102 protein-coding genes, 1 tRNA gene, 1 rRNA gene and 1 pseudogene (1 of these 105 running past the window's edge) are annotated in these 115,343 nt (G+C 58.2%); 46 read left to right on the top strand and 59 right to left on the bottom strand.

The features are described 5' to 3' along the window. From pyrH to rpsB, 3 genes are all read right to left on the bottom strand, one after another. Nucleotides 1-570 carry the 5' portion of a UMP kinase gene (pyrH, locus tag LOC68_RS00520; protein WP_230214314.1) on the bottom strand. Its footprint begins 186 nt before the window's first position, so only the first 570 of its 756 coding nucleotides appear in the window; its start codon is at nucleotides 568-570; its stop codon lies beyond the left edge, outside the window. 185 nt (nucleotides 571-755) lie between these two features. After that, entirely contained in the window at nucleotides 756-1,604 is an 849-nt protein-coding gene (gene tsf, locus LOC68_RS00515; protein ID WP_230214312.1) for a translation elongation factor Ts, read from the bottom strand. Nucleotides 1,605-1,717: 113 nt separating this feature from the next. Beyond that, nucleotides 1,718-2,452 carry a 30S ribosomal protein S2 gene (gene rpsB, locus LOC68_RS00510; protein ID WP_230214307.1) on the bottom strand — a complete coding sequence of 245 codons (735 nt, stop codon included), beginning with the start codon at nucleotides 2,450-2,452 and terminating at the stop codon, nucleotides 1,718-1,720. Between the two features lie 446 nt (nucleotides 2,453-2,898). On the opposite strand from rpsB, the gene LOC68_RS00505 reads away from it, so the two are divergent. From LOC68_RS00505 to LOC68_RS00490, 4 genes are all read left to right on the top strand, one after another. After that, entirely contained in the window at nucleotides 2,899-3,948 is a 1,050-nt protein-coding gene (locus tag LOC68_RS00505) for an NAD(P)/FAD-dependent oxidoreductase (RefSeq protein WP_230214306.1), read from the top strand. A 124-nt stretch (nucleotides 3,949-4,072) separates the two neighbouring features. Next, the gene (locus LOC68_RS00500) at nucleotides 4,073-5,905 is read left to right on the top strand and encodes a divalent metal cation transporter (protein ID WP_390623315.1); all 1,833 of its coding nucleotides are present in this window, start codon (nucleotides 4,073-4,075) and stop codon (nucleotides 5,903-5,905) included. 123 nt (nucleotides 5,906-6,028) lie between these two features. Then, nucleotides 6,029-7,420 carry an asparagine--tRNA ligase gene (gene asnS / locus LOC68_RS00495; RefSeq protein WP_230214304.1) on the top strand — a complete coding sequence of 464 codons (1,392 nt, stop codon included), beginning with the start codon at nucleotides 6,029-6,031 and terminating at the stop codon, nucleotides 7,418-7,420. Between the two features lie 36 nt (nucleotides 7,421-7,456). Further along, complete coding sequence (locus LOC68_RS00490; protein WP_230214303.1) at nucleotides 7,457-7,909, top strand: rhodanese-like domain-containing protein; 453 nt, start codon at nucleotides 7,457-7,459, stop codon at nucleotides 7,907-7,909. A gap of 135 nt (nucleotides 7,910-8,044) precedes the next feature. Here the strand turns inward: LOC68_RS00490 and LOC68_RS00485 are convergent, their stop codons facing one another. After that, nucleotides 8,045-8,416, bottom strand: coding sequence for a hypothetical protein (locus LOC68_RS00485; protein WP_230214298.1), 372 nt, complete (start codon nucleotides 8,414-8,416; stop codon nucleotides 8,045-8,047). Nucleotides 8,417-8,560: 144 nt separating this feature from the next. Next, nucleotides 8,561-8,965 carry a hypothetical protein gene (locus LOC68_RS00480; RefSeq protein ID WP_230214296.1) on the bottom strand — a complete coding sequence of 135 codons (405 nt, stop codon included), beginning with the start codon at nucleotides 8,963-8,965 and terminating at the stop codon, nucleotides 8,561-8,563. A gap of 352 nt (nucleotides 8,966-9,317) precedes the next feature. Between LOC68_RS00480 and LOC68_RS00475 the strand changes: the two genes are divergently transcribed. Genes LOC68_RS00475 through LOC68_RS00460 form a run of 4 tightly spaced genes read left to right on the top strand, consistent with a single transcriptional unit; the run spans nucleotide 9,318 to nucleotide 13,817 of the window. Beyond that, nucleotides 9,318-10,226 carry a hypothetical protein gene (locus tag LOC68_RS00475; RefSeq protein ID WP_230214294.1) on the top strand — a complete coding sequence of 303 codons (909 nt, stop codon included), beginning with the start codon at nucleotides 9,318-9,320 and terminating at the stop codon, nucleotides 10,224-10,226. 51 nt (nucleotides 10,227-10,277) lie between these two features. Next, a complete protein-coding gene (locus LOC68_RS00470) occupies nucleotides 10,278-11,477 on the top strand; it encodes a formylglycine-generating enzyme family protein (RefSeq protein WP_230214292.1) in 1,200 nt (399 codons plus the stop codon). Between the two features lie 4 nt (nucleotides 11,478-11,481). Continuing rightward, nucleotides 11,482-12,384 carry a TRAFAC clade GTPase domain-containing protein gene (locus LOC68_RS00465; protein WP_230214289.1) on the top strand — a complete coding sequence of 301 codons (903 nt, stop codon included), beginning with the start codon at nucleotides 11,482-11,484 and terminating at the stop codon, nucleotides 12,382-12,384. A 53-nt stretch (nucleotides 12,385-12,437) separates the two neighbouring features. Then, nucleotides 12,438-13,817: a GAP1-N2 domain-containing protein gene (locus LOC68_RS00460; protein ID WP_230214287.1), complete on the top strand. Its 1,380-nt coding sequence runs from the start codon at nucleotides 12,438-12,440 to the stop codon at nucleotides 13,815-13,817. Nucleotides 13,818-13,970: 153 nt separating this feature from the next. Here LOC68_RS00460 and fliM read toward each other — a convergent pair whose 3' ends face one another. The 19 genes from fliM to LOC68_RS00365 all read right to left on the bottom strand — a co-directional run bounded on the left by fliM (nucleotide 13,971) and on the right by LOC68_RS00365 (nucleotide 31,977). Continuing rightward, nucleotides 13,971-15,107: a flagellar motor switch protein FliM gene (fliM, locus tag LOC68_RS00455; RefSeq protein WP_230214285.1), complete on the bottom strand. Its 1,137-nt coding sequence runs from the start codon at nucleotides 15,105-15,107 to the stop codon at nucleotides 13,971-13,973. A gap of 42 nt (nucleotides 15,108-15,149) precedes the next feature. Beyond that, nucleotides 15,150-16,424, bottom strand: coding sequence for a glutamate-5-semialdehyde dehydrogenase (locus LOC68_RS00450; RefSeq protein ID WP_230214272.1), 1,275 nt, complete (start codon nucleotides 16,422-16,424; stop codon nucleotides 15,150-15,152). Nucleotides 16,425-16,581: 157 nt separating this feature from the next. Beyond that, the gene (locus tag LOC68_RS00445) at nucleotides 16,582-17,148 is read right to left on the bottom strand and encodes a hypothetical protein (protein ID WP_230214270.1); all 567 of its coding nucleotides are present in this window, start codon (nucleotides 17,146-17,148) and stop codon (nucleotides 16,582-16,584) included. Beyond that, nucleotides 17,141-17,692, bottom strand: a complete 552-nt coding sequence (locus tag LOC68_RS00440) for a hypothetical protein (RefSeq protein ID WP_230214269.1) — start codon at nucleotides 17,690-17,692, stop codon at nucleotides 17,141-17,143. The genes LOC68_RS00445 and LOC68_RS00440 overlap by 8 nt, the downstream gene beginning before the upstream one ends. Continuing rightward, nucleotides 17,685-18,233: a hypothetical protein gene (locus LOC68_RS00435; RefSeq protein ID WP_230214267.1), complete on the bottom strand. Its 549-nt coding sequence runs from the start codon at nucleotides 18,231-18,233 to the stop codon at nucleotides 17,685-17,687. The genes LOC68_RS00440 and LOC68_RS00435 overlap by 8 nt, the downstream gene beginning before the upstream one ends. After that, nucleotides 18,230-18,814, bottom strand: coding sequence for a hypothetical protein (locus LOC68_RS00430; protein WP_230214265.1), 585 nt, complete (start codon nucleotides 18,812-18,814; stop codon nucleotides 18,230-18,232). Before LOC68_RS00430 ends, LOC68_RS00435 begins: the two co-directional genes overlap by 4 nt. Beyond that, nucleotides 18,811-19,395, bottom strand: coding sequence for a hypothetical protein (locus LOC68_RS00425; protein ID WP_230214264.1), 585 nt, complete (start codon nucleotides 19,393-19,395; stop codon nucleotides 18,811-18,813). The genes LOC68_RS00430 and LOC68_RS00425 overlap by 4 nt, the downstream gene beginning before the upstream one ends. Continuing rightward, a complete protein-coding gene (locus tag LOC68_RS00420) occupies nucleotides 19,392-19,943 on the bottom strand; it encodes a hypothetical protein (protein ID WP_230214263.1) in 552 nt (183 codons plus the stop codon). The genes LOC68_RS00425 and LOC68_RS00420 overlap by 4 nt, the downstream gene beginning before the upstream one ends. Nucleotides 19,944-19,975: 32 nt before the next feature. Further along, entirely contained in the window at nucleotides 19,976-20,878 is a 903-nt protein-coding gene (gene folP, locus LOC68_RS00415) for a dihydropteroate synthase (RefSeq protein WP_230214262.1), read from the bottom strand. 32 nt (nucleotides 20,879-20,910) lie between these two features. After that, nucleotides 20,911-21,444, bottom strand: a complete 534-nt coding sequence (lptE, locus tag LOC68_RS00410) for an LPS assembly lipoprotein LptE (protein WP_230214261.1) — start codon at nucleotides 21,442-21,444, stop codon at nucleotides 20,911-20,913. Beyond that, on the bottom strand, nucleotides 21,441-22,745 hold the full coding sequence (locus LOC68_RS00405; protein WP_230214260.1) for a tetratricopeptide repeat protein: 1,305 nt from the start codon (nucleotides 22,743-22,745) through the stop codon (nucleotides 21,441-21,443). Before LOC68_RS00405 ends, lptE begins: the two co-directional genes overlap by 4 nt. Then, entirely contained in the window at nucleotides 22,742-23,494 is a 753-nt protein-coding gene (gene recO / locus LOC68_RS00400; RefSeq protein ID WP_230214258.1) for a DNA repair protein RecO, read from the bottom strand. Before recO ends, LOC68_RS00405 begins: the two co-directional genes overlap by 4 nt. Nucleotides 23,495-23,628: 134 nt before the next feature. Next, a complete protein-coding gene (locus LOC68_RS00395) occupies nucleotides 23,629-24,921 on the bottom strand; it encodes a hemolysin family protein (protein ID WP_230214256.1) in 1,293 nt (430 codons plus the stop codon). Further along, on the bottom strand, nucleotides 24,918-25,415 hold the full coding sequence (ybeY, locus tag LOC68_RS00390) for an rRNA maturation RNase YbeY (RefSeq protein ID WP_230214254.1): 498 nt from the start codon (nucleotides 25,413-25,415) through the stop codon (nucleotides 24,918-24,920). The genes LOC68_RS00395 and ybeY overlap by 4 nt, the downstream gene beginning before the upstream one ends. 8 nt (nucleotides 25,416-25,423) lie before the next feature. Next, nucleotides 25,424-27,712 (bottom strand): HD family phosphohydrolase, encoded by a 2,289-nt coding sequence (locus LOC68_RS00385; RefSeq protein ID WP_230214252.1) that lies wholly within the window; start codon nucleotides 27,710-27,712, stop codon nucleotides 25,424-25,426. A 13-nt stretch (nucleotides 27,713-27,725) separates the two neighbouring features. Further along, entirely contained in the window at nucleotides 27,726-28,670 is a 945-nt protein-coding gene (locus LOC68_RS00380) for a PhoH family protein (RefSeq protein WP_230214251.1), read from the bottom strand. 170 nt (nucleotides 28,671-28,840) lie between these two features. Next, nucleotides 28,841-29,752 (bottom strand): phosphatidate cytidylyltransferase, encoded by a 912-nt coding sequence (locus LOC68_RS00375; protein ID WP_230214249.1) that lies wholly within the window; start codon nucleotides 29,750-29,752, stop codon nucleotides 28,841-28,843. 3 nt (nucleotides 29,753-29,755) lie between these two features. After that, nucleotides 29,756-30,535 carry an isoprenyl transferase gene (locus LOC68_RS00370; protein ID WP_255670668.1) on the bottom strand — a complete coding sequence of 260 codons (780 nt, stop codon included), beginning with the start codon at nucleotides 30,533-30,535 and terminating at the stop codon, nucleotides 29,756-29,758. Between the two features lie 125 nt (nucleotides 30,536-30,660). After that, entirely contained in the window at nucleotides 30,661-31,977 is a 1,317-nt protein-coding gene (locus tag LOC68_RS00365; protein ID WP_230214248.1) for an adenylosuccinate synthase, read from the bottom strand. Nucleotides 31,978-32,212: 235 nt separating this feature from the next. Between LOC68_RS00365 and LOC68_RS00360 the strand changes: the two genes are divergently transcribed. Continuing rightward, entirely contained in the window at nucleotides 32,213-32,887 is a 675-nt protein-coding gene (locus tag LOC68_RS00360; protein WP_230214246.1) for a CPBP family intramembrane glutamic endopeptidase, read from the top strand. Between the two features lie 88 nt (nucleotides 32,888-32,975). Next, complete coding sequence (locus tag LOC68_RS00355) at nucleotides 32,976-34,535, top strand: bifunctional GNAT family N-acetyltransferase/carbon-nitrogen hydrolase family protein (protein ID WP_230214244.1); 1,560 nt, start codon at nucleotides 32,976-32,978, stop codon at nucleotides 34,533-34,535. On the opposite strand, the gene lhgO is transcribed toward LOC68_RS00355, so the two are convergent. Next, nucleotides 34,532-35,713, bottom strand: coding sequence for an L-2-hydroxyglutarate oxidase (gene lhgO, locus LOC68_RS00350; protein WP_230214242.1), 1,182 nt, complete (start codon nucleotides 35,711-35,713; stop codon nucleotides 34,532-34,534). The genes LOC68_RS00355 and lhgO overlap by 4 nt on opposite strands. Continuing rightward, complete coding sequence (locus LOC68_RS00345; RefSeq protein ID WP_255670667.1) at nucleotides 35,713-36,051, bottom strand: MTH1187 family thiamine-binding protein; 339 nt, start codon at nucleotides 36,049-36,051, stop codon at nucleotides 35,713-35,715. The genes lhgO and LOC68_RS00345 overlap by 1 nt, the downstream gene beginning before the upstream one ends. Before the next feature lie 192 nt (nucleotides 36,052-36,243). Between LOC68_RS00345 and LOC68_RS00340 the strand changes: the two genes are divergently transcribed. After that, complete coding sequence (locus tag LOC68_RS00340) at nucleotides 36,244-37,323, top strand: DUF1207 domain-containing protein (RefSeq protein WP_230214239.1); 1,080 nt, start codon at nucleotides 36,244-36,246, stop codon at nucleotides 37,321-37,323. 27 nt (nucleotides 37,324-37,350) lie between these two features. Here the strand turns inward: LOC68_RS00340 and LOC68_RS00335 are convergent, their stop codons facing one another. Continuing rightward, nucleotides 37,351-37,770 (bottom strand): hypothetical protein, encoded by a 420-nt coding sequence (locus LOC68_RS00335; RefSeq protein WP_230214238.1) that lies wholly within the window; start codon nucleotides 37,768-37,770, stop codon nucleotides 37,351-37,353. A 303-nt stretch (nucleotides 37,771-38,073) separates the two neighbouring features. Between LOC68_RS00335 and LOC68_RS00330 the strand changes: the two genes are divergently transcribed. The 3 genes from LOC68_RS00330 to LOC68_RS00320 all read left to right on the top strand — a co-directional run bounded on the left by LOC68_RS00330 (nucleotide 38,074) and on the right by LOC68_RS00320 (nucleotide 41,310). Continuing rightward, on the top strand, nucleotides 38,074-38,955 hold the full coding sequence (locus LOC68_RS00330; protein ID WP_230214237.1) for a DUF1559 domain-containing protein: 882 nt from the start codon (nucleotides 38,074-38,076) through the stop codon (nucleotides 38,953-38,955). A 329-nt stretch (nucleotides 38,956-39,284) separates the two neighbouring features. Further along, complete coding sequence (locus LOC68_RS00325) at nucleotides 39,285-40,163, top strand: DUF1559 domain-containing protein (protein WP_230214236.1); 879 nt, start codon at nucleotides 39,285-39,287, stop codon at nucleotides 40,161-40,163. A gap of 247 nt (nucleotides 40,164-40,410) precedes the next feature. After that, nucleotides 40,411-41,310, top strand: coding sequence for a DUF1559 domain-containing protein (locus LOC68_RS00320; RefSeq protein ID WP_230214234.1), 900 nt, complete (start codon nucleotides 40,411-40,413; stop codon nucleotides 41,308-41,310). Between the two features lie 77 nt (nucleotides 41,311-41,387). Here LOC68_RS00320 and LOC68_RS00315 read toward each other — a convergent pair whose 3' ends face one another. Beyond that, on the bottom strand, nucleotides 41,388-41,894 hold the full coding sequence (locus LOC68_RS00315; RefSeq protein ID WP_230214233.1) for an NUDIX hydrolase: 507 nt from the start codon (nucleotides 41,892-41,894) through the stop codon (nucleotides 41,388-41,390). Between the two features lie 97 nt (nucleotides 41,895-41,991). On the opposite strand from LOC68_RS00315, the gene LOC68_RS00310 reads away from it, so the two are divergent. Then, nucleotides 41,992-42,435, top strand: a complete 444-nt coding sequence (locus tag LOC68_RS00310; RefSeq protein ID WP_230214232.1) for a VOC family protein — start codon at nucleotides 41,992-41,994, stop codon at nucleotides 42,433-42,435. Between the two features lie 64 nt (nucleotides 42,436-42,499). Here LOC68_RS00310 and LOC68_RS00305 read toward each other — a convergent pair whose 3' ends face one another. From LOC68_RS00305 to LOC68_RS00295, 3 genes are all read right to left on the bottom strand, one after another. Further along, a complete protein-coding gene (locus tag LOC68_RS00305; protein ID WP_230214231.1) occupies nucleotides 42,500-43,198 on the bottom strand; it encodes a hypothetical protein in 699 nt (232 codons plus the stop codon). A 32-nt stretch (nucleotides 43,199-43,230) separates the two neighbouring features. Next, a complete protein-coding gene (locus tag LOC68_RS00300) occupies nucleotides 43,231-43,929 on the bottom strand; it encodes a protocatechuate 3,4-dioxygenase (protein ID WP_230214230.1) in 699 nt (232 codons plus the stop codon). Nucleotides 43,930-44,065: 136 nt separating this feature from the next. Beyond that, the gene (locus LOC68_RS00295; RefSeq protein ID WP_230214229.1) at nucleotides 44,066-45,199 is read right to left on the bottom strand and encodes an alpha/beta hydrolase; all 1,134 of its coding nucleotides are present in this window, start codon (nucleotides 45,197-45,199) and stop codon (nucleotides 44,066-44,068) included. Nucleotides 45,200-45,462: 263 nt separating this feature from the next. Here LOC68_RS00295 and LOC68_RS00290 point away from each other — a divergent pair, with 263 nt between their 5' ends. Continuing rightward, on the top strand, nucleotides 45,463-46,071 hold the full coding sequence (locus LOC68_RS00290; protein WP_230214228.1) for a DUF2239 family protein: 609 nt from the start codon (nucleotides 45,463-45,465) through the stop codon (nucleotides 46,069-46,071). A 67-nt stretch (nucleotides 46,072-46,138) separates the two neighbouring features. On the opposite strand, the gene LOC68_RS00285 is transcribed toward LOC68_RS00290, so the two are convergent. Next, nucleotides 46,139-47,065, bottom strand: a complete 927-nt coding sequence (locus LOC68_RS00285) for a glycerophosphodiester phosphodiesterase (RefSeq protein ID WP_230214226.1) — start codon at nucleotides 47,063-47,065, stop codon at nucleotides 46,139-46,141. A 189-nt stretch (nucleotides 47,066-47,254) separates the two neighbouring features. After that, nucleotides 47,255-48,679, bottom strand: coding sequence for a DEAD/DEAH box helicase (locus LOC68_RS00280; protein ID WP_230214225.1), 1,425 nt, complete (start codon nucleotides 48,677-48,679; stop codon nucleotides 47,255-47,257). A gap of 644 nt (nucleotides 48,680-49,323) precedes the next feature. Between LOC68_RS00280 and LOC68_RS00275 the strand changes: the two genes are divergently transcribed. Further along, nucleotides 49,324-49,491, top strand: coding sequence for a hypothetical protein (locus LOC68_RS00275; RefSeq protein ID WP_230214224.1), 168 nt, complete (start codon nucleotides 49,324-49,326; stop codon nucleotides 49,489-49,491). A 9-nt stretch (nucleotides 49,492-49,500) separates the two neighbouring features. Beyond that, complete coding sequence (locus LOC68_RS00270; protein WP_230214223.1) at nucleotides 49,501-50,292, top strand: sulfite exporter TauE/SafE family protein; 792 nt, start codon at nucleotides 49,501-49,503, stop codon at nucleotides 50,290-50,292. Between the two features lie 6 nt (nucleotides 50,293-50,298). On the opposite strand, the gene ilvA is transcribed toward LOC68_RS00270, so the two are convergent. Further along, entirely contained in the window at nucleotides 50,299-51,879 is a 1,581-nt protein-coding gene (gene ilvA, locus LOC68_RS00265; RefSeq protein ID WP_230214222.1) for a threonine ammonia-lyase, biosynthetic, read from the bottom strand. A gap of 248 nt (nucleotides 51,880-52,127) precedes the next feature. Here ilvA and LOC68_RS00260 point away from each other — a divergent pair, with 248 nt between their 5' ends. The 3 genes from LOC68_RS00260 (at nucleotide 52,128) to LOC68_RS00250 (ending at nucleotide 54,842) form a co-directional block, all read left to right on the top strand. Further along, a complete protein-coding gene (locus LOC68_RS00260) occupies nucleotides 52,128-53,159 on the top strand; it encodes an aldo/keto reductase (RefSeq protein ID WP_230214221.1) in 1,032 nt (343 codons plus the stop codon). 185 nt (nucleotides 53,160-53,344) lie between these two features. Then, nucleotides 53,345-53,947, top strand: coding sequence for an HXXEE domain-containing protein (locus tag LOC68_RS00255; protein ID WP_230214220.1), 603 nt, complete (start codon nucleotides 53,345-53,347; stop codon nucleotides 53,945-53,947). Nucleotides 53,948-54,041: 94 nt separating this feature from the next. Further along, nucleotides 54,042-54,842, top strand: coding sequence for a transporter substrate-binding domain-containing protein (locus tag LOC68_RS00250; RefSeq protein ID WP_230214219.1), 801 nt, complete (start codon nucleotides 54,042-54,044; stop codon nucleotides 54,840-54,842). Here LOC68_RS00250 and LOC68_RS00245 read toward each other — a convergent pair. Further along, nucleotides 54,839-55,561 (bottom strand): MBL fold metallo-hydrolase, encoded by a 723-nt coding sequence (locus LOC68_RS00245; RefSeq protein WP_230214218.1) that lies wholly within the window; start codon nucleotides 55,559-55,561, stop codon nucleotides 54,839-54,841. The two genes, LOC68_RS00250 and LOC68_RS00245, sit on opposite strands and share 4 nt — an antisense overlap. Before the next feature lie 278 nt (nucleotides 55,562-55,839). Here LOC68_RS00245 and LOC68_RS28460 point away from each other — a divergent pair, with 278 nt between their 5' ends. Further along, entirely contained in the window at nucleotides 55,840-58,383 is a 2,544-nt protein-coding gene (locus LOC68_RS28460) for a sulfatase-like hydrolase/transferase (protein WP_230214217.1), read from the top strand. A gap of 114 nt (nucleotides 58,384-58,497) precedes the next feature. After that, nucleotides 58,498-59,637, top strand: coding sequence for an SGNH/GDSL hydrolase family protein (locus LOC68_RS00235; RefSeq protein WP_230214216.1), 1,140 nt, complete (start codon nucleotides 58,498-58,500; stop codon nucleotides 59,635-59,637). 150 nt (nucleotides 59,638-59,787) lie between these two features. On the opposite strand, the gene LOC68_RS00230 is transcribed toward LOC68_RS00235, so the two are convergent. Both LOC68_RS00230 and LOC68_RS00225 read right to left on the bottom strand, forming a co-directional pair. Then, nucleotides 59,788-60,270 carry an SRPBCC family protein gene (locus tag LOC68_RS00230; protein WP_230214215.1) on the bottom strand — a complete coding sequence of 161 codons (483 nt, stop codon included), beginning with the start codon at nucleotides 60,268-60,270 and terminating at the stop codon, nucleotides 59,788-59,790. Further along, nucleotides 60,267-60,605: an ArsR/SmtB family transcription factor gene (locus tag LOC68_RS00225; protein WP_230214214.1), complete on the bottom strand. Its 339-nt coding sequence runs from the start codon at nucleotides 60,603-60,605 to the stop codon at nucleotides 60,267-60,269. Before LOC68_RS00225 ends, LOC68_RS00230 begins: the two co-directional genes overlap by 4 nt. Before the next feature lie 180 nt (nucleotides 60,606-60,785). Here LOC68_RS00225 and LOC68_RS00220 point away from each other — a divergent pair, with 180 nt between their 5' ends. Beyond that, the gene (locus LOC68_RS00220; protein WP_230214213.1) at nucleotides 60,786-61,850 is read left to right on the top strand and encodes an alpha/beta hydrolase; all 1,065 of its coding nucleotides are present in this window, start codon (nucleotides 60,786-60,788) and stop codon (nucleotides 61,848-61,850) included. Here LOC68_RS00220 and LOC68_RS00215 read toward each other — a convergent pair. Together LOC68_RS00215 and LOC68_RS00210 are read right to left on the bottom strand one after the other, a co-directional pair. After that, nucleotides 61,847-62,788 (bottom strand): SGNH/GDSL hydrolase family protein, encoded by a 942-nt coding sequence (locus tag LOC68_RS00215; protein ID WP_230214211.1) that lies wholly within the window; start codon nucleotides 62,786-62,788, stop codon nucleotides 61,847-61,849. The genes LOC68_RS00220 and LOC68_RS00215 overlap by 4 nt on opposite strands. 40 nt (nucleotides 62,789-62,828) lie before the next feature. Continuing rightward, nucleotides 62,829-63,887, bottom strand: a complete 1,059-nt coding sequence (locus LOC68_RS00210) for a glycoside hydrolase family 76 protein (protein ID WP_230214209.1) — start codon at nucleotides 63,885-63,887, stop codon at nucleotides 62,829-62,831. Nucleotides 63,888-64,086: 199 nt separating this feature from the next. Between LOC68_RS00210 and LOC68_RS00205 the strand changes: the two genes are divergently transcribed. Next, a complete protein-coding gene (locus LOC68_RS00205; RefSeq protein WP_230214207.1) occupies nucleotides 64,087-65,088 on the top strand; it encodes an alpha/beta hydrolase in 1,002 nt (333 codons plus the stop codon). Here the strand turns inward: LOC68_RS00205 and LOC68_RS00200 are convergent. After that, entirely contained in the window at nucleotides 65,085-66,023 is a 939-nt protein-coding gene (locus LOC68_RS00200; protein ID WP_230214204.1) for an acyl-CoA desaturase, read from the bottom strand. The genes LOC68_RS00205 and LOC68_RS00200 overlap by 4 nt on opposite strands. Nucleotides 66,024-66,410: 387 nt before the next feature. Continuing rightward, a pseudogene (locus LOC68_RS28700) lies at nucleotides 66,411-66,743 on the bottom strand (GNAT family N-acetyltransferase); the annotation flags it as partial. A gap of 447 nt (nucleotides 66,744-67,190) precedes the next feature. Here LOC68_RS28700 and LOC68_RS00195 point away from each other — a divergent pair. Both LOC68_RS00195 and LOC68_RS00190 read left to right on the top strand, forming a co-directional pair. Beyond that, complete coding sequence (locus tag LOC68_RS00195; protein WP_230214203.1) at nucleotides 67,191-68,609, top strand: SUMF1/EgtB/PvdO family nonheme iron enzyme; 1,419 nt, start codon at nucleotides 67,191-67,193, stop codon at nucleotides 68,607-68,609. Nucleotides 68,610-68,657: 48 nt separating this feature from the next. Continuing rightward, nucleotides 68,658-70,037, top strand: a complete 1,380-nt coding sequence (locus tag LOC68_RS00190) for a Gfo/Idh/MocA family protein (protein ID WP_230214201.1) — start codon at nucleotides 68,658-68,660, stop codon at nucleotides 70,035-70,037. Between the two features lie 86 nt (nucleotides 70,038-70,123). On the opposite strand, the gene LOC68_RS00185 is transcribed toward LOC68_RS00190, so the two are convergent. The 4 genes from LOC68_RS00185 to LOC68_RS00170 form a co-directional block, all read right to left on the bottom strand. Beyond that, complete coding sequence (locus LOC68_RS00185; protein WP_230214199.1) at nucleotides 70,124-70,846, bottom strand: MBL fold metallo-hydrolase; 723 nt, start codon at nucleotides 70,844-70,846, stop codon at nucleotides 70,124-70,126. A gap of 32 nt (nucleotides 70,847-70,878) precedes the next feature. Then, a complete protein-coding gene (locus LOC68_RS00180; protein WP_230214198.1) occupies nucleotides 70,879-72,123 on the bottom strand; it encodes a DUF4272 domain-containing protein in 1,245 nt (414 codons plus the stop codon). A 118-nt stretch (nucleotides 72,124-72,241) separates the two neighbouring features. Then, complete coding sequence (locus LOC68_RS00175; protein WP_230214196.1) at nucleotides 72,242-72,745, bottom strand: DUF3592 domain-containing protein; 504 nt, start codon at nucleotides 72,743-72,745, stop codon at nucleotides 72,242-72,244. Between the two features lie 96 nt (nucleotides 72,746-72,841). After that, a complete protein-coding gene (locus tag LOC68_RS00170) occupies nucleotides 72,842-73,447 on the bottom strand; it encodes an HdeD family acid-resistance protein (RefSeq protein WP_230214194.1) in 606 nt (201 codons plus the stop codon). Nucleotides 73,448-74,001: 554 nt separating this feature from the next. On the opposite strand from LOC68_RS00170, the gene katG reads away from it, so the two are divergent. The 3 genes from katG (at nucleotide 74,002) to LOC68_RS00155 (ending at nucleotide 78,151) form a co-directional block, all read left to right on the top strand. After that, nucleotides 74,002-76,278, top strand: a complete 2,277-nt coding sequence (katG, locus tag LOC68_RS00165; protein ID WP_230214453.1) for a catalase/peroxidase HPI — start codon at nucleotides 74,002-74,004, stop codon at nucleotides 76,276-76,278. Between the two features lie 168 nt (nucleotides 76,279-76,446). After that, nucleotides 76,447-76,893, top strand: coding sequence for a hypothetical protein (locus LOC68_RS00160; RefSeq protein ID WP_230214192.1), 447 nt, complete (start codon nucleotides 76,447-76,449; stop codon nucleotides 76,891-76,893). Between the two features lie 199 nt (nucleotides 76,894-77,092). Next, a complete protein-coding gene (locus LOC68_RS00155) occupies nucleotides 77,093-78,151 on the top strand; it encodes a sphingomyelin phosphodiesterase (protein ID WP_230214191.1) in 1,059 nt (352 codons plus the stop codon). Between the two features lie 73 nt (nucleotides 78,152-78,224). Here the strand turns inward: LOC68_RS00155 and LOC68_RS28455 are convergent, their stop codons facing one another. Then, nucleotides 78,225-78,542 (bottom strand): YjcZ family sporulation protein, encoded by a 318-nt coding sequence (locus LOC68_RS28455; protein ID WP_315858762.1) that lies wholly within the window; start codon nucleotides 78,540-78,542, stop codon nucleotides 78,225-78,227. A 262-nt stretch (nucleotides 78,543-78,804) separates the two neighbouring features. Between LOC68_RS28455 and LOC68_RS00145 the strand changes: the two genes are divergently transcribed. Both LOC68_RS00145 and LOC68_RS00140 read left to right on the top strand, forming a co-directional pair. Further along, nucleotides 78,805-79,905, top strand: coding sequence for a serine hydrolase domain-containing protein (locus LOC68_RS00145; protein ID WP_230214190.1), 1,101 nt, complete (start codon nucleotides 78,805-78,807; stop codon nucleotides 79,903-79,905). Between the two features lie 201 nt (nucleotides 79,906-80,106). Further along, the gene (locus LOC68_RS00140) at nucleotides 80,107-81,039 is read left to right on the top strand and encodes a hypothetical protein (RefSeq protein WP_230214189.1); all 933 of its coding nucleotides are present in this window, start codon (nucleotides 80,107-80,109) and stop codon (nucleotides 81,037-81,039) included. Nucleotides 81,040-81,051: 12 nt separating this feature from the next. Here the strand turns inward: LOC68_RS00140 and LOC68_RS00135 are convergent, their stop codons facing one another. Then, nucleotides 81,052-83,973, bottom strand: a complete 2,922-nt coding sequence (locus tag LOC68_RS00135; RefSeq protein ID WP_230214188.1) for a serine/threonine-protein kinase — start codon at nucleotides 83,971-83,973, stop codon at nucleotides 81,052-81,054. 485 nt (nucleotides 83,974-84,458) lie between these two features. Between LOC68_RS00135 and LOC68_RS00130 the strand changes: the two genes are divergently transcribed. Beyond that, entirely contained in the window at nucleotides 84,459-85,592 is a 1,134-nt protein-coding gene (locus LOC68_RS00130; RefSeq protein ID WP_230214187.1) for an aminotransferase class V-fold PLP-dependent enzyme, read from the top strand. Nucleotides 85,593-85,742: 150 nt separating this feature from the next. Beyond that, a complete protein-coding gene (locus tag LOC68_RS00125) occupies nucleotides 85,743-86,738 on the top strand; it encodes a prenyltransferase/squalene oxidase repeat-containing protein (protein ID WP_230214186.1) in 996 nt (331 codons plus the stop codon). 209 nt (nucleotides 86,739-86,947) lie between these two features. On the opposite strand, the gene LOC68_RS00120 is transcribed toward LOC68_RS00125, so the two are convergent. Further along, nucleotides 86,948-87,391 carry a hypothetical protein gene (locus tag LOC68_RS00120; protein WP_230214183.1) on the bottom strand — a complete coding sequence of 148 codons (444 nt, stop codon included), beginning with the start codon at nucleotides 87,389-87,391 and terminating at the stop codon, nucleotides 86,948-86,950. A 474-nt stretch (nucleotides 87,392-87,865) separates the two neighbouring features. Then, the gene (locus tag LOC68_RS00115) at nucleotides 87,866-88,768 is read right to left on the bottom strand and encodes an AraC family transcriptional regulator (protein WP_230214179.1); all 903 of its coding nucleotides are present in this window, start codon (nucleotides 88,766-88,768) and stop codon (nucleotides 87,866-87,868) included. A 250-nt stretch (nucleotides 88,769-89,018) separates the two neighbouring features. On the opposite strand from LOC68_RS00115, the gene LOC68_RS00110 reads away from it, so the two are divergent. The 4 genes from LOC68_RS00110 (at nucleotide 89,019) to LOC68_RS28450 (ending at nucleotide 93,572) form a co-directional block, all read left to right on the top strand. Further along, nucleotides 89,019-90,092, top strand: coding sequence for an alpha/beta hydrolase (locus LOC68_RS00110; RefSeq protein ID WP_230214178.1), 1,074 nt, complete (start codon nucleotides 89,019-89,021; stop codon nucleotides 90,090-90,092). 4 nt (nucleotides 90,093-90,096) lie between these two features. Further along, nucleotides 90,097-91,272, top strand: a complete 1,176-nt coding sequence (locus LOC68_RS00105) for an NAD(P)-dependent alcohol dehydrogenase (protein WP_230214177.1) — start codon at nucleotides 90,097-90,099, stop codon at nucleotides 91,270-91,272. 104 nt (nucleotides 91,273-91,376) lie between these two features. Further along, entirely contained in the window at nucleotides 91,377-92,888 is a 1,512-nt protein-coding gene (locus LOC68_RS00100) for an MFS transporter (protein WP_230214176.1), read from the top strand. 99 nt (nucleotides 92,889-92,987) lie between these two features. Then, nucleotides 92,988-93,572, top strand: a complete 585-nt coding sequence (locus tag LOC68_RS28450) for a DapH/DapD/GlmU-related protein (RefSeq protein ID WP_315858761.1) — start codon at nucleotides 92,988-92,990, stop codon at nucleotides 93,570-93,572. Nucleotides 93,573-93,919: 347 nt separating this feature from the next. Here LOC68_RS28450 and LOC68_RS00090 read toward each other — a convergent pair. The 6 genes from LOC68_RS00090 to LOC68_RS00065 form a co-directional block, all read right to left on the bottom strand. Next, a tRNA-Pro gene (locus LOC68_RS00090) sits at nucleotides 93,920-93,994 on the bottom strand. Between the two features lie 84 nt (nucleotides 93,995-94,078). Beyond that, nucleotides 94,079-95,077 carry a ParB/RepB/Spo0J family partition protein gene (locus tag LOC68_RS00085; RefSeq protein WP_230214174.1) on the bottom strand — a complete coding sequence of 333 codons (999 nt, stop codon included), beginning with the start codon at nucleotides 95,075-95,077 and terminating at the stop codon, nucleotides 94,079-94,081. Continuing rightward, a complete protein-coding gene (locus tag LOC68_RS00080; protein ID WP_230214172.1) occupies nucleotides 95,070-95,816 on the bottom strand; it encodes a ParA family protein in 747 nt (248 codons plus the stop codon). Before LOC68_RS00080 ends, LOC68_RS00085 begins: the two co-directional genes overlap by 8 nt. Before the next feature lie 255 nt (nucleotides 95,817-96,071). Next, complete coding sequence (locus LOC68_RS00075; RefSeq protein WP_230214171.1) at nucleotides 96,072-97,394, bottom strand: DUF1015 domain-containing protein; 1,323 nt, start codon at nucleotides 97,392-97,394, stop codon at nucleotides 96,072-96,074. Nucleotides 97,395-97,515: 121 nt separating this feature from the next. Beyond that, the gene (gene ahcY / locus LOC68_RS00070) at nucleotides 97,516-98,844 is read right to left on the bottom strand and encodes an adenosylhomocysteinase (RefSeq protein WP_230214166.1); all 1,329 of its coding nucleotides are present in this window, start codon (nucleotides 98,842-98,844) and stop codon (nucleotides 97,516-97,518) included. Between the two features lie 180 nt (nucleotides 98,845-99,024). Further along, complete coding sequence (locus tag LOC68_RS00065) at nucleotides 99,025-99,699, bottom strand: phosphoribosylanthranilate isomerase (protein ID WP_230214165.1); 675 nt, start codon at nucleotides 99,697-99,699, stop codon at nucleotides 99,025-99,027. Between the two features lie 175 nt (nucleotides 99,700-99,874). On the opposite strand from LOC68_RS00065, the gene LOC68_RS00060 reads away from it, so the two are divergent. The 4 genes from LOC68_RS00060 to LOC68_RS00045 all read left to right on the top strand — a co-directional run bounded on the left by LOC68_RS00060 (nucleotide 99,875) and on the right by LOC68_RS00045 (nucleotide 105,389). Beyond that, on the top strand, nucleotides 99,875-101,233 hold the full coding sequence (locus LOC68_RS00060) for a hypothetical protein (protein WP_230214163.1): 1,359 nt from the start codon (nucleotides 99,875-99,877) through the stop codon (nucleotides 101,231-101,233). A gap of 150 nt (nucleotides 101,234-101,383) precedes the next feature. Continuing rightward, entirely contained in the window at nucleotides 101,384-102,832 is a 1,449-nt protein-coding gene (locus LOC68_RS00055; protein ID WP_230214161.1) for an ExeA family protein, read from the top strand. A 19-nt stretch (nucleotides 102,833-102,851) separates the two neighbouring features. After that, entirely contained in the window at nucleotides 102,852-104,396 is a 1,545-nt protein-coding gene (locus LOC68_RS00050; RefSeq protein ID WP_230214159.1) for a hypothetical protein, read from the top strand. 42 nt (nucleotides 104,397-104,438) lie between these two features. Then, nucleotides 104,439-105,389: an SDR family oxidoreductase gene (locus tag LOC68_RS00045; protein WP_230214157.1), complete on the top strand. Its 951-nt coding sequence runs from the start codon at nucleotides 104,439-104,441 to the stop codon at nucleotides 105,387-105,389. Here LOC68_RS00045 and LOC68_RS00040 read toward each other — a convergent pair. Beyond that, nucleotides 105,356-106,672 (bottom strand): MFS transporter, encoded by a 1,317-nt coding sequence (locus LOC68_RS00040; protein WP_230214155.1) that lies wholly within the window; start codon nucleotides 106,670-106,672, stop codon nucleotides 105,356-105,358. The genes LOC68_RS00045 and LOC68_RS00040 overlap by 34 nt on opposite strands. A gap of 103 nt (nucleotides 106,673-106,775) precedes the next feature. Between LOC68_RS00040 and LOC68_RS00035 the strand changes: the two genes are divergently transcribed. The 4 genes from LOC68_RS00035 (at nucleotide 106,776) to acs (ending at nucleotide 111,994) form a co-directional block, all read left to right on the top strand. Beyond that, a complete protein-coding gene (locus LOC68_RS00035) occupies nucleotides 106,776-107,531 on the top strand; it encodes a polyprenol monophosphomannose synthase (RefSeq protein WP_230214154.1) in 756 nt (251 codons plus the stop codon). Nucleotides 107,532-107,981: 450 nt separating this feature from the next. Continuing rightward, nucleotides 107,982-109,220 carry a DUF6807 family protein gene (locus LOC68_RS00030; RefSeq protein WP_230214150.1) on the top strand — a complete coding sequence of 413 codons (1,239 nt, stop codon included), beginning with the start codon at nucleotides 107,982-107,984 and terminating at the stop codon, nucleotides 109,218-109,220. Between the two features lie 19 nt (nucleotides 109,221-109,239). Beyond that, a complete protein-coding gene (locus LOC68_RS00025; RefSeq protein WP_230214148.1) occupies nucleotides 109,240-109,944 on the top strand; it encodes a 3-keto-disaccharide hydrolase in 705 nt (234 codons plus the stop codon). A 94-nt stretch (nucleotides 109,945-110,038) separates the two neighbouring features. Beyond that, nucleotides 110,039-111,994 (top strand): acetate--CoA ligase, encoded by a 1,956-nt coding sequence (gene acs / locus LOC68_RS00020; RefSeq protein WP_230214146.1) that lies wholly within the window; start codon nucleotides 110,039-110,041, stop codon nucleotides 111,992-111,994. Here the strand turns inward: acs and LOC68_RS00015 are convergent. The 3 genes from LOC68_RS00015 to rrf all read right to left on the bottom strand — a co-directional run bounded on the left by LOC68_RS00015 (nucleotide 111,991) and on the right by rrf (nucleotide 115,151). Beyond that, a complete protein-coding gene (locus tag LOC68_RS00015) occupies nucleotides 111,991-114,195 on the bottom strand; it encodes a type ISP restriction/modification enzyme (protein ID WP_230214144.1) in 2,205 nt (734 codons plus the stop codon). The genes acs and LOC68_RS00015 overlap by 4 nt on opposite strands. A 14-nt stretch (nucleotides 114,196-114,209) precedes the next feature. Beyond that, nucleotides 114,210-114,902, bottom strand: coding sequence for a hypothetical protein (locus tag LOC68_RS00010; protein ID WP_230214142.1), 693 nt, complete (start codon nucleotides 114,900-114,902; stop codon nucleotides 114,210-114,212). A gap of 141 nt (nucleotides 114,903-115,043) precedes the next feature. Then, a 5S ribosomal RNA gene (gene rrf, locus LOC68_RS00005) occupies nucleotides 115,044-115,151 on the bottom strand. Between the last annotated feature and the right edge of the window lie 192 nt (nucleotides 115,152-115,343).

The raw sequence follows: 115,343 nt of genomic DNA, 5'->3' as shown, positions 1-115,343 counted from the left end.
GTTGCGATAGAAGATTGCGTGCGGGTTCTTTTCGGGGTCGTCGCTATAAACCCCGTCGACTCGCGTCGCTTTCATCAGAATATCGGCTTCCAATTCGAGCGCTCGCTGAGCGGCCGCGGTATCAGTCGTGACGAACGGGCTACCGGTTCCGGCAGCCAGAATCACGATGCGGCCCTTTTCGAGGTGACGCTTCGCGCGGCGGCGAATGTAGGGTTCCGCGACGCCGTCCATCCGAATCGCGGTCGTCAGACGCGTTTCGCAACCGAGCGATTCCAGCGCGTCCTGCAGTGCCAGACCGTTGATGACAGTGGCCAACATCCCCATATAGTGGGCGGTCGCCTCCTGGATCATGGCGCTTTCGTTCTTGAATTGTCCGCCGCGGAGAATGTTTCCGCCGCCGATCACCACCGCGATTTGGCAGCCGAGCTGCGACGCCTGGTGGATTTGCCGCGAGATATGGACCACTTCATCCATGGCAATCCCGCGTTCGCCGTGGTGGGAAAAGCTTTCTCCGGATAGTTTGAGAACGATACGGGAAAACTGCGGCGAAAGAGCATCCGGTTGGGTCATGCGGCGAACCTTGGCAAAATAAAGGGGAGAAGCCGAATTCGTCGGTGGAATTCTACCGGAAACGTAGTGCGCCGCACAGTCGATGCGCCCGGATTGATGGATGGAAGTCGGACAAGAACGAAAAAAGCCCTGCTACGTCGAGCAGGGCTTTTCAATTTTCTTTATCGCGGACTACGCCGAAAGGACTAGCCTTCGGCCGAAGCGTCTTCGCCCAGGCTCCAGTGGATGAAGCGTTTGATGGTCATTCCCTTGCTCTTGGCATAGCCGCCGACCGATTGCTTATCATCCTTCACAAACGGCTGTTCGAGCAGAACCGATTCGGCGTAGAAGTTACGGAGACGACCTTCGACCATCTTTTCGATGATCTTTTCGGGCTTGCCTTCGTTACGAGCCGCTTCGGTCAGAATCGAACGTTCGTTTTCGACCACTTTCGGATCGAGTTCTTCAACCGTCAGAGCCGAGGGACGCATCGCAGCGATGTGCATCGAAATGTCTTTGGCGGTTTCGTTGTCCCCACCTTCGACTTCGATCAGCACGCCAGCGACAGTGGTGCTGTTGTGGCTGTAACCGCCGGCAGCGCCGTCGATGCGGATCATGCGACCGACATTGAAGACTTCGCGAACGCGGTTGAACAGGTCGTCACGAACTTCGCCCAGGGTCTGGCCCGGCTTGATCGTCGACGGTTGAGCCAACAGATCTTCGGCGGTCGCAGCGCCCGGCCCTTCGGCCAGCACTTTCGCCATGTCGTCAGCCAGGGCGATGAAGTCGTCGAGCTGGACCACCGAGGCGCTTTCGCACTTCAGTTCGACCATCGCACCGACGCCCTTGGCGACGTCCGCATAAACGCCAAAGCGGCCGAATTCGGTCACGCGATCTTGGCGTTTGCTGGCGATCGCGGCGCCGTTTTCACGCAGCCAGCGGATCGCGCCGTCTTCGTCGCCGCCTGCTTCGGTCAGCGCCTTTTTGCATTCCATCATGGGAAGTCCGGTCTTTTCGCGGAGTGATTTCACCGCAGCCGCCGAAATTCCTGCCATATCAGATTCTCCGAGATTTAGTCGTCGTCAGAATTGAATTTCACGTAATAGGGAAGGAGTAAGCTTACTCGCTTCCCTTGAATCTTTGATCAGCGCGAGGATCGACTCCGCAATTACGAAGCGGGAACCGCGTCTTTGCCCTTCATCGCGACGTTGTGCTTGCCGTCGATCACCGCGTCCGCCAGGTGTTTGGCGAACAGTTCGATCGAGCGGATACCGTCGTCGTTGCCCGGCACCGGCAGATCGATTTCGTCCGGATCGCAGTCGGTATCGGTCAGGGCCACAGTCGTGATGCCCAGCGATTGGGCTTCGCGGATCGCGTTGCGTTCTTTCTTCGGATCGACGATCACCAGCGTTTCCGGCAGGCGATTCATCGTGCGCAAACCGTTGAGGTTGCGGTACATTTTGCGGTGTTCGCGGGCGAGCGACGACTGCATCTTCTTCGAGTACTTGTGCAGTTCGTCCCCTTCCAGGATCGATTCGAGCTCTTCCAAGCGGGTCAGACGGCTACGAATGGTGCGGAAGTTGGTCAGCGTACCGCCGAGCCAACGTTCGTTGATGAACGGCATGCCGCAGCGTTCGGCTTCACGTTCGATCGCGGCGCCGGCTTGACGCTTGGTGCCGACGAACAGGACCAGCGAGCCGCCTTCAGAGACCTGGGTCAGGTACTTCTTGGCACGCAGCAGGCCGCGGATCGTTTCGCGGACGTCGATGATGTGGATCTGGTTCTTTTTGGCGTAGATGTACGGCGCCATCTTCGGGTTCCACCGGCTGGTGCGGTGACCATAGTGGATGCCCGATTCGACCAGTTCTTTAATTACGGAGTTCGCACTTCCGTCAGAAGACATAGAGGCTTTCCTTAAAAATGGGACCGCCAGGAAACGATGCGAATCAACTGAGCGATGCCGGCGCCTACTAATGCCGGAGAAGCGATGACCCGCGAAGGTTCAGCCTCTGCGAAGCGATACTCTTATCTCTCAGGCCGCAGATCTGTCCGATAAGTCGACAGTTCCTGACCGATCCGCCTCACTTCGCCAGCAGCGGATCGACAGCTTGAAAGACGTTTCCCACATGTTCCGGCTTCGGGCCGTCGGCCCTCTTCCCGGTGATTATGCTCCCCTGCGGCTTGCAGGGGACGAAAACAAGCGGCTGATCCTACCAAAGAGGGCGAAAATCGTCAACCGGCGCCCCTGACATGCAGTGGACGAGCAGGACCAGAGCCCTATAATGACGCGATGGCTATGTTATGGCCGAGGGGGCCAACTATTACTTTTAATTATAGAAAGTCGATTTCGTGGCCGAGAAAGTCGTCATCATTGGAAGTGGGCCTGCCGGGTGGACAGCGGCGATTTACGCCGCCCGAGCGGAAATTCAACCTCTCGTCTTTGAAGGGGCGCCGCTCCAGGAACATTTTGACGTTGGTCGCGGGCCGCTCGGTCAGCTGGCGATGACGACCGAAGTCGAGAATTTCCCGGGCTTTCCGTCCGGCGACCTGAGCGCATACCTCGATAACGCCATCGAACCGGAACTCCGCCAGTACATGGCCCCCCACATGAAACATGGCGTCAGCGGTCCGGAGCTGATGGAGCTGATGCGCCAGCAGGCGAAGAACTTTGGCACCCGGATCATCGGCGACGACATCGTCGAAGTCGACTTTGACGTTCGCCCGTTCCGCCTGACGACGCGCGAAGGGGACACGATCGAGGCACACTCGGTGATCGTCGCGACCGGCGCCCGGGCGAATTACCTCGGCCTGCCGTCGGAAGCGAAGTTCAAAAACCGCGGCGTCAGCGCTTGTGCGGTCTGCGATGGCGCGTTGCCGCGATTCCGCGGTCAGCCCTGCATCGTCGTTGGCGGCGGCGACTCGGCGGTGGAAGAAGCTGATTACATGGCCAAATTCGCGTCGAAGGTCTATCTGGTCCACCGCCGCGATGAGCTGCGAGCCTCGAAGATCATGGCCGAACGAGCGGAGAAAAACCCGAAAATCGAGATCGTCTGGAACTCGGTCGTCGAGGAAGTCCTGGGCGATGACGAGAACGGCGTGACCGGCGCTCGCCTGAAGAACGTGGTCGAAGATTCGTCGAAGGTCTACGACGCGACCGGCTTCTTCCTCGGTATCGGCCACACGCCGAACACCGACTTCCTGGAAGGGAAGCTGGAAATGAACGACAAGAATTACCTCAAATGGACGGTTCCGTTCCGGACCAACACCAGCGTCGAAGGGGTCTTCGCTGCAGGGGACGTCGCCGACGACAACTATCGCCAAGCGGTCACCGCCGCGGGTAGCGGTTGTATGGCGGCTCTCGACGCCGAGCGCTATCTGGCCGCGCAAGGTCACCACTAAACCGTAAACTCTCGCAGAAAAATGTAGCGCCTTCGCTGGAAGGCGCTACAAGCGGGATTCAATGCGGTTTACACTAGACCCTCCTCACGATCTTCTCCGTCACCACGAGTTCCGCCCCAAACCCATGTCCGAATCGAACGCTCCCGCTCCGTCGTCGCCCCAGGGTAAACACGCTCAGACAGACCGAGAAATCTTGCAGGAAGCTCACGAAAAGGGGACGATGGCGACGCTGTTCGCGTTCGTTCGCCTTTCGGGTCCAGGCTGGCTGCAAAGCGCGATCACGCTCGGCGGCGGATCGCTCGCTGGCGCTCTCTATCTCGGCTCGCTCGGCGGCGTCAACATGCTCTGGTTGCAGTTGATGGCGATCATCATGGGGGTCGTGATGCTCTCGGCGATCAGCTACGTCACCCTCTCGACCGGCAAAAAGCCGTTCGGCGAAATCAATGATCACATCAACCCAGCGCTCGGTTGGGGCTGGGTAATCGCGACCTGCCTGGCGAACATGATTTTCATCATGCCGCAGTTCTCGCTCTGCTATGACGCGCTCGATAAGAACCTGCTCCCGGATCTAATTGACGGCAGCGTTACCTCGAAATGGGTCGTGTCGATCATATTGTTGCTGGCCGGCGGCTTCGTCGTGCTGCTCAATACGCGCGGCGGAACCGGCGCGAAGATCTTTGACGTCCTGCTGAAGCTGTTGGTTGGGATGGTTGTGATCTGCTTCTTCGGGGTCGTTGCGTTGATGGCGTACCAAGGGGTGCTCAACTGGGGCGAGATCTTCGCGGGGTTCATTCCGGACCTCAGCCAACTTAGCTCACCGACTGGCAACCTAGCGTTGCTTGTTGACCAGGCGAGCGACGCCCATCGCGAGTTCTTCCGCAACCGCATCGTGAAAGACCAAAGCGCGGTGATGATCGGCGCCGCGGCGACGGCGGTCGGCATCAACATGACCTTCTTGCTTCCCTACTCGATGTTGGCTCGCGGTTGGGATCGCCCGTTCCGCGGATTGGCCCGCTTCGACTTGTCGACCGGCATGGCGATTCCCTACATCATCGTGACCAGCTGCGTGGTGATCGCGTCGGGCGCTCGCTTCAACGGCAGCAACTACAACGATCCGAAGGTCGATCCTTACTGGCTGAGCAGCGATCCGGCGGAAGTCGCCAAGTCGCCGATCATCAGCGGCGCCACGGCAGTGATCACTCCTTTGCTGAAGGAAACCTACGCCGACAAATATGCCGAAATCGCCGCGAACGACGCCGATCAGACTCCGCTCGAGATAGCGGACGAACAAAAGAAGCTGACCGCTTCGCTGGCGCCGGAGTATCTGACGACCCTGAATGAGTCGGAGCGACTGATCGTCGCGTCGCTGGTGCAGCGTAACGCCGATCAGCTGTCCGAGGCGCTCGCGCCGCTGCTGGGCAAGCAGACCGCTCGCCTGATCTTCGGCCTCGGCGTCTTCGGCATGGGTTTCTCGACGATCATCATTCTGATGCTGATCAACGGCTATGCGTTTACCGAAATGCTGGGCGCCAAAGCAGGCGGGGCTCCGCACGTCATCGGCTGCGTCGTCGCCGGTTTGGCTGGGGCTTCGTGGGTGATCGCGTGGACCGGCGAAGCGAAGATCTGGCTGGCGATCGTCGCGTCGAGCTTCGCGATCCTGCTGCTGCCGATCGCCTACACGACCTTCTTCCTGATGATGAACAGCAAGCGGATTCTGGGGAACCAGAAGCCGACCGGGATCTCCATGGTCATTTGGAACGTACTGATGTTCGTGTCGGTCGTCGGCGCTTTCTGCGCTGCCGGACAATCGCTGTGGGGCAAATGGACCGACAAGAATCCGGCCAGCGCTCTGGCCACCAATGTGGTGATGGGCTTGGCGGTCGCCTACATCCTGGCGGTCGCCATTGGATTTTTCCTCCGCAAACCGGAGGAAGCTACCTCCGACGCTGCGGAATAGAAAAATCACCAGAAGGAACTAACTCCAGGGCGGCGCTCGCTTTCGGCGAGCGGCCGCCCTTTTTGCTTTCGAACCTGCTCGGCTAGAATACGGTCTTCGCACCGCAGACACGGAAGGTTCGTCATGCAAAAAATCTCGGTTCGCACCGCTCTCTCGGCCGATCAGGTCGGCAATCAGGTCACGCTCGAAGGTTGGGTTCGCACGCGTCGCGACAGCAAGGCCGGCTTCAGTTTCATCGAACTGAACGATGGCAGTTGCATGGGGAACATCCAGGTCGTCGCCGACGGCAAGCTCGACAACTATGAGTCGGAAGTGAAGAAGCTCTCCCCTGGTTGCAGCCTGCGTGTCGTCGGCGAGATCGTCGCGTCGCAAGGGAAAGGGCAAACGACCGAAGTCCAAGCGAGCGAAATCCACGTCTACGGTTGGGCCGACGTCGAGACCTATCCGCTGCAAAAGAAGCGGCACACGATGGAGAAGCTGCGCGAATGGGCTCACCTGCGTCCGCGCACCAACACGTTTGGCGCCGTCTTCCGCGTGCGGAATTGCGTCTCGCGTTCGATCCACAACTTTTTCCAGGAACGGGGCTTCCTCTACGTTCACACGCCGATCATCACCGCGTCGGACTGCGAAGGCGCCGGCGAGATGTTCAAAGTGACGACGCTCGACCTGGAAGCGCCGCCGAAGACCGGCGGCAAAGTCGACTACACGCAAGACTTCTTCGAGCGGCCGTCGTTCCTGACTGTAAGCGGTCAGCTGGAAGGTGAAATCTTTGCGACCGCGCTGGGGAACATCTACACCTTCGGCCCGACCTTCCGTGCGGAGAACTCCAACACGTCGCGGCACCTGGCCGAGTTCTGGATGGTCGAGCCGGAAATGGCGTTCGTCGACCTGGAAGGAAACATGCAGGTCGCCGAAGACTTCATTAAGCGAATCATCTCCGACGTGTTGCGCGACTGCGGCGACGACCTGCAGTTCTTCAACGATCGGATCGACGACACGGTACTGTCAACGCTTACTTCGATGGCCGACAGCGAGTTCCTGCGGGTCAGCTATACCGACGCGATCGACATCCTGCTAAAGAGCGGGCAGAAGTTCGACTACAAGGTCGAGTGGGGAACCGACCTGCAATCGGAGCACGAACGCTTCTTGACCGAAGTCCACTTCAAACAGCCGGTCATCCTGCACGATTATCCCCGCACAATTAAACCGTTCTACATGCGTTGCAATGAAGACGGCAAAACGGTGCGAGCGATGGACGTATTGGCCCCCAAAGTGGGCGAAATCATCGGCGGCAGCCAGCGCGAGGAACGATTAGACGTGCTGGAAGGACGAATGCAGGAGCAAGGACTCAATCCAGCCGATTATTGGTGGTATCTGGAACTGCGGAAATACGGCACGATCCCCCACTCCGGCTTTGGACTAGGGCTCGAGCGCATCCTACAGTTCATTACCGGCATGGGTAACATCCGCGATGTGATCCCCTTCCCGCGTACGCCGGGAAGCGCCGAGTTTTAGAAGCGCCACCCAATATCGGTTCGGAGGATTCGCTTGATGACGATTCGCACGAATATCACGCTCGTAGCGATTGCGCTGCTCTGCGTCATGGCCAGCCAGGCCCAAGCGGAAGATCTGAAGAAGTTGCTCGAGCGTTTCAAGAAGGACGAGATCGTCCTGCTCGACGTGCGCGAAGAAGTGGAATGGAAGAAGGGACATCTGGAAGGGGCCGTTCTGGCGCCCTTCTCGAAGATCGCCTTCGATCCCGAATGCAAAAAGATCATCGCCGCCCTGCCGGAAGGGAAAGACGTCTACACCTACAGCAACGCTGGCAAGCGAGCCTACTTCGCGGCGAATTATCTCTCAGAACGAAACGGCCAACCGGCGACCGCGCTAAAAGTGACGATGCAAGCGATGATCTCCGCCGGCTTCGAAGAAGCCGACCTGCGTCCGAAAGGTTTTCTGGAGCAGGTCAAAGAGCAAGAAGCGAAAGATCTGGGCAAGAAATAGCGTCAGCTCTTTTGTCTCTACTAGCCCGCAGCGCAAGCAAGGGAAAGTGCCTGCAACCTAGATACACGCTCAAGCCAGCCGCCCATCGCCCGCCGCATTCCCTTGCTTGCGCTGCGGGCTAGTGTCGAAGTTTTCTCACCGGCCGAGCTGCACGAAGAACGCCAGCCATGGCAAGAGGCCGATGATCAGCATCCCGCGGACAATCGCTTTGGGCGGGGCCGTCCGACTTTGCTGCAATACGATCGGTATCAGCAGTATGCTGATCGTACCGGTCACCATGGCGACCATCAGCAGCAGCATCGCGATCGATTCGAGCCGCATCGACGGCTCTCCGCTGGCCCAGACGTAGCTGAGTACCGCAAGATTCGCGACCTCGGCCAGCAGCGTGGTGACGCCGCATAGCATCCAGAAGATGGTCATCGAATCGGCGGCCGGAAGCTCTTGGCTCTCGCCGGGGCGTTGGGTGTGGGTCTTAGCCTTGCGCGCAGTCTTCGACTTTTTGCTCATAGAGAACGCCTTCAGAGATGAGGTGTGGTGTCGACGCTTCTACGTTCTATCGTACCCATCGCCAACGGCCGAGGGCAAAAGAAAAACCCCGCCAATCGCTGACGGGGCTCTTCATGATTCGTTCTGCTACTAACGCGGTATCGATTAGTAGTACGAGTGGACGATCAGGTCGCCGCAGTGGGTGAAGACCATCCGGATATGGAAGCCGCAACACCATTCGTATTCGACAACCTTACGGCCGAAGATCCCATCGTGGGCGCAAACTTTTGGAGCGTCGGTGCAGCAGGCCGGGACGCAAACCGGAACTTCAAACGCACAATCGGTGCACGGCTTTTCCACCACCAGGACCATCTTCACCGGCGGCTCGCAGCTGCAGCAGCAGACCTTGGAAAAAAGACGATGGTGATCGCGATAGGTGATGCAGGGGGGCTCGCAGCACGAGACCGGCTCCGGAGCACAGCACGACGGTTCGGTCGAAGCGGCTTTGGCCGTACCAAAGGTTGCGACCAGCGAGAGCAAAACGGCGGGAATCAACAAAGTGCGGATCATGGGAAGGCTCCTTCGATGCGGCGAAACGATCAATTGCTGTCTGACCTAAACCTAACATCCGTTCGCCGGTTTGAAAAAAGGTCTTTATCGATTTTAACGATCGCGGGGAATGTTTTGAATATGCCGATTGGGTCCCGTCGCCTGGAAAAAGTAAACATTCAAGATCTTGATTCTTTGCCTGCCGGGAGATTTCGACCTACTTTTCAGTTGGCGAAGGTCGCACCCGGCCGCTCGCCCCCTTTTCCTTATCAGATATGGATGCGCTTCGCCGCTTCCACTGCTTTTCATACGCAGGCTCGCATCGAATGCGAGCAAACGAAACGAACACGCCTGGGTGGGAAGAAGAATCGCCGTGACTGCCAATCCAGAACAGTTGCTCCAGGTAGGTTACCCGGCCCTGGAAGAGGCGCTCGAGATGCTCAAGGCTCACAATCAGGGCCTCGAGCAATTCGTAGAAGAACTCGTTGCGGAACTGGGTCGTCTCTCGACCGAGTTCGAACGTCGCTCGCAAGAAGCCTCGCAAACCGCCGCACTACAAGCGGTTGACGCGGAATCCGCCGCACAATCTTCGGCGGAACTCGCCCAACTGCAGCAAACCATTCAAGAACGCGAACAGCGTTTGGCCGCCGCCGAAACCGAACTCGCCGTAGCACGCGCCGAAGTCGAACAGTGGAAGTCGCAAAGCGGCGTCGCCGAGTCAAGCCAGACGCTTCTCGCCGAGATGCAGCGACGAAACGCCGAACTTGAACAACAGCTGCGTCAGTCGCTTCAAGCGCAACGCGACCTGGAAGAGAGCCGCGGCGAGATCTCGCATCTGAAACAACAACTGGCCGCCGTCAAAATTGAACTGCTCGACGCGCAGCAACACTTTGACCGGGGCGAAAGCTACGGCGAAGCGCATGGCGACGATGAGTTCGTCGAACTTGAAGACGAACTTGCTCGCGTCCGTAGCCGCGCCGCCGAGCTAACCGCGACCGTCGATCGGCAGCAACGCGAAATCGCCGCGGAGCGCGCGGAGTGGTCGACCGAATTGAAATCGATGCGCACGATGCTCGAACGCCAGTCAGGCGCTATCGCGACGCGTCCGGTCGCAGTGGACGAATCGCTTTCGTCCACGTCGGTCGGCACCAACACCGTGGTCCGCGAATCGACTCAGTCGCGTCCAATGGGCGCCGATAACGTCGTCGACTCGGTGATGGCGCAATTCGCCAAACTTCAACGAGACATCAATCGACGTCGAACGGGCGGGCAAAATCGGTAAGCGAACTATTCGCTCAGGGGCGCAATCAATTTAGTTGCAGGAACGAATCCCATGCTCTTCTTCAAACAACACTGGATGACGTTGACGATCGGCGTCGCCCTCGGCGCGCTCGGTATCGCCTGGCTGGCGGGATTCTGGCAAGTCGTTCTTGGAGTCGTCGCCGTCGCCGCGGTAGCCGCGATCTTGCGCCGCGTCCTTCGCAGTCGCCGCCAGGCGGAAGCTGCGTCGGTAAGCGTAGCGCGCCCCCAAAGACCGAAAACTCGTACCGAGCCAGAGCCTACCGATACGGACGCTCTGGCTCGCTTGATGTTGGAACAAGGGCGATACGCGTTGCTGCTCCGTCCGCAAATCGCCGCGAATCTTCCCGCCAAATTGCTCGATCAGGCCCGTCAGGCGTTCGACGACCTAATGACGATCGTCCCGGAAGGGGACGTGCTGGTCGGTCGGGCCAAAGGGGACGAAGAACAGACGCAGAGTTACAGCGGCAACCTGGTCCGAGTCGAAGCGGTTTATCTTGATCGCTATCAAGTGACCAACGAGGAATTCCAGGAGTTCGTCAACGCCGGCGGCTACGAACAAATGCCGCTGTGGGATCCGGAAATCTGGCCGGCCGTGCTCGACTTCGTCGATCAGTCGGGGCTGCCAGGTCCGCGTTACTGGCGAAACGGAAAGTTTATCGAAGGGGAAGATCGCCATCCGGTGGTCGGCGTCTGCTGGTACGAAGCGGCCGCTTACGCTCGCTGGGTCGGCAAGCGACTCCCGTCGGATCCGGAATGGATCAAGGCCGGAGCCTGGCCGGTACCGTTGCCTGGCGCCGAACCAATTCAACGTCGATTTCCTTGGGGCGAATCGATGGATCAAGGTCGGGCAAACCTGTGGGGCAGCGGTCCGGAGCATGTCGTTCCCGTCGAACAGTACGGACCAGGGGCAAGCGTCGGCGGTTGTCATCAACTGATCGGCAACGTCTGGGAGTGGACCTCCAGTCGCTTCGGCGCCTGGCGAGCGCCCAGCAATCAACTGGTGATGGATAGTGCGATGCGCAGCCTTCGCGGCGGCGCCTTCGACACCTATTTCGATCATCAAGCTTCGTGCGACTATCAAAGCGGCGATAAGGCGATCGCTCGCAAGCACAACATCGGGTTCCGCTGTGCGGTCAGCTTTTGCGACATCTTGTCGGACGACGAGTCGTTCGATCCGGCAGAAAACGAAGTAGAACTAGAAGCCGCCGCTGCGGCTGGTGGGGAGAATTAATCCAATGGTACGCAAAGCTCTCGTAGCGATGGAATCGTATCGCTTAGCGCAATACGCAGTTCCGATTTCGTGTTACATCTGCGGCGGCGACAACAACTACGACGTCGAACTCTGTCGGCACTGCTCGGCGCCGATGGCCTTGTCGCATCAAGCGAATACCCAGGGGATTGAGCCCGGCATGATCGCCGTGCTCGGCACCGCGGCGGCCGGTAAAACGGTCTACCTCGGCATGTTGCTCGACATGCTGACTCGCCGAAACAATCGCGTGCAAGTTCTCGCCCGCGGCGCGTTTTCGATTACCCTTCAGCAGCGAACGATGGCGGCGCTCGCCGCGTCGGCGTTCCCTGACAAGACGCCGAACGAACCGGATCGTTGGAATTGGGTTCACTGTCAGGCAAAGCTGCCTAGCCACAAACGCCCGATCGAACTGATCATGCCTGACATGGCGGGGGAAGCGATCCTGGAAGAAGTCGACCATCCTCACTCGTACCCGGCAATTAATTCTTTCCTGAAAAAGTGCGCCGGCGTTTTGCTGTTGGTCGACACCGAACGCATTGAAGATGGTTCGCAGGAACAGAACTACTTCATGATGAAGTTGATCACCTACCTCAGCGAACAGTCGCAAAAGAAGAAACGAGGCAAGTGCACGCGCCCGATGGCGATCGTCTTCTCCAAAGCGGATCAGTGCGACCCCTGCTTCGCCAATCCCGATCGGTATGCGCGGGATCGGACTCCGAATCTCTGGCAGCAAATCGGCGAACGCTTTTCGACGGTCGGCTTTTTCGCTTCGAGCGTGACCGGCGCCTGTTCGCAGCGTCTCGATCATGGCAGCAAGATCAACGTGCCGCTGCGGATCGAGCCGCGTGGGATCGTCGAGCCATTCGAGTGGCTGATCCGCAAAGTTTAAGACCTGTTCCTTGATTCCGCTCCTCTGATTTTCCTGCTAGGTCTTGCCCTTTTATGGCCGTTACAATTCAACAAGCGATTTTCACCTCGGCGCAAACGTCGCGTCTGGACGGCTACCAGTTGGTGGCCGCCAGCAATGGAGTCACCCCCGAAGACTCCCGCGAACTCGCCGCCTGGTGCCCGGCCCACGACGCGATGCTTCGCGACGACTTGGCCGCTTACAGCGTCAACTTTCATCCGGTCAGCGCAACGCGTTATTGCGTCTCGCGGACTATCAACGGACAAACCGAGTACAGCGGCCGCGGCGGTCGCCAGGTCTACACCCATTGCCTGTTGATTGATGCGCCGCAGTTCGCTCAGTTCGCGAACAATCCGTTTCACCTGCTTGCCGCGGCGACAGTCGACGCCAATCTCAGTTGGCGAAGTTCGCTGCCGTCGGAACTGAAAGAGATCAAGTTGGTCCCTGCCGGCAAGCCGGTCGATCTGGCGCTCTTCAAACAGTCGCAGACGTCGCGGATCCCGTACCTGATGACCGCTTGGTTTCAGGAAGCGCTTGACAAGCCGCGGCTGGCGCTAACGGGCTACGGCGGCGACGAAAGTCTCTTCGCCCAGTTCTTCAACCTGACGCCGGTCAACTTGCGGCCCCTTTTCTCCTTCTCCACTGGGCTCCGCTATTCGCCGCGGCGTCCATTCCGTTTCCTGGGATTGGAAGGAAACCATGAAGAGCAACGCCGCGCCGTTCGCGGCGAAGGACTCGCGTTGCTCGACCTTGCCAATCCGCCGATGAACGGCGATCGTTTGCGCAACGCGTGGGCGACTTGGATCCTGGTGGCCCTGCGGACCAACTTGCCTGCGTCGGCGGTCAAATTGCTCAGCCAGGCCGATCCCGATCTCGACATATCGCAGCTTGATCCGCTCGGCCAAAAGTTGCGTTTGCAGCTTCTTTCGATGGAAGAAGACGAAACGCAAATCGCCGCCGAAATGGAGCGAGAAGAGGTCGATGAACCGGCGATGGCCGCTACCGCCAATCCCCCGACGACCGATGGAGTGCGGAAGATCGTCCGAAGTCACGCGCCCCATCCCGCCCATTCGCGAGCGACCAGTTCAGCACGACTCGTGCAAATCGCCGGTCCCTTGCCTTCGTCCCAGATCGAGGGGATCTCGCTGCAAGAACAGCAGCGACTAGCGCAACTCGACGAACTGGTCGCAGGGGCACTGACCGGCAGCATCGAGTCTCTGGCCCAACTGCAAAACGTCTGGCCGGAGATCGCCAGCCAACTTCCCCCGTCGCTCCGTAGCGACGTGCAGGAGCGATACCTCGCGTACGCGGTGATCGCTTGGAAGAAGCTGAACGACCGCCGCGTCAATCGCAACCCGCAAACGGCAGCGAGCTTGCTCGATGTGCTGTCGTTGATCTTTTCGTCGGCGCCGTAGCGCGCCAGACTACTTGCCCGAGGCGCAAGCCAAGGGAGAGGAGTTTGGAATCGGGGAATTGGCCCCGATTCAATTCGGGCCGTAAACCGACGTTTAGCCCTTTTCGCTTGCCAAGCACATTCCCTCGGCTTGCGCCTCGGGCTACGATTTCAACTACTTCTTCCCCGGCGGTTTCGCTGGTTGCGGCGGCTGGGGCGGGCTGGTCGGCATTTTGGGCTGCGGCGGCTTTTGGTTTTTCGGCGGTAGGATTGCGTCGACCTGGATCGCTTTGCGTCCCTTGTACGCGCCCGGATAGGCCAGAAACTTCGTGACGCCGTTGACGCTTACTTGCAGCGGCTCGCGCGAATCTTTGTTGGTCGTGATCACGTCGCCGACTCGCAGTTCGAGCAGATCTTCGGTGGTGATCGTCGTTTCGGCCAAGGTCACGCCTAACTCGACCGACGCGCCGTCAATCTGCGTACTGAGCGCCTGACGCGACTCGTCGTTGATTTCCGAACTGCCGTAGGCGAACCAGGTGTTCGCGGTCAACTTGCCGCCGATTCGCTCGATCGAGTTGAACGGGATGCACAAGTTCATCATGCCCCGAACGTCGCCGATCGTCAGCTCGAAGCTGATCAAAACGACCACTTCGTTCGGCGGGACGATCTGGACGAGTTGCGGATTGCTTTCGACCCGAACGACGTGCAGCTGCAATTCGAGGACGTTTTCCCACGCGATTCGCAGCTCCCGCAGGAATAGACTGGTGATCCGCGAAACGAGGGTCAGCTCGATCTCGGTCAGCGGGCGACGTGAAACGGGGCTGCTCTCTTTGCCGCCGCCCAGCAAACGGTCGATGATCGGGTAGAGAATCGACGGATTGATGTCGAGAATCAAATTTCCTTCCAGCGGACTCGCGGTCAGCAGGTTGAAACAGCTGGGATTCTCGAGACTGAAAATGAATTCGCTGTAGGTCAGCTGGTCGACGCTTGTCAGCTTCACTTCGACAATGTTGCGCAACAGACCGGAAAGAGCCGCGCCAAAGTTACGCCCGAACCCTTCATGCATCGACTGCAGGGCCCGCATCTGTTCTTTGCCGACCCGCTCGGGACGCTTGAAGTCATACGGGGTGATCTTTTCGCGGGGGCGCGACGGCCGCGTGATATCTTCGGTCGGAACGGCCGAAGCGGCGAGACTTTGCACACTCGCTTGAGCGGCAGGCGCAGCGGTTTCGGTCTTCTTCGGCCCACTCGCCTCCATGGCGCTTAGCAGACTTTCGACCTCCGCTTGGCTCAGTACATTGTCGTTGCCCATGAATTCCTCCCTGAATCCAATCGGCTCGCTACGGCGTCGCCGTTACGAGCGTATCTGGCCGTCGCCGTAAACCACGTATTTGTAACTGGTGAGCGCCTCCAGCCCGCACGGTCCGCGAGCATGGAACTTGTCGGTGCTGATCCCGATCTCGGCGCCCAGGCCGAACTCTCCGCCGTCGTTGAATCGCGTGCTCGCGTTGATCATCACCGCCGAGCTGTCGATTCGCGAGGCGAATTCGCGAGCCGCCGCCAGGTTGCGTGTGACGATCGACTCGGTATGTTTCGAGCTGTAAAGGTTGATGTGGCGAATCGCCGCGTCGAGCGACTCGACCACTTTCACGCTGATGATCGGGCCGAGATACTCCGCGGCGAAATCTTCGTCGGTCGCCGCTTTCGCCTTGAGAATCAGCGACTGCGTCGTCGAATCGCCGCGGATCTCTACTCCCCGTTCAATTAAAGCCGCGCCAATCGCCGGTAAAAACTGATCGGCCACGTCCTGGTGAACGACCAGCGATTCGGCGGCGTTGCAGACGCCGTAGCGATGGCACTTGCTGTTGACGGTGATCGACATCGCCATGTCGAGATCGGCGTCGCGATCGACGTAGACATGGCAGTTGCCGTTGAAGTGCTTGATCACCGGCATCGTCGCTTCGTCGGCGACGCGGCGGATCAGCCCTTCCCCGCCGCGAGGAATCGCGACGTCGATGTATTGATTCAGTTTGAGGAAGTGCCCGACGGCGGCGCGATCGGCCGTGTTGACCAACTGGACGGCGGACGGCGGAATATCGTAGTCGAGAGCGCAATCTTGCATCACTTCGACGATCGCCCGCGACGAGTGAGCCGCTTCTTTGCCGCCGCGTAAAATCACCGCATTGCCGCTCTTCACGCAAATGGCCGCAGCGTCGGCGGTGACGTTGGGGCGCGACTCGTAGATGAAAAAGACGACCCCGAGAGGAACGCGGATCTTTTGGATGTCGAGACCGTTCGGGCGAACCGACGAATCGATCACGCGGCCGATCGGATCTTCGAGCATCGCGATCTGCTCAAGCCCACTGGCGATTCCCTCGATCCGTTTGCTGTCGAGCTTCAAGCGATCGATCTCGGCGGCGGTCAGGCCAAACTGAGGAGCCGCGGCCAGGTCGAGTGCGTTGGCGGCGATGATCGCCTTTTCGGCGGCGCGGAGCCGCTTGGCCGATTCTCGCAGCCAGCCGTTCTTTTGTGCGCCAGAGACCAAAGCCAAAGCGGCCGACGCCTCTTTCGCTTGGAGCGCGGTTTCCAGACAGTACTGGGCCAGATCTTGGTTCTCGAGAATCGACATGAAACCTTGAATTGGTAATGGGTTAGCGAGCGACGAGCGCACAGGCGCCCAACTCGGTAGTATCGAGGGATTCGGCGTTTAAGTCAATGGAAACGCCCAGGATGCGGAGGTTCGCCCATGAGACGCAACCTCTTTCCAGAACGTGACTTAGAAACCGCTACGTAGATCCTGCCGATTCACCATCGGCTTGAGACAGCAGATATTTGCGAATGTTGCGGTTCATTCGCCACGCGAACAGGAGACTACATGCGAAGAGGAACACGCTGACGACGAGAAGAAAAGGGCCGGTCGCTTCCCCCACAACGAAGAATGCTGCGAGGGCTGGCCCCACCAAGAAAAGGATCGACAGCAAATATCCCAGCAGAAAAATAAGAGACCGAACGGCGAGGTTTCGCCGCAGGCTGAAAGCGATGCCGCCAAGCAGGATGCCGCTGACGCCGCCGAAAATGCCCCCGTAGATCGCCAGGACCAACATTTGCATGCCGAGAATCGTTCTTGCCTCAGGGTTGGCCAGCACGTCCATCAAGGCGCCCGCCCAAGCTTGCATGGCTACGGACGCCGACATGCCGCAGATGCTGACGATCCCAGCGCCGTTGAAAGTGCCGGAAGCGAGGGGGAGCAGCAGCCAACGGCCAAGCTTGTCGCCATCCATCAGCGGAGCGTCGGCCGGATCCTCGTGCTCCAGCGGTGGGCTGGCAAATGGGTTGTCGTTGGGGTCAGTCACGTTCATGCTCCCAAGAAGATGAACGCAACTGCTCAGCCTTAGCCTTGGAAATGGATCGCAACGCCAAGAAGAGACACACGCCATGCAAGAGGCCGCAGACAGACATAACTCCAACGAAGATTTGATACCTTTCTGTGCTGAGCATGCCGGATTGGTAACCGAGGAGTAACCAGGGTCCGGCGAAGACGAACGGGGAGACAATCATGCTGCTGAAAAAATGAACTTCCGTTTTCCAGAGTGACTTTCGCGCGAACACGGCGACCAATCCAATCGCGGCGCCGCTAATTCCTCCCAGCATCGCGCCGCAGATCGCTCCGATCGCTACAAAGACCGGCAGGACGAACAGCGGGAGCGGATCGGCGTTTTCGAGAATTACCACCATAACGCCGAGGATGCCCAATGCCGCCGCTCCAAGGATGCCGCCGTAGAACAGGCCGGATTGCGTTGGAAACGAATACCACTCAAACGCCGGTACATTCGACCTGTCGGCCATCGTCGAAGTCGCCTGCGGACTGGCGAACGGATTGTCATTGGATTCAATCACGATCATCCATCGTGCAGGTATCAACAGATCGCTGGTACGCCTCTTCGCCAAACGAGCGTAAACGCCAAAACAGGTAGAAGCCCAATATTACTCCACAGGTGACCAAGATCCCAATCGCCGTTTTCAAGGGCGTGACCATCAGCATTCCGCTCTCACTCGCGTAGAACAAAAGCGGCCCAGCGAAGACCAGCGGCGCGATCCCAAAGCAACTGATAGCGTGAACGACATTCATTGCGGAAGAGTTGCGAACCGCCGCGGCGATCCAGCCGACCAAAAAGCCGCTGATTCCCCCAGCGATCGCAGCAATCATTCCCCAAACAATCGCCGTGACGAACAGCGAAAGGAAAATCCTGGGACCATTATCAGGATAAACAGAGACGACAGTTATCGCCGCGAGCGCTACGCCTAACAGGCCCCCGCACTTAAACCCGCCGAACGTGGCGACTCGAATCCAATCCACGGCCGAAACGAACTTGCCGCGTTCGATCGTCATTTCGACAACCTGTGGACTAGCGAACGGATTGTCGTTGCGAGACGTCATGCCGAATCTCCCTTGGTCGCGTCCGTCTCGGCCAGTTCGCGCCCGCTCGCAAACAGCTTGTCGTCAATCAGCCAAAAGATTCGAGCCCCGAGCCCTAGAGCCACGAAAAACACAACACCTGCGGCGATCTCCATGGGAATCGGCGGACTCGCCTCCGCTGGCGAAAGTGCAAATGGAGCCATGAGCACTGCCGGGGGTAGCAAAAGCGATGCGAGTAAGGTGATTCGTCTTCGTGAACGCAGATTCCGAACGAGGTACGACAATAGTCCGACAACTAGCCCCAAAGCTCCCCCAATCACCGAACCGATCAGGGTCGACATCCCAAGGGTCATAGCGATCAGTTCGACCACAAACCGGCGATCGGAAAAAACGTCCCAGAAATTCCCCTGAAGCAAAATCGCGGCGAAGGTGAAACTAACGGAGAGCAGTACCCAGAGGATCGCGCCGCTGATGGCGCCTCGCCGCGTCGCTTGCCATAGCCAAGATCGCATCGAGACCTTGGACGCCTGCGGCGGCGCCAAATCGTCCTGCGTCTCGACCGCCTTTGGACTCGCATACGGATTGTCTTCGCTGTGATTCAAACGTTTTCCGCCTCCATCGAGTCGATGTACTCCGGCGACCAAGGACGGCCGTAAAGTTCGCGGCACAATCCCCAGAAAATTCTGGCCCCGCTTACCAGCCCGGTTATTAACAAGACGAAGATGCCGACAAGCGCATTGGTCAGCACGATATTCCCGGTCCACGCAAAATAGAAAACCGGCGACAGCAGCAAGAGCGAAGGAACGACCAGGCAACTGATCAGGGCGATCCCCTTCCCCAACCGCCAGCGGCGCGTCACGTAAGCGACCGGCCCGATCACCGCTGCCGATACGGTTCCGACGATGGCGCCCAGCAGGACGATACTCGCCGTCGTTACGACGGTCTCGAAATAGTCCCCTGGTTCGTCAAGTAAATGCCAGGGAACTCCAATCTGAATCACTCTCACGATGACGCTTAGCGTGAGCGCGACGCCGGTGACCAGCCCGCCGGTTGTCGCCCCCCATAGCGCGATCCTGCGCATCGCCGACGAAAAGCTGAGTTCCGGTCGCGGCGCAAGCGGATGATCGACATGCGTATCGACCACGGTAGGGCTGGCGTACGGGTTGTCGGCCGATTCGGTCAAAACTTCGGCTCCCTACGGGGACGCCGAAGCGGGCTCCCCTCGGTCGATAACCGAAGCAGCCCGCGAAACGTGTAAATGCCGGCGCCAACGCCAACCAATAACATGAGACATGAGAAACCGACGAAAGTCAGGAGAGTCATCTGCGGTACCGGCCTCGACAGAACCAGAAAGGTCCCAACGAACATCCCGGGGCAAAAAATTCCGCACGCCAACGCGTGGGCGACAGTCCGCCAACGCGCGTGGCGGACGAGAATGACGACGACGCCGACGATGTTTCCGGCAATGCCGCCCACCATCATCCCGGCAGCGGCTCCGATTAAGAAACTACCGATTCGCTCCCACAAATCTTCCGTGCTTCCAGTGCCATATCTGACAAAATTGTGTGGGCTCCCAATAGCCAGAAACACGAGCCCGCCGACGACGCCTCCAATTAACATGCAGCGCCGCACCGGCAGCGCATACCAGTCAACCATATCGACACGCGGCGTGTTGGCGACATGCGCATCAGCGACTGGGCTGGCGAATGGGTTCTCTTGCTGCGTTTCCATGCCGCCAATTCTACTTGAGGAATAGAAACATCCTACGACGGAATCACCCCTGCAGTTCCATCCGCTCCGCCGCACGCGACGAACAGCCGCAACGCTTCGAAGTTTTCTCGCACGTCATGGACGCGGATGATCTGCACGCCTTGTCGCGCCAGGGCGAGCGTGCCGCCGACGGTTCCGAAGGTTCTCGGCGCCTCCGCGTTCTCCAGGAACTTGCCGATGAAGCCTTTGCGCGAATGTCCGACTAGCAGCGGTCGTTCCAGTTCATGATAACGCCCGCACGCGGCCATCAGCTCTAAATTGTGTTGATGGGTTTTGCCAAAGCCGACGCCGGGGTCGAGACAGATTCGCTCCGTTTCAATACCCACAGCAATCAGCGCATCGCGACGCTCGGCGAGGTAAGCGAAAATGTCCTCGACGACGTCGTCGTAGTGCGGGTCGTCTTGCATCGTCTGCGGCGTCCCTTGCATATGCATCGCACAGACGCCGACGCCCGACTCGAGGGCAGCCTCAATCATATAGGGGTCGCCGGTGAGGCCGGTCACGTCATTGATGATCTGCGCTCCGGCGGCGATCGCTTCGCGGGCGACGACCGCTTTCGAAGTATCGATCGAAATCGGTACGTCAGTCACTTCACTCAATCGAGCGATCACCGGGATGACGCGGCGGAGTTCTTCCGACGTATCCACCGGCTGTGAGTAGGGACGCGTGCTCTCGCCGCCGATGTCGAGGATCGCAGCGCCTTCTTCCGCACAGCGAAGGGCATGTTCAATCGCTTGTAAGGGATCGAAATAAGAGCCGCCGTCAGAAAAGCTGTCGGGCGTCACATTGACGATCGCCATCAGTTTGGGCGTGCGATCGAAGGTAAGCGTGCGCGTACGCAGCTTCCAAGAGAGAGCGCGGCCAGGAAATCGGGCGGAGAGGTCGTCGTTTGTCATAGCCGCATTTTACCAAGCGGCTACGGCGCCAATCACCAGGGCGCTTGCATGTTTCGGACGATTTGGACCGCCAGGTCGCGGATCGCCTCTTCCTGGGCGATCGCCATCGTTTGCCCCGCTTCGGGGACGTACTTGCTGGAATTGTTGATCGTCGCGGCCGACAGGGCAGGCGATAACGACAGAGAGAGCGGATCGCGAATCGCGTTGCCGCGGGCGTCGGTCCAGCGATAAACGACGGTCAACGTTTCCTGAATCACGCGGGCTTCATCGAGGCCGTTTTCGGCGATGACCGCTTTTTGATCGGTAACCAATTCGCCGCTCAGCGTACTGTCGGCCATTTCCTTGGAAACCACTTTGTACGGCGTGGTCGCTTCGATCTCCCGGACCACCGCTTCGGTCAAACGTTCCCCCATTCCCCGGCGAAACGACTCGGAGGGAAACATCGGCACGTAGACCGTCTGAATGTCAGGCCGGTAGAGGGTGCGAGCGCCAATCTGATAACAGGCGCAGCCCGCACTCAACAGTGAGACCAACAGCGGCAACAAGATCCAGCGACGATCGATCATGGGGCCTGAACGTTTGCGGTTTTCGGCGTCGTATCTTCCGGAGCGATCTTCGGCATGTCCTTATCCTCGTCGTAGTCGACCAGATCGACGAGCCACTTCGCATGCTGCACCGGATGGTCAGGACGATCGGCGATCTCCTTCATCCGGTCGCGTGCGGCGTCGGCCATGTTCGAGTTCGGGAATTCCTGAATCACCTGGTAGTAGTAGAAGCGAGCGCCGCCATACTGTTGACGTCCCTCAAAGAAGGTCGCCAAGTGCCAGAGGCGTTCCGCTTGCTTGGCCCGAATTTCCTTTTTCGCCGCATCGATCGCTTCGCGATGCTCGACGACGCGATCGGGGAATTGTCGCTCCATCCGGTCGGCCAGTTTGCCCGCTTCGTCCAGCGACTGACCGTCGTAGGAAGGTCCCTGGTACATCTTCAGCTTGCAGAACATGCCGAGATAGTGGGCGATGAATTGATGCTCGCTGGAGGGGAAGTTCTGCCGCAGGTCGGTGTAGAAGCGATCGGCCGCTTCGTATTTGCCTAGCTTGAAGTTGGCGTTCGCAGCGGCCAGGGTGGCGTCGTCCGCCAGCTTGCCGGTCGGATCGTCCAAACGGATCATGTCGTACAACTTGATCGCGTTGCCGAAGCGGTCGAACAGCGGACGCTGTTCGTCGGTAAAGTTCGGCGTGAGGGCCGCGTCGGGGTTTTCGTTATAGCGTTCGACCCAATAGCGGGCCAATTTGAACCGGCGATTGCCAACCTGGTCCAAGTACTTGGTGTTCGGGTACTTTTTGATCAGCTTGCCGTACATTTCGACGGCGTCGGGATATTCGTCGAGGAAGTAATAACACTCGGCTGCGTACATCAGCGAGTTTTCTTCGAGGTCCGACTCCGTGTAGTACTTGCCGGCCAGGGCGAAGGACTTCGCCGCTTTGTGCAGCGACGCGTCCCGCTTGTCGACCGGGGCTTTCATCCCTTGATCGTAGAGAGCTTCCGCTTCAGCGTAGAGACGCTTGGCGCGGGCTTTGTCTTGCTCCACTTTGCCGATCGATTCGCGAACGGAACGCTCGACCCCAATCGTTTCCCACCACGACTTTTTCTCGACAGTGACCGGATCGACTTCGGCGCCTGGGGGCTCGTTTTCTTCAAACGAAACCTGGCGAACGCCACTGGTCGCTTCGGGGGTCTCGGCGACTTTCGTCGCGCCGCCTGGTCGCCATGTAGCGCAGCCCAACAACGCCGTCGCGCAAGCGGCGACGCAAAGGCTTCCTGCCCATAACGATCGACGGGGGCATCCTTGTCCCGGCATTCGTTTCATTCGCTCAACATTCCCAGCATGTCGTGCATCTTAAGCCGATGGCCCGCTTGATGCGTGATGTATCGATTAATAACGCCCCGGCATTCGCCGCTGCGCTTAGGCGGGATTTCCGTCTCTCGCCATACGTCTCCCGGTTCGGCGAACCGACGGAAGATCTCTAACGTTTCCGCACTGACGTCGATCACCTGCCGATGTCCGGCTCTGGCTTCCGGAGACAAAATGCCTCCCGCCAACAGCCCCAGCGGCACGCGACCCGTTTTGGGAGCAGGTCTTCCGGTATCGACGCAAAACGACAATTCCGGCAGTTGCCCCAACAACCTCAATAGCGACAACTCGAAATGAAGCACCAGCTTCGGTACGTTGCCGCCGCTATCAAGTTCGGCCAAAGTCTGATCCGTGATGTGGAATAGCTCCGTGTACGGATCGGACTCGTGCGTAAACTGCGTGAGCAACTCCGCGATGTAGTACCCCGCATACAAATGGGGCAAGCTACGCTGAGCCGAGCGAAATTTTCGGAGTAACTTCGCTTCGGTCAGGATGTCGAGGGAGTCGCTCGTTTTGTGGAGGAACACTATGCGACAGAGGGATAGGAGGTCAATAGCAGACTCGAACGCGCTTTTCGGGCGGCGACACCCCTTCGCGATCCCAGTGATTTTGCCGAAATCCTCGGTAAAGAGCGTGGTTATGCAGCTGCTCTCGCTGAATTCGACGATGCGAATGACGATCCCGGTTGTTTTTTCGCTCGACATAGATGCGGTGCTAGCTGGCAGCTTTTAGATGAATCGACCGGCCGTAGGGTCCGCTGTGCGGACCATCAGCGCCGCTTGCCCGTTCCCCGGTCCGCACAGCGGACCCTACGCAGAAGATACCAGGATACCCGACGTTACGACGATGGGGATTCGGCCGGGTCGAGCTTCGTCAGCTTCAACTTTTGGATGCGACGACGATCGGCCGCTAGCACGACGATCTCGACATCGTCGATTCGGAGGCGATCCCCGGTCTTGGGGATTCGCTGCAAATGGCTGATCACCATGCCGGCGAGGGTGTCGTAGTCGTCGCCAACCGGCAGATCGAGCCCCAGTTCTTCGTTCACATCGTCAATGTGTGCTCGACCTTGCACTTCGGCCTGGTCGCGGGTGACGCGGACGATTTCTTCCTCTTCGTCCAGATCGTGCTCATCGACGATCTCGCCGACGATTTCCTCGAGAATGTCCTCGATCGTGATCAGACCAGCGACGGCGTGATATTCATCAATCACGATCGCCATATGATTTCGATCACGCAGGAACTGCTTCAAGAGTTCGTCAATCGGCATCGACTTCGGCACCATCGCAACGGGACGAGCCAGATCGCGGAGCGACTTCCGATCGGCTTCCGGCTTGACCAGTTCGGTCAGCATGTCCTTCACAAAGAGGAGGCCGACGATCTGATCGAGCCCATCCTGGTAGGCGGGAATGCGAGTGCGGCCGGTCTCTTGGACGAATTTGACCACGTCTTCCCAGGTCGTTTCGATCGGCAAGGCGTCGATCTCGTTACGAGAGGTCATCACGTCGGCAACGTCGATATCTCCCAGCTCGATGACGCTCTCAATCATTTCTCGGGCATCTTCTTCAAGCAGACCTTCGCGGAGCCCTTCGGTCACGATCGTGCGGATTTCGTCTTCAAACTCTTCTTCTTCGTCGACTACTTCGTGCGGGATGTTCGCCAACCGGCGAATGAAGCCTTCGACCAGACGGACGCCCCAGGCCAGCGGCGAGAAGATGACGCTCGCCACCGCCCAAAATCGCCAAGTGTAGTAGATAAACTGCGGTGCGAAATGTTCGGCGACCGCCCAGGGAAGCCAGATCGTCGACGCGATTAAGAGGAAGGCGACGACCGCTACGTCGGTCGCAAAGCCGGCCGGAGTGAGCGTATTAGTTCGTCCCAAGTCGAGCAACCAGGCCTGACCGGCGACCAGAAAGAAGGCGGTCCCCAAGACCTGCAAACATTGGGCGGCGAAGGCGGCGTCTTCGTGGTTTTCGTGAATCGTGCGGAACCAGCGAATCTGTCGCCGCCGTTCGCAAAACTCTTCTAATTCGTGCCAGCTCAGATAGTGCAGCACTCGCCCCGTGACGGCCGACAGAATCATGAATGCCGCGCCGACGCACGAGGTCCAGAACATCAGAGACGCGTTCATCCGACCGCACCTCGTTCCGTTTGCTCGGCGTCGAGATGGCGATGCGACTGCGGCGGTTCGAGCCCGATCTTCTCGAGATAGACTCGCTCCAAACGCCGCATCGTCAGGCGATCCTCGTCTTCATGGTCGTCATAGCCGGCCAGGTGCAGAGCTCCATGGATCACGTAAAGGAGCGTCTCATGCTCGGCTGGCCACTCGTACCTTTCCGCTTCGCCGGCGGCGTACTGGCAGCTGATGACGATTTCCCCTTCCAGCAGATCTTCGTCGGACGAGAGATTGAACGTCACGACGTCCGTGGGGTAATCATGCTGCAGGAAGCGATTGTTGACCTCGTGGATCTCTGCGTCGTCGACCAGGGCGACGCTCACTTCGTACTCTTCAATGGACTCGCCTGCGAAAACCGCTGCTAAAGCTTGGCGAACCGCTTCGTCGGTCGGCGCCGCATGTTCTGTGCGACGTACGATTTCGACCGCCTCGTCGGGCTCATCATCCATGGGAAGTTCTAGGCTCGCTGTTGACTGGGGTATTTAACGCGACCGTGATAAACGGCCGTCAGGCTCTTCGTGACGCTGTCTTGAATCTTCCGCAGTTCCGAAAGAGTCAAGCCAGATTCGTCGAACTGACCGTCGAGGAGACGCTTCATCGTCAGTTCTTCGACCAGGTTTTCGATGCGGGCGGGAGTCGGATCGACCAGCGTGCGGCTGGCGCTCTCGATCATGTCGGCGATCATCATCACGCCCGCTTCTTTGGTTTGCGGCTTCGGTCCGGGGTACCGATAGCTGCTTTCGTCGACCTCTTCGCCGCTCGACGGATCTTTCTCATTCCGACGGCTCGCTTCGCGATAAAAGTATTCGACCAGCGTGGTGCCGTGGTGTTGTTCGATAAAGTCGATAATCGCCCGCGGCAGCTTGTGCTTTCGCGCAAGGTCCGCGCCATCTTTGACGTGGGCGATAATGATCAGCGTACTCATCGCCGGCAGCAGACTCGCATGGCGATTGCCGTCGCCTGACTGGTTTTCGATGAAGTACTCCGGCTTCATCATCTTGCCGATGTCATGGAAGTAAGCGCCGACGCGGGCCAACAAGCCGTTGGCGCCGATCGCATCGGCCGCCGCTTCGGCGATCGACGCGACGTTGATCGAGTGGTTATACGTACCGGGAGCGCGACGGACGAGCTCTTGCAGCAGGGGATGAGCGGCGTCCCCCAGTTCCAGCAGGCTAATGTCGGTCAGCACGCCGTACGACTTTTCGATAAACGGCAAGAGCCCGGTCATCAAGAAACCGGTCACAATCGCCCAGCCAGCTTGCCAGGCGGCGATTTCGAGCAGCCGCATTCCCAGAGGTTGACCTACGACGACCCCAACTCCCATCTGCGTCGCGAACGCCGCAACAGCGGCCCAAACGCCTACGAAGATCAGCTTGGTACGGCTGCGGATCCGAACGGTCATCAAGATCGCTGTCGCCGTCGCCGCCGCAATCGTCACATACGTGGCCAGCCCTTCGCCGACCAGGAAGACGACCGCTAACATCGCACAGGCGGAAACGAGCAGCGCCAGCTCTTGTCGGTAGACGATCGCCAGCAACATTCCGAGCGCCATCAGCGGCACCAGCTCGGCTCGCCAAGCGTTGTCAATCCAATAAGCCAGAGCGATCGCCCCGGCAACCGGAATCAGGAACATCAAAAAGTTATTCACCGACGTCAGCACCTGCGGCGATTTGAACGCCAGGTAGACGCCGGACAACGTGGCGAGCGCAATAAACATGCCGATGATCGAGAGCGAACGCCACAACTGCTGGGTTATGGGCAAACCGTCGCAGTAGGCGTCATGTTCGCTATGGAGCAGCTTCAGCGCTTCCCCTTCGAGCGGCACGCCCCCTTTGGCGAGCGATTCGCCGGTTGGAATGTGTCGCATGACCGGCTCTACCTTGTCGATCGTCGCTTGACGTTCAGCGATGGTCGAAACTTCATTCTTCGAGAGCGTGCTCTTCAGGTTCGAGCTGATCCAGTAGTAGATTGGGTCGATCACCTCGGCGTTCGACTCTTCTTCCTGAAGCTGGCTCAGTTCAATTTCAAGATTCTTCTTCAGGTTGTTGCGAGCCTGGGCGATCAGCAGATCCGAGATCGAAACGGTTCGCCGCGAATCGGGCTCCCCTTTGCGATAGACGATAACTTCGGCTTTGTTTCCCTTGTTGTCGGCCTGGTCGTCATTGTCCATCAGGCCGTTCTTGGTGAAGCTCGTCAGTGCGGCTGCGACCCCCTGCTCTAGCGCCGTCAGCTTTCCTTCCTTCGCGTAGAAGGCCTGGAACTTGTCGAACAGTCGCTTCTTCTCGGTTTCCGGCAGCGTCTGGTCCGGTGCGGCAGGCGTTTTGAGGAACTCTTCCCAAACGGTCGTGATCTCGGGAGTGAATTCCTTCGCCGAAACGATTCGGTTGAGGGCTGACTGCAACCGGCCGCGCATCTGATCGAGCGGATCGGGGTCGTTCTCGTAGACCGTACGCGCGTTGGCGGCGGCCGCATCACGAGCCCGCTGATCGCCGGCCGGGTCGGGCACCGCAAAATCGATACGGGAAACGACGTCGCGCGGCGGCACAAAGTCTTCGCGATAGGGGAACGGCGGCTCCCAAGAAATAGTCGCTGCCCAAAGAATCACAGCGACGCCGGCGGTTAGCGCAACCATCGCGGCGTTCTCGGGACGCTGCAATTGCTGAATCAAACGTCGAGCGGCGCCTGGTTTCAGGACGATGCTGCTGACGTGATCCGAGCGAGTTTTCGATTTGATATGGGGGGGCATGATTCGCGTTGGGCTAGTTCGAGTTCGTTCCCCGTTCGTAAGCGTTCACGATCTCTTGGACGAGAGCGTGCCGCACGATGTCGGCTTGCGTCAAATGGACCTGGCCGATTCCCTTGATATCTTTGAGTCGCATAATCGCGTCGCTGAGGCCGCTGCTGACGTTAGGCGGCAAGTCGTTTTGCGTCGCATCGCCCGAAATCACCATTCGCGAGTTCTTCCCCAGACGGGTCAAGAACATCTTCATCTGCGATACGGTGGTGTTTTGCGCTTCATCCAGAATGATGAACGCGTCGTTGAGCGTACGTCCCCGCATGAAGGCGAGCGGGATGACCTCGATGACGTTTTGTTCCATGTAGCGGGCGACCTGATCTCGATCGATCATTTCCCCCAGCGAATCGAGCATCGGCTGCAAATATGGATTGATCTTTTCGTGCAGCGTACCAGGAAGAAAGCCGAGCTGTTCGCCTGCTTCTACCGCTGGACGCACCAACACGATCTTTCGGATCCGCTGCTCCAAAAGAGACTCGACCGCGAGTGCGACCGCCAAATAGGTCTTACCGGTACCGGCTGGGCCGAGCGCGAAGACCATCTCATGTTCGCGCATTGTTTCGATATAGGCGGCCTGACCGGGGGTCATCGGCGTGACGCGTTGCGTCTTTTTGAAGACGGAGATCGGCAGGGTCTTCGGCTTGGTCGTTTCGCCGGTCACGTCTGCGAGGGAATCTTCGACCTCGTCCAGCGTGATGAGCCCTTGGCGCTCTACTTTTTTTCGTAGCGCTTCGATCACCTTGGTCGCCTGAGCGACGGCTACTTCACGACCGGAGATGCGCACCTGTCCGTCGCGATGCGTAATCGTGACGCCCAGCGATTCGCGGATGCGACGAACGTGTTGGTCGCGTGCGCCGAATAGCTGGAGAACAGACGAGTTGTCGAGAAATCGGATAGTCGCTTCGTACATGCAGTAAGCGTCAGCCGCGCAGGCCGCCGCAGTTTGAAGGATTTCAACACCACTAAAAATATAGACAATCTTTCGTCCGGCGAAATCAGAAATTCGCCGGCAGTGCGCTAACTTATTTCATGGCAGCACTTTACGTCCCTAAAGACCGTCCCAAGTGGGTTGAAATCTGGTTACTGTGGCCCAACCAACCCGATTTCCCAGAAAAATAGGGCCATCGGAGCGGCGACCAGCAACGAATCGAGCACGTCCAGGACTCCCCCCAGGCCAATCAGCCAGGTGCTGGAGTCCTTACTTTCCATATCTCGCTTAAATAACGACTCGGCCAGATCGCCGATCATGCCGGCGATTGCAACGCAAATCGCATAAAGACAGAGACGCCAGAAGGCTGGGGGTTCGCTCGTCGTCAGTTGCGGCGCCACTACGGCGAAGATAATCCAAGCGCCAAACACGGCGAAGACCAATCCGCCGGCCGCCCCTTCGACCGTTTTGCCGGGACTAAGATTGGGCGCCAGCTTCGTCCGTCCGAGCAGCCGCCCGGTAAAGTAGGCGCCGGCGTCCGACATCTTCGTCGCCACAATCATCGACAGCAGCGCGATCATCCCCCACGCGTTACCGTCGGGCAGATCGTGATGCACCAAGCGGAGCCGTATGACGAAACTCATCAGCCCGCCGACATAGGCGATCGTAAAGATCGTCAGCCCAACATGGACGATCGCCCAGCCAGGCTTTTCGTAGCGGCGCATCTCGCTGATCAGCGAGAGCACCATCCCCGCTGCTAGCGAAAACAAGATCCACTTTGACGGCTCATCGGCCAGCGTCGCCACGTCCAAGGGCCACCAGATCGAGAGTCCAGCCGTTCCTAAAACCAGCAGCGTGCCGACATGACAGGCCCACCCCGCAGGGCGAAGCTGTTTCGCTCGCAGCAGCCCTAGCACTTCTTCTGCGGCGAAAACCGCAATCAGAATCGCCAGCGGTAGAAGCCAGATGCCGGGGCGACCAAAGTTCCAGCTATAGTCGAGCCAACAGAGGGAGACTACCGGAATAATGATCGCCGCGGCGCCGACCAGTCGCCATCTCAGCACGGGCTATGTCGCTCCTTCCGCGGAATCGGCGTTCAAACCGCCGAATCGCCGGTCTCGCCCGGCAAAGTCGCGTATCGCCTGGTGCAAGGTTTCTTCGCAGAACTCCGGCCAGCATTGCTGCGTGACCCACAGCTCGGCGTAGCTGATCTGCCAGAGCAGAAAATTGCTGATCCGCATTTCGCCGGCGGTTCGGATCAGCAGATCGGGATCCGGCATACCGGCCGTGTACAAGTGAGCGGCGATGTCGTCCTCGGTGATCGACGCGGGATCGAGCGTTCCCGCCGCCGCTTCGCTCGCCATTTTGCGAACCGCATCGACCATCTCGCCGCGGCCGCCGTAATTGATCGCCAGGCACAAGGTGGTGCCGGTGTTGGCAGCGCTCAGCTCGATGGTGCGATCCATCTCGTGCTGCACTTGCTCGGGAATGCCGTCACGGCGGCCGATGATCCGGACCTGGATGTTGTTGGCCATGATCGTACTTCGTTCTTCGATCATGTACTGCTCGAGCAGATGCATGAGAAAATCGAGCTCGTACTGCGGCCGCTTCCAGTTCTCGCTGGAAAGACAATAGAGAGTCAGCTGCTCGATCCCGAGCCGGGCGCACTCTTCGGTCGTACGACGGACCGACGCGACGCCGCGCCGATGCCCTTCGACCCGGGGCAAGCCTTGCCGCTGGGCCCAACGCCCATTGCCGTCCATGATCACCGCAATATGACGCGGCCGCCGATTGGCGGCGACGCCCAAGTCAGGCTGAACGGATTGGCTGGACGATTGCGAGGTCATTGCGAACTGCGGGTACGATCGAGATGCGATACCAGTCGAACGAATACAACCGCGAAAACCGACCCGGTTTTCGCATAGTTTTGCCTCATTGTAGCGACTCGTCCCTGCCCCGTGCGAGCGGTCGCCTACGTCGCGGCGCCCACCAACATCGCCAACTGTTCGGTGAAAATCGTCTGCTTGCGATCGGGTCCGACCGAAACGACCCCCACTTCGCAGCCGACCAATTCCGAAATCCGCTGGATGTAGGCCAACGCATTGGCCGGCAGATCTTCCAGACTGCGAGCGCCGGTGATCTCTTCCGCCCAACCGGGGAGGGTTTCGTAGATCGGTTTGACCTTACGAATGTCGTCGACATGGCTGGGGAAATTGGTCAAACGTTCGCCATTCAAATCGTAGGCGACGCAGATCTTCAATTCGTCTAAAGTCGACAGCACGTCGAGCATCATCAGCGCGATGGTATCGATGCCGCTGATCCGCGCAGTGTAGCGAACGGCGACGGCGTCGAACCAACCGCAACGGCGCGGGCGACCGGTCGTGGTGCCGAATTCGTTGCCGCGGATGCGGATCTTTTCGCCCAGTTCGTTGTCTTGTTCGGTCGGGAAGGGTCCGCCGCCGACGCGAGTGCTGTACGCCTTCACCACGCCAATCGTCTGGGTGATGAACTTGGCGGGAACGCCGGAGCCGGCCGCAGCGCCGACGCCGGAGCTGTTACTGCTGGTGACGAACGGGTAGGTCCCGTGATCGACGTCGAGCAGCGCGCCTTGGGCGCCTTCAAACAAAATGCGTTTGTCTTCGTCGGCCGCGTCGAGCAAATAGGAGGTCGAATCGGTCACGTATTCACGCAAGCGTTCGGCATAGGCGGCGTATTCGGTGTAGATCGCGTCGGCGTCGAGCGGCGTGAACGAGCCGTCGTCGTACATGCTGGCGATCGTCTTGTTCTTGGCGGCCGTAATCAGCGCGATCTTTTCTTTCAGACCGGGACGGATCAAGTCGCCCAGACGAATCGCATGTGCGCGGCCCACTTTGTCGCGATAGCAAGGACCGATCCCGCGCATCGTGGTGCCGATGTTTTCGCCGTCGGCGGTCGACTGATTCATAGCGCGATCTTCGGCCATGTGCCACGGGAAGATGATGTGGGCGCGATCGCTGAGCATCAGGTTCTTCACCGGTACGCCGCGAGCTTTCAGCCCATCGATCTCTTGGAGCAGAATCGGCGGGTTGATGACGACCCCGGCCGTGACGACGTTGGCGACGTCCTCGCTCAGAATCCCGCTCGGAATATGATGCAGCTTATAGGTATTCTCTCCGTCGACGACGGTATGGCCGGCGTTAGCGCCTCCCAAAAACCGAGCGACCACATCGTGGCGCTTCGTCAACAAATCGACGAGCTTCCCTTTCGCTTCGTCTCCCCACTGCAAGCCGATGACGCATGTACCTGGCACCGGATTCGCTCCGCTATATCAAGTCTTTGGACCAACACACAAACTTCCCATGTTACGGCGGCTGGAACCGCTCGGTCAACCAGTAAGAGGGTAAACCGCTACGGAGGGGGTCCAATTCGTCGATTTTGGCCTCAAGACGGGCGCATGACGTAGCGTCTTGATTCCGCTACGATAGGGTCGATAGGCGATGCCCACGAAGCCAAATCGCCGATTCGCTCCCAAGGCTGAGAATTCTTTGACTGCCGACGAACCACCAAACGAGCCGGAAATCGGCCAGGCTCGGCCGATTTCTCCCCGCAGGCAAGCCGAGAACTTCGTCCGCTCGGTAATCATCATGGAAGGGGCGATTCTCGTCGTCGCGATCGTCCTGGGGTGGATTTTTGGCGTTTCTCCCTGGCAAAGCGCCAGCTGGACGGCGAAAGATCCTGTGGCCGCGGGCTGGGCCGTGGGGATCGGCGTCGTCGCCACGTTGCCGCTGATCGCGTTTTTCTTCTTTTTGCGTTTCGACAAGAGCGTCGCGTCGGTCGAACTGCAGCGGTTGATGGAAACGCAGATTGTTCCCCAATTCTCCGGCGCCACCCTGCTGGAACTTGGCGCCGTTGCATTTGCGGCGGGCCTTTGCGAAGAGGCTCTCTTCCGCGGGTTCCTCCAATCCGGTTTAACGCAGATCTTGCCCGATCCTCTGGGAGGAGCGGCGACCGCGATTTTGATCGTCAGCATCTTGTTCGGCCTGGCGCACTTTCTTTCGCCCGAATATGCGGCGGCCGCCACGACGATGGGCTGTTATTTCGGCCTCCTCTTTTATTGGACCGACGACCTGATCACGCCGATCACCACCCACTTCCTTTACGATTGGTTTGCGCTGGTCTATATGCGCAACGAAGCGGCTCCGTCACCCGACGACGAATAGTCGCCGAGCCGGATTGGCGATTTCGGGCGAAACCTCTAATAATTAGGGGACATAGACGCACCTCTAACCTTGAGCCGAAAGCTGGCCGATGGAAACGCTGGATCTGAAGGACTTCGAATGGAAAACTGTAGTTCGTCGTCTCACGATGGACGACTTTGATCAGTTGATCGAGATGCAGCTTCGCTGCTTTCCCGGTATGAAGCCATGGAGCCGCGAACATATCCAAAGTCAGATCGACACCTTTCCGGCGGGCCAGATCTGCGTCGAAATCGACGGCAAACTGGCCGCATCGGCCAGCAGTCTGATCGTCGAATATGACCCGAATCTCGCCTGGCACAATTGGTCGGCAATCTCCGACAACGGCTTCATCCGGAATCACAATCCCAAGGGGGAGACCCTTTACGGGATCGAAATCATGGTCGATCCCGAGTTTCGGGGGATGCGACTTTCCCGCCGATTGTACGACGCCCGCAAAGAGCTCTGCCGCAATCTGAACCTTTCACGGATCATCATCGGCGGGCGAATTCCCGGCTATCACAAGCACGCCGATGAAATGTCGGCTCGAGAATATATCGACAAAGTGATCGAACGGGCCCTATTCGACCCGGTGCTGACCGCCCAACTTTCCAACGGCTTCGCGTTGCAGGGGCTGATTCCCAATTATCTTCCGGCCGACGAAGCCTCATGCGGCTACGCGACCTTTCTGGAATGGCTCAATCTCGACTATCGGGCGAACGCCAAACGCCGCTATCACCATGTCGTCGAGCCGATTCGTTTGGCGGTCGTACAGTACGAAATGCGGGCGGTAAAAGACTTCAGCGAATTCGCCACCCAGTGCGAGTTCTTCATCGACGTCGCGTCCGACTATAAGAGCGACTTCGTCGTCTTTCCCGAGTTGTTTACGACGCAGCTTCTATCCTGCGTGCCGCCGTCTCGCCCCGGGCTAGCAGCGCGGCAATTGGCCGAGTTCACGCCGCAATACCTCGACTTATTCACCGAAATGGCGGTCAAGCACAACGTCAACATCATCGGCGGATCGCAATTCGTGATCGAAGACGAGACCCTCTACAACATCTCGTACCTCTTCCGCCGCGACGGAACGCTCGGCAAGCAATACAAAATCCACATCACGCCGAGCGAGCGAAAATGGTGGGGCGTTTCGCCGGGAGATAAGGTCGAAGTCTTCGACACCGACTGCGGCAGAATCTCGATTTTGGTTTGTTACGACATTGAATTTCCCGAGCTAGTCCGAATCGCCGCCCAAAAGGACGCCGGCATCGTCTTCGTCCCGTTCAACACCGACACACGGCAAGGTTACCTGCGGATTCGCCATTGTGCGTTGGCGCGCTGCGTCGAGAATCACGTCTACGTCGCCGTTTCGGGATGTACCGGCAACTTGCCGTTCGTCGAGAACTCCGACCTTCACTACGCCCAGTCGGCGATCTTTACGCCGGCCGACGCCGAATTTGCTCGCGACGCGATCGCCGCCGAGTGCAATCCGAACATCGAAACGATGATCATCCATGATGTCGACGTGGAACAGCTCCGCCGCCACCGCGAAAGCGGTAACGTGCAAAACTGGAACGATCGCCGCCGCGACATTTACAAGGTCATCTACCGGGAAGATGACAAAGAGCACGAGATCTAAAACGAGTCGACGATCGTTTTTGCGATTTGCAACGAAGAAGTCGCCGCGGGACTCGGCGCGTTCAGCACGTTGATCATCCGCCCTTCCCGCTGAATCAGGAAGTCGTCGACCAAGTCGCCATTGGGTGCGATCGCTTGCGCCCGAATGCCGGCCGGCGCCGTCGAAATGTCATTCGCTTTGATGTCAGGGACAAGCCGCTGGAGCGAACGGACGAACGCCGCTTTCGAGCAGGAACGGTAGAACTCCTGCATCCCTGCTTGCCAGTGTCGCCAGACGAGGCTGCGAAAACCGCTGTAACTGAGCGATTCCCAGAGGTCCCCGAAGTTGACGTCCAGCTTTCCGTAACCTTCCCGCGCCATCGCCATCACCGCGTTGGGACCGCATTCGACGCCGCCGTGGATCATCCGGGTAAAGTGAACTCCCAAGAAAGGAAAGTTGAGGTCAGGGACCGGGTAGATCAAATTCCGGCAAAGCCGCTCCGCCTCGGGACGCAGTTCAAAGTATTCTCCGCGAAACGGTACGATCGTCGCCTCAGGTTTGGCGCCGGTCAGCCGCGCGACTCGATCACAGTAGAGCCCGCAACAGTTAATCGCAAACTGACCCACCAGCGAACCGGCGGTCGTTTCGACGGCGATTTCGCTCTCGCGTTCGACGATCTTCTCGACTTTCGCATTGAGCCAGATATCGCCGCCGCGCTCGCGAATCAGAGCCCCCAGTTTTTCGCTCACCTGGCGATAGTCGACAATGCCGGCCTCCGGAACATGGATCGCTTCGATCCCGGCGCAGTAGGGTTCTAGCTCCAATAGTCGCTCGCGACCAATTCGCTCGCACAGAACGCCGTTGGCTTGGCCGCGCTGGTAGATTCCTTCCAACCGCGGCAACTCGACTTTGTCGACGGCGACGATCACTTTGCCGCAGATGTCGTAGGGAATTGCCTGCTCGCGGCAGAACTCTTCCATGAGCGCCTTGCCGGCGCGGCAATTGGTCGCCTTTAGCGAACCCGGCTTGTAATAGATGCCGGAATGGAGCACGCCGGAGTTGCGTCCCGTTTGATGCGTCGCCAACGCACTTTCTTTTTCGCAAACGACGACGCGACGCCCCGGTTCACGCTGCAGCATTTCGTAAGCGGTCGCTAGTCCGACTATTCCTCCCCCGAGGACGATCGCGTCATACGACATTACGAATCATGCTCGCTGCTAGCTGAACCGAGCGTCTTCACCTTGCGTCCCAACTTCTGCTCGACCGAGTCGACTTTCGATTGCAGGCGCCCCGTTTGTCCGGCGCGATAATCGAGCTTCGCCGAGCAAGTAATTCGGTCGCAGTCGGCCGCCATCGCCTCCAAACAGGCCTTTAGGACCGCTAGCACCTGATCAATATCGCCTTCAATGATCGTTCCCATAGCATGGAGTCGATAATCGAGTCCACTTCTGTCGATAATATCGATGCTGCGGGCGACGTACTGGCTGACGCTATCCCCTTTGTTAAGGGGCGACATGCTGAATTCCAATAGTACCATGGCTCAATCAACGTTTCGCTAGCGGAAAAACTTTTACAATTCGTGAACCGGTTCACTTTTGAGACGAAAAGTGCCCTAGAGCCGGCAACACCCAATCACTAAACTACGCCCCCTTCAGTTTCGCCGAGTAAGGCGAGAGAACCCATAACCTAACTGCGGCGAAGTTTAGAAGACAAGCGCAGGACCTGGACGATGATTTCCGTAAACAGCGACAAGAAGACTATCCGATACGCGGCTTGCATCGCCGTAGGGATGACGGTCTGGTTGCTTTCTGGAGCGGGATCGGCTCAGGCCCAATATCAAGAAGCGTACCAGCGCGACCTCAACACATTAATCCCTGGGGAGGATTATTCTGGACCGCGCCCAACGTTTGGGATGTCCAACCTCTCGCAAATTGAAATGGTCGATGCGCAAGAAGGCCTGCCGTTTCCCGATCACCCGATTGAAGTCTCCGAGTACGAGCTGACGCAAGATCCTTTTTGCGGCTACGGCGACGACCAGTACGACTTCCAATTGCTGCCAACTGGACACATCTACAAAGCCCACCTGGCGAACGTCCAGGAATCGCGTCTGTCCGTAAAAATCGGCGACCTTACCGGCTTTCGCGGCAGCACTATCTTGGACGGCAATCTCGGTGGACGCTTCGGTGTCTTTCGCTACGGCAATCACGACCCATTCTTGCCGCAAGGCGTGCAATGGGACGTTGAAGGTTCTGCGAAGGTGCGACTCGACATTCCAGAAGATGTAGACGTACGCAGCGCCGACTTTCGCGCCGGCACCCAACTTACCTGGAGCTATCGAGACGCTCCTAATCACCGGACGCGATTCGGCTACTACCACCTCAGCTCGCACCTAGGGGACGAGTTCCTGCTGAAGAATCCGAGCTTCCCCCGGCTCAACTACTCACGCGACGTACTGATCCTGGGACACTCGATCTACCTGTCCGAAAAGGTCCGTGTTTACGGACAAATCGGCTGGGCGTTTTACTCGACCATCTCGGAGCCGTGGGAATTCGACTTCGGCTTTGAATGGGCGCCGACCCGGTCGACGGGCATTCGCGGCGAACCATTCTTCGCGATCGACGGACACTTGCGAGAAGAGGTCAACTTCGGCGGCAGCGTTACCGTGCAAACCGGCTGGGCGTGGGTCGGCGACGACTCCGGCCATCTACTCCGCATGGGTCTGAATTACTACAACGGCAATAGCAGCCAGCTTTCGTTCTACCAGTACTGGGAACAGCAGGTCGGTTTCGGCATCTGGTACGACTATTAATCGTCGTCCCCCAATTGCTGTCGCCCCTTATCGCCCCGACTTCGCACGCTCGACCGTAAAGGTCGGCGTGTTCGTTCCCGGCGTCACTTCCAGCTCTAGGCCAGACGTCTCGAATCTCTGATACTTCGAGTCGATCACTTTGCCAACTGGTTCGTCTCCGGTCGCCTGACGCGAAACGATCAGGACGCGATGCTTCCCCGGAACGGCGCCGTCGTCCGCTTCAAACGTCGAGATCACGAACTTTCCTTGGTCGTCGATCGAACCGCGTGCACTAATCGGCTGATCGAGCGAATCGAGTTCGACAGCGCCGCCAGAAAGCTCCTTCGCGGGCGATCCGTCGGGATAGACGATCGATCCATGAACGGGATATGTTCCATTGCTGCAGCCGAGAGTGATGGCAAGGACAGAAAAACCGCCACAGAGTATTACCGATCGCCAATATCCCATAAAGTTCCCCATGATTATGCAGAATATCGCTTCCAATCCCCCATCAGTTTAGTAGATTGGGAACCAAACGGAAACACTCTGAGAATTATTGCAAAATATTTTGCGACACCACGCTATTCGCAAGATCCGAAAGCCAAAGAAGCAGAGTTTCGCGACTCCCGTTTTCCCTACATGCCAGACGCTCTGAATTGAGCAATCGCATCGCGCCCATTCGCCCCGTGTCGGCGTCGATGCCTGAGATCCGCACCTCATGCATGCCGTCGGATTCTCCAATTCCTATTTTGAATCATGAAGGGCGAACTCTTGACTCATTATCATTTTTCTCGCCGCGCATTTACGCTGGTCGAACTTCTGGTGGTCATCGCGATCATCGGCGTCTTGATCGCACTGCTCCTTCCCGCCGTTCAACAGGCCCGCGAAGCGGCTCGGCGGATGAGTTGCTCGAACAACCTCAAGCAGATTGGGTTGGCGCTACACAATCACCATGACGTCTACGGCGTCTTGCCCAACAGTCGTCGTGATGGATACCAGAATTGGGTCGTCGATATGCTGAAGTTCCTAGAGCAGGGGAACCTGTCCGATCAATGGAACCGAAGCAAGAACTACTATCACGCAACGAACAAATTAGCCCGAGAAACGCCGGTGGATGCGCTCTATTGCCCTTCTCGCCGATCACCGATGTTGAGCGAAGAAGAGTCGCTGCAAAATGCAGGTGTGGAGAAAGCGGTTGGCATGGTTGCGGACTACGCCGCCAACATCGGAACCAGCAGCAATGACTACGCCGATAACGCCAACTTCGACGGCCTGTTTCGGCTTTATGGAAACGGCGGCCACGGCGCACCGCACGGCCTCGCCTTTCGAGACGTCACCGACGGAACGAGCAACACGATGTTGGTTGGCGAAAAACATGTCGACATCGCTCGCTTCGGCCAAGGATCTGCGGCCGACGGCGGGGGTTATAACGGCGATAACTTCAATTCGATGCGATTCGCGGGGCCCGGCAAGACGCTGTCTCGTTCTCCCCACGACACTTCGGTCGGGATCTTTGGAAGCTACCACCCCGGCATCTGTCAGTTCGTCTTTGTCGACGGCAGCGTGCGTAATATTCCGGTGACGATCAACGCGACGACGCTCGGCTATCTCGCTTCTCGAAATGATGGCGAAGTCGTGAACTACGACTTCTGATTCCGCGCGCTTTCACGGAACAAAGCCGGGCCGCCACAGCGTCGCCCGGCTTTTTCATTTTGAACCAACGAAGCTCTTTTGGGCGATCTCATCCGCACTCTGCGGGTCATTTGCCGGCGTAGCGAAGGACATTTTTTCCTTGCGAAAATTGCCACTCAATTCATGGCAAGGAGAATTCCGCGGCTCTAGACGGCATCTACAACAAACATCTTTCCGCAAAATGCCACAATACATTTGAAGAATTTTTTAAAGTTGTTATTTTGCATGTGAATTCCGATATTTTGTCAATTCTCATCGATTCTGTTTTTCTTTTCCAAGGCAATATCGCAATGGCTGACTCCTCGCTTCGACCGCAGGCGCGCGCCGGCTTTACGCTGGTCGAACTGCTCGTCGTGATCGCCATCATCGGCGTCTTGATCGCGCTGTTGCTGCCAGCTGTGCAACAGGCCCGGGAAGCGGCTCGCCGGATGAGCTGCTCGAACAACCTGAAGCAGATCGGCTTGGCGATGCACAATCACCATGACACCTACGGCACGCTCCCCTGCAGCCGCAAAGATACGTATCAAACGTGGCTGGTCGATCTCCTGCCGTTCATCGAACAGCAGAATCTGTATGAAAAGTGGGACTTCACCAAGAACATCTATCACGCCAACAACCAGGCAGCCCGCGAAACGTCGGTCGACGCCTTTTTTTGCCCTTCGCGACGGGACGGGACCGAATTGAGCAAAGATGACGTGAGCGACGACACGAACTACACGATCAAAGGGGCGGTCGCCGACTACGCTTGCAACGCCGGAACCAACAGTCCCGACTACTTCGACTCGTCGACCTTTAACGGCGTTTTTTTGCTGCTCGGACGAGGAGCAACCAAAGGCCTTGGGTTGCGTGACGTCACCGATGGGACGAGCAACACCTTCATGGTGGGCGAAAAGCACGTCCATCTCGATCACTTTGGCGAGAAGAGCTACGGCGACAGCGTCGCCTATAACGGCGACCATGGTCAGTCAAACCGCTATGCCGGGCCCAGTTATTCGCTCGCTCGCACCAAACGCGACACAAGCGGCAGCATCTTTGGAAGCTACCACCCCGGCGTCTGCCAATTCGTCTTCGTTGACGGCAGCGTTCGCAACGTCAACGTAACGACCAGCACGACCACCCTGGGTCGTCTGGCGGCACGCAATGACGGCGAGGTCGTCACGCTCGATTAGCCGCGAAGTCAAGGGGCTTGGCGAGCTCTCCGACGCTAACTGCTTAGCGCCATCACTTTCGGCAACACCATGGGATATGTTCATCCACTGGATGGACTTTCCCTCAGTTGCCTCTAGCGAGGACAATTTCGCCGAAAACATCCTCAGTACATTTGTAGATTTTTTTGTTCTTGTTACTTTTAAGATTGCAGCGCTATTCGGCGCGAATGCCCATCCATTTATCTCTATTTCTCTGGGTACACCCTGTATGTCCATGCTCCTTCGTCGCGACCGATCTCGGATCGGCTTTACCCTGGTTGAGCTGTTGGTGGTCATCGCGATCATCGGCGTCTTGATCGCACTTCTGCTTCCTGCGGTGCAGCAAGCCCGCGAAGCGGCCCGTCGCATGAGCTGCTCGAACAACCTGAAGCAGATCGGTCTGGCGATGCACAATCACCACGACACGTTCGGCCATCTGCCGAATGGTCGCAAAGACGTCTATCAGACTTGGCTGGTCGATATTCTGCCGCAGATCGAACAAGGGAACTTGTACGAAAAATGGGACCTGACGAAGAACTACTACAACACGGCGAACCAACTGGCTCGCGAGACTTCAGTCGAAGAATACTTCTGCCCGTCACGGCGTGACGGCAAAGGCCTATTGAGCGTCGGCGACATCCAAGACGGCAACACCAGCGTCGTCGTTAACGGGGCGCTGGCCGACTACGCCAGCAACGGCGGTACGACGGGAGCTGACTACTGGACTGACTCGACCTTCAACGGCGTCTTCTATCGCTACCAAGGCGAGCCAAGCTCGAAAGGGAATCAGAAAGGGCTGAACTTCCGCGACATCACCGACGGCTTGAGCAATACGCTAATGGTTGGCGAAAAGCATGTGAATCAGACCCGTTTCGGCGAAACCGGAGCCGGCGACGGCGGCGCGTACAACGGCGACCATGGCAACTCGACCCGCAAAGCTGGTTCCGGCTATGGCTTGGCCCGCACGATCAAAGACAACAGCGGCGCGATCTTCGGCAGCTACCATCCCGGCATCTGCCAGTTCGTGTTCGTCGACGGCAGCGTCCACAACATTCCGGTGACGATCAACCTGACCACGCTGGGATATCTGGCCGCTCGCAATGACGGTCAGGTCGTCACGCTCGATTAAGAGCCCCGCGTCAGCGCCCCATCTGCCCCTGAAGGCTCTGCGATCCCCAATCGCAGGGCCTTTTTTCGTGCGCGTATTTACGCCTGCGAGCTGCGCCGGAATCGCTCGTAGTAAAGGAGGCCCGCGATCGTCTTGCCGTCTTTGATTTGGCCGTCGCCGATCATCGAGATCGCTTCATCCAGTGAAACGACGAGGTTCTCGATCTCTTCCCCCGCTTCCCGCTCTGGCGCCCCTGCGGTTAGTCCCGTAGCGACGTAGACGAACATCCGCTCATCCATGATCCCTGGCGACGGATAGAACTTCACCAGCAGCTCGACCGATTCCGCGGTATAGCCAGTCTCTTCGGTCAGTTCGCGGGCAGCGGTAATTTCCGGCGGTTCATTCGGCTCAAGGGTCCCGGCCGGCAGTTCAATCAGCGTTTCTTCGACCGAAACGCGATAGTTGCGAATCAAGCAGATCTGGTCGTCGCCAACAATCGGCAAGATCACCGCCGCGCCCGGATGCCGCACGATATCGCGCTGGCGGCCATCATGCACAACCCGATCCACCGCGAAGCGAACTCCTTCATAGCGTCGATCGACCATTCCTCTTCCTTTTTCAAAATCTGCTGGGACCTGCGTGCGACGTCCGGTACATTGCCGATAGAGTCGCTCACCTTCGCACCTTTTCGGGAGCATACCAATGTCATCCACCGCCGTTAACCAGGGGTCGATGGTCGTTTCCTGTCTGCGCTACCATGACGCATCCGCCGCAATCGATTGGCTGTGCGACGTCTTTGGGTTTAAACGACACGCCGTCTATCACGGCGAAGGGGGTACGATCGCCCACGCGCAGCTCACCTTTTCCGGCGGCGGCATGATCATGCTCGGCTCGATCGAGAATGAGTCGGAGTGGGGAAAGCTGATCAAACAGCCGGAAGAGATCGGCGACTGCGAAACGCAAAGCGTCTATCTGGTCGTCGCCGACGCCGATGCGATCTACACGAAAGCGAAAGCCGCCGGAGCCAAAATCGTGATCGACATCAAGGATGAAGAGTACGGCGGCCGCGATTTTACCTGTCGCGATCTGGAAGGCCGTCTCTGGACGATCGGCACCTACAATCCATGGGAAACGTCTGACGAATAGCGTCGGCGCATAAAAAAAGGGACGAGCGATTGGCTTGTCCCTTTCTTGTCGTAGTCACATGCGATTAGCGTTGGCCACGGCCGCCACGCTGACCGCCTTCGCCACGAGGCCCGCCTTGTTGTCCGCCAGGACCGCCCTGCATCATCTGAACGCATTTGGCTTCCTGTTCGTCGGTCAAAATGGCCGCTAGTTCAGCGTTCACCTTTTGCTGCAGTGCGGCGATTTGCGCTTGCTGCTCCGGCGTCAGATTCAGCATCTGCTGCACGAACGAAGGCATCACTTCGCCGATTCGCGGCGGTCCCATCATGCCGCCTGGGCCCATGCCCATTCCCGGACCACCGGGGCCCATCCCTTGTCCACCCGGCCCTCCGGGACCACCTTGGCCGCCGGGCCCCATCCCAGGCCCACCTTGGCCGCGTTGGCCCCCTTGCTGGCCACGCAGGCTACTGGCCTGGCTGGCGAGGTAGGTTTGCAACTCGTCGGAGGTCACCACATCGTCTTTGTCGGCATCCGCGGCCGTGAACAAACGGAGCAAACGACGATCAGTCACTTCGTCCTTCGTCAGCTGACCATCTTGATTGGCGTCCAACTTCATCAGGCGAGCGATCATCTCGTCGGCGGAGCTGTTGCCGCGTTGATTGCCGCCCGGTCCGCCAGGACCTCCCGGGCCACCCGGACCGCCGGGGCCTTGCGCCCAAAGGGAAGTCGACGCCAAACCAAACGCCGCGGCCAAGGCCAGCGACTTCACAAAATGCCATCTCATGTTCCAAACTCCTGAAGAAAAGAAAGTCCGCCTTAGCGAGGGGCGCGACGGGTCGAGGGGAAGTTGCGATCGTCCGGGGTACGGCCGATGACGAAGTCAAAGCTGGCCGCCAATTCGCCGATCTTGGATCCGGGAACCGGCGTGAAATCGGCCGTAACCAATTCACGATCAATCACGTCTCCGGCGCTGCGGTAAATGCCGTCGCGAGCGTTCCCTTCGGCGCCGCGAACGAAGATCTGCGTCGTCAATACTTCGCGTCCGCCGACTTTCACCTTCGCGTGAATATGTCCAGCCGGACGGCCCGGATAAGGAACCGGCTTGATCGTGCGGAAACGATACTCGCCGGTCGAGGCCGTTTCAAAGCGACCAAAGCCCTGGAAGTTCTTATCCTGTTGGCTCTGTTTCGTGCGGCTGTCGGCCGTGTGCAGATAGACCGCGTTGGCGTCGCACTGCCAGATTTCGACCGTCGCATTGCGAATCGGCTCACCGCTGGTCGACAACACGCGTCCCGTCAGATGCGTGATCTCGCCCACTGCAGGCGTCAGACTGTCGCCGATGATGATCAGGTCGTTGTCTTGATCAAGCGGCATCTTGTCCGGATAGAACGGCCCTTCCGTCATCGACGGAGAAGGAAACAGATAATCGGCGAACAGCCCGCGGGTCGTAAAACAAGCGATGCCGAAAGCTCCGGCCATCCAGCGACGGCGCGAGAACGAATTCGATTGATTCATAGTCAACAGAGTTCCTTGGATGAGTAGATGCGACTTGGGCGTTTCGGCGCCGCCCAGTTACATCCGTTAAACTAATTAAACCGTAGAAAGTTCCGCGAAGCGGGGAAATTGTCAAAAAACGCTACGAAATGAGACGTTAGCGAAAATCTTCCTGCCCAATTTCACCGTCATTGTTACGGTCCAAGACCGGAAACAGGCGGGGAGGACCATCAAATTCCTCTTTGGTGACTTTGCCGTCCTTGTTGCGATCGGCGCGAGCCATCACCTGCTCGTAGCTCAACTGTCGCCCAGGTCCCATCGGCGAACCGGCGGCCCCGCGCGGCTCGCTCGCTTTGCTGGTCGAAGTGATTTGTTCGTTCTTCACCGGCTCGTCGCTCTTCAGCGTGCTGGCGAAAAACTTGTCGACCATCTCGGTCACATCCGCACCCCCAAAACCTTTGCCATGCCCGGCGCCTTCGATCGTATGAAAGTGGACCGGCAGGTTCGCCTTCTTGAGCGCATCGTACAGTAGCACGCTTTGGCTATGCGCGACCGTCGGGTCGACGTCCCCATGCACGATCAGAAACGGCGGCGTTTTTGCACTGATGTAGTTGATCGGATTCGCCTTCGCCGCCTTCTCTTTGTTTTCGAGAATCGGCCCACCGATCAACTTCGACTCAGGCGAATCAGGAGCGTCATGACGACGACGCGCATTCGCCGGTTTCCCTTCGTCCATCTTCAACAGGTCGGTCGGTCCGTAGTAATCGCAGACCGCCTGGACGCGGCTCGAAACGTCGAGATGCTCTCCGACGTCAAAGTTCTCGGTATCGCTGGTCGTCCCCAACATCGCGACCAGGTGCCCACCGGCCGAACTTCCCCAGACGCCAAAGCGATTCGGATTGATCCCATACTTCTCCGCATTGGCGCGCAGCCAGCGGACCGCCGCTTTGCAGTCTTCGATCTGGGCCGGGAAGACCGCTTCGCCGCTCAAGCGATATTCGACGCTCGCGACGGCGTATCCTTCCGAAGTCAGACGACGCGCGGGACAACCATCTTTGGTTCCGGCCATCCAACCGCCGCCATGAATCCAGATCACCAACGGCAGCGACTTGTCCGCCTTCTCCGGCAGATAGAGATCGAGCTTCAGCTCTCGATCCCCGATCTTGGCGTAGGTCAGGTCCTTTTTCATCTCGGTTCCAGCAGGGACTTGTCTCGGCGGCTGCGCCAGAACCGTCGTCGAAAGAATCGACGCAACTACCAGCGATGCCGCGTTCATCACTTTGCCCATCATTGTACGTCTCTCCCCAAATTCGATGTGAAGTCGACTTTGCCGTTAACTACGGAACGCATAGGAGCGAAAGAAGTTTCGCGCTGAAACCAAAGGGGGTGGAGAATTTCGAATGGCCCGCATGCACCAAACACAGGACAATCCCCAAGCGTTCCCCCCTATCCTGCGAATCGACGTCCTGAAAAGATGAGATTTTCCCCTTCCTCTTGCCGCGGCTTTCTACCCGGATAAAATCCCCCATCGTGAAAACCGCATAGGAGAATCGCATGCAAGCGACGGCACGAACGCTCTGTACCGCGTTTGAAGGGTTTCGGAAAATCGGATCGGGCGAACTCGCTGCGGTCGCTCCTGCAGTCTGGCATGCGCTGCAGGCGGAAGACCATCCCGAGGTCCTGGTCTACGACGACGCGACAGGGCATCTAGTCGATTTCGACTTTTACGGCAGCCTTGAGGACGTGCTGGAGCGGCTCGAAATGGCGGCTCGCTGGGCCAGCGAAGATGCGAAGCCGAAAACGCCGCGCGGCCGAGGTCGCCCCAAACTGGGCGTCGTGGCGCGAGAAGTGACTCTCTTACCGCGACACTGGGCTTGGCTCGATACGCAGCCCGGCGGCGCATCGGCAGCGCTGCGACGATTGGTCGAGGAGGCGAAACGCATCAGCGGCCCTGCCGATCGAGTTCGCCAATCGCAGGAAGCCGCTTATCGATTCATGTCCGACATGGCAGGCGACCTGGTCGGATTTGAAGAGGCGTCGCGGGCCCTCTTCGCCGCCGACATCGCCCGATTCGACGAAATGTCGGCGACCTGGCCGAGCGACGTTCGCGACTACATCAAACGTCTGGGCGCCGACGCGTTTGCTCCGCCTCCGCCGATGTAGGGCAGGCCGTGCCTGCCAAAATATGAACGCTTGGACTTCGGCAGGCACGGCCTGCCCTACTACAGCCTTACTCGGCGTAGAAGGCTTTCACCGCGCTCCACGTGACGTGCGGATGATCGGTCGCGAACGACATGAAGCCGAGATCGAGCAACTTCAGGTAGATCGCTTCGCTCGCGCCGCCGTAGGGAAGCGTTTGAAACAAGATGCCATGCTTCCGAAGTTCGTCACCACGCGCGATTAGGAATGCGTCCGACTCTTCAAACGGATTGGCGTCGATTCGCTCGATCTGGTCGGCAGGCTTGGTCAGGTGAACATGGATCTGCAACTGCGTGACGTCAGCGAAATCGGTCGCACGAAGCTCTTCAAACCGTTTTTCCAAACCGGCGTCGTCGCCGCGCATCCACAAGAGCGTTTGCGACTGCGGCGAAAGCTTCTTCCATTCCCTCAGTTTCGGATAGAGAGTCGACGCGAAGATCACCTGGCTTTCGACTTGTTCTTTCTTCACGAGCGCCGCCAGTTGCGGTAGGTCAGCGTCTTTCCAATCCAGATAGAGTCGCCGCGACGGGTCTTTTCGCATCAGGGCGAAAACCTCGGCCAAGGTTGGCGTCTGACGCCCCTCGAAACTGGTCCCCTTCCAAGACCCGACGTCCAGCTTTCGCAGCTGGTCTAGAGTCAGATCTTTTACCCCCTGCTTCGCCAACTCCGGCGTCACGTCTTTGACGACTCGGGCGAAGTTCGCGTCATGAAACGCGACGATCACGCCATCCTTCGTGGTTCGCACATCCGCTTCCGGAATGCAGTTCAGACTCCAGCCCAGCTCAAACGCTTCGAGCGTATTCTCTTCCGACAGTTCGCCAGCGCCGCGATGCGCCTGCACGACGAACTCTTCGATCGGCTGGTGATCGCGAACGTTCCACGACGCCTTCTCCTGCGCCAAAACTGCGCCGAAAATACCCAACCAGACCAGTCCCGTCGTCGCCGCAGTCCGAATCATCGCGTGTCATCTCTCTGGATCGATCCATTAGCCATTGCCGACCGGTTTCCCTGTGCGGAAACCGGTCACGTGGAACCCAGGCTAACCCGCGCTGGCGCGGCCGTCGAGAATGGCCTGTAACTCTCCAAGACTTCTTCATCAAGAAATAAAAAAGCCGAAAGCAAGTTCCCCTGCTTTCGGCTTGTGCGATTAGCGGTCGCCGCCGGTCTTCCGTTTCGGCTTGCCGCCAAACGGGCGTTTTCCGCCGGGGCGTTTCGCTCCGCCGCGGGGGCCTTGGCCGTACGACTTCGGACGTTCGCCGCCCGATTCGGCTCCTTCCGGAGCAAATCCACCGCCGCTACGGCCGCCGCCATGTTTACCGGCTGCGTTGCCGCTGTGGCTGCGTTTGCCGCCGGGTCGACCGTACGGCTTGCCATAGTTACGACGCGGGCCATTTCCGCCACCACCGCTGCGCGGACCGCGCGAACGGGGTTCGACGTGGAACGGGTGATCGGCGTCGACGACGATCGACATCCGAATCAGTCGCTCGATCGCTCGCAGCGCACCGATTTCGCCCAGATCGCAGAACGACAGCGCGATACCTTCGCGACCGGCGCGACCGGTTCGCCCGATGCGGTGGACGTAGCTTTCCGGATCAATCGGCAGATCGTAGTTCACAACGTGCGTCACGCCGTCGACGTCGATGCCGCGAGCGGCGACGTCGGTCGCGACCAACACTTGCGTGCGACCGCTGCGGAAGCTTTCAAGCGCCCGATTACGCTTGTTTTGCGTCTTGTTGCCGTGAATCGCATCGCTGCGAATTCCGGAGGCGTTCAAATCTTTGGCCAAGCGATCGGCGCCATGCTTGGTCTTGGTGAAGACCAGCGTCCGGCCAACCCCTTCCCCTTGCAGCGAGTGCTCGAGCAGCGCCTTCTTGTCGCCATGGCTGACGTACATCACGCGTTGCTCGACCCGTTCCGCGGTCGTCGATTCCGGAGCGACTTCGATGCGAACCGGATCACGCAGCAAACCTTCCGCCAACTGAGCCACCTTCGGCGGCATCGTGGCGGTGAAGAAAACGGTCTGACGTTCTTTCGGCAGTTCGGCGATGATCGTCTTCAACGCCGGCAGGAATCCCATGTCGAGCATGCGATCCGCTTCGTCCAGCACGAAGGTCGTGGCTTGGCTCAGATCAACGTAGCCCTGATCCATCAGGTCGATCAAACGACCCGGAGTCGCGATCGCGACATGCACACCGCGTTTCAAAGCGCGGACCTGCGGGTTCTGACCGACGCCGCCGAAGATAGTGGTCGAACGGAACTTGATGTTGCGGCCGTAGGTGCGGAAGCTTTCGGCGATCTGCGTCGCCAGTTCGCGGGTTGGAGACAAGACCAACACGCGAGGAGCGCACGGATCGGCGCGACGGCGTCCTTGTTCCAGCGCGTTCAAAATCGGCAGCGCAAAGGCGGCGGTCTTACCGGTGCCGGTTTGAGCGCAACCGATCAGGTCGCTCCCATCCAGCAGGTGCGGAATCGCCTGACCCTGAATCGGGGTCGGCGTGTGATAGTTCTCGGCGGCCAGCGCATCTTGGATCGCGTCGCTCAGCTGCAATTCACGGAAACTAGAAATACTCAATTCAATCCTAACCTGTTTAAGTGCAATACGACCGCCGTGAGCGCAGTCCTCGATCGATCGAGGACCAGAATGGTCAACTCCAGCGGCAACTGGCGGCGTCAACGACGTACTGTGATCGGAAGATCAACGCGCGGCATGACGCACGTGTCGAGAGACGCAAAGATCCGCTACTTGCAGATCGGCCGCGAGCTGGTCGCGTTCATTCGGCCTGTCATTACAGATTCGCAAGCCCAAAGGCGAGCGGCCGAATGAAAGGAAGCGATTAATGCCAGTCTGAAATCTTGAACGCCGAGGCGATTCCAAGGAAGCCTGGCCAAAAGATTGAAGTAGATCAACCGACGTCTCTCTTGGACGCCGGTGCGTGCTCAACTCTGAACCGGACAAGATTTCCTCCAGCCGTGTTCAAGTGACGAATTGTAACCTCCTACGTAGATTTGGATAGGGGCAAAATAGTTTCCCTCGCACGGAATGCCGCAATGGCGCCGGATCACCCGAAAAGTCATCCCCCAGAACCCCACAAAAGCCCGAAAAGGGAGGTTTTTTCCTTATTCTGACGCTTACCGAGATGGACAGTCGCGGTTGGCGTCTTCGGCTAGATCCGTACAATCGAGGGAGCCGTATCCGTTTTCGTGGGGAGATAACTGTTGAGCACGCCCCTGTTAATCGCCGCCAGCGTGATCATTCCACTTGTCTGGGGCTGGGGGACGTATCTCGTCTTTGCGTGGCTTTGGCCACCGACGCCTCCGCGAGAGGACGTCGATAACCGCGATCAGCCGCGTCCGCCCGGTCCTCCCTTCGACTATCAGATCTAAGGGGACCGCATGATGCTCTCGCCCGAAATGCAGGAATTTCTCCGCTACGCCCCGATCGGATTTCTGGTCGGCGCTTACGGAACGTTGGTGGGAGCCGGGGGGGGATCAGTCCTGGTTCCGATCCTGCTGATGATGATGCCGGACGAGTCTCCGGCCAAGATTACCGCGATCTCGTTAGCGGTCGTCTTCTTTAACGCCTATTCCGGCACGATCGCCTACATGCGAATGGGGCGAATCGACTATCGTGCTGGGACCATCTTCACCGTCGCAGGCATTCCCGGAGCGATCCTCGGAACAATGCTGGTCCGCACGATGCCGCGTCAATTATTCGATCCGATCTTTGGAACGCTGTTGGTTTTGATCGGCGGCTGGCTCTTTGCGAATCCGCTCGGTTCGACCAACGTCGACGAAGATACCGACAATCCGATTGCCGGAACGCGGATGCTGATCGGTTCACTCGGCAGCGCCTATATCGGCGTCGTATCGAGCTTGCTCGGGATCGGCGGCGGGATCATCCACGTGCCGTTTCTGATTCGTGCGCTGCATATGCCGCCCCATTTCGCAACCGCTACTTCTCACTTCGTGCTGACGTTCATCGCGCTCACGGCGACGATCACGCACGTTTGCGAGGGAGAGTTTCAGGGCGAACTTTCAACCACCATGTATCTGGCGGTCGGCGTAATGATGGGAGCGCCGCTTGGCGCCGCGATTTCGACCAAGCTAAAGGGCTCGCTCATCGTGAAGATGCTGGCGCTGGCCCTCTGCTTTGTCGGCGTCCGCTTGCTTATCCGAATGTTCTAAGCGCGTTTATTGCAAGAACAACCGATACGCCGGGTTGTCGGTCTCATCAACGCACGGATAAGCCAGGCCGCTGAGGAACTGTTCGAATCCGGCCATCTCGCTATCCGGCACCTGAATTCCGGCCAAGATGCGGCCGACGTCGCCCCCTTGGCTGCGATAGTGGAACAAGCTGATATTCCAGCTCGGCGGCATGTGCGACAGGAACTTCATCAGTGCGCCCGGCCGTTCCGGAAAGTCAAAACGGTAGAGTCGCTCGTTAAGCACATGCGGACTCCGACCTCCAACCATATAGCGGACGTGCATCTTCGAGAGTTCGTCATTCGTCAGATCGACCGCGACGAAACCATGTTCGTTGAGTTTGTCGATCGTTTCCGCCGTATCCTGACGGCTGGAAGTCGTCAAACCGACAAAGACGTGCGCCTGGGAATTGTCGGCCATGCGATAGTTGAACTCGGTGATTCCCCGCGCTCCCAGGATTTCGCAGAGACGTTTGAAGCTCCCCGGCTTTTCGGGAATCGTCACAGCGAACAGCGCTTCTCGCTGCTCACCCACTTCGGCTCGCTCGGCGACGAAGCGAAGGCGATCGAAGTTCATGTTGGCGCCGCAGGTCACCGCGATCAGGTTTTCGTCGGTCGTCCCCTTCTCCGCCACGTACTTCTTCAGCCCCGCGACGCTAAGCGCTCCGGCAGGTTCCAGAATGCTGCGGGTGTCTTCAAATACATCTTTGATCGCAGCGCAAACCGAATCGTTATCGACGATGACGAACTCATCGACCAGCGCCTGCGTGATGCGGAAAGTCTCCTCGCCGACAAGCTTGACCGCCGTGCCGTCTGAAAAGAGTCCGACTTCGCTCAGCTGAACCCGCTCGCCAGCGGCGACCGATTGAACCATCGCGCTAGAATCGGCGATCTGCACGCCGATCACTTTGATCTCCGGTCGCACCGCTTTCACGTAAGCGGCGACGCCGGAGATGAGACCGCCGCCACCGATGGCGCAAAAGATCGCATGAATTGGATGCTGCAACTGCTGCAGGATCTCCATTGCGATCGTTCCTTGCCCGGCGATCACATCGGGATCGTCGAACGGATGAACAAAGGTCAACCCTTGTGCGGCCGCCATTTCGGTCGCATAGGAGTAGGCGTCGGTATAGCTTTCTCCGTGGAGCGTCACTTCGCCGTGGAACGCGCGGACCGCTTCGATCTTCAGCTTGGGGGTCGTCACCGGCATCACGATCTGCGCGCGGCACCCAAGACGATGAGCGCTGAGCGCGACTCCTTGCGCGTGATTTCCGGCCGAAGCGCAGATGACGCCGCGCGACAGTTGCTCCGGCGTCAGATGCGCCATCTTGTTGTAGGCGCCGCGCAGTTTGAAGCTGAACGACGGCTGGCTATCCTCTCGCTTCAGCCAGACGGCGTTACTGAGCCGCTTCGACAACCGCGTCGCTTCTTCCAGCGGCGATTCGATCGCCACGTCATAGACCCGTGCGTTCAAAATCTTCAGCAGATAGTCGGTCAGGCCAAGGGGCGAATCGCCCGACTTTCCAGCAGGGGCAAGTTGATTATGCGGAGTTTGGCCAGGGCCGAGCATAAAGGTCTCTAATGCGAAAGTATGGAACTTCACTTTGATTATAACGAGCGACTCACCGTTCACCTGCATGGCGCCCCCAAAGAGCGATTTCTAAAATCGGTTTGATTCTTTCTTTTATTCGTTGCGCCGCACCAACTTGCCCTCCCCAACCGGATTGCGTTAATAGGAAATGAGGGCGAGTCGCGAGCGAGTGCGGAGAAGCGCAGCTCGGCTATCGATTTTCCACCAGACGTCAGGAGGCGGTCAGCATGCAATATCGACAACTCGGCGGATCGGGGCTGACGGTCCCCGTTTTGAGCTTCGGCACCGGCACCTTCGGCGGCGGAGGAGAGTTCTTCAAGGCTTTTGGAAGTTCCGACGTCGCCGAAGCGACCCGCCTGGTTGACATCTGTCTCGACGCAGGGCTGACGATGTTCGACTCGGCCGACATCTATTCGCAAGGCGCTGCGGAAGAGATTCTTGGCCAGGCGATCAAAGGACGTCGCGACCAGGTTCTGGTCTCGACGAAGGGAACGTTTCGCATGGGAGACGGTCCCAATGACGTCGGCTCCTCGCGATTCCACCTGACCAAGGCGGTCGAAGCGAGTCTGCGACGTTTGGGCACCGACTACATCGATCTCTATCAACTGCATTGCTTTGATGCGACGACTCCGGTCGAAGAAACGCTGATGACGCTCGACGATCTGGTTCGGGCTGGAAAGATTCGCTACATCGGCTGCTCGAACTTCTCCGGCTGGCACTTGATGAAGTCGCTCGCCGTCTCCGATCGCTACGGCCTATCACGTTACGTCGCCCATCAGGCCTACTACTCTCTTGTCGGTCGCGACTATGAGTGGGAATTGATGCCGTTGGCCTTGGATCAAAAGGTCGGCACGGTCGTCTGGAGCCCGCTTGGTTGGGGCCGACTTACCGGCAAGATTCGCCGTGGTCAGCCGCTCCCCGAGAACACACGACTGCAGAGCCAGATTGCCCGCGATATTGGCCCACCCGTCCCAGACGAACGAGTCTATGACATCATCGACGCGCTCGACGACGTCGCCGCGGAAACCGGGAAGTCGGTTGCGCAGATTGCATTGAACTGGGTGCTGCAGCGTCCGAGCGTTTCCACGGTGATCATCGGGGCTCGCACCGAAGAGCAATTGAAGCAGAATCTCGACGTCGTCAGTTGGGTCCTGACGACGGAGCAAATCGCGCAGCTCGACGCTGCGAGCGAAACGACGCGCGCATATCCCTATTGGCATCAGCTCCAGTTTGAAGAACGGAACCCACGTCCCGTTTAGTCGGCTGACCGTCACAACCGTATTAAAGCGATTTCCCTGATCCTTCTCATTGAGATCGGACGGGGCTTTTCGTTGTTTCGGCAGTTCGGCCACAGATGCGATCGTTTGACTGCCCAGGGGCGCGACGTAGATTTGCCAGATTTCTCTCAGCAAATCACCCTTTTTTTGGCAGAGGCTTGCGGTCGATGGCCATTCCTGAAAAAACGCCTGCTCCACTCAAATGGTTGGACGACAACTGGCCCTTCGCCGGCGCCGTGTCGATGCTGTTTCTGATCGGAATGCTGCCGCTGGTCGCCGGAGTTTGGAGCTTCGCGCTCGTTCTGGTTTTCCTCCAATTGATCGTCTACCAAATCCACCAGTTGGAAGAGCATCTGGGAGATCGCTTCCGCCGCTTCGTCAACGAGACGGTCGCCGGAGGCCAAGAGGCGCTGACGCCGCGGGCCACCATGTGGATCAACGTCGGCTGCGTCTGGATCGTTTACTTCGTCGCGCTGCTGATGGCCGGGCTGTTTGACGTCGGCTGGGGTTTGATCGCCGTTTATACGATGTTGCTGAACGCGTTGGCGCATGTCGCGATGACGCTGGCGCTCCATCGCTACAACCCAGGCCTCTGGACCGCAATCTTTTTGTTTCTGCCGGTCGGCGGATTCACATGGATTATCTTGAGCGAATGCAACGGCCTAGGAATGATCGCCCATATCGTCGGTCTGGCGACTGCGCTGGCGATCCATATCGGCATCGTCCTGAGCGTGAAACATCGCGAACACATGCTGACCCACCTGGCGTAAGCCCGCGGTGCAGCCGTGCGAAAAAGAAGGTAAACTCACCGCAAACCGTATCTTGTCGTCGCAGGGCGGCGTCGCTTGTATGGAGTGCGTCTGGATGAAAACGTTCTTCGCTTCGAAAATGCTGTGCATTGGCCTCGTCGTCACGATGCTTTCGGTCGGCTGCTCGCCTGCGGAAAAACCGACCGAACCGAAGACTCTGACCGTCGCTATTTCGCCGGACATTCCCCCCTATGTTCTGGACAAGGCGACCAGCGGACTTGAAGTCGATCTGATGAAGATCGCCTTTTCGGAGTACGAGTTGAGCTTCGTCCAGCTTCCCTACGAAGAGCTGGAAAAGGCAGTACCGGAGAAGAAAGCGGAAGTCTCGGCCGGCGTTCGCCAAGAGCATGAAAACCAGTTCGACTCGAACGATTTCATTGGGTTTTCCAACGTCGCGATCGCCAAAAAGTCGGCCAACATCAAGATCGAGAAGATCGCCGACCTCGCTCCGTACGAAGTGCTAACCTGGCAAAACGCTTACCTGGACTTGGGGGGCGAATTTGAAAAGATGTACGCTCCTGCTGGTCCCGACCGGGCGAAATACAAGGAAGTCGCCGACCAGAAGATCCAAGTCGAAGATTTCTGGAAGTCGGACAACGCGGTAATCGTAATCGATCAAAACATTTTCAATCACTTCTCGGAGTCGCTCGGTCATTCGCTGGACGACGTCCAGGTCTTTGACCTCTTCCCGGCAGTTACCAACTTCAAAGTCGCTTTCGCCGACGAAAAGCTCTGCATCGAGTTCAACAATCGAATTCGTCAGCTCTGCAAGAACGGCGAGTATCAGAAGCTGCTGGACAAATACCAGGTCCAATTGCCGGAAACGCCCTGCGACGAAGCGAAAGGGGAGAACTAGTCGCTAGAGTTTCTAGCCGCGAGTCGCGAACCTAATGCGCGAAAACGTCGGAGATGCTCGGCTGGCGGCGAAGGATCGCAGTGATTCGGCAAGACTCCTTCCAGATCGTACGCCAGCGCCGCGTGGACGCTGGCCGGAATCTGCTGCGGCTCTGAATTAAAGATGTCAGGGGGCAATCTGGCCGCTCCCCGATAGCTGACGAACAGATCGCCGCTGAACAGCAATCGCCGCTCGGGAGCGTAGTATCCCATGTGCCCGCCGGTATGCCCCGGCAAATGGACCGCTTTCAGCCCTTGCCAAACGTCGAGCATGTCGCCGTCATCAAGCAATCGGTCCGGCGTAAATCGCTGAAAGCCGAGGATCGGCCTTCCAAACGTTTCCAGCCACTGCGCAACGCGGGCCTTGCCGGGATAATTGGATTTGCCCGCATACTGTTCGGCGTCCAATCGTGGCGCAGCGATCCAAGCGCCGTAGCGCCGCGCAATCGTCTTCACGTTCAAGATGTGGTCGAGATGACCATGCGTGACGATAACGCCGCGAATGGGAAAGCGATTCCAACTGCGCCGCGCAAGCGCACGTTGCAAGAGCCGCAAGCCACCGATAAATCCAGCGTCGATCAGATAGAGTTCTTCTCGATCGCGCAGGACGTAGAAGTTGATCGCCGGAGCGCGTACCTGAAGTATCGTTCCCTCTTCCGTCGGATTCATCGCGTTGGTCATTGGATCGTACTGGCCCCGTTCTTGCCGTCGCCCCCATCATCGCTGGAGCGGACTTTTTCGTCAAAGCGGACAGCCCTAGCGAACATGCGGCACAGCGCCAAAATCTGAGAAATGAAGCACGAATCAATCAGTTTCAGCAACCAGCGGAATATCCTGTTCGACCGGTTCCCCTCCGGCGTGCGGAATCGCTTGCGACCTGCGGCGATGGTACTAAGATGACCTACGATAAGTCCCTCGCTTCAAACGGCGTTTCCCCCCTCCATTCCAGGCTTTATCCTGTGACTCGCAATCTTCTTTCGCTCGCGTCGCTACTCTCTCTCACGATCATTCTGTCGACCGCTGCCGCTGTGGACATCGATTCGCTTCGCGTTCCGGCCTCACCGATCGCCGACGCACTGCAGTATGTCGGCCCTGCGATCCGCGAAGAGAATTACACGATCTGGGGCGCGGCGCCAGTAATCGATGACGAAGGGAAAACCCATCTGTTCGCCGCGCGCTGGCCGGAAGGAAACGTCGATCCAGCATGGCGCAAGTCAAGCGAGATCGCGCACTACGTCGCCGACAGCCCCGCCGGACCGTTCCAGTTTAAAGACGTCGTCGTCGCAGGAAGCGGCGTCGCGGGAGCTTGGGATCGCTACGCCCCTCACAATCCCGAGGTCAAGCGATTCGGCGACAAGTATGTCCTCGTCTACATCGCCAACAGCGACTACCGCCAGCCTCCTCATCCGCTAAATCAGAAGATCGGCATGATGGTGGCATCCTCTCCCGATGGTCCGTGGCGGAAAGTGGGTAAGGACGGGCTAATCCTCGATAACGCGCCGGATCACTTTTCCGCCGGTCGGCAAGTCGTAAACCCTGCGATCGTTCAGGTTGGCGATAAGTACCACCTCTATTACAAGACGTCGACGCGTCAAAACGGCAAAACGCAGACCTACTTTGGACTCGCGATTGCGGACCAATTGGAGGGCCCCTATCGTCATCAACCGGAACCTGTTACCGCCGACGGCGTGGTAATTGAAGATGCGTCGGTCTTTACCTGGGATGGCAAAGTCTGCTTGTTGACCACCGACAATCATGGCGACGTCACCGGACTAGAAGGAGGACTGGCGCTTTGGGTCAGCGAGGATGGAATTCGTTTTCGTCCTGATTGGATCCAACTCGGCATGCGGCTCTTCTCGGACTACCTTCCGGACTTCGATCAAAAACCGCTCCGTCGGATCTACGGCAATCGCCCCAAAGCGGAACGCCCCAAGGTGCTGACGATCGACGGCCGCCCTGCCTATTTGTACGTCGCTTCCGGCTTTACGTACGACGGGACGTCGCGCTGCATGAACCATGCGTTCAAGATCAACCTGCCGCCCGACGTTGGCCCGACTCCGGAAGTTTCGGCCGCCGTTTCCACCAACGCCAAGCGTCCCAACATCGTCTTCTTCCTGGTCGACGACATGGGTTGGCAAGATACGTCGCTGCCGTTTCATACCGAAACGACGGCGCTCAATCGGCAATACCGCACGCCGAACATGGAACGCCTGGCCGCCGATGGAATGAAATTCACCCAGGCCTATGCCTGTGCGATTTGCTCGCCGACGCGGATCAGTTGGATGACCGGCATGAACGCCGCTCGGCACGGGGTCACCTGCTGGACGCTGCGAAAGGACGTTTCGCCTTCCGGCAAACATCCAAATCTGCAAGAGCCGACCTGGAACCTGAATGGGCTGAGTCCAGTTGCCGGAATCCCCAATACCGTGCAAGCGACCACGTTGCCGTCGCTGCTGCAAAAATCGGGCTACAAGACGATCCATATCGGCAAAGCCCACTTTGGCGCGAAAGGGACGCCAGGCGAAGATCCGAAGAACCTCGGCTTCGACGTGAACATCGCCGGACATGCCGCTGGCGGACCTGGCAGTTATCACGGCAAGCATAACTTCAGCGCGGCGTGGCGCAACGCAGATCGAATCTGGGACGTTCCGGGGCTGGAAGCGTATCACGGCCAAGATATCTTTCTAACCGAGGCGCTGACGATCGAGGCGAACAAGGAAATCGACAAAGCGGTCGCAGCGAACCAACCCTTCTTCCTGTACATGGCCCACTATGCGGTCCATGCGCCTTGGGAAAATGACGATCGCTACGTTGAGAACTACCAAGACGCCGAGCTGCCGGGCCTGGGCAAAACGCTGGCGACGATGCTCGAAGGAATGGACAAGTCGCTGGGAGACATCCTGGCGAATCTTCGCCGCCATGGCGTTGAGGACGATACGATCATCGTCTTCATGTCGGACAACGGGGCGCCCCAAAACGTTCCACGCAACCTGCCGCTCCGCGGTCACAAGATCTCGCCGTACGAAGGGGGCGACCGCGTGCCGCTAATCGTCAAATGGCCCGGCGTGACCCAGGCCGGATCGACGACCAGCGACTACGTCTTGATTGACGACATTTTTCCGACCTTCCTTGAACTGGCGCAGATCGACGGCGAGCATCCCAGCGACGGCGTCAGCTTCGTCCCGCAACTAAAACAAGCCGAAACGATCCCCGGTCGCGGACGTCCTCTCTTCTGGCACTATCCGAATCTCTACAACCAACCTCCCTTCAGTTCCGTCCGCCAGGGAGACTGGAAGCTGATTTACCATCACGCCTCGCAGAAGTTCGAGCTCTTCCAGTTGGCCGACGACATCGGCGAAAAGACGAACCTGGCCGAAAAAATGCCTGACAAAACGCGTGCGCTCGCCCAAGTTCTGTCTGACTATCTCCGTTCCGTTGATGCTGCGATGCCAATCGTCAAAGCGACCGGCAAACCAGTCCCTTGGCCGGACGAAGCGCTCTAGCAACAAGCGAAAAACGCGCACATGGTAGAAATGGCTCGCGATATCATGGATACTTGACGAGTTCCGCTTCCCGCCCAAACTCCCCCACTCCTCCTTTCCAGTTGAGCAATCGCGATGTACAGCGTCTTCCCTCGTCGTCACTTCCTAGCTCTGACCTCTGCCGCCGCCGCGTCTGTTGCGCTGCCAACTCTGTTACACGCCGCCGCGCCGGAGCCGAAAGTCGAAGACAACGTCGCCTGGTACGACGTGCAAGAATGGGGAGTCGAAGGCAAAGGCTGGGACGATGCGATTCGCTACTACGATCGTTTGCCGGGTCGGGCCGAGAAGAAGGTTCGCGGCGCGGTCTGGAGCCTCAGCCGACATTCGGCTGGCATGCTGACCCGATTTGAAACCGACGCTCCGGCGATTCACGTTCGCTACAAGCTGCTGAGCAATAGTCTCGATATGCCGCATATGCCTGCGACCGGCGTGAGCGGCGTCGATCTGTACGCGCGGAATGAGCAAGGAGAAGATCGCTGGCTCGCCGTTTCGCGTCCCGCCGCACAAGAGGTCAACGCGGTGCTGGTTAACGATATCGACCCGCGCCCCAATGGCCAGCCGCGACTTTATACCCTCTATCTGCCGCTGTACAACGGCGTCGATAAACTCGAAATCGGCGTTCCCAAGGGAAGCAAATTCGCCGCCGTCGCGCCGCGCGACGAAAAGCCGATCGTCTTCTACGGCACGTCGATCATGCATGGCGCTTGTGCGTCGCGTCCCGGGATGTCGATCAGCGGCATTGTCGGTCGCCGCATGAATCGCCCGGTGATCAATCTCGGCTTCTCCGGTAACGGCCGCTTGGAGGCGGAAGTGGGCGAGTTCCTGACCGAACTCGATCCGGCGGTCTACGTGATCGACTGCTTGCCGAACGTCGACGGCCCGGTCGTCGCGGAAAAGACCGAGCCGCTGGTGATGCAGTTGCGCAAAGCGCATCCTGATACGCCGATCCTGCTGGTCGAAGACCGAACTTACACCTACGCTCCGTTCAAGAAATCGGCCCGGGCTCGCCACGAAGGAAGCCGCAAGGCGTTTCGCCAGGCGTTTGAAAACCTGCAAGCCGCAGGCGTCAAAGATCTGTACTATCTCCCCGGCGACGGTTTGCTCGGCGATGACGGCGAAGCGGCGACCGATGGATCGCACCCCAGCGATCTCGGCATGGTTCGCTATGCCGACGCTTACGTTCCGGCCCTGGAAGAGATCCTGAACAAGAAGTAGCGCGTCTTGCGATTCCTACATAGGGTGGGTGAAGCAAGCGCGAATGAGCACATTTCGCGCTTGCAGTTTTGCTTGCTTGCGCGACCCACTTTCCGCTTGCAAACGCATAGTTGGGTTGCGCTTCGCTGCACCCAACCTACGCATAATCAGTTAGAAGCTTTTGACCAGCTCCACCAATTGGTCAAGCGCCGTACTCCAGCCAGCATGGAACCCCATCTCTTCGTGCTGTTTGCGAGTTTCCTCGTCGCGGTGAAACGCCATCGCCGTGTATTTTGTGCCGCCGTCAACCGATTCGAGCGTGAGGATGCCGGTCATGAAACCTTGCTCGGCAGGGCGAAAACCAGGGAGGAGCATGTCGGTCCAGATCAAGCGTTCGCCGGGGATGACTTCTAAATAACAACCTGCGTTGGGGAACAATTCCCCTTCGGGCGAACGCATCGTCGTGCTGAAGACGCCGCCCGGTCGCAGGTCGATCTCGCATTCGGTCACCGACCAGGGACGAGGGCAAAACCACTGGCAAATATGCTCCGGCGTCGTCCAAGCAGCCCAAACCAATTCGCGAGGAACATCGACAACTCGCTCCAATACCAGGTCCAAGTTCGGATCCGGCTCGAGGGTGAACGCACGATTCATGACTGCTTGTCCTTGAGTTTCAAAAGGTAGTCGTCGAGTTGATCCAAACGGCGTTCCCACAGCTGACGCTGTTGGCCGAGCCAATCTTCCGCCGTTTGCAGCGATTGCGGCACCAACTCGAATGTCCGCACACGTCCCTTCTTCGTCGAGCGAACCAGGTCGCAATCTTCGAGCACGCCCAGATGTTGCACGAACGACGGCATCGCCATCTCAAATGGCTTGGCCAACTCGCTGACCGACGCCGGTCCGCGACTGAGCCGCTCAAGCACCTGGCGACGCGTCGGATCGGCCAGTGCGCGAAAAACGTCGTCGATTGAAGCGGTTTTCTTCACCATTGTCAGGTCATTCCTCATTCAGCGAGCAGCGAGCCGCTCGCTTTTCCCCATTCTTACCGCCACTCCATACTTAGGTCAACACCTAAGTATAGTTTCCCCAGTAAGCGGCCCATCCGTTGGCGTGCTAAACTAGAGCGATCCCACCACCTACCTTCATCCTCTCTTTCCGAAGATCCCGCCATGCTCAACCAAACAACGATCCGCGCTATCACCCTGCGCATTCTTTCCCTCGTCATGTTGGCGACCATTGTCGGCGCCGCGATTGGCGAAGAGTCTTACACCGAAAATCCCGGCAGCGAAGGGAACGGCGACTATGTGATCGGTCCCGACTACAAGATCGATCCCGATCTGACCGATCGCGGCAATCCCAAAGGGAAGCTGTTCCAGTTCAACATGCCGCTGGCCGAAAGCAAGATCTATCGCGGCGACGACTCGACGCTCGATCCGAAGAAACCGGTTCGTAAAGAACGGAAGATCTTCGTTTACATTCCGGCTGCCTACAAAGATGGCACGAAGGCGCCGATCCTGGTGTCGCTTGACGCTCCCAACCGGATGAACCTGATTCAGCACGCGCTCGACAATCTGACCATCTCCAAAGATCCGGCGCGGCGAATTCCCCCATTCATCCTGATTGGCGTCGAAAACGGCGGCGACGACAGCTACGGCAGCCAACGTGGCCTGGAATATGACACGATGTCCGGCCGCTTCGCCCACTTCGTCAATGACGAAGTCCTTCCGGCCGTCCTCAACGATCCGCAAATCAAGGCCGCCTATCCCCATATCGCACTGACCGACAATCCCTGGGGCAAAGCGATCATGGGGTGCAGCTCCGGCGGCGCCGCGGCGCTAACCGCCGGTTGGTTTCGGCCTGACCTGTTTCGCCGCTTGATTACCTACTCTGGAACCTTCGTCGATCAGCAGGATGACGACGCCGCGGAAGAAGCGGAGTACCCGCTCGGCGCGTGGGAGTATCACTCCGGCAAGAAGCTGATCGAAACGAGCGAAAAGAAACCGCTGCGAATCTTCACGCATGTCGCCGAGAACGACAACCGAGCCAAAGATCCGGAAGAAACCTATCACAACTGGGTCATGGCCAACGAGCGGACCGCCGCCGCACTGAAGGCGAAGGGCTACGACTATCGTTACGTCTTCAGCAAAGCGACTCGCCACTGCGAAGGCAAGGTCTTTGAAACGACGCTCGCCGACACGCTCATCTGGATGTGGCGCGGTTACCACGCCGACTAACGTTCGGCCGGTACCAGCTGCGAGTTTTCGACGATCGCATTCAAGAAGACCCGACGAATCGCGTCATAACCGCGGTCGTTCGGGTCTTCGATGTTTTCGAAGAACCAATAGTGCGGATCCTCCGCGTCATAGGTTGAACGCCAAAACTGGCCGCTATGGGCGCCATGCCCCAAAAAGTTCTGGTAAAGCGGCACGACGTGAACGTTCGGATGGCCAGCGGCGACCTCGTTGATCACCTTGTTGTACCTGGCATGAATCGCCAGGCCATCCGGCCAATCGGGAAGATAGACGCTCGGGGCATCGCCGATGCCGTCGGTCGGATCGTAGATGTCGGCGAGGAAGATCTCGCATCCGCCCGGAAAACTGGCGTCGATCTTCGTGAGCATCTCGTCCAAGCGGACGTGAAACGCGTCGATCCACGGCTCTGCTTGAGCCAGCGTCGCCCCATACATCGCGCACTCTCTGGGGGCGGTTCGTCCGTAGTTATGAATCAGGTCGTTTCCGCCGGACGTCATCACCACCAGACCAAATTCGTCGGGCGATTGCATTTCCAAGCGGTCGTCAATCACGTTCAGGTGATCCCGCGACGTCGAACCGGAAATCGCGAAGTTATCGGAGACTAGATTGGGAAGCACCTTCGATAGCGAGCGCCCCTGCATGTCGGCGAACTCGTCGTCGGGGTTGGCGATCAAACGATTGAAGTACGTATGGCTTTGCGTATTAGCGCCAAGTCCGGCCGTGACGCTGTCGCCGATTCCGACGAGACGAACTTGCCGGTCGGTCCAGATCTCGGCGAACGGCTCCGCCGCGACCGCCGGACCAGCAGGACCACTGCCGATGCTGCGCAGCATGAAGTACTTCACATAGAACAAGGCGCAGCCGACGATCAGGAGCCCGCCGATCGAGATCGCCGCTAGTCGCTTTCGTCGTGCCGCCATCGCCAACTCCCTGCGTGCGTTGAACTTGACTTGTCGTCGACTACTTCACTTCCACTTCCGACATCAGCCAGAGGACGCGAGCCAAACAGGCGCTCGACATCATGTCGTCCGGCTTCTCCGCTTCCCACCGAGCGTAGAGCGCGTCGACGTTGTGCTGCGCCCGCTTCAGATAGTGCGTATCGCCGGTTTCTTCGTAAAGCTCCAAGTCCGCTTCGATCATAAAGTGACAATAGCGCAGCGCGTCGCGATAGACGCCGGTTTGCGAATCCAAAAACCAATCGGCCGCTTTGCCGATGCGAATCGCTTCGTCCAGGTAAGCCTGTTCGCCGGTCGCGCGGTAAAGCCCCAGGTTTGCACGCAACATCAGGGCGCTGTTGTAGGTCAACTTCCCTCGTTTGATCTCGCCGGTCTTCACCACTTTGCGATCGTCAAACAGGCCGTCGGAATCTTGCAGCGCGGAATTGGTCCACGCGACGATGTCGCGGGCCTTTTGGATCAGCGCCGCGGCCTTTTCCGGTTCATGCTTCGCCAGGACGAGACAACCGACTGCGGCCGGACCGTTGGCGCACGTGTTCTTCGTTCCATCTTTGTGACGCTCATGCCACCAGATGCCGCCGCCGATTTCGTCGTCCCAACCACTGAGGACAAATCGCTGCGTCTCGTCGGCTCGCTTCAGATAACGGGCGTCGCGGTTCGTTTCGTACGCTTCGACGAAAGCGATCGCCAGCCAGGCGTTGTCGTCGTAATACTTGTCGTTCCCGTTCCCCTTCGTCAGTCCTGGTTCGTAGCCTGGGATCTGCACCTTGTCGTCCCAGTAACCATCAAGCGCCTTGAAATAGGCGTCCATCGGCTGAGCGTACTTCTCCGGTTCAATGCGCGCGGCGGCGGCGAGATTCGCAAACATCACGCTTTGCAGCCAGACCCAGTCGAGCTTGTCCCGTTTGGTCGTCTTGAAATAGACGCCGCTGTCGGAATCGAAGAAGGTCTTCTGAATGTGATCGGTGACCGTTTCGGCCTGACGTTTGTAGTCGGGGCGATCTTTCGCCTGAAGAGAACTGGCTGTCACTAGCAGCAGGACGAGCGTCAGTAGCTTTTTCATGGGACCCGTACTTTAGATGAGGAGGATAGAAGGAGGCGGATCGACCCTCAAAACGAAGGCGTACGTGGCGATTCGCTCCGTCCGAAGTTATCATGATAGTTCGCCGTTTCCAATGCGGCGAGCAAACGGCGCGTATTCTCACGCGATGTTCGCCCCAAATCCCACCCCATCCTCGCTCCCGATCGACAGGAACCGCCTTATGCGTTTCTCCCTCGCCCTCCTCTCCGTAACGGCGATCGTTTCGATTGCCGGCGCCGCTTCGCTGCAGGCCGCCGAACCATTTCAGCCGCAGACGATCGTCCCAGGCGGAATGGTGATGCCGCTTTATCCGGCCAGCTCGCCGATCCTGAACCAAGAGCGCGTTCACGAAGCGGAGAACTACAATTCGACCTTCTCGAAGAAGCCGGAAAACATTCTCAACGTAATTAACATTCACAACCCGTCGATCGAAGTTCACCTCGCAACCGACCAGCCGAACAATACCGGCACGGCGGTGATCGTCGCTCCTGGCGGCGGCCATAAGATTTTGTGGGTTGGACCGGAAGGCGCCGACTGCGTTCCGTTTTTCAAAGAGCAAGGAGTCTCGACGATCATTCTCCGCAATCGTCTCCGCGTCGACGGCTATGTCGCCGAAGTTGATGCAGTGAACGACGCGTTTCAAGCGATTCGCATCGTCCGGGCTCATGCAGCGGAGTGGAAGCTCGATCCGGCGAAGATTGGGATCATGGGCTTCTCAGCTGGAGCCGAACTCTCGGCGCCGACGGCGATAGCCTACGAAGCGTTTGAGCGCGATCATAGCGGCGCCGACGATCCGTTGGCGAAGGTCTCGGCTCGGCCTGATTTCGTCGGTGTGATTTATCCTGGGCCGACTCCCTTCACTGCGAATCCGGAAGCGAAGATTCCGGCCGACGTTCCCCCGAGCTTCATCGCTTCGGCAGGGTCGGGCGATCGGGTCCACGCGCTGTGGGCGGCCGACTACTTCACCGCGATGCTGAAAGCGGGAGCGCCGAATCTAGAGATGCACATCTACGGCAACGGCGGCCACGGCGGCGGCATCAAAGACCGGGGCGGCATTCCGTTCGGAACGTGGCCAGCCAGCTATTTGGCCTGGCTGAAAGATCTCGGCTTTCTCAACAAGCCGGGCGTTCCGACCAAAGCGGCGACCGATGTCGCCGCTTATGCGAAGAAGTCGAAGAACTAGGCGGCGGTCGATTTCGACCGCTTCGTATCGGGACGCGACACGTTCCACGCCAGGCCGATCATTTCCAGGAAGCAAATGACGCGGTAGGAGATATCGAACTCCCACCAGTTTTGTCCATGGGCTGCCGCGGTCGGCCAGGCGTGGTGGTTGTTGTGCCACCCTTCGCCGTGGGTCAAATACCCGACGAACCAGTTGTTGCGGCTGTCGTCGTTCGTTTCAAACGTGCGATAGCCCCACATGTGCGTGATCGAGTTCACGGCCCAGGTCAGGTGCCAGACGACCACGGTACGGACCGCGACGCCCCAAACGAGCAAGCTCCAGCTCATGCGCCAAGCTTCCGACCAACCGCCATACGAAAGGCCAATCGCGCCGCCGATCAAATAGATGACCACCGCGTGAGCAAGGAAAACGAACAGCCCGTTCTGTCCCCGCTCCAACCAGAGGTAGAACGGATCACGGACGATGTCGCGAGCATAGCGGTCCAAGTGGGCCATCTTGCCGAAGTTGTGATCCTTCAAGGTCAGCCAGCCAAACTGGGCCCAGAGGAAATTGACCAGCGGCGTGTGAGGATCTTCGCGATGATCGGAGTGTTGATGATGTACCCGATGCGTCGCCACCCAGCGAGCCGGCGTATCTTGCAAACAGCAGACGCCGAGAACCGCAAAGGTATGTTCCAACCAACGCGGGCACGTGAAGCTGCGATGCGTAAGTAGTCGGTGATAACCAACCGTGATCCCAAACATGCCAAAGAGGTGATGGCCGATCACGATCGAGAACACGCCGATCCAGCTGAACAAATAGGGCCAGAACGCATACAGCGCGGTGATATGGATCACGGTAAGTACGCCGACATATTCCCACCAAATGCGGATGGGATAGACGCCAGACGGCTTTTCCAAACGCTCGCGCTTCGGCTGGTGCAGGACTTTGAGCACGTCAAATTCTTCCTAAGGTAGGAGTTCCGATCGGCAACCGATGCCGGGCGCATAAAGGGGGGGGATATTCTATTGATCGACCGTTCTCAGCGGAACATCGAAAATCTTCTTTACTATCCGGCCGCCTTGCCTAGATAAAATGACGACCGTAGTCATCCCATTTCGCCAGAACGAGAACCTGACGAAGGTGCAAAATTGCAAAATTTAACGTGCTTGGGCAATCTGAAATCCCAACACACTCGCCATTCTGGGGGACGTTCCTCGTTCGCCCTGTCCCCGACGGCCTGATTTTGCCCAATTGATAGCAGTTTAATGCTACCCAGAGCTTCAGTAGATCAGAGCCTATTTATGTACGATGCATTACCATAATGGGAGAATTTCGCCACGTCAACAGGGGTAATTTACGGCATTCGTAACGATTTTCCCAGTCATGCCGGGGGACGTGCCCCGCAAGTTCGCCGAAGACGGCAGTGCTTGGTATTGGATTTCGAGCTGTTTCGTCAGCAGAAGCTTCTCATGCCCGTGTGAGTCCCAATCGGGAAGCCTCTCCGCGATCTGATAACCATGCCGGATGTAGAAGTCTGGCGCCTGGAACGACATGGTGTCGACACAGGCGTATTCGCAGCCTCGGCGTCGCGCCTCCTCTTCTGCGACGTCCAGTAGTCTGCCGCCGACACGATGTCGTCGCCATTCGACGCGAACCGCCATGATTGAAATCCCGAGCCATTTGAACGACGGCGACGGCCCCCATCCTCTGGCGCAACGTCAATTCTCACATCGTGAATTTCCACCAGTGGGCTCCTGTCTTGAACGGGAAAAAGCCTCCCGCTTCTAGACAAACCGTAACCGGAGAGATTCCCCGGCTATTTGCTGCTGGACGAGTCCTCGGAAGCCCCCACCTGATCCCTATTCTTTGTCAGCCGCGAAGATTGGCGGCCGGACTGAAATCGGTTGCGAATTTTGAAAAAATTCCGAGCTTGCAGCGATTTCTCGGCAAATTTGGCAAGAAACCGCTGGAGTAACTATCTAGAATGAAAGCCCCCAGGTGATGATTTCTTCGCCCAAAATCGTACTCGATTGCTGAACGCAATCCGATTTGTTTTCTCCCCGCATGGCGTACGGAATCATGCCCGCTCTGCCTGCCAACGTACATTTAGGAACGAACGCTTGATCCGCTATCTCCTGATAAGCACCCAGCTCCTTTGCTTTTTCTCGATCGCCTGCTTGGGATTCTCCGCGTCAGCCGCCAAAGTTGATTTCGAAAAAGAGATCGCGCCGATCCTGGAGATGAACTGCGTCTCGTGCCACTCTGGCGATGAGCCCGAAGGGGACTTCAACCTGACGACGAAAGAGTTGGCGACTGACAGCGGTTCAGGCGAAGGGCTCGTCGCAGGCGAACCCGACAGCAGCATGATCTATACGTTGACCGTCGTCGAACGAACCGACGAGATGCTGATGCCTCCTCTGCGCACCGGCGGACCGCTTACGAAAGAGCAAACCGAACTGCTTCGCAATTGGATCTCCGAAGGGGCAGAGTGGCCTGCTGACAAAACGCTTGTCGCGAAGCCGAAACCGGCGGGCAACTTCGTCTCGGCCGACGACTTTGAGCTCATCAAAAAGATCCACGCCAAGATCGTCGCTCAAGCGGAAAAGGAAGCAGGCGAAGCGCAGAACTACGCGAAAGTGATTCCGCTGACGCAAGTCGAGTTCAACATGGTCGCCGTGCCTGGCGGCGAATTCCTGATGGGAAGTCCCGAGGGAGAAGAGCTTCGCAAAGAAGACGAAGGCCCGCAGACCAAGGTCAAAGTCGATCCGTTCTGGATCGGCAAATGCGAAGTGACCTGGGACGAATACGAGCCGTTCATGATCACGCAGGTCGACCGCCGTAAGGATGGCGGCCGGATCGATTACGACGCCGACAAACATACGATGGTCGACGCGGTCAGCCAGCCAACTCCTCCCTACACCGAAATGAGCTTCGGGATGGGACAGCATGGCTATCCGGCGATCAGCATGACGCAGCACGCGGCAAACAAGTATTGCCAGTGGCTAAGCGCTCAAACTGGGCATTTCTATCGCTTGCCGACCGAAGCCGAATGGGAATACGCTTGCCGTGCTGGAACCAACACCGCTTATTCATTCGGCGATGATCCGGACCTGCTCAAGCAATACGCCTGGTTCTATGACAATGCGAATGAAAAGTACCAAAAGGTTGGCCTAAAGAAACCGAATCCTTGGGGCCTGCACGACATGCATGGCAACGTGATGGAATGGACCGCTGATCAATATACGCCGGACTATTTCGCCAAGATCCAAGGGCATACCGATAACCCCTTCATCAAGCCAACCACCCTTTATCCGCGAACCGTTCGCGGCGGCGGCTGGGACGATGATCCCGATCGACTCCGCTCGGCGGCGCGACGTGGATCGGACGCTTCCTGGAAGATCCAAGATCCGCAATTGCCCAAGAGCATCTGGTATCACACCGATGCGACTCAACTCGGATTTCGCATCGTGCGTCCGGCGAAGGTTCCTTCGCCGGAAGAAATGTACTTCTACTGGAATAGCGCACGAGACGTTTACTAGCCCCTCTCTCTTTTCACCTCAACACTTCCCCAAAAAGCAGGATTGATGATGAGCGAACGAATCGAATCGACTGAAAACCGTCGCAACTTTATCAAAGTCGCCGGTACGGCTTCGGCGCTGGCCGCCTTCGCCGTTCCCACTGTTCACGCCGAAGAAAAAGAGATCAACACGATCCAAGTCGCGCTGATCGGTTGCGGCGGACGTGGTAGCGGCGCCGCGGCGGACTGCCTGCGCGTGCCGAACGGCCGCACCAAGCTGGTCGCCATGGCCGACGTCTTCCAGAATCGCCTGGACGGCAGCTACCAATCGCTCGATCGTTCGTTCGAGTCGAACAAAGAGAAGGTCGACGTGCCGAAAGAACGTCAGTTCGTCGGCTTCGAAGCTTACAAGAGCGCCATGGACGCCTTGAATCCTGGCGACGTCGTCATCCTCGCCACGCCGCTCGCCTTCCGCTGGGTTCACTACACCTACGCGATCGAAAAAGGCCTGAACGTCTTCATGGAAAAGCCGGTGATCGCCGACGGCCCCAGCGCCAAACGGATGCTCGCCCTGGCCGCCAAAGCGGACGAAAAGAACCTGAAGTCGGCGGTCGGCCTGATGGTCCGTCACTGCCGCGGTCGCCAGGAACTGCACAAGCGGATCCAGGATGGCGAAATCGGCGATATCATCACGATGCGAGCCTATCGCATGCACGGCCCGGTCGCTTCGGCCTTCTCGACGCGTAAGCCGGAAGACAAGCCGGAAGTGATGTTCCAGATCGAACGCTTCCACAGCTTCCTGTGGGCCAGCGGCGGTTGCTTCAGCGACTTCTACATTCACCAGATCGACGAAACCTCGTGGATGAAGAACGCGTGGCCGGTCAAAGCGCAAGCCTTGGGCGGACGTCACTATCGCGAAGACTTCATCGACCAGAACTTCGACACCTACGCCGTCGAATACACCTACGACGATGGTTCGAAGCTCTTCTTCGACGGCCGCACCATGATCGGCTGCCGCAACGACATGTCGAGCACCGTCCACGGTAGCAAAGGTTCGGCGATCGTCAGCACCTCGGGTCACACCCCGGGCAAGGTTCGCACGTTCTCGGGTCAAAACCAGAACCGCCGCGAAGTGACTTGGGCCTGGCCGCAACCGGAAGAAAACCCGTACCAACTGGAATGGAACGACTTCATTGACGCGATTGTGAACAACAAGCCGTACAACGAAGTTCCCCGCGGCGTCGAAGCGAGCCTGGTCACCAGCATGGGACGCATGGCGGCTCACACCGGCCAGGAAATCACCTACGAACAAATGCTCAACTGCGAGCACGAGTTCGCCCCGAACGTCGACAAGCTGACCGAAGACGGTCCGGCGCCGGTCATGCCGGACGAAAACGGCCGCTACCCGGTCCCGATGCCGGGCAAGAATCGCGATCGCGAATTCGGCTAGACGACAAGCGTTTTGATTCGATAAAAACAAAGCCCGGCGTCTATGTTTAGACGCCGGGCTTTTCTACTTCGAAATCACTTTTGCAACTACGAGTCGAACGTTTCTTTGATTACGCTTCCCAGATCCGTTAAAAGTTGACCGCACTCGCCGCGATACGACGAACCGTGCATCACCGCCAGCGTCTCTGGTTGCAGCTTTGCAAGCTGGTGAAGCACTCCCTCGGTCTGTCGCGTGTACGGCATGTAACCAGCCAGCGGCCCTTGCTGCAGCGTCTGCATCGCCTGATGCGTCGGAGCGATCAGGTCGTTTTCGGTCAGCGCGGCGACGTCGCCGAAGTGATGGAACAGGTCCGAGCAAAATAGCGTCTTCGTCGTCTCTTCAAACAACACCCCGGCGTCCCAGCCATGCGGAATATGGGGCGAAGGGTAAAAGCGGTAGCGATACTTGCCGGTCGGCAGCACATCGTCTGCCGTCATCCCCAGCGCTGGGCGAATCGCAAAGTCGTCGACGCTCACCAGCTTGCCAATCAGCGTACAAACGGGCTGAGCCTGCGGCGCAAGCTCCAGCCACTCGTTCAATCCTCCCACTTCGTCCGATTCAAAGTGGCTCCACGCGACGTGCCGTAGCGTCGTCGGATCGATCAGCTTTCCGACCGCCTCCTTCAAGGCCGGAAACATTCCTTTCAAACCGGCGTGAAACAAGAGGGGCTCGTCGTCACGTACTAGAAAGTGATTGAACTGCATGTCGAGCTGCGGAACGTAAATCGACAAGCGAAACAGGTCGGGGGCGATCTCGTCAATCTTGGTCATGCGGAAAATCCATTCTGCAGTTGCGTGAAAAGCTAGGTGCTCGTATCCGTATCCGAGTATTTTTCGCTGTAGCCCATCAGCCAATTAATCGCCAGGTGACGCTCATGCGCCAGACTCTGAACGATCGACCGATGTTCCGGGTCGGCGTCATCAATCGCGGCGCCGCCGATGGCGAGATCGTTTTCAATGAGCCGAAATTTACTGACGTCGAACTCACCGATCCAGCTTGATTTCGAGAACGCGACGAAGTCCATCGGCCCGGGGCGAATCGAGTAGTCGCGTACTCGCCAGTGTAGCATCAGCAGATGCGTTTGCAGCTCCTCCAGCTCTTCCGCGGATCGGAGCTCCGCCCCTTCCAGAACGGCCCGTCCCAACTCAGGGTCGAGAAACCCCATCGCCGGATAAAGTTCAGACGGCATGACGAGTTCATCATCCGGAGGCAATTCAAATCGACCAAGCGCCCACGCCAGGACCGTGAGTCCCTCAACTCGCCACAGCGCGTTGATATGGTCCTGCGACTCCAGATTGCCTACCGAACGCTGCAGCACTTTCCATTCGTCCGGCTCAAACTCGTCGCCAATTTCCAACGTCTCGACCCAATCGAGCAACCGCCGCCGCAGTTCATCCGGCTCGTCAAGCTGCGGCGCGTCCATCTCCAGCGTGGCGCGAGCTGCAACCGCGGTCAGCGCCAACGCCCGCCTAGCGACGCGTAGCGGCGTTGGAGGAATCGGCTCGTCGTCGTACTCCTCCTCATCGCTTTCCGAGCTTGGCTCCATCGATGGAATGAATGGAAGCGTCGCTTCCTCGTCGAAGAGGCCCCCCTCCTCAATCAAGGTACGTCCCTGAGAATCGAGCAAGCCATACGGCGTAAAGATGACGCCGTCGATCTTCTGACAGACCGAGTAAAGCAGCGGTATCCGCTCGTCGTCGCTCCAGATATCGAGATCTTCCTGCGGAACCGCGAGCACAAACCGAAAACTGCCGATCATCCGCATGATCTCGGCCATTCGCGGCACTTCCGCGAATCGCGAGAAGTATCCCTGCATGCCCGAAACTTGCACCGCCCAACCTTCGCCGCTGTAATACTCGGAATCGTGGGCGAAAGTCAGCACGCGTCGTTTGCTGAACAGGCCCCCTTTCTTCACTTCGACGACGATATCGGTCCAGTCGTCCTCGGGCCCTGAAATCTCAAGTTTGAACCCGCTTTGCCGCAGCACATCGACGATGCCGCGGGGATCGATCTTATGCGAGAAGAGATTGATCGCTTCAAATGCCATGAGCGTCGCTCCGCTGTCCGCGTCTTTAATTGGGACAAATTCCGGTCGCAGAGATTATCGCCGACCGAAAGAGGCATGCAAACTCCACGGCCGCCAACATCCGTCAAGGATCGTGAAATCAATTCGCCGAGAGATTTCGCAAAAGCGCCGTATCAGGCAACGAAAAGAGCCAAAACAAAAGCGTGAAGCCGAACACGAACAACAGCCAAGTCGCAGCGAACGCCAAGCCGATTTGAATCGAACGGTGAATCCCATAAGAAAGGCAGGACTGCGCCGGGTCGCCTGGATCATAGCGAACGGCGACGGCGTTGGCATTTTGAAGCCGATCGAATATCTGCTGATGCGCCTCGCGACCGCTGCTTCCGCCGTAGCCGTAAGCAAGTCGCGAACCTTCATATTGCTTTCCCAGCACTTCGTACGTGTAGGCGACCTTCACTTCATACGAATCGCCCCCCTCGCCGTCAGACTGCGAGATGATATCGAGATCGGTAATCGTCGCTGGCGTCGTCGGCCAATTGCCTGCCCGCAGCGAATGCCAGGCGATCCAGATAGTACCGCCCAAAAAGGCGAATCCCACGATATAGAAAATGCTGATAAAGAGCGCAAAGAAAACCGTCGACATTTTCACCTCGCAGACCTCATAGGTTAGACGCAGGTCGAATTCCGTGATCATTTTGTCCACGGAATGAGGTGAAAACAACCGGGATGGAGCGATGCTCTAGGTCTGACTCCCCAAGTCATCTACCCTGGCCTGCAGTCGTTTCACGCGCGTGGCCAGGTAGATCAGCAAGATGCCGATGATCGCGGCGCCCAGGCCAATCAGCCAGGAGATCGCCACCACCCCGGCGTCGGTCCAAAAGACGAAGACCAACCCGATCAGCGCCATCACGCCGCCGATCACCATCACTAGCCCGCGCTGGTCTTCAGAGGAATCCATCCGAAACGCCGCGTAGAACAGACTGATTCCTTGTAGCACCAGCCAGATGCCGACCAGGATCAGGAACAGTTTGCCGCTCACGCCCGTCCAGAGCAAAAGTATGAACCCGATCGCCAGGCTGACGATCGCCTGGATAATTGGCGACGTTTTCTCACCGCTCCGATAAGCGCTGATCAGACCGATGACGCCGTCAATCAGGAAGTAAGCGCCGAGCAGCATCACAAAAATGCCGATCGTCTTTCCGGGCCAGACGAACGCACAGACCGCAAGTGCGACGGCCAGAATGCCTCGCAGTAGAATCGCCCACCAGATCGCGCCCAACTTGGCGCCGACTCGCTCTTTCGCCGCCGCGGCGGCTGCCGCCACTTTTTCTTTCTTGTCCGACATCTTCGAAGCCTCTCTCGTGATCGGTGAACGGATGCGATACGGCCCAGTTGTGATTCGCGACGGCGATGCGACGTTCATATTACCACAGGGAAGGACGTCCGCTAGCTTTTCCTGGGCTGACGGCCATGCTGCGCCCAACCGAACAATGGCCCCGAAACCTCCCGCATATAGTACGCCGCTCTACGTATCGTCGCCGATTTTTCCGTTGCTACCGAGCGCTATGACGGACCTCCCCAGCCATGCACTACATGCATGGTTACAAGACCGAGAATGAATTGGCATACATAGCGAGAGAACCGGATACTAAAGGGACCTTCGCCGATCGGTGGAGACGCTTACACGAATTGCGAATGAACAGCACCCGTCCCTTGCCCTTGGATTCTCTCCGAAAAAGGATGCCACACATGAACTGGAATAGCTTCGCCTGTTGCGTGACCGCAGCGGCGTTCTTCGCCTCGACAGGCTGTAATCCACCAAGCAGCGTTTCGCTGGCAGATGCGGACGCCAAAGCGCCGGAAGCCGCTGCTGTGAGCCCTGTCTCGAAGGAAGTGGAAATGAAACCGACCAGCACTCCCGCACAGGAAGAACACCCGGTCGCCGTCGCGAAACCGGAAGGGATCGCCGGATGTCCCGTCATGGGCCCGGTCGGTCCTCCGTCGGCCCGCAACACCGCCGCTGGCGCGATGTCGAACGCCGACTGGTGGCCGAATCAATTGAACCTGAAGATCCTGCACCAGAACTCGGTCAAAGGGAACCCGATGGGCGGCGAGTTCGACTACGCCGAAGAGTTCAACAAACTCGATCTGGCCGCCGTCAAAGCGGACATCAAAGAGTTGATGACCACTTCGCAAGATTGGTGGCCGGCCGACTACGGTCACTACGGTCCCCTCTTCATCCGCATGGCGTGGCACAGCGCCGGCACCTATCGCGTTGGCGACGGTCGCGGCGGCGCCGGTTACGGTACGCAGCGATTCGCTCCGCTGAACAGCTGGCCCGACAACGCCAACCTCGACAAGGCTCGTCGTTTGCTCTGGCCGATCAAGCAGAAGTACGGCGACAAGATCTCGTGGGCCGACCTGATGATCCTGACCGGCAACGTTTCGCTCGAATCGATGGGCTTTGAGACCTTCGGCTTTGGCGGCGGTCGTGCCGACGTCTGGGAACCGCAGGAAGACATTTACTGGGGCCCGGAAAGCGAATGGCTCGGCGACAAACGCTACACCGGCGATCGTCACCTCGAAAACCCGCTGGCCGCCGTGCAGATGGGCTTGATCTACGTCAACCCGGAAGGCCCCAACGGCAAGCCGGATCCGATCGCCGCGGCTCACGACATCCGCGACACCTTCGGCCGCATGGGGATGAATGACGAAGAGACGGTCGCCCTGATCGCCGGCGGGCACACCTTCGGCAAGGCACACGGCGCCGGCGACGCGAAAAACGTCGGCCCCGATCCGGAAGCGGCTTCGATTGAAGAACAAGGGCTTGGCTGGAAGAACAAGTTCGGCACGGGCAAAGGTGGCGACACCATCACCAGCGGCCTGGAAGGCGCCTGGTCGACGACTCCGACCGAATGGTCCAACAGCTACTTCGATAACCTGTTCGATTACGAGTGGGTGTTGACTAAGAGCCCCGCCGGGGCCCATCAGTGGACGCCGAAAGAAGAGACCGCACAAGGAACCGTGCCCGACGCGCACGATCCTGCCAAGTCGCACGCCCCGATGATGTTCACCACGGACTTGGCGCTGAAGATGGATCCGGCCTACGGCGAGATCTCGAAGCGATTCCATGAAAACCCGGATCAGTTCAAGCAGGCCTTCGCGAAGGCCTGGTACAAGCTGACCCACCGCGACATGGGTCCGGTCAGTCGTTTGCTCGGCCCGGAAGTGGCGCCGCCGCAAGTCTGGCAAGATCCGGTCCCCAAGGCCGACTACAAGCAGATTGACGACGCCGACGTCGCCCAGCTGAAGACCAAGCTGCTCGAATCGGGCTTGTCGACTTCGGACCTGGTTTCGACCGCGTGGGCTTCGGCTTCCACCTTCCGCGGCAGCGACAAACGGGGCGGCGCCAACGGCGCTCGCATTCGCCTCGCTCCGCAAAAGGACTGGGCCGTCAACGAGCCGGAACAGCTGGCCAAAACGTTGGCTGTGCTGGAGAAGGTTCAGAAGGAATTCAACGACGCTCAGACCGACGGCAAGCAGGTCTCGCTGGCCGACGTCATCGTGTTGGGCGGAAGCGCCGCCGTCGAAGCGGCCGCCAAGCAGGGCGGCTTTGACGTGACCGTTCCGTTCGCTCCGGGTCGTACCGATGCGACGCAGGAAATGACCGACGTCGAATCGTTCGCCTTCCTCGAACCGAAATCGGACGGTTTCCGCAATCACATCAACGCCCATACCGATCGACCGGCCGAAGAATTGCTGGTCAACCGAGCCCAATTGCTGACGCTGACCGCGCCGGAAATGACGGCTCTGGTCGGCGGCATGCGAGTGCTCGGAACCAACACCGGCGACGGCCCGTTGGCCGAACTGGGCGTCTTCACCGACAAGCCAGGAACGTTGAGCAATGACTTCTTCGTGAACTTGCTCAATATGGACGTGACTTGGGAAAAGTCGGCCGTGTGCGATCACTTCTTTGAAGGAACGGACAGCAAGACGGGCGAAGTGAAATGGACGGCGACTCGCGTCGACTTGATCTTCGGCTCGAACTCGCAACTGCGAGCGATCGCCGAAGTCTACGCCAGCGACGACGCGAAAGAGAAGTTCGTCAACGACTTCGTCGCGGCCTGGACGAAGGTGATGAACCTCGATCGCTTTGACCTGGCGGATCACAAGTAACTTCTACGGAAGTTGGCGACTTGTAAATCGACAGCAGCTCGCGACGTTTCGGCGTCGCGAGCTTTTTTTGTTTCCCTTGCCGCGAACGCTCGCTTCCTCTCGTCGCTTTCCTATAATCGGAATCGCTTGGCATGTACGCAGCACTGGGACCGGATGACGGACGCCCCGATGAAAACCATTTTTCGATTTCTGGCAGGCGTCTTCCTGGGCCTGCTTCTCTTGTTTGCCCTGCTGATCGCCGTCGAAACGTTTAGCGCCGTCGTTCATCCCTTTCCAGAAGGCTTTCAAGGAACCGAGGAAGAGATCTGTGCGCATGTCGCACGCTATCCGGCTTGGGTGTTGGCGGCGGTCGTTCCCATGTGGGCTGCGACTGCGCTGGTCAGCGTACGCGTCGCAGGTGCGATCGGCGGAAGGTTTTCAGCATTGACCGTAGGCTTGCTGTTGAACGCCGCGCTCGTCTGCAACCTCGCCATGCTCCCCTACCCGCTTTGGTTCAAGGGAGCGTCCCTATTGGCGATTCTCTTTGCGACTGCGGCCGCCGTTTGGATAACGATGGGATCAAGCCAAACATCCACCGTCAAAAATCATCGACAAGTCGCCGAGAAGCAGGATTAGCGGCAACTCTTTGGCCTTGCCCGACGTCGCAGCAACGACTCTTCGCAATCGCGACGTCACATCTGCTAGCGACTTATGACGACGGTTTTCTTGATGCCGCCGTAAGATACCCCGCATTCTGGCGTATTGACCTTATCAGGCGGCGGCTTGTGAACCGACAACGATGATGGACCGCTTTTCCATCGAGAACCGTTCAGAAATGCTTCGTTCCAATCGGCTTACGCTTGCTGGCCTGCTCTGTATCGTGCTAGGCTGCGCAACCGAAAAGAGCCAACTCGCCGACAATCAATTGCCCATTCAGCCGACGCCATCTTCTGGCGTTGCGACGGCTCAATTCGTGCAGGCTCCGATGGAACAGCAGCGCAGTCTCCGGGTAGTCGCCTACAACGTGCATCTGCTTCCCAGCGTCGCGGTTCCCTTTGCCGGAACGCGTAGCGCCGCGGATTATCGCGCGCGAGCAATCGGCGAGCAACTCGCAACGTACGATCTGATTGGACTCAGCGAAGCGTTCAACACCAAGCAAAGCCAGGCTCTTGTCGAGCAGTTGCAGGCGCGAACGCCCAGCGGTTATCACATTGCATACGGCCCAGGTCGATCAGGCACGCACTTGGTTGGCAGCGGCCTAGCCTTCTGTTCGCGCTATCCGATTTTGGAAACGCATACGATTACCTACAGGAACGCATCGAGAGTATTGACGAACGGTTTGAAATCAGACGGCTTCGCCGCGAAGGGAGCACTACATGCCAAGGTTCTGCTCGACCCGCAATCGGGCGCAACGCTCGATTGCTTCCTAACCCATCTCGAAAGCCAATCCCCCGCCGCACGAAAGCTTCAAGTACGCGAACTCAGCGAGTTTGTCGCCGAGCACTATCGTGCCGATGCCCCTGCGATCTTTCTAGGGGATTTCAATATCGCATTTGAATCGGACGCCGACTCGGAATACGCAGATCTCCTCAATCGCTTCGCCGAGGCCAAGGTTCTGAACCTGGTTGACGGCGGACAACGACTACAAGCCGGTCCGCACGGAACGAGCGATGCGGTCGCAGAGGATGGAGGACGACGAATTGATTACATCTTCTCCGCCGGTTCCGCAGGGGCGAGCAGCGTCGGCCTTTATCCGACGCGGACCGAGCATGTGCGTTTCCTGGACCAGGAAGTCGCCGAAGGATCGCTCTCCGATCATCTCGCCGTTGCGAGCGAGTTTCTAATCATTCCGCAGAAAGTTGCGAGCCTACCGCAGCGACATCCAACCCGTTAAGCAGCCGAGTTCCGCCTTGATTTGTGCGGCGATCTGCTTGGCCGTAATGTTCGATCTTCGGCGATCGCGTGGCTCAAAACCGAAAGCGTCTGGCGCCTCCAAACCCAGCTCCGATGATGACGAGCAAAATAAAGAGGACCAGGATCAGCACGAACGCTCCGCCGTAGCCTTCCGCTTCCGTATCCGCGCCAAGGCTCTCGGCGATCTCGATGCTCTGCGCGACTGAATCCGCAGCTTCTTCCTCTTCTAGGTGCAGCACGTTCATGGCAAAGCTGTTAGCGCGACTTTCGACGGAGCTACCGAGAAGAATCGGCGCCGGGACCTGGGCCATGCCGAACTGCGGAACGCCGAGAAAGATTACGACGGCCAGTAGAGGGTAGAGTCGACTCATTTGGCTCTCCTTTTTCAAGCGGCGAATAGCGTTGCCCTGGCCTCATCGTAGAGAATTGATGAGGCGCTCGCCAACCTTTCTTGAAAATCGGATGCAGCGGCAATATCGCTCTGCAACGCAAATTGCCTTGCTTGCCCCACTGCCGGACTCCATAATCGAACGTGCAATCCTCGACATTAACATCCCCGCGCAAACCGCAGCCCTTCCCGCCTCCGATCGCCAGCAGTCTGGATTCCTGCCTACCAAAAAGAGAGCATGCCGAATGCATCGCCGTCAGATTCTCAAGTGGAGCCTATTCATGGGACTAAGCGGACGTCTGTTCGCAGCTGAAAAGCCAAATGGACTCGAAGAAGCGGACAAGATTCTGACGGAAGCGACCGCCAGCGGTCAGGTGAAGGCCGCGACGTTGCATGTGGTAAAACGCGGCAACGCTGTGACTCGCGCCTACGGCGCTGGCACGACGCCCGACTCGATGTTTCTCCTCGGCTCGATCTCGAAGCCGATTTGCGTCGCCGCGCTAATGAGGCTGTTCGATCAGCAGGAATTCAAGCTCGACGATCCTCTACGCAAATTCCTGCCAGAGTTTACCGGCCAGGGGCGAGAAGACGTTACTTTCCAACATGTCCTGACCCACACCTCAGGCTTGCCCGATCAAGTAGCGGACAACGCAAAGCTGCGCCGCGACCATGCAAGTTTGGCGACCTTCGTCAAACATGCGGAGCAAGAGCCCTTAGCGTTCGCTCCCGGTTCGAAATACCAATACTCGAGCATGGGCATTCTGCTCGCGACGCACGTCGCCGAGAAGATTACGGGCAAAGACATTCTTTCGCTGGTCGACGAGACGGTCTTTCAGCCATTAAAGATGACGCATTCCGCGCAAGGCCTGGGACGATTCAAGCTCGACGATATGGTGCCCAGCCAGACCGAATTTGCCGCGCCGGAAGCCGGCAGCGGCGATCCCTCGGCGAAGAACTGGGACTGGAACAGTCTCTACTGGCGCAAGCTGGGAGCGCCCTGGGGCACGACTCATTGCTCGGCGCCAGACGTCGCCGCGTTCTTGTCCGAGTTTCTGCACCTCTCCGGGACGGTTCTGAAACCGGAGACGGCCAAACTGATGCGTACCAACCAGAACCCTTCCGGGATCAAGCCGCGCGGTCTCGGCTTTGACGTCGATCCGCTGTTGGGCGGACCTGGTTGTTCGAACGAAACGTTTGGTCACACAGGCTCGACCGGAACAATCGCGTGGGCCGATCCCGCCACGGAAACGATCTGCGTGGTGCTGACCTCACTCCCCGGTCGCGCGGTGACTCCGCATCCCCGACAATTGGTTTCCGAGCGGATCGCTGCGGATCGCGATTCTTAAAGGCTGCGATAGCTAGCTTCCGCCAGTCGCAACGACGATCGCCGTGCGACGCTTCACAATGCGTTCTTGGCGTAAGCCTTAACGGCGCACCCGCTTGGAATACGGCTCTTCACTCAAGTCTCGCTTGCAGCGAGGTCGATGGAACCAATGCTCCGAATTAGGAGGGGTTGGCGACATATTCCTTTAAGCGATGAGCTTTGCATGACGAAACGGACTTGGACCACTTGCTGGCTGACGCCGATGCTTGCGGTGCTATCGTTGGCGAGCTTCGCCGCCGCCCAGGAATTCTCGACGTCCGATACGAATGTCGGCTATATCGATTCGGCGTTCGTTGGCTCGAAGATCCGCTTCCGCTTCGACTCGGCCTACGATAACCCGACGCCCGATCGCGCCGAATTCTTCTATCGCGCATCGACGGCGGCGACCGGCAGCCCCATCTCTCCGGCCGAACCTCAAGTCGACTATCAAGAGTTTTGGACCTACCTGGAATTGGCCGTCGCTTCCAACGTTTCCCTCTTCGTCGATGCGCCGGTCCGCATGGTCAATCCCGAAATCGCGGCGAACACGTCCGGCTTCAGCGACCTACAGGTCGGCATCAAAGGGATTCTGCTCGAAAGCGACGCTGATATGCTGACCGGGCAAATTCGCGTTTATACGCCAACCGGCGACGCTTCGCGGCGTCTCGGAACCAACCATGCCTCGATCGAACCGGCGCTCCTGTACGCTCGCCGCTTGAGCGACAGGACGATGCTGGAAAGCGAATTCCGCGTTTGGGTCCCGCTCGATTCGACCGTGGTTCCGCAAGGTCACTTCGCCGGTCCGGTACTTCGCTACGGAGTCGGCGTAGGGCATGACCTCTATCAATGCGTTTCGCCGTGCGGATGCGAGTCGAAAAAACTAACGGCGGTCGCCGAGTTCGTCGGCTGGTCGATCCTCGACGGCCTGGCGACGGTTCCGGCGACTCCCACCATGGCGACGATCATCGACGTCGACGGAGACACGATCATTAACGGAAAATTTGGCCTCCGCTATACGCAGTCTTGCCACAGCGTCTACGTCGGCTACGGCCGTGCTTTTACCGGCGACGTTTGGTATCACGACATCATCCGAGCGGAATACGCGATTCGCTTCTAAGCGGGGCAGACGTTACGATGCCTTGCTTTTCGACTTCCACTGCTCCAGCAGCTGCTGAAAGTCGGCTCGCTGCTGTAGGGGAAGAAACTCGTCGGCCAGTTTCTCCTCTGATTGGAGCGAAGTGAGCGGTTCCCCTAGCTCCATCGCCTTGCGCAGTTGCGTTACGGCGTTTTGCCCCAGCGAATCGGCCGACGACGTCGCATCCCCTTCTTGCGCCAACGAATAGCCGCTCGCGTACCACTTGGCGGCCTGCATTCGAGCAGCGGAATCATTCGGAAACGCCTGGAGATACGCTTCGATGGTCTGACCCATTCTGGGAACGTCGCGGGACGCCTGAAACGACTTGATCGCCAGCGCGTAGTCCTTTTCCAGGCTCTTGGCGAACTCGTCATTCTGGGCATTTGATGCGTAAGCTCGCGTATGAATCTCGATCGCTTCCTTCAGAAGCTTGTCGACTCCTTCCGTTTCTCCCTGCAGATGCGCTACCAAAGCGCGATTGTACTTCGCGTTCCCTAGACGATGAGAATATCCAGCATGGCCAGGGTATTCATTCGCCAGCTCTGACAAGATCGTTTCGGAGCGTTCAAAATAGAGGGCCGCTTGCTTGAGATCTTTCTGTCGTCCGGCGAGCGCTCCGCGGCTATTCAGCGTGTTCGCCAGCTCGCTCTTCAGATGCACGTAACGCGGGAACTGACTTACCAGGCTTTCCAGCAATGCGGCCGCACCTTCATTCGCTTTAACGGCCGCCGGCAAGTCACTGAGCGACGCCAAGGTATTGGAAAGGTTGTTCTGAAAGATGGCGAGATCTTCCCGTTCTTCCGGGCTTAGCTCGCGGCTCGAATGCAACTCGACCGCCTCGGAAATCCGATCGCGGGCATCTTCCAATTTCCCCTGCTTCTTCAGCAGGTTGCCATAGTTATTCAGCGTCCTCCCCAAGTCGAGCCGAAACTCATCATGCTCGCCTGACGCGTCGCTATCGACCAGACGCAGCAGCTTTTCGATCGCAGCGCGATAGTCCTTTTCGGCCGCAGCCGTTTCCCCATGTTCGTCGAGCAACATTCCTCGGTTGTAGAGAGCGCGGGCCAGCCCATATTCGTCGCTCTCGTTGCCGCTTGGCTTGGACGACGCGTCTTCCTGGATCGAGACCGCCTGATTCACCGAATTGAGCGCCTGCTCGATATCCCGCGATTTCAACAAGACGGAGAGCCATATGTAGCTCTCCGCAAGTTGTTGCTGGTGCTTGGGATCCTGCGGCTCTTCAGTCGCCAGGTCAGAAAGCAACTGGATCGACGTTTCAAACGCTTGCTTGGAAGAATCAAATTCGCCGAGCTGCCGGAAGAGGTTCCCCATTGACTGGTGCAGCACGGCCGTCTGATGACGCAGCCCGCTGTCGTTGGGACGCTGTTGCAAAAACCGAGTGTAGAACTCCGTCGCTTTGGCGAGCAATTCTTGCCGTCGCATTTCGGCTCTCGGCACATCGGCCAACAACTTGGCCTGCTCCGCCATCTCGTTGACGGCCAGGCGGGCGACGTCCAACATCTCGGTCGCCTGCTCGCGTTCAACTGCGACGAGCGTTCCCTGCTGTCTCGTCGTCGCCGCAAAGTAGATTGTCGACGTGCCGAAAATCAAAAGCGAAGCGGCGAGCCCCGCCGAAAGGGTCGCGATCATCGGACGCCGCTTGCACCACCGAGCGAATCTTTGACTGCGGGTGATGCGCCGCGCCAGGATTGGCTCGCCGCGGAGGTAACGTCCCAGATCCTCCGCCAGTGCACCGGCCGATGCATAGCGACGTTCAGGGGTCTTGTCCAAGCACTTGATGCAGATCGTTTCGATGTCGGCGTCGACCATCCGCGATACAGACCGCAGCGGCGGAGCCTCTTGCGTACAAATCTGCGACAACAGGCCGACAACGTTGTCTGAGCTGAACGGGACGCGAGCGGCAATGAGTTCGTACAGAATCGCCCCCAAAGAATAGACGTCGGAGAGAGGACCGACCTGCGACATATTACCGGAAGCCTGCTCCGGCGACATATAGGCCGGCGTACCGAGCAGCTGCCCCGTTCCGGTCAGCTCCGAACGACCATCCAGTACCTTCGACAGGCCGAAGTCGGTGATGCGGGGGTTCCCCTCTTCATCGAGCAAGATATTGGCCGGCTTAAGGTCGCGATGAATGATCCCTTTGCTATGCGCGTATTCAATCGCCGACGCGAGCGTGCGGACGATTTCCGACGCCCCTCTGGCGCTGAAGGTCGAGCTCCGCATCCGTTGATACAAGCTTTGACCTTGGATGAAAGCCATCGTGAAATAGTGATGGCCATCATGCTGGCCGACGTCGAAAATCGGCACGATGTTGGGATGATCGAGTCGAGCGGCCGCTTCCGCTTCCGTTTTGAAACGTTGGATCTCCTCCTGTCCCGCCAGTTGCCCGCTGAGGATCATCTTGAGGGCGACGATCCGATTGGCGTCAATCTGGCGAGCCCGAAAGACGACCCCCATCCCGCCGCGCGCGATCACGTTCAGCAGCTCATATTTGCCAAACTGCGTTCCGCTCGCCAACAGCGGCTGACTAGCGAGTTTACTGGCGTACGAGGCGCCTACCGGCATGGTCTCGGCGACTTCGCTCTTGGGAGCGACCGTCTGCTCCATCAGATCAAACAGCGCCAAGCCGACCTCGCCGCGGAGTTCCGGATAGTGCAGTACGATCGACTCATATTGGGGCTGCTCATTTCGCTGGCGACGATTCTTGACGTCAATCTCGAGCAGCGCGATCAGCAGCGTCTTGCGTTGTTCATCCCCTACCTGAGCGAGGTATTCGGCGATATCAGGCTGCTGACCGGCGAGCCAGCGTTCGGCAAATGCCTGGCAGAGGACCTCCACCTGCCGATCCGGCGGCTCGGGGCGATCGTTCGAGGAGGGAAGGCTTGCGTCGCTCACGTCAATCAAGTCCTTCCGCCCCAGCGCCCCGAATGACTTCGAGTTTACGTTCCCCAACAGTCGTGCTGCGAGGAACTTCCCAGCGAAGTCAATGCTGGCGTACGGCGTCTCGAATGCGCTGGAACCAGCGAATGAAAAAGTGGAGGGTTGTGCACGACAAGCACTCTCCCTGACCATCCGCGTCGAGAGAAAGCTATCGCTTCGGATTATAGTGCAGCATTGAGCTGCAAAAAAGCGTGAAACTCTTCCCGCCGGAGCCCAGATCCCTCAGTGCGATTTCCATGGCACTTCTCCGTCGATTTTAGTTTGCGCAACAGCGCCCGACGCAAAGCAGAGAGTGGATTGGGGTGGAACTAAATCTGGTCAAGAAAAACTGACAGGGAAACCCAAGTTTCTTCTACCTCGGCCCCTCTCCCCGCAGGCGACAAGAGCTGATTCAATAAGTTCCCAGTGCTAGGTGACCTTGAATCAGCGGCGACCTTTTTATGCCTGACTTCCTCCTTGATCCTGACGTCGTCTTCCTGAATCACGGTTCGTTTGGAGCCTGTCCACGGCAGGTGTTCGACGAGTACCAGCGTTGGCAAAGAGAGCTGGAACGGCAGCCTGTTCGGTTTTTGCAGCGAGAACTCCCCGGGCTGCTCGCCGACGCTCGGCTGCAGGTCGCCCACTATCTGGGGGCTCGCCCGACCGAAATCGTCTTCGTCCCCAATCCGACGTTCGCGGCGAACGAAATCGCGCGGTCGCTCCCGATGGGACCCGGCGACGAAGTTTTGATGACCGACCACGAATATGGGGCCTGCCGTTTCGCGTTTCAATTCGCCGCACAGCAGAAAGGCTTTCGCGTCGTCGAGCAGGCGATTCCTTTACCGGTCGAGTCGAACGAAGCGATCGTCGACACGTTCTGGCAAGGAGTCACCGAACACACGAAGCTGATCTTCATCAGCCAAATCACCTCGCCCACGGCGTTGACGCTGCCGGTCGCCCAGATCTGCCAGCGCGCCAAGGAGGCAGGCATTCTCACCATGGTCGACGGGGCTCACGCGCCGGGGCAGATCGACGTTCACCTGGGAGATCTCGGGGCCGACTTCTACACCGCGACCTGCCACAAGTGGTTGTGCGCCCCGAAAGGCTCCGGCATCTTCTACGTCCGCGAAGACAGACAATCGCTGGTCGAACCGCTGGTCGTCGGCTGGGGTTGGGGCCCCAATAAAACGTTTCATCGCGAAAACGAATTCCTCGAGCATCACGAGTGGCTCGGGACCTATGACCCGGCCGCCTATCTGGCCGTCCCCGCCGCGATCGCCTGGCAAAAGAAAACCATGACGGACGAAGTTCGCCACCGTTCGCAAGACTTGGCGCGAGCGGCCGTCGCGATGGCTGCCGAGATCGAGGGAATCGAACGCGTTCACCCTGACTCGTTCTTCCGTCAGATGGGACTGATTGACGTTACCGCCAAATACGTCGATGCCGACATGCTTAAGTCTCGGCTCTACGACGAATACCGAATCGAGGCGCCGGTCGTTCGCTGGAAAGATCGAATCTTCGTCCGCGTCTCGACCCACGCCTACACCCGGCAAGATCACATTGAAACGCTGGTTCGGGCGCTCCAGGAAATCTAGCCCCCGACCTCGGTGGGGTGACGCCTCAGAAGGAAGTCGCCCTGCCGAAATGCGAAATCTTTTCTGGGAAAGTGCGTCTTCTTGAGCGAGAATGGCGAAAGCTCTTCGCGCGAAATCCCTCCCCTCATCCCTCCTTCCTGGAGTCGAGTTGTGAACTTGTTGATCGTCGTTTCACTACTTGTCGCGGCGCCCTCCGCCGACTCGCCCAGCGAAGCTCCTGCGGAATCGGTCCGAGACGCCGTTACGCGAAGCGTGCCGTTCCTCGAGCGCGAAGGGCAAGCCTGGATCGATAACCGCAAGTGCGCCTCCTGCCATCAGGTTCCTTTCATGGTGTGGAGCTTGAACGAAGCCCATCGCGCCGGCGCCGAGGTCGATCTTAAGAAGCTGAACGAAACGATCGCCTGGTCCACAGATTGGCAAAACTGGTCGGCGTCTAAGAACCGCGACGAAACCAAACAGGAGCAGGCCAAGTCCGGAAACATCGACACGATGTATCAACTTCTGCTCGGCCGCAACTACGCCGCCAACGAAGCCGATGACTCTCCTGCGGAGTGGGTCGAGACGTTTGAAACGGCGCTCGCCACGCGTCAACAAGAGGACGGTTCCTGGACCGCCTGCGGACAACTTCCCCTCCAGAATCGACCAGAACGCGAAACGAATGAAGTCAGCACCATGTGGACGTTGCTAGCACTTCATCCTCGATCCGGCGAACTTCCGAATTGGAATGAGAAGCTCGACGCCGCCAAGAAATACTTGCAGGAAGCGCAACCCGGCCAAAGCAGCGAATGGTGGGCCCTACGCATGATGTTCGAACAGCGTTTCGGCTCCCTGGAAACAGCGACCGAACTGAAGCAGGAACTCTTGTCGAAACAGCGCGAAGATGGAGGCTGGGGTTGGTTGGTAGAGAAGCCCAGCGACGCCCTTGGTACGGGCATCGTGCTGTTCGCCTTGAGCCACGATCGCCAGGAAGCGGACGCCGCCGTTGAGAGTGCGCGACAATTCCTGCTCGACACCCAGAAAGAGGACGGTTCCTGGATCGTCCCCAGTACGTTGAAACGGGCCAATGGAAAGGTGAAGGATACTTCCACCTACTGGGGCACGGCATGGGCCGTGATTGGTCTGGCCCGCACGCAACCGACGAATTGAGCGTGGCGTTTTCCAATGGGGGTGGACAACAAGAGAGCAAGTTGACCGAGCGGAGCGAGAGAAAGGTGCTCGCATTTTTCGTTAACTACGACGATGTTTACGCCGAGAACTGCTCCTTCTCGTGCGCTATTTTCTCTGCATACCTTGCTATCTTGTAAGCAGCTTTTCAGGCCAGCCAGCATCTTCACAACTTACATCGCAGGGGATGTTCAAAGCTCGTCCGCGACAAACACGTATAGATATCCCCCGTTTCCATAGGCCGTTAGCGAACCAAATTTCCCTTGATCTTCGTCCAGAATCTCGGAGTGATCGCCTGGCTTCAACCAAGGCAATTGGACGAACGGAAAATTCCGCTCCATCCACACCACGGCATCCTCCGTTCTCTCCGGTAATACCTCCACCGCTGGCTGGGAAAAATCGAGAGATTCATGGGGAACAAACCAATCCTCCAATGCCTCTTCGGGCATCCCCTGAAGATATCCCTGCATAGCGGAATCGTAGGCCTCGTAGAAGCGAATGAACTCGCCGTGCGACGCGAAGACTCCCTTCGGCCAGCGGGCAATAAACACGACCGGGTAATGTGGATTCGCATACGGAACGATGAGCCGATGCGAAGGGGGATTTAGGTAAAGAGGTTTCAGATCGTAAGGCATGGCGAAATCTAACCGCTGGAGAGACCTAGAGTTCAAATCGCGTGGACGGATCGTCGCAAGCAAACAGCTTACCAATCTCATCCGCGAAATCGATCGCCTTCCGGCAGACGCGAGATCGCCAAGCTAGATCCTCGCGTCACTACTCTGAAGAAGTGAGTAGAAAGTAGAGCAGTAGACCGAGTAGAGAGGGAGAAAGGTGAGCGGCAGGATTTGGGGGCGACCACGGCGTTTCAGCCGATACCTGCTCCCTCTACTGCTCTACTTTCTCCCCTCTACTCTCTACTTGCCGAAGGCAAGTCGGGGTGACAAGACACCGCTAGAACTTTTTTCACTGGGAGTCTTAGGCATCGAGGACGACATCGCTAGTTTGATCCGCGAAGTATGTAGTTAGGCATACACGGCAACTCAGCATTCGCTGACTTCTGCGATACTAAATTCAGAGCCTGTCACTAACGTAATGCGGTGCCGGCCCAATTAACTTGCGACCAGCCGTGCTCGCGTTCGCTCAGCCTCTTCCGATGGCGTTAGGCCGTAGACTCGTTTGAATTCGCGGCTGAACTGTGAGGGGCTTTCATAACCAACTGCCTGAGCAGCCGTGCTTGCGTTGTAGCCTTCATGGGCCATGAGCGATTTGGCCTGATCGAGTCTGATTCGTTTAATATATTGAAGAGGAGAACTTGACGTCACCAACTTGAAGTTCTGATGAAACGCGGCAACGCTCATCCCGGCCTTTCTTGCCAACTCCTCCACGCTCGTCGGTTTGGCAAAATCAATGTGAATCTGCCGCAACACGCGAGCAATCCTGGCAAAGTGGTCATCCCGACTCGCCAGCGCCCGAACAACACCCCCCTGCTCACTTTGCAGCACGCGATACACGATCTCTCTAACACACTGCCGACCAAGAATGCGACTGTCGGCGGGTTTCGTGAGGCACTCTAGGAGCCGAATAACCGCTCCAGCCATTTCTGTGCTCATTGGCGTTGAGGAAATTCCGCGCGGCGTTGGCGTATCTGAACGTGGATAGTCCTCCAGCTCCAATATCATCTCTCCCACCATCGCCTGATCAAGTTGGATGGAAAGTAACAGCACTGGCTCCGACGGACTGGCAATCGTCTCGCACTCTGCCGGTAGCGGAACAGTCAGGACAAGGTAGTTGCTTGGGTCATACACATACGTTTCGCCTCCGAGAAACGCCTGCTTTCGTCCTTGTCCAACAATGAGAATGCGCGGGAGGTAGACAATCGGTGCGCGGGCAGTTGGCGACGAAGCTCGAAAAACTTCGACTCCATCGACGTCCGTTCGGCTCATCCCTTCTGCGATGGCTACCTTGTCGAGCATGCTCGCCAATCGCTGCTGCTCAGTCTTTGCTGTGTTCATCGTCGTCTCCAGACACCACCTAACATTGACAGGAACATTATAGCTTTTGGCCACATTTAATACCAGTTTCTCAAGCAGCGCATAGGTTTAGGCAAGCAATCTGGAGAATCGTTTCTTTTCTTTTCAGAGCAGGTGGCATTAAATGCATGTACGGGTGCTATGGCGAGGCAGACAGGCCACGCGAAGCTGCTCGCTGATGAAGGATCCGCTAAAAGCCCAAACGACAGCCCCAACTTGAGAGGAATAGATGATGAGAACAAAAGCCCGATCCAGTCGCTCCTTTACCTATCTCGCACTGTCAATCCTGGGTGGAATGCTGGCTGGCACAGAGACAGTTGTCGCAGATGACAAGCCGCAATGGGATAAGACCTTTCCACAAAGCGAAAAGGTCGTTCATCGGAAAGTCGAATTCAAAAATCGCTATGGAATCACCTTAGCGGCCGATCTGTACCAGCCGAAAGACCGTGGTGATAAACGGCTGCCCGCGATCGCAGTTAGCGGTCCGTTTGGTGCGGTGAAGGAACAGTCATCTGGCTTGTACGCGCAAACGATGGCAGAACGAGGATTCGTCACTCTGGCCTTCGATCCGTCCTACACCGGGGAGAGCAGCGGCGAGCCACGCAATGTTGCCTCGCCTGACATCAATACCGAGGATTTCAGCGCTGCGGTCGATTTTCTCGGTCTGCAATCTTCTGTGGATCGCGAACGGATCGGAGTTATCGGCATTTGCGGTTGGGGCGGAATGGCCTTAAACGCCGCTGCCGTCGACAAACGCATCAAGGCCGTCGCAACCAGCACGATGTATGACATGAGTCGGGTGATGTCCAAAGGCTACAACGACAGCGTCACCAAGGAAGATCGCACCCAAACGCTAGAGCAACTAAGTCAACAACGCTGGCAAGATGCGGAAAATGGCCAACCCGAATATGGCCCCATCTCTCTCGAACTTAAGGGCGGCGAACCGCAGTTCGTAGTGGACTACGCCGGTTACTACAAGCAGCCGCGTGGTTTCCACCCGCGATCAATTAACTCGAACGGCTCGTGGACAGTGACCAATCCACTGTCATTCATGAACATGCCGCTTCTCACCTACGTCGACGAGATTTCGCCTCGCCCGATACTCTTGATTCATGGCGAAAAGGCCCACTCGCGCTATTTCAGCGAAACGGCATTTGAAGCTGCCGCAGAGCCGAAAGAACTACTCATCATTAAGGGAGCGAATCACGTTGATCTTTACGACCGAGTTGACGTGATTCCATTCGACAAACTCGCATCCTTCTTCGTCGAACATTTGAAATATCACACCCTCGCTAGAGGAAAGTAAAACAATGAACACTTTTCGCAATTCGTCCCGAAGACATTTTATTCGTACCACTGCGATTGCTGGTGCTGGCGTATTACTGGCAAACTCACTAGGAAGTCAATCCGCTTTCGCCAGTGTGCGAGAGGGAAATGTTCAAGCCAAGGGATTGGCGTCCCAGGACAAGTCCGGAACATTGACTTCCTGGTCATTCGAGCGGCGCCCTCTCGGTGACAATGATGTGCTTATCGACATCAAGTTCTGTGGCATTTGCCATTCCGATATTCATCAAATGCGAGGTCACTGGTCTCCCCAAAAATACCCGCAAGTTCCCGGGCATGAAATCGCCGGTATCGTAGCGGCCGTTGGAAAGAACGTCACTAAGTTTAAAGTCGGAGACAGGGCAGGTGTTGGCTGCATGGTCAACAGCTGTCTCGAGTGTCCGAGTTGTCTAGGTGGCGAGGAAAACCACTGCGATAGAAGCAAGACGGTTTTTACCTATGGCTCAACTGAAGAAAGCTCGCCAACCGGCATTACGCAGGGAGGCTACGCCAGCAACATCGTGGTCAGAGATCACTTTGTCGTTCGCATCCCTGACCACATTGAATTGAAGCACGCCGCACCGCTACTTTGTGCAGGAATTACGACGTACTCGCCGCTGATGCAAGCTGATATTTCCAAGGGCGACAAAGTCGGTGTTGCTGGAATCGGCGGTCTTGGTCACATGGCAATCATGCTTGCTGCATCGAAAGGAGCGGAAGTTCACGCTTTTACGACGTCGCCAAGCAAGGTCGATGACATCAAGGGTTTTGGTGCAAAAGAGGTCATCGTTGTTGACGACTTGTCCAAACTAAAAGCTCACCACGGTTCGCTTGACTACATGATTTCGACGATTCCCTACGACTACGACGTGGCGGCATACGCGATGGCACTCAAGCCGCGTAGAGAATTCACCCAGGTGGGAATGCCCATTCAAGGCAAACTGACAATCAACAATTTCTTGATGATTCGCAACCGAGTGAACTTCAACGGTTCACTCATCGGCGGAATGGCTGAAACCCAGGCAGTGGTCAATTACTGTGCTGATAACAAGCTTTTTCCTCAAATTGACGTCATTAAGGCAGACGCCGTCAACAACGCCTGGGACAAAGTCGTGAACAAAGAAGCTCGTTATCGATACGTTATTGACGCATCTACAATCTAAACAGTGGAGGTGATCGTAGAACGTTGGCAGCGGAAAGTCTATCACGGACGCCAATGCCACTTTGAAGTGTCATCTACCCAAATAAACGTCTTGGAGGAATTCGTTTGCTTGAGAAATTGCTTCCCACAAGGCTGGCAAGAACCTCGCGGATTGAGAGCAATGAGACGCAGGATAAGCGCACAGACACAGAGCTTTCGCCCCTTTCTTGTTCAATTAGCGGTGCGGAAAGTACGCCAAAGGCCGTAGCTTCGCACTGGTCGTTGCTTACGGCACTGTTGGGCTTCTTTATCATCACGCTCGATGCACTTGTCGTAAGTGTTGCATTGCCTGCTATTCAAACCACCTTTGACGGTGGCATTGGAGGCCTTCAATGGGTTATCGATGCGTATTCGTTGCCCTTTGCAGCACTTCTTCTCTTTGCGGGAACAGTGTCTGATCGTCTTGGAGCTCGAACAACTTTTGCCATCGGCCTTGTCGTGTTCACAATTAGTTCGGGAGCGTGTGGGTTGGCTCCCACGCTGAGTTTGCTCGTAGTAGCACGCCTACTTCAAGGGGCAGGAGCGGCATTGATGACCCCTGCATCATTGGCTCTGATCAGTGAAGCCTATCCCGACCCAATTGCAAGGTCGCGTGCTATCGGCATTTGGGCGGTAGGCGGGGCTGTTGCCTCTGCTTCTGGACCACTTGTTGGTGGAGCCCTGACGACTCTAAGCTGGCGGCTGATTTTTCTGATCAACCTACCCATCGGGGCACTTGCTCTTTGGCTTCTATCGCGTGTTCCCATTTCGCGAACAACCGCTCACGCGTTCGACTGGGCAGGTCAGGTTGCATCAATTACTTGCTTGACCGCAATTACCGCTGGGCTCATCCAGGCAGGAGATTTGGGGATCACTCACTCAACGGTGATATTCTGCCTGATCATCGCAGCAGTTGCGGCAGTGGCCTTTCTATTCCTTCAATCGCGAAGCAAGCATCCGATGGTCCCTTTAGATATGTTTCGCTCACCTACCATTGCCATCCCAGTAGCCATCGGCTTCACCTTCATGGCCGGTTTCTTTGGCATGGTCTTTCTTGTCAGTCTCTACTTTCAACAACAACGTGGGCTAACACCACTTGAAACCGGTTTCGCCTTTGCTCCTGTCACCGTGTTTTCAATTGCTATGCCAATCATTGCCGCACGACTGGCCGAGCGATTTGGAAGCCGCGTGCCGATCATTATCGGGCAAGCGGCAATGGCGACGGGATTCTTCTTGCTCAGCCTGCTTGGTCAGAACGCATCGGTTCCAGTTTTTGTTGCGATGATGATTCCTGTTGGCCTCGGAGCAGGATTAGCGATGCCCTCGGCTACTTCCGTACTGCTGAATTCAGTTCGAAGTACCCGCTCTGGCATAGCCAGTGGAGTCCTCAACACAAGCCGCCAAGTTGGTGGTGCTTTGGCCGTGGCTGGGTTTGGGGCTCTGGTAACAGCTTTTGGTTTTGAACATGGCATGAAAGCAAGCTTTATCATCTCCGGGGCGCTTCTCGTGATAACAATGCTAGCCAGCATGCCAGAAGCAGCGCTCCGGCATAGCCTGCCACAAGGCGAATCCTCCCCAGCGAGCAATCCAAGCACGTAGTTGGGGATTCGCTTCTTGTTAAATCACTGCAGGTGCGGGCACAGCAATTAACGAGTTTCAGTGGACCCAGCCAATCAGCCTCGGTAAGTGAGAAATACCATGGAAAATCGCAGTAACATTTTTGCGAGATTGCGATCTGGCGAACCAGTACCGATGGACGACCCGGGCTTCAGCCTGGTTGCCGAGGCGGTGAACCGCACGTTTCGACTCTTGATCCAACTCAACGGCGCTGCGGACACAGATCAGGTCCGCAGCTTCCTTGGCGAGCTAATTGGGCAACAAGTGGACGAAAGCACGACCTTGTTTCCTCCGCTGCATACCAACTATGGACGGAACATCACGCTTGGCAAGAACGTGTTCATCAACCATGCATGCTCGTTTCTCGACCTAGGGGGCATCACGATCGAAGACGGTGTCATGATCGGCCCCAGGGTCAACATCACATCCGAAAACCATCCGGTAGAGATACAGCGTCGAAAATCCTTGGCGCCACGTGAGGTAGTTATCAAGAAGAACGCCTGGATCGGCGCTGGCGCGACGATTCTGCCGGGAGTCACCGTTGGCGAGGACGCGGTGGTGGCCGCCGGAGCCGTCGTCACAAAGGACGTGCCGAGTGGCACCGTTGTGGGCGGCATACCTGCCAAACATTTGAAGCAGATCGAAGACTTTGAGGCGGCGGAATAGATATGAGTAACCGAACAACAGGATCGCTTGCTAAATTTGTTGTTGCCACAGGACATCGACCAGTCAACCTACGCCGGAAAGAACACGGAGATTCGGGATCGACTATCCGCGATCAAACTTCCGCTAGAGGCTGTCGACCGGAGTCACGATGAGATGGGCGACTTAGCGTCGAAATCGTTTGAACTTTCGCAAACTCTATGCAGTAAATGGCTTAGTGCCGACTGCCAAGAAAAACGTCGAATCCTCGAAATTGTCTGTTTGAAGTGGACGCTCGATGACGTAATTCTAGTGCCCACAATAAGAAAGCCCTTCGACGTTCTCGCCGAAGGGCTCATTTCTAGTAATAGTCGGGGTGACAGGATTCGAACCTGCGACCCTCTGCTCCCAAAGCAGATGCGCTAGCCAGGCTGCGCTACACCCCGAGTAAGTTCCCGATCTTATCCGCCGAACGGGAACCTGACAATGACACGTGCACTATACATCCTTACACAAGGAGGCACGTTTTTCTAACCGGCTTTCCGCAGTTCGGTCGCGCCGCCGAGTAAGTGATCCCGAATTCGATCGAACTCGTCATTTCCCTTGAAATGGAGCACGATCTTGCCGCCGCGGCCCGACTGTTTGATGTCGACCTTAGTCCCCAGAGCCATGCGGAATTCCTGCTCGAGGGACGCGACCTGGTCGCTGACGGTTCGCCCTTTTTTTATCGGGGCTTTGATCGTCTGCGGGCCGTCGCTGGAGTGGATGTAATCCTGGACCGCTTCTTCGGTCCCTCGCACGCTCCAACCTTCCTCGAAGATCCGGCGAGCGAACTCAACCTGGATTCCTTCTTCTCCCAGCGGCAGCAAAGCCCGGGCATGTCCGGCTGTCAGCTCTCCGGTCATCACGGCGGTCATCACCGGTTCCGGCAGCTCGAGCAAGCGGAGGAGGTTCGCCACGGTCGAGCGATCGACGCCGATCCGCTCGGCCAGTTCCGATTGGGTGCAGCCATGTTCGTGCAGATAGCGCTCGAACGACATCGCCTTTTCAATCGCGTTCAGGTCTTTGCGTTGCAGGTTCTCGACGATCGCCAGTTCGGCGACGGTCTGGTCGTCCGCCTCAAAGACGCGGACCGGGACTTCGTCCCAACCGGCGACAATCGCGGCTCGTAGGCGACGTTCGCCCGAGATCAGCTGGTAACGCCCTTCGACCATGCGGACGGCGATCGGCTGCAGCATGTCGTGCTGCTGGAGGCTTTGTGCTAGCTCGGCGATCTCGTCGTCGTTGAACTCTTGCCGCGGCTGGTAAGGGTTAGCGTCGATCTCTTCGACCGGCAACTTGATCAGTCGCTCGCCGGCGAACTCTTCGGCAGCTGGTGCAACGGCGGCGGCCGGTTCGTCTTGGTGATCCGGATTGAAGACCCGGGGCGCGCCTGCTTCGATCGGGGCGTCGGTCAGAGCGCCGGTCTCATCCATCGGCCCGCCCAACAGCGCCGCCAATCCACGTCCCAATCGCTTTTGCTTAGTCACGCTCGAGTACCTCCATGCATAGTTCGATGTAAGCCCGTGCTCCTCGTGAGCGGGGCGCATGATCAATTACCGAACAGCCGTGGCTCGGAGCCTCGCTGACGAGGACATCCCGGGGGACCACGGTGTCAAATACCACTTCGCCGAAGAAGTCGCGGACTTCCTCCTCGACCTCGGCGGTTAATTCCAATCTCGGATCGTGCATCGTCAGCACGATCCCGCCAAACGCCAATCGGTCAGGCTTCTGCTGCATGACGCCGCGGATCACCTGAATCATCTGCGTCAGCCCTTCCATCGCGAAGTACTCGCATTGGATCGGCATCAGCACCTCGGTCGACGCCGACAACGCCGTCTGGGTCAGCTTGCCGACTGATGGGGGACAATCGATCAGGACGAAGTCGTAGCCCGCCATGCCCCGTTCCAAGTGAGACTCGAGCACGGCGGCCTGCGGCTGATCGTCCGAAGCGAGGGTTTCGACATCCTGGAAGCTCCGGCTCCCCGGCAGCAGATCGAGTCCGGCAACCGCCGTCGGCTTGATCGCGTCCCGCAGCGATTGCTGCAGGACGAGCGGATGCCGATCGGTCGGAGTCAGGTTCAATCCGGTCGTCGCGTTGCACTGCGGGTCGAGATCGATCAGCAGCGTCTTCTGGGCCGACTTGGCCAGCGCCACTGCCAAATTAATGGCGGTGGTCGTCTTGCCGACGCCTCCCTTCTGATTCGCGATGCAGATGATTCGAGCCACAGTTTCCCTCACGGACCTTCACGCGAAGCCGATTGGCGGTGCGCGGGTGGAGATTCTAGCGAGGAAGCGCGCAAACGCGGAATGTCATTTCCCCCGCGAAAAACGGAAATCGCCATGTTTCACGTGAAACGCACATTCGGCTCAAACTCACCTGTTTCACGTGAAACGCCCAAATTACGCAAAAGGGGCGTTCCGGACAGATGCCCGAAACGCCCCTTGGATTGGTCGCGTTTCACGTGAAACGGTAACGATTGGCTAGGTAAGTGGATTGAAGACGAGCCCGCTGAGCAGCTTCGGATAGAAGTAGGTGCTCTTGGCCGGCATCCGTTCGCCATGTTCGCTGATGCTGCGAATGTGGTCGATCGTGGCCGGCATCACGACCGCCGCCAACGGATAAGGCTGGCCGCCGTTTTCCGGATCGCCATGTTCGATCCCTTCCTCCACTTCGCTCACCAGGTGAACGTAGTTGGCCTTCGGCAGATCCTTGGCGCCCAGCAAGGTCTCGATCACCAGGCGGTGAAGGATCGAAACGCCGAGTCCCTGCCAGTCGCCGCTATGCTCGGCGGCGACTTCGGCCATCTTCGCTTCGCCCGCTTCGTTGATGGTGGCCATCACCCAGGTATTGTCGACCGGGCAGTAAAAGCCGATTTGGCCCTGGTTGTCGGCGGTGGCGATGTCGGTCCAGATCGTGTCGGCCTGGTCGGCGCCTTGTCCGGAAAGGGTCACGTCGAAGTATTCGCCCAGCTTGGCGACCAGGTCATCCGAACTCATCGCGGGGAGACCGCGGAAGAGGCGATGGGTCGGCAGGACGATCATTCCCTGATCGCTCATGCTGACCAGCATCGTCATGACGTAGTTGGCGGGATGAACCGAGGTCAATTCGCCCGACTCCGCCAATTGGTCTTTGTAATTGCAGGCGGTCTCGTAGCGATGATGTCCGTCAGCGACGTACATCGGCGCGTCGGCGATCGCGGCGGAGACTTGCGAGATGATCTGCAGATCGGTGATCGGCCAGAGGCGGTGAACGACTCCCAGGTGATCGGTCGCGACCAGCGGGGTTTTGTCCATCACGTAATCGTCAAGCAGCTTCTGCGTCTTGTTCCCCGGATCGGGATAGAGGCCGAAGATCTGGCTTAGATTCGTCTTGGTTGCATTGAACAACTTCAGACGATCCGCTTTGGCGGACGAGTGCGTTTCTTCGTGCGGGTAGATGTTCCCTTCGCCGAAGCGGACCAGCTTTACGCCGGCCATGAAGCCGTGTCGGACGTAGCGGTTGCCTTCCGCTTCAAATTCCTGGTGATAGACGTAGATCGCCGGATCGGATTCTTGCGTCAGGACCCCTTCGCGGATCCAGGTCTTCAGGAAACGTTCGGCGCGGGCGTAGCGATTGTTGGCGTCATCATCGCCGGGCTCTTCGCGATTCAGGATCAGCCGCACGGTGTTGGCAGGATGCTTCTTGTAGAGCTCATCCTGAAGTTCCGGGCCGATCACGTCGTACGGCGGCGCGACGACGTCGCTGAGCGAACCGACGTGGCCCAAGTCGTAGCGGAGTCCGCGAATTGCTTGAATCTGTGGCATTCGATGCTTACTCGTTCGTGTGCAAACAAAACAAAAAGGGGCTGCGAACAACGTCGCAGCCCCCGTGCGTATCTTTTGCTCGACTTGCCCGTTGAATAGGTGACAAGTCGAACGATTCGATTTAGTAGCGGTAGTGATCCGGCTTGAACGGACCATCGACCGGCACGCCAATGTAATCGGCCTGGACGTCGGTCAGCTTGGTCAGCTTGACGCCGAGCTTGTCGAGGTGCAGACGGGCGACTTCTTCGTCCAGGTGCTTCGGCAGAACGTGCACGCCGATCGGGTAGCTGTCCGAGTTCTGCCACAGTTCGAGCTGAGCGATCACCTGGTTGGTGAACGAGCTCGACATGACGAACGACGGGTGACCGGTGGCGCAACCGAGGTTGACCAGGCGGCCTTCGGCCAACACCAGGATCGAGTGACCATCCGGGAAGGTGAAGCGATCGAGCGGACCGCCCGGAACCGAATCGTCCTTGATGGTGTCGCGGGTGATGCCCGGCGACTTGTACAAGTAGGCCATGTCGATCTCGAGATCGAAGTGACCGATGTTGCAGACGATCGCGTCGTTCTTCATCTGCTCCATGTGAGCGCCAGTGATGATGTCGCGGTTACCGGTCGTCGTAACGAAGATGTCGCCGTAGCCGACGCATTCTTCGACCGTGGTGACTTCGTAACCTTCCATCGCGGCTTGCAGGGCGATGATCGGATCGATTTCGGTGATGATCACGCGAGCGCCGAAGCCGCGCATCGACTGGGCGCAACCCTTGCCGACGTCGCCATAACCGCAGACGACGACCACCTTGCCGGCGACCATGATGTCGGTCGCACGCTTGATGCCGTCCGCCAGCGATTCGCGGCAACCGTACAAGTTGTCGAACTTGCTCTTGGTGACCGAGTCGTTGACGTTGATGGCGGGCATCTTCAGCTCGCCCTTCTTGAACATCTGATAGAGACGGTGCACGCCGGTAGTCGTTTCTTCCGACAGCCCGCGGATCCCTTCGGTCAGTTCCGGGAACTTCTTGTGGACCATGACGGTCAAGTCGCCGCCGTCGTCCAGGATCATGTTCAGCGGCTTGCCATCGGGGAAGAAGATCGTCTGCTCAATGCACCAATCGAATTCTTCTTCGGTTTCACCCTTCCAGGCGTAGACCGGCACGCCCCGTTCGGCGACGGCGGCGGCGGCGTGATCCTGGGTCGAGAAAATGTTGCAGCTGCTCCAGGTCACCTCGGCGCCCAGCTCAATCAGCGTTTCGATCAAGACCGCGGTCTGGACCGTCATGTGAAGGCAACCAGCGATGCGGGCTCCCTTCAGCGGCTTGTCCTTGCCATACCGTTCGCGGAGCGCCATCAGGCCCGGCATTTCGACCTCGGCCAGCTGGATCTCTTTCCGCCCCCACGCGGCTAAGCTGATGTCTTTGACTTTGTAGGGGAGCTTTTCAACTTGCGACACGGAGACGTCTCCTTCTTTGAATTGGAAAATCAATTGCGGCAATCTTCGTTACACCGCAAAGCGAGCGGCAAGCGCAACGGCGCCGCGTACCCCGGCTACCTGGGGAATAGTTAAATGTAGTCAATGCGCAGCAAGTCCGTAAATGCCCGAACGCTAGCAAAAGCGGGTTTTACAGGGCTTTTACACGCCCATCGCCGCTTTCGCATTTGCACAAAATCGAGCGGCGAGAACGGGATCTTTCCTGCCTGGCTCGCTTTCGACGCCGCTCGCCGTATCAACCGCCGTTGGCTGCACATTGGCGATGGCGGCGGAGACGTTATCGGGCGTTAACCCCCCAGCCAGGACTAGATAGCGACATTCTAGGGCGCTCAGCCAAGACGACCACCCTTCAAGCGACTCCCAATCGGCCGTCTGTCCGGTTCCGCCATAGGCGTCTTGCTGAAAGCCGTCGATCAAAATCGCTGGCGGCGAACATTCGCGGTCCGCACACCGCGACAGGAACTGAGCGATTTCCTCTTTCCAGCCGGGACCGCAGCGGAACGCCTTCAGCACAGGAGGCGATCCGAGATGCCGGAGGCGAGCAAGGTATTCCGGCGGTTCGTCCCCATGTAGTTGAACCCAATCGAGCGCCAACCGCTTGGCCGTAGCGACGACATCGACGACGTCGGCGTTGACGAACAGACCAACCGCCGCAGTTTCGGGCGAGATCGCGTGGCGAACGTCAGCGGCGACTTCGGGCCGGAGAAACCGTTTGCTTTTGGGATAAAAGTTCAGTCCCAGCGCGTCTGCCCCTGCTGCGATCATCGCTTGGGCGTCTTCGGCGGTGGTGATTCCGCAAATCTTGCGTTGGAACAACGGGTGACTCCGGCTGGGGAACTTACATTCAGCGTTCGTCTATTTTAGCCGGCTGATTTCGGAGTGCGAACTAGGCGAATCTGATGAAGCGCGACTCTCCAGGCGCCGATGAATAGACAACGACGAAATGTTGGCAAGGACAGCTAGCATCCGTCAGCCCATGGAGGATGGAAAAGTGGAAGACTCGGCGACGCGTCAATCGCGAACCAGCGCTGCGAGTCGCGCCTATGCGTTCATCGTTACGGCGCTGGCCGTAGTTGCGATCGGACTCTATTTCTGCCGTACCCCGGTTCAATCGGTCGTTGCGCAGTTAGGCGTTCTCGTTTCCGCCGACTTGGCCGACCAATCGGCGCTGATCCATGTGGCCGAGGAAGCGAAAACCAAGACGCTCTCCGACGCCTCTTTGTTGTTAGTCGCCGAAAAGACCACCAGCGGAACCGAAGATCCGATTGGCGTCGACCAATTGCGCGAGCAGATTCAAATTGAAATCACCCCGCGATCAACGGGCCATCATGCCGACGTTTCGATCGTGACGACCTCCCCCACGACCGGCGGGGCGTTGAAACTGGCCAAGCAAATCGGCGAAGTTTTTCAGCAAGAGATCGACCAGCACGCCGACGATCAGGCGAGTCGAATCGGCGACGCGGCGATCCAACTTGATCAGTCGGCCCGCAGCACGCTGCAAGAGTCGCAACAAAACCTCGACGCGTTTGTCGCGAAATATGGTGACGCTCTCGCTGGTCGCCAACCTCAAGTCAACGTCGCCGCTCCCGCGATCGAAGAGAACCTGCAATGGCAGGAACTGCGGCAACAGATCTCCGATCAAGAAGCGGAGCTGTCTATCTTGCTGACGCAGCGAACTGAAGAGCACCCAATGGTGATCAACGTCAAAGCGAAGATCGCCTCGCTGCAAGCTCAGCTGACTCAAGTCCCTCGCTTTGCGGATCCCGCTCCGTCGGTCCCGGCGGCCCAATTGCCGCCGGTCAATGTCGAGAAACTGAAGTCGGAGCACGAACGGTTGAAGCAGGCGGTTACGCAAGCGCGTTTGTCGCTGCAAGCTGTAGGGGGCAAACATCAGATTGCCGCCGATGGGCATCGCTTCTACACCTCGATTAGCGCCGTTGTTGACCAGTCGCCGCACGTCGCCGGAATGATCGGCGGCAACTTTCCTCTGATTCGCGTCGGCATGCTGTTGGCGGTTGCGACCCTGTTGGGCGGATTCGCGGCACTCTGCATTCCGACCGTCGAGCAAGAAGCGATTCTGGTAAGCTCCAAAGAAATCGCAGCCGCCGCGGGCGTTTCGATCGTCGCCGAACTGCCGCTGCCCGGCGGACCGGCTGTTCCCCGCAAGCGTACGGCGACTCGCATGCTTGCCCGCTTCGCCATCGTCGCTAGCGAATACTCGCTGGTAGCGCTCGTCGGCTTGATCCTGGTCGCCCTCCTGGTTGACCCTGAGTTCACGCGTACTTTCACGCATGAACCGTTCACCGCGCTCTACAACGCCCAAAATCAACTTTGGAAGTTTGCGCAGTAAGGAAGCCGTAACAGATTCCCACATGGTCCCGGTGGAGATCGCCCCCTGTTTTTGCCGATGGTTGAAATGCACGCTGCGCAGCGCAAATCACTTTGATGACTCGGCTTGCAGTCCGCCAAGAAGACTTGCACAGCCTAGGAAGAATAAGCAATGTACGAATCGTTTTATCAGCTTATGCGGCGCCCATTTCCAGCAGCCGCTGACGCCCCCTACTATTTCCCCTCCGCCGCTGCCGAAGCGGCTCGCAGCACCATGCGGCGCTGTCTGCATCGGGGCGAGGGTCCGGCGCTGCTGATCGGCGGGCCGGGACTGGGCAAGTCATTGCTGTTGAAGGTGCTTGCAAAGGACCTGCAGGCTCAGCGTCACATCTCGTTTCTGCAATGCGGCCGCGTCTGCTCTCGCCGTGCCTTGTTGCAAGCGTTGCTGTATGATTTGGGACTTCCCTATCGTGGACTCGAAGAAGGGGAACTCCGACTGTCGCTGGTCGACTTCCTCCACTCGTCCAATGACGATCGACAAGGCCTGTTGATCTTCATCGACGAAGCCGACACGCTACCGACCCGCTTGCTCGACGAACTGCGACTGCTGACCAATATTTCCGCAAAGGGAGAATCGCTGGTCGGCATGGCGCTCGCCGGAGGCCTGACTCTGGAAGAACGCTTCGCATCGCCGCGACTCACTTCGTTGAATCAACGCGTCGCTGCACGATGCTACCTCGAGACCTTCTCGAAAGCGGAGACCGCCGAGTTCGTCAAATTCCAGCTGGAAGGCGCCGGCTCGCATCGCACCCTCTTTTCGGACGAAGCCCTCGAAGCGGTGGCCCAAGTCACCGGCGGCGTTCCCCGCCTAATCAATCAGTTGTGCGACCACACCTTGGTGCTGGCTTCGCTCGGATCGCAAAAGCGGATCGACGCGAGCGGCATTGAAGAAGCGTGGGCCGACTTGCAACAGATGCCTGGACCGTGGACGGTTAGCCAAGAAGAGTTCACCCCGCCAACCAGCGCCGGTGGCGTGCTGGAATTCGGTTCGCTCGATGACGAGGCCGCTGAACTTCCGCAGTCGGTAAAGTTCCCGTCGCGGATCATGGCTCCGCCGAAACAGAAGCGGGACGTGGTGGACGAAGACGCCGCGTCGACGCTTCGCATGAGCGCAACCGAAGCCGACTTCGAGCCCGCCTCTTCGGTTCAGCCCGAAGCGGAACTCGAGTTCCTCAGCGCCGCGAAGAATCCGTTCGACGAATCGTTCGACAACGAAGAGGTGATCCTCGATCGTTACGCCAGCCTCAGCGACGCTCGTGGCGTGTTGAAGCAAGTGCACAGCCGCGAAGGGGTCGAGATCGCGTCGCTGCTCGAGCCGACGCCGGTGATGGTTCAGTCGAATCACGAGGCCGTCGCCGCGGTCGATGTGGTCATGCCTCCGTACGCTCGCGATGAAGAAATCGTCTCGCGACATCTGCGGGAATCGGCTCCGACTCCGCCCCCTGCGGACGATCGCGACATCCTGATCATCGAAGATCACGAAGCCGAAACGGCGCCAACGCGCAGTCGACGCCGTGAATTCCGGCGGCTCTTTAGTAACCTTCGCCGCGAACACGCCTAGGTAACCGAGGCTTCGAATCATGTCGAAAATGCTCGACGCGTTGAAACGTCTGCAAGAGCAGGGCGCCGCCCCTGCGTCGACGCCGACGATCAACAACACCGTCGGACAAATCGACGCGGTTCGCGACGTCGCAGCGGCGGTGGGTCAAGCCATCGCGGAAACGGAAGAGCGACTCCGCAGCGAATACGAACGGCAGATCGCGGAACGTGACCAACAGCTCGCCTTGCAGCGTCAGCATCTGGAAGCGGAACTGAGCGCGGAAAAAACAGAGCTGGAACGGCAACTCTCTCAGCTGCAGTCGCAGCTGGAATCGCATCAATCGGACGCCAGCGCTCACGAAGAACTGCAAACCGAACTTCAGGCTGAGATCGCGCGTCTTCAGGCCGCAGCCGAGCAGCTTCGCCAGGAAGACGCGGCCCGCTTCCGTCAGGAGCAAGAGTCGCTGCAAAAGCGACTGCACGAATTGGACGCAACTCGTCAGAAGGTCGCCGCGGATGCAGCGACGCTGACAGAACGGCTCCAGGCCAAAGAAGCGGAACTGCATGAGATTCAGCAAGCGATCCAGTCGACGTCGTCGGTCGACGAAGAAGCGCTGCGAGCCAGTCTGAGCGCCGAGCTATCCAAGCAGGCGGAAGAGTTCGCTCGCAAAGAGGCCGACTTGCATAATGCGCTCGCCGAAGCGCGCCGCATGGTCGAGAATCAACAAAACGACCTGGCCGAGATCATTCGGTTGCGGACCGAGGAAAAGGCGCGGTTCGAGAAATCGCGGGCCGCAGCGGTCGCTCAAGCTCAGGCTCAAGCGCTCGCCCAGGCCCAAGCTCAAGCCGTTGAACCGCCTGGCGACCGTCAAGCGGAATCCCTCGCTGAACCGCAAAAGCCGCCGGTCGCCAAGCCGGAACCGCCATCACTGCTACTCCGCTCGTTCACGTCAGCGGCGCCGCGTCCTCACCTCTGTTCCTTTGAGGAGCAGACCTTGGCCGACATGCAGGATGCGCGAATCAGCGAACGCTATGAGCGTCTTGCGCAGCCTTCCACCAAGCCGACGTCCTCGCTGTTTCTTTCCGCCGATGGTGGCGATGACGCCCATCAGGCCGGTTTTCACACCGCCGTCGCCGCCGCGCGAGAAGATCGACGCGTATTGATTATCGACGGCGACGTCCATGGGAAGCAGCTTTCGCATCGCTTGAGAATGCGCGATTCGCTCGGCTTTTACGAGGTGATCCGCCGCGAAACGAAGTGGACCGAGCGGGTGGTTGGGCTCCGCTGCGGACAAATTGACTTCTTGCCTGCGGGACGTAGCCTCTACACGGTGTCGCGCAGCGACCTCGAATCGGCTCAGGCCGTCTGGCGGGAGCTGAACGAGATCTGGCCGTTGATCATTTTGGTGGGCGAACATCCCGGCGCCGTTTCGACGGAACTGTACTGCGTCTTGTGCCAGTCGATCTACTTGACGGCCTGTTTGGGACGCGCCACAAAAGATGACGTGAAAGCGGCCTCAAAACGTATCGCCTCGATCGGCGGTCGCATTGAAGCGGCGGTCGCGATGAACGCCAAGTTGAAATAAACGTCGACTTGGCCGCCCCACATCCAACCTAGCAGCGGAACTATGGCCAAGTATCTTGTCACCGGCGGCGCTGGTTTTATCGGTTCGCATATCGTCGACGCACTCGTCGCTCGCGGCGACAAGGTGCGCGTCATCGACAACCTGAGCACCGGCAAACGAAGCAATCTCGACCAGGTCGCAGGCAAGGTTGAGTTCATCGAAGGTTGCCTCACTGACAGCGCCGTGGTCGCCGACGCCGTTCGCGGCATCGACGTCGTCTTTCATCAAGCGGCCCTCGCTTCGGTTCCGCTCAGCGTCGAGCGCCCGCTCGATACGCACGCACACTGCGTCACCGCAACGGTCAACTTGCTCAACGAAGCTCGCAAGGCGAACGTTCGTCGACTGATCTACGCCGCGTCGAGCAGCGCCTATGGCGACGCGCCGACGTTGGCCAAACGCGAGACCGACCTGCCGAATCCGTTGTCCCCTTACGCCGCGGCGAAACTCTCGGCCGAGTATTACCTGCAAGCCTTTTATCACACGTACGGCATCGAAACGGTCGGCCTTCGCTACTTCAACGTGTTTGGACCGCGGCAAGATCCCGATAGCCCCTACTCGGCCGTGATCCCAATCTTCATCACGCTGCTGCTGCAAGGCGATCGCCCGGTGATTTACGGCGACGGCCAGCAGTCGCGCGACTTCACCTTTGTGAAGAACGTCGCGCTGGCGAATCTGTCGGCCGCGAAAGCGGACGGAGTAGCCGGTCGGATTATCAACGTCGCCAATGGCCGCAGCACGTCTCTGTTGCGACTGATCGAGCTGCTCAATCGCGAATTGGGAACCGACGTCCAGCCGAAGCATGATCCCCCGCGAATCGGCGACGTTCGCGACAGCATGGCCGACAACACGCTCGCGCGGACGCTGCTCAACTATGAAGTCGAGATCGACTTCGAGACCGGCCTACAGATGTCGATTGACTACTATCGACAGCTCGTCGCTTCACGATCGGCCTGATCGACTTCCAGCTCGCACTGCGGCGCCGGTTCGATCGGCGCCGGCGACTCCACGTCAAACTCCTCGCCGTACTCTTCGCCGATCTCTTTCCGGCCTAAGGCTGCGTAGAGAAGCGTCGTCGTGGCGAACGTGACCGCCAGGACCGTAAACATTGTCGGATATCCTGGCCAACCCAGCTCATCGGCCCAGGTAACGATCGCCCCTTCCATTGGAAAGCCGACGAGCGAACCAAAGTCGAGCGACGCCAACATCAAGTTGGTGCCGGTTCCGCGATAACGACGCGGGAAAACGGTCGCTCCCCCGGCAACGACCGCCGGAAACAAGAACGCGTGCGCCGCTCCGCCAAAGACCGCAGGCAGCGGCAGCATCCAATACGCGGTGACCGGCAGATAAGCGATCATCGACAACACCAGGCAGGTCATGCCGAAGATGACCGTATTCTTCACGCCGTAGCGATCGGTGAACTGCCGCGTAGCAATCCGGACCGAAAACGCCGTCAGCGCGTAGGCGAGAAAGAAGTACCGAATCTGATTGATCTCCAGCGAGTCGGCGAAGCTCCGCAGGAAGACCTGCGGCATCAGAACGCCTCCTCCCACAACCATCCCCATGAGCAGCAACCATCCGGGATTGAACGATCGTACGAGCGTCCAAAGGGCAGGGTGCTCATGATGGGGCGTGCGAAGATCACCGCGAGTCGATAGATAAGCGAGCAACATCGAGACGGCGAACATCGCTCCCGACAGGAAGAACATCGCCTGAATCTGACCGAAGGTGACCTGGTCCCCCTGAAAAATCCAGTCTCCGATCACCGGTCCAATCGCCACTCCGATAAACCCGGATGAGCCGAGAACCCCCACCATCTCCGCCGTTCGCCCCGGCGGAGCTTTCAGCGAAACGGAGGTCAGCGAAGCGCTGAAGGCCCCTGCGACGCTGATCATCATCCCGATCCGCAGCAGGAAAATCCAAGGAGAATGGAGGCTCTGAACGGTCAGGTGCAACAGCACGAACAGGGTCAACGCGAAGAGAGAGCAAAGCCAAACGGTGCGAGGTCCCAGCCGATCGATCAGCCGCCCCTGCAGAAACCGGCCCAGCAATCCCCCCGTCATCCCGCAGCCGGTCACCAGCCCCAACTGATACGGACCGCCGCCCAAATAGGCGATAAAGTCGGCGTACCGAAACAGGCTGCTCATCCCGACGATCAACGCCAAATTGGCGAAATATCCGAGCCAGAAGTCGCGATTGTAAGGATTTTCGGGCGAAAAATTGTCGCTCGTCGCGGACATGGAATCTTAAAGGTTGGTAAACAGGGCGGGGAATTCCAGCTATTATACGAGCTTGCCTCCCGTGACCAGCGGGCCATTTTCCCTTGTTGCTTCCCTACCTTGCATGTCGAACGACCGCCCACCCTCTCACACCGTGTTGATTGCGGTCGCGACGTTCAACGAGATCGACAATCTTCCGCTGCTGGTCGCCGAGATCCTGGACGCTGTCCCTGACGCCGACATCTTGGTCGTTGACGACGACTCCCCCGATGGAACTGGCAAATGGTGCCAGGAGTTCGCCGCCAACGAGCCGCGTCTCTCCTGTATGCATCGTGCCCGGGGCGCCGGACTAGGGACCGCCGTCATCGCCGCAATGAAGTATGCGATCGACCGCGACTATGACTTAATGGTCAACCTCGACGCCGACTTCAGCCACACGCCGCAAAAGATCGTCGACCTGCTCGCCGTCGCCAAAACGAGCGACGTCGACGTCGTGGTCGGCTCTCGCTATGTCGCAGGGGGCGGCGTTCAAGGCTGGCCGCTCCATCGCCGCTTTATGAGTCGCGGGATCAACTTCTATACGCGATTGCTCTTAGGTCTGCCGGTTCGCGATTGCAGCGGCTCATTTCGCTGCTACCGCGTCGCGACCCTCGCCCGGCTCGACTTTGACGCGATCGTCTCGAAGGGCTATTCGTTCTTCGAGGAAATCCTCTGGCGTTTTCGGATGGCGGGAGCGACCTTTTGCGAGGTTCCCTATGTCTTCGTTGAGCGGGAACGTGGCTATTCGAAGATCAACTGGCGCGAAGCGGTTCGCGCTCTCTACCTGATCGCCCGTCTTGGGCTCGGCTCGATCTTCACATCGCAATCGAAGTCGGCTTAGCCCCTCTTCCGGGCAGTCTTTGTCTATTGACAAAGCGCACGCGATCGTGGTCGATTGCGAGATGGCTTGCGGCACTTCCCCTTCGGATGATGCTTCGGCCGAAAAAAAATTTCGCGCCGTCCAGTCCACTGTTCATTCGGACGCTAACAAACCCCGCGGGTCCGGCGGAAAAAAAATGACGCGATCCAGTCCACTGTCCATTCGAGCGCTAACAAATTCCGCCGGTCCGGTTCGCCCGCCAGTCCGGGAAAAAATATAGCAGTCCAGTCCACCGTCCATTTGGGCGCTAACGAATAATGACGGGGGGGTTGGAATTGATCCAACGTGAAAAAACGAAGCGGTCGAGTCCAGTCCGGTCGCGGCCGATTCGCCCAGGTTGAACCAATCCAGTCGGCGACTTATTCTGTACGTGACTATCTCGCCTATCCTTCCCCCCCAAGAGGTTGCAAGATGCTCCGCTGGCCAATCGCTTTGGCGCTGACCTTGCTCGTCTACTCGGCGGCCGTTGCCGCTCCCTTGAAACTGCAAATCACCGCGTCGGACCAGGCCGAGATCAATGTGCCGGTCACCGTCGCTGTTCCCAAGGCTGCCGCTGGCGACGCGCAGGTCGCGACGGTCGCTCTTTCGGATGGCACGAAGCTGGTTGGTCAGCTGACCGCTCCGAGCCTGCTCTCGAAAGCGGACGCCACGAAAGACCTCGAGCTGACTTTCGTCCTTCCGAAACTCGACGCAGGCGCCAAGTTGACGGCGACCGTTGAATTTGGCGGAAGTGCAGGGGGACAAGAGTACAGCTGGAAAGACACGCCGGGCAAGTCGATGGATCTGCTCGACGGCAATAAGCCGGTGCTGCGTTACATGTACGAGGCGCTCGACGACTCATCACCTGAGCGTCGCCACGAAACCTTCAAGGTATATCACCATGTCTTTGACCTGGATGGCAATAACCTGCTGACCAAGGGCCCCGGCGGGCTCTTCCCGCATCACCGCGGCCTGTTCTACGGCTTCAATCGCATCAGCTACTCGGCTGACGGCAAGAAGCAAAACGCCGACGTCTGGCACTGCAACAACGGCGAATCGCAAGCTCACATCAAAGTCATCAGCAGCGAAGCTGGCCCCGTCCTCGGTCGCCAATTGCTGCAAGTCGAATGGCGCGGACGTGACGGCAAGCCGTTTGCTGAAGAAGAACGCGAGCTGACCGTCTATCGCACGCCGGAAGGACGCCTGATCGAATTCGCGTCGCGACTCGAAAGCAAGGTCGACGACCTGAAGCTTGACGGCGATCCGCAGCACGCAGGATTCCAATTCCGCGCAACGCAGTTCGTTCCGGACAATACCGCCAAAAAGACCTTCTACATTCGTCCCGACGGCAAGGGAAAACCGGGCGCCTTCCGCAACTGGCCCGGTCAGAAGGAACATGTCGACCTGCCGTGGAACGTGCTCGTCTTCGAGGCTTTCGACAAGACCTATTCGACCTGTTACCTCGATCGTCCGACCAATCCGAAACCGGCTCGCTTCAGCGAACGGGATTACGGGCGATTTGGTTCCTACTTTGCGACCGACGTTCCGCAAGAGGAACCGCTGGAAGTGAACTACCGCGTTTATCTGACCGAAGGAGAAATCGCTCCGGACGCGATCGCCGAGTCGTACGCCAGCTTCAATCAACCGCCGCAGGTTTCGATCGTTGAATAAGACTTTCACGCGAGTGCAAATGGGCAAGTTTGCTTCGCGTCTCCGCATCGCGGGGACTGCGCTGATCGTATTGTCGGCGAGCGTCTGCTGGTCCGCCCCTTTCGACAACGCGCCGGAACTATCGCAATCGAAGCTCTTCAACGAACGTGATCTGCAAGGTTGGCGTCCCACGATCCGCTGCGACGCCAACGAACTCTCCCCGCAAGATCGCGAAGTGCTCACCGAACTCGCCGCCGACGATATGAGCGTTCACTGGCAAGCGGCGTTCGGCATCCTGCAATACGATGGCGCCGGCAAGCCGATCGAGACCGAACGTCACTTCGGTCCTTGCATCTTGTCGTTTCAATGGAAATGCGAGCCTTGCTCATCGGCGACGATTGGCCTGCCTGGAGGCTGGAGCGTTGCCATTGGCGACGCCGATAGCGACGGCGCCGATCAGCGTCGTTCGTCTGGCGCGATCTATCAAGGTTGTCGTCGCGTTATCAAACCGATGCGCTGTACGGATCAGCCGCTCGGCGAATGGAATCACATGACGATTCGCGTTCGCAGTCATCAGGTCGACGTCTGGCTCAATGGATGTCGGATCGCGGTTGTCGATGATATTCACCTCGATACCGAAGGCCCCATCACTCTGGACGGGGGCCCCACGCCGCTCTATTTCCGCAATGTGGTTATCGAGCCACTCAAAGTCTCTTCAGGCGAGCCAAATTCTCAGCTTCCCTAAGGTTCGTTGACTACCCTAGAAAGCGCATCTAAAATCGGCTCCTTCCCCTTATTTTTTAATTAAGAGATGCTTTTATCTCGCGGAAAGATTGCGCATGGCAAATGAATCGTCCGGTCGCATCAGCAATGTGATGCAAGAGGCCCGTGTTTTCCCCCCGACCCCGGAATTCCAGGCCAAAGCCGCCATTAGCTCGATGGAGCAATATCAGCAAATGTGGGACGAAGCGAAGGCTGACCCCCCCGCATTCTGGGATAAAATTGCGAAGACCGAACTTCATTGGTTCGAACCGTATCGCAAAACTTTGGAATGGAACGAGCCGTTCGCCAAGTGGTTTGTCGACGGAAAAACCAACGCTTCGTACAACTGCTTGGACCGTCATCTCTCGACGCCGCGTCGCGATAAGCCTGCGATCATCTGGGAAGGGGAGCCCGGTGATACGCGGACGTTGACCTATGCCGAGCTGCACCGCGAAGTCTGCCGCTTCGCCAACGGCCTAAAGAGCCTCGGCGTGCAGCAAGGGGACGTCGTCTCGATCTACATGCCGATGACGCCGGAATTGGCGATCGCGATGTTGGCCTGTGCTCGCATCGGCGCGATTCACTCGGTCATCTTCGCCGGGTTCTCGGCCGAAGCGATCGCCGATCGCAATCATGACGCCAGCGCTCGCGTGATGCTGACCGCCGATGGCGCCTGGCGCCGCGGTAAAGAGCTCTCGCTCAAAGCGACCGTCGATGAAGCGCTCGCCAAGTCGCCGACCGTCGAGAAGTGCATCGTGCTGAAGCGGATCGGTAACGAAATCAACATGCAGGAAGGTCGTGACATCTGGTGGAACGATCTGATCGAAAGCGTCAGTGACGATTGCCCGGCTGAACCGTTCGACAGCGAAACGCCGCTGTTCATCCTCTACACCAGCGGATCGACCGGCAAGCCGAAAGGGATCAAACACACCACCGCTGGCTACAACCTTTACGCCAAGCAAACGTTCGAGTGGGTCTTCGATCATCGCGACGACGACATCTACTGGTGCACCGCCGACTGCGGCTGGATCACCGGTCACAGCTATGTCGTCTATGGTCCGATGTCGGCTGGCGCCACTTGCGTGATGTACGAAGGCGCCCCGAACTTCCCGGACGAAGGTCGCTTCTGGGAGCTGATCGAAAAGTACAAGGTCACCATCCTCTACACCGCCCCGACCGCAATTCGCGCCTTCATCAAGTGGGGCGACGAATGGGTCGACAAGCACGACATTTCCAGCCTCCGTTTGCTCGGCACCGTCGGCGAAGGGATCAACCCGGAAGCCTGGATGTGGTACCACGAAAAGATTGGCGCCTCGCGCTGTCCGATCGTCGATACCTGGTGGCAAACCGAAACCGGCGGCATCATGATGTCGCCGCTGCCGGGCGCCATTCCGACCAAACCGGGCAGTTGCACCAAGCCGCTCCCCGGCGTCATTCCGGGCATCTTCGACGAGAACAACGAACTCTGCGAAAAGAACCAGGGTGGCAAGCTCACCATCACGCATCCTTGGCCCGGCATGCTCCGCGGCATCTGGGGTGATGAAGCTCGCTACAAGCAGCAGTACTGGAGCACCGTTCCGCACTGCTACCTCGCAGGCGATAACGCCCGCATCGACGACGACGGCTACTACTGGATCATGGGTCGTATCGACGACGTGATCAACGTCTCGGGGCACCGACTCTCGACGATCGAAGTCGAAAGCGCCCTCGTGTCGCACCCGAACGTCGCGGAATCAGCGGTGGTCGGTCGACCGCACGACATCAAAGGCCAAGCGATCGCCGCCTTCGTCACGCTTCGCGACGCCGAACCGACCGACGAATTGAAAGCCGCTCTGAAGCAGCACGTTCGCAAAGAAATCGGCGCCCTCGCCGTGCCGGACGACATCCGCTTCACCGCCGTTCTTCCCAAGACTCGGAGCGGTAAGATCATGCGGCGTTTGCTGCGTGATATCGCGTCGGGTAAGGAACTCGTCGGCGATACTTCGACTCTCGAAGATCTCGCTTCGCTCGCCAAACTGCGCGACGAAGACTAAGCCAGCGTGCGGCCGTCGCGATCAACCATCGCGGCGGCCCATCCGCCGGACTTCTCAATAGCCGCATCAATCTGGCGACGAATCTCGATCGTCGCCTTTACCGCGGCAATGATCTGACGATAAGTCGCGACGTCGTCGCTCGACAATTCATAGCCGCGACGATCTTTCAGCCACTTCTCGAGCACCTGGTGAACGCCGAAGCGGCATTTCCATTCGTCTAGGGTCACCGCTGCGATTGGCTGGTTCTTCCCAACGAAGATCTGGCCACTAAGGTACTTAGGATATCCGCGGTCAACTTCGACTTCCGTCCCCTCTTCGTTCCCAGACGCCGCGTCACGTAACAAGTGCGCTTCGATCAGACGCTCTCCCCACGCAATTAGCTTCGCGGCCAGCGACCATTTCTGTGGAAAGAAAAGGCGGGGGTATTCAATCCGCAATTGATCGGCGTAACGCTGGCGATAGGAGGTCGCATGAAAGATTGCGTAAATCAGCGCAGCCAAATTTTGGGGCGTAACGGTTTGATCCTTCCACCGTTTCCGGTGCACGCCGAGCAACTCGTCTCGCACATTGCTTTCGCCAGCAATCGACAGCGGCAGGATTGACTCATTTCCCCGATTATCGCTGCGCAAAATTCCGTCGAGCGTAATCGCGTCGGTCACGCCGAAGTAGTTACATTCTTGCCCAGTCGGCATCTGCCGCCGCACGATCAGGCCGATCGTTTCTCCCGCGGCAAGCGAACGCATGATCTCTCCCCGCGGCCAATCGATCATCTCCGGCGTCCAATAGATCCAGCGATAATCGAACGGACGATAGAGACAACGCATCGGTCGCGATTGCCAAAGGTCGTCGGCACGCAGCGCCGCTCGCGCATCGGCAAGTTTCCACGACCGCGTATCGCCTGGGGGATATTTCCCGCTGCGACTGCTGGAGAAGTAGGCGGATCGAATTTCTTCGTCTGACAGCCGTTCGTCGCGAAATTCTCCAATGCGTTCCAGCAGCGCGGAGCGATCATGGTCGATCACAATCTTGTCGCGCGCCGTCACTACGGCCGAAGCATATTTGCCGAACAGCTCCAAAATCGGCAGTCCCCGTTCATATTCACTGGCCCGCGCTTCATCTCGCGCCATGAAAAAGTAGTGCGGCGTAGAAACCTTGATCTCGTCCGAAGCGATATCCACGAACGACTCACTTTCCAGACGTTTGAGCTTCGCCGCACGGGATCCCCAAAGATCGCCGCGGTGGAGCGTCGCCAACTCGCTCCCCTCTCCTTTTTTCGTGAACAGGCCGATCGCAACCCCTTGTTCGATCGCAAACACGTTTTCGTCGTCCGGTTCTTCCTCGCTTTTCTCCCGCTTTTTCACGTTTCCATGCAGATCGATCAGGCTGATGCGATCAAAACCGCGGAGTAATTCCCAACGCATACCGCGAAAGGTTGGATTATCGAGATAGCCATGATTGGTCAGATAGCAAAGAATGCCAAAGCCACAGCGATCCAAGTGCCACTGAGCGAGCCGAAAAAACTGGACGTAATCGTCGTGCAGCCACAGTTTCTTCTCGCGGAGCGGCTGTCCGGCGACTTCGTAATAGTTACGCGACGGTTGACCGGAGCCGGTCATCAGCGATTTAATCCAATCGCCATGGCTGGCCGTCGTCGCTGAGTAGGGAGGATTCCCGATGATGACGGAAAACTTTTCGCCGTCCGACCAGGTCGCTTCAGAAAGGGCATCGCCGACGCGAATTTGAATCTCATCAGGCGTCACATCGGTAACGCCGGTTTCGTTCAGCACGGCGATTAAGCGGCGGCGAGCGTCTTCGGCCGCTTCCGGAAAGAGCTCGCAGCCGAACAAGCGAGGCAAAACTCGCTCATGAACCGCCGCGGGCCAGGCGATTTCGTCGCCAGCGTCGCAGTAGTTTTGATAGATTCGGCGAATTGCCGCTTCGAGAAAAACGCCGTCGCCGCACGCCGGGTCGAGAATCGAAATCAGCGGCGCATCGGTCTCATTGCATCGCGAATCGTCGGCCAGGCCAAGAGGCAAACCAAACTGCTGCCGGAGCGATTGATCCACCGCCCGAATCATGGCGGCGGCGACCTCGGGAGGCGTATAATAAACGCCGTGGCGTCGCCGTGCCGCATCATCCGATTGGGCTAATCGGGCCTCAAAGTTCTCGGCCAGTTCCGGCAAACTGCTGCCAGCGTTCATTCCATCCCTGGCGTTTAATTCTCGCCATCCACTTTCAGATCGATTTCCTGACCATCCTTTTTCAGTTTCGCCGAGACAATATCTTCGTCATCGTTAAACTCGATCAAAACCTGGCCGCTTCCTTTGTCCCCCTCAACGTCATAGACGAAGATATTAGGATCATCTTCCCCCATCGAAGCGGTGAGGTTCATTTCGCATTTACTGATCGTGCCGAGCATCTTTTCGATCGTCGGATCGCCTTCGATAGCGCTCATCACCTGAGGATCATTTCCCCAATCGCTCAGCGACTCCGCGTCAAATTCGAGCGCCCATTCCTTTGATCCCTTGTGGAGATCGATGCTCTCGACATCGTCGCCAGGCTCGTGGACATAAAGCTGGCCGCTCCCTTTGTCGCCGGTAACGTCGTAAACGAAGACGTCATCCCCAGCAGCCATCGACGCCGACCAATTGATCGAGCTCGAGGAAACCTTGCCGATTTCTTCGCGGAACGTTTCGTCCTTCTCAACCGCAGCGACAATCTCTTTCGCCCGCTCGTTCATCGCCCACTGCACCAGACCGCCGCAGCAGCCGCAGACTAGCAGCGTGGGGAGCGCAACGGCCGCGACGATACATCCGCCGATCCCAAAGAACCACCCGCCGCCGGAACTCTTTTTCGGAGGGCGGGGCGAAAAGGGGTCGTCAACGCTGAAGCGATCGCCACTGCTCATGAGAATCTCTTAAACTCGCGGAGAAGAACAACTAATGCGAAGAGTATAGCGGGCAACACTTTACATCGCGAACCGAAACTGCCGCCGCAGCAATAAAAAAAGCCCCAGCAGAGACTGCTGGGGCTTTGGAAGTGTAAATAAATCCGGCGATACCTACTTTCGCGCTTTTGGCACTATCATCGGCTCGAAAAGCTTGACGGCTGTGTTCGGAATGGGAACAGGTATGACCTTTTCGATATGGTCACCGGAAGAGACTTGCGTTCACGTGCGGGCGAACGCGAGCCTAGTGACTCATGGCAAACGGCGGATCGCTGGTTGGCGATCCGCAGCGTAGTGGCCACTGGTCGCACGTCTGAAGCATTGAAGCTTCGTTAATCGAGCCCAAACGGGGTTGAGCTTAAACGTGCGACGGTTATTCGTTTGAATTGGTAGAGAATGCTA

The sequence above is a fragment of the Blastopirellula sediminis genome (assembly GCF_020966755.1).
Lineage (GTDB): Bacteria > Planctomycetota > Planctomycetia > Pirellulales > Pirellulaceae > Blastopirellula > Blastopirellula sediminis.
The sequence above is the reverse complement of the archived record's forward strand: the minus strand, read 5'-3'. Positions and strand labels throughout refer to the sequence as shown.

Coding starts and splice junctions, on each gene's coding strand:
- tsf (WP_230214312.1), bottom strand. CDS start 1,604: ATGGCAGGAATTTCGGCGGCTGCGGTGAAATCACTCCGCGAAAAGACC.
- rpsB (WP_230214307.1), bottom strand. CDS start 2,452: ATGTCTTCTGACGGAAGTGCGAACTCCGTAATTAAAGAACTGGTCGAA.
- LOC68_RS00500 (WP_390623315.1), top strand. CDS start 4,073: ATGTCCGAATCGAACGCTCCCGCTCCGTCGTCGCCCCAGGGTAAACAC.
- asnS (WP_230214304.1), top strand. CDS start 6,029: ATGCAAAAAATCTCGGTTCGCACCGCTCTCTCGGCCGATCAGGTCGGC.
- LOC68_RS00490 (WP_230214303.1), top strand. CDS start 7,457: ATGACGATTCGCACGAATATCACGCTCGTAGCGATTGCGCTGCTCTGC.
- LOC68_RS00485 (WP_230214298.1), bottom strand. CDS start 8,416: ATGAGCAAAAAGTCGAAGACTGCGCGCAAGGCTAAGACCCACACCCAA.
- LOC68_RS00480 (WP_230214296.1), bottom strand. CDS start 8,965: ATGATCCGCACTTTGTTGATTCCCGCCGTTTTGCTCTCGCTGGTCGCA.
- LOC68_RS00470 (WP_230214292.1), top strand. CDS start 10,278: ATGCTCTTCTTCAAACAACACTGGATGACGTTGACGATCGGCGTCGCC.
- LOC68_RS00465 (WP_230214289.1), top strand. CDS start 11,482: ATGGTACGCAAAGCTCTCGTAGCGATGGAATCGTATCGCTTAGCGCAA.
- LOC68_RS00460 (WP_230214287.1), top strand. CDS start 12,438: ATGGCCGTTACAATTCAACAAGCGATTTTCACCTCGGCGCAAACGTCG.
- fliM (WP_230214285.1), bottom strand. CDS start 15,107: ATGGGCAACGACAATGTACTGAGCCAAGCGGAGGTCGAAAGTCTGCTA.
- LOC68_RS00450 (WP_230214272.1), bottom strand. CDS start 16,424: ATGTCGATTCTCGAGAACCAAGATCTGGCCCAGTACTGTCTGGAAACC.
- LOC68_RS00435 (WP_230214267.1), bottom strand. CDS start 18,233: ATGACGTCTCGCAACGACAATCCGTTCGCTAGTCCACAGGTTGTCGAA.
- LOC68_RS00420 (WP_230214263.1), bottom strand. CDS start 19,943: ATGGAAACGCAGCAAGAGAACCCATTCGCCAGCCCAGTCGCTGATGCG.
- folP (WP_230214262.1), bottom strand. CDS start 20,878: ATGACAAACGACGACCTCTCCGCCCGATTTCCTGGCCGCGCTCTCTCT.
- lptE (WP_230214261.1), bottom strand. CDS start 21,444: ATGATCGATCGTCGCTGGATCTTGTTGCCGCTGTTGGTCTCACTGTTG.
- LOC68_RS00405 (WP_230214260.1), bottom strand. CDS start 22,745: ATGAAACGAATGCCGGGACAAGGATGCCCCCGTCGATCGTTATGGGCA.
- recO (WP_230214258.1), bottom strand. CDS start 23,494: ATGTCGAGCGAAAAAACAACCGGGATCGTCATTCGCATCGTCGAATTC.
- LOC68_RS00395 (WP_230214256.1), bottom strand. CDS start 24,921: ATGAACGCGTCTCTGATGTTCTGGACCTCGTGCGTCGGCGCGGCATTC.
- ybeY (WP_230214254.1), bottom strand. CDS start 25,415: ATGGATGATGAGCCCGACGAGGCGGTCGAAATCGTACGTCGCACAGAA.
- LOC68_RS00385 (WP_230214252.1), bottom strand. CDS start 27,712: ATGCCCCCCCATATCAAATCGAAAACTCGCTCGGATCACGTCAGCAGC.
- LOC68_RS00380 (WP_230214251.1), bottom strand. CDS start 28,670: ATGTACGAAGCGACTATCCGATTTCTCGACAACTCGTCTGTTCTCCAG.
- LOC68_RS00370 (WP_255670668.1), bottom strand. CDS start 30,535: ATGACCTCGCAATCGTCCAGCCAATCCGTTCAGCCTGACTTGGGCGTC.
- LOC68_RS00355 (WP_230214244.1), top strand. CDS start 32,976: ATGGAAACGCTGGATCTGAAGGACTTCGAATGGAAAACTGTAGTTCGT.
- lhgO (WP_230214242.1), bottom strand. CDS start 35,713: ATGTCGTATGACGCGATCGTCCTCGGGGGAGGAATAGTCGGACTAGCG.
- LOC68_RS00345 (WP_255670667.1), bottom strand. CDS start 36,051: ATGGTACTATTGGAATTCAGCATGTCGCCCCTTAACAAAGGGGATAGC.
- LOC68_RS00340 (WP_230214239.1), top strand. CDS start 36,244: ATGATTTCCGTAAACAGCGACAAGAAGACTATCCGATACGCGGCTTGC.
- LOC68_RS00335 (WP_230214238.1), bottom strand. CDS start 37,770: ATGGGATATTGGCGATCGGTAATACTCTGTGGCGGTTTTTCTGTCCTT.
- LOC68_RS00325 (WP_230214236.1), top strand. CDS start 39,285: ATGGCTGACTCCTCGCTTCGACCGCAGGCGCGCGCCGGCTTTACGCTG.
- LOC68_RS00320 (WP_230214234.1), top strand. CDS start 40,411: ATGTCCATGCTCCTTCGTCGCGACCGATCTCGGATCGGCTTTACCCTG.
- LOC68_RS00315 (WP_230214233.1), bottom strand. CDS start 41,894: ATGGTCGATCGACGCTATGAAGGAGTTCGCTTCGCGGTGGATCGGGTT.
- LOC68_RS00310 (WP_230214232.1), top strand. CDS start 41,992: ATGTCATCCACCGCCGTTAACCAGGGGTCGATGGTCGTTTCCTGTCTG.
- LOC68_RS00305 (WP_230214231.1), bottom strand. CDS start 43,198: ATGAGATGGCATTTTGTGAAGTCGCTGGCCTTGGCCGCGGCGTTTGGT.
- LOC68_RS00300 (WP_230214230.1), bottom strand. CDS start 43,929: ATGAATCAATCGAATTCGTTCTCGCGCCGTCGCTGGATGGCCGGAGCT.
- LOC68_RS00295 (WP_230214229.1), bottom strand. CDS start 45,199: ATGATGGGCAAAGTGATGAACGCGGCATCGCTGGTAGTTGCGTCGATT.
- LOC68_RS00290 (WP_230214228.1), top strand. CDS start 45,463: ATGCAAGCGACGGCACGAACGCTCTGTACCGCGTTTGAAGGGTTTCGG.
- LOC68_RS00285 (WP_230214226.1), bottom strand. CDS start 47,065: ATGATTCGGACTGCGGCGACGACGGGACTGGTCTGGTTGGGTATTTTC.
- LOC68_RS00270 (WP_230214223.1), top strand. CDS start 49,501: ATGATGCTCTCGCCCGAAATGCAGGAATTTCTCCGCTACGCCCCGATC.
- ilvA (WP_230214222.1), bottom strand. CDS start 51,879: ATGCTCGGCCCTGGCCAAACTCCGCATAATCAACTTGCCCCTGCTGGA.
- LOC68_RS00260 (WP_230214221.1), top strand. CDS start 52,128: ATGCAATATCGACAACTCGGCGGATCGGGGCTGACGGTCCCCGTTTTG.
- LOC68_RS00255 (WP_230214220.1), top strand. CDS start 53,345: ATGGCCATTCCTGAAAAAACGCCTGCTCCACTCAAATGGTTGGACGAC.
- LOC68_RS00250 (WP_230214219.1), top strand. CDS start 54,042: ATGAAAACGTTCTTCGCTTCGAAAATGCTGTGCATTGGCCTCGTCGTC.
- LOC68_RS00245 (WP_230214218.1), bottom strand. CDS start 55,561: ATGACCAACGCGATGAATCCGACGGAAGAGGGAACGATACTTCAGGTA.
- LOC68_RS00235 (WP_230214216.1), top strand. CDS start 58,498: ATGTACAGCGTCTTCCCTCGTCGTCACTTCCTAGCTCTGACCTCTGCC.
- LOC68_RS00230 (WP_230214215.1), bottom strand. CDS start 60,270: ATGAATCGTGCGTTCACCCTCGAGCCGGATCCGAACTTGGACCTGGTA.
- LOC68_RS00225 (WP_230214214.1), bottom strand. CDS start 60,605: ATGGTGAAGAAAACCGCTTCAATCGACGACGTTTTTCGCGCACTGGCC.
- LOC68_RS00220 (WP_230214213.1), top strand. CDS start 60,786: ATGCTCAACCAAACAACGATCCGCGCTATCACCCTGCGCATTCTTTCC.
- LOC68_RS00215 (WP_230214211.1), bottom strand. CDS start 62,788: ATGGCGGCACGACGAAAGCGACTAGCGGCGATCTCGATCGGCGGGCTC.
- LOC68_RS00210 (WP_230214209.1), bottom strand. CDS start 63,887: ATGAAAAAGCTACTGACGCTCGTCCTGCTGCTAGTGACAGCCAGTTCT.
- LOC68_RS00205 (WP_230214207.1), top strand. CDS start 64,087: ATGCGTTTCTCCCTCGCCCTCCTCTCCGTAACGGCGATCGTTTCGATT.
- LOC68_RS00190 (WP_230214201.1), top strand. CDS start 68,658: ATGAGCGAACGAATCGAATCGACTGAAAACCGTCGCAACTTTATCAAA.
- LOC68_RS00185 (WP_230214199.1), bottom strand. CDS start 70,846: ATGACCAAGATTGACGAGATCGCCCCCGACCTGTTTCGCTTGTCGATT.
- LOC68_RS00180 (WP_230214198.1), bottom strand. CDS start 72,123: ATGGCATTTGAAGCGATCAATCTCTTCTCGCATAAGATCGATCCCCGC.
- LOC68_RS00175 (WP_230214196.1), bottom strand. CDS start 72,745: ATGTCGACGGTTTTCTTTGCGCTCTTTATCAGCATTTTCTATATCGTG.
- LOC68_RS00170 (WP_230214194.1), bottom strand. CDS start 73,447: ATGTCGGACAAGAAAGAAAAAGTGGCGGCAGCCGCCGCGGCGGCGAAA.
- katG (WP_230214453.1), top strand. CDS start 74,002: ATGAAACCGACCAGCACTCCCGCACAGGAAGAACACCCGGTCGCCGTC.
- LOC68_RS00160 (WP_230214192.1), top strand. CDS start 76,447: ATGAAAACCATTTTTCGATTTCTGGCAGGCGTCTTCCTGGGCCTGCTT.
- LOC68_RS00155 (WP_230214191.1), top strand. CDS start 77,093: ATGCTTCGTTCCAATCGGCTTACGCTTGCTGGCCTGCTCTGTATCGTG.
- LOC68_RS28455 (WP_315858762.1), bottom strand. CDS start 78,542: ATGAGTCGACTCTACCCTCTACTGGCCGTCGTAATCTTTCTCGGCGTT.
- LOC68_RS00145 (WP_230214190.1), top strand. CDS start 78,805: ATGCATCGCCGTCAGATTCTCAAGTGGAGCCTATTCATGGGACTAAGC.
- LOC68_RS00140 (WP_230214189.1), top strand. CDS start 80,107: ATGACGAAACGGACTTGGACCACTTGCTGGCTGACGCCGATGCTTGCG.
- LOC68_RS00130 (WP_230214187.1), top strand. CDS start 84,459: ATGCCTGACTTCCTCCTTGATCCTGACGTCGTCTTCCTGAATCACGGT.
- LOC68_RS00120 (WP_230214183.1), bottom strand. CDS start 87,391: ATGCCTTACGATCTGAAACCTCTTTACCTAAATCCCCCTTCGCATCGG.
- LOC68_RS00115 (WP_230214179.1), bottom strand. CDS start 88,768: ATGAACACAGCAAAGACTGAGCAGCAGCGATTGGCGAGCATGCTCGAC.
- LOC68_RS00110 (WP_230214178.1), top strand. CDS start 89,019: ATGAGAACAAAAGCCCGATCCAGTCGCTCCTTTACCTATCTCGCACTG.
- LOC68_RS00105 (WP_230214177.1), top strand. CDS start 90,097: ATGAACACTTTTCGCAATTCGTCCCGAAGACATTTTATTCGTACCACT.
- LOC68_RS28450 (WP_315858761.1), top strand. CDS start 92,988: ATGGAAAATCGCAGTAACATTTTTGCGAGATTGCGATCTGGCGAACCA.
- LOC68_RS00075 (WP_230214171.1), bottom strand. CDS start 97,394: ATGCCACAGATTCAAGCAATTCGCGGACTCCGCTACGACTTGGGCCAC.
- LOC68_RS00055 (WP_230214161.1), top strand. CDS start 101,384: ATGTACGAATCGTTTTATCAGCTTATGCGGCGCCCATTTCCAGCAGCC.
- LOC68_RS00050 (WP_230214159.1), top strand. CDS start 102,852: ATGTCGAAAATGCTCGACGCGTTGAAACGTCTGCAAGAGCAGGGCGCC.
- LOC68_RS00045 (WP_230214157.1), top strand. CDS start 104,439: ATGGCCAAGTATCTTGTCACCGGCGGCGCTGGTTTTATCGGTTCGCAT.
- LOC68_RS00040 (WP_230214155.1), bottom strand. CDS start 106,672: ATGTCCGCGACGAGCGACAATTTTTCGCCCGAAAATCCTTACAATCGC.
- LOC68_RS00035 (WP_230214154.1), top strand. CDS start 106,776: ATGTCGAACGACCGCCCACCCTCTCACACCGTGTTGATTGCGGTCGCG.
- LOC68_RS00030 (WP_230214150.1), top strand. CDS start 107,982: ATGCTCCGCTGGCCAATCGCTTTGGCGCTGACCTTGCTCGTCTACTCG.
- LOC68_RS00025 (WP_230214148.1), top strand. CDS start 109,240: ATGGGCAAGTTTGCTTCGCGTCTCCGCATCGCGGGGACTGCGCTGATC.
- acs (WP_230214146.1), top strand. CDS start 110,039: ATGGCAAATGAATCGTCCGGTCGCATCAGCAATGTGATGCAAGAGGCC.
- LOC68_RS00015 (WP_230214144.1), bottom strand. CDS start 114,195: ATGAACGCTGGCAGCAGTTTGCCGGAACTGGCCGAGAACTTTGAGGCC.
- LOC68_RS00010 (WP_230214142.1), bottom strand. CDS start 114,902: ATGAGCAGTGGCGATCGCTTCAGCGTTGACGACCCCTTTTCGCCCCGC.